The 112,429-nt window shown below is 75.1% G+C and carries 105 protein-coding genes, 1 rRNA gene, 1 pseudogene and 1 riboswitch (1 of these 108 cut by a window edge); of the genes and pseudogenes, 61 read left to right on the top strand and 46 right to left on the bottom strand.

Going from position 1 to position 112,429, the window contains the following annotated elements:
- On the bottom strand, positions 1-842 hold the 5' portion of the coding sequence (locus tag ACA361_RS07180) for a flavin-containing monooxygenase (RefSeq protein ID WP_375011017.1). 253 nt of this gene lie to the left of the window's left edge; 842 of the gene's 1,095 nt are visible here — the first part of the coding sequence; its start codon is at positions 840-842; its stop codon lies off the left edge, out of view.
- An 88-nt stretch (positions 843-930) separates the two neighbouring features.
- Between ACA361_RS07180 and ACA361_RS07175 the strand changes: the two genes are divergently transcribed.
- Positions 931-1,299 (top strand): ArsR/SmtB family transcription factor, encoded by a 369-nt coding sequence (locus ACA361_RS07175; protein WP_375011016.1) that lies wholly within the window; start codon positions 931-933, stop codon positions 1,297-1,299.
- 48 nt (positions 1,300-1,347) lie between these two features.
- Here ACA361_RS07175 and arsB read toward each other — a convergent pair whose 3' ends face one another.
- Both arsB and ACA361_RS07165 read right to left on the bottom strand, forming a co-directional pair.
- On the bottom strand, positions 1,348-2,337 hold the full coding sequence (gene arsB / locus ACA361_RS07170; protein WP_375011980.1) for an ACR3 family arsenite efflux transporter: 990 nt from the start codon (positions 2,335-2,337) through the stop codon (positions 1,348-1,350).
- 131 nt (positions 2,338-2,468) lie between these two features.
- Positions 2,469-2,756: an ArsR/SmtB family transcription factor gene (locus ACA361_RS07165; RefSeq protein ID WP_375011979.1), complete on the bottom strand. Its 288-nt coding sequence runs from the start codon at positions 2,754-2,756 to the stop codon at positions 2,469-2,471.
- Positions 2,757-2,859: 103 nt separating this feature from the next.
- On the opposite strand from ACA361_RS07165, the gene ACA361_RS07160 reads away from it, so the two are divergent.
- The gene (locus ACA361_RS07160) at positions 2,860-3,267 is read left to right on the top strand and encodes an arsenate reductase ArsC (RefSeq protein WP_375011015.1); all 408 of its coding nucleotides are present in this window, start codon (positions 2,860-2,862) and stop codon (positions 3,265-3,267) included.
- A 349-nt stretch (positions 3,268-3,616) separates the two neighbouring features.
- A riboswitch (cyclic di-AMP (ydaO/yuaA leader) is annotated at positions 3,617-3,778 on the top strand.
- A 9-nt stretch (positions 3,779-3,787) separates the two neighbouring features.
- Positions 3,788-4,435, top strand: a complete 648-nt coding sequence (locus tag ACA361_RS07155; protein WP_375011014.1) for a hypothetical protein — start codon at positions 3,788-3,790, stop codon at positions 4,433-4,435.
- Positions 4,436-4,514: 79 nt separating this feature from the next.
- Here the strand turns inward: ACA361_RS07155 and ACA361_RS07150 are convergent, their stop codons facing one another.
- The gene (locus ACA361_RS07150) at positions 4,515-5,090 is read right to left on the bottom strand and encodes a TerD family protein (RefSeq protein ID WP_375011013.1); all 576 of its coding nucleotides are present in this window, start codon (positions 5,088-5,090) and stop codon (positions 4,515-4,517) included.
- Positions 5,091-5,306: 216 nt separating this feature from the next.
- On the opposite strand from ACA361_RS07150, the gene ACA361_RS07145 reads away from it, so the two are divergent.
- Complete coding sequence (locus tag ACA361_RS07145) at positions 5,307-6,611, top strand: serine hydrolase domain-containing protein (protein ID WP_375011012.1); 1,305 nt, start codon at positions 5,307-5,309, stop codon at positions 6,609-6,611.
- A gap of 22 nt (positions 6,612-6,633) precedes the next feature.
- On the opposite strand, the gene ACA361_RS07140 is transcribed toward ACA361_RS07145, so the two are convergent.
- The 4 genes from ACA361_RS07140 to ACA361_RS07125 all read right to left on the bottom strand — a co-directional run bounded on the left by ACA361_RS07140 (position 6,634) and on the right by ACA361_RS07125 (position 9,360).
- Complete coding sequence (locus ACA361_RS07140; RefSeq protein ID WP_375011011.1) at positions 6,634-7,296, bottom strand: DUF1990 family protein; 663 nt, start codon at positions 7,294-7,296, stop codon at positions 6,634-6,636.
- Positions 7,293-8,696, bottom strand: coding sequence for a DUF1990 family protein (locus ACA361_RS07135; protein WP_375011010.1), 1,404 nt, complete (start codon positions 8,694-8,696; stop codon positions 7,293-7,295). Before ACA361_RS07135 ends, ACA361_RS07140 begins: the two co-directional genes overlap by 4 nt.
- A gap of 107 nt (positions 8,697-8,803) precedes the next feature.
- Positions 8,804-9,133 carry a DUF3140 domain-containing protein gene (locus ACA361_RS07130; RefSeq protein WP_375011009.1) on the bottom strand — a complete coding sequence of 110 codons (330 nt, stop codon included), beginning with the start codon at positions 9,131-9,133 and terminating at the stop codon, positions 8,804-8,806.
- Positions 9,130-9,360: a DUF2945 domain-containing protein gene (locus ACA361_RS07125; RefSeq protein WP_375011008.1), complete on the bottom strand. Its 231-nt coding sequence runs from the start codon at positions 9,358-9,360 to the stop codon at positions 9,130-9,132. The genes ACA361_RS07130 and ACA361_RS07125 overlap by 4 nt, the downstream gene beginning before the upstream one ends.
- Positions 9,361-9,455: 95 nt before the next feature.
- Here ACA361_RS07125 and ACA361_RS07120 point away from each other — a divergent pair, with 95 nt between their 5' ends.
- Positions 9,456-9,884, top strand: coding sequence for a hypothetical protein (locus ACA361_RS07120; protein WP_375011007.1), 429 nt, complete (start codon positions 9,456-9,458; stop codon positions 9,882-9,884).
- 26 nt (positions 9,885-9,910) lie between these two features.
- On the opposite strand, the gene ACA361_RS07115 is transcribed toward ACA361_RS07120, so the two are convergent.
- Together ACA361_RS07115 and ACA361_RS07110 are read right to left on the bottom strand one after the other, a co-directional pair.
- The gene (locus tag ACA361_RS07115) at positions 9,911-10,123 is read right to left on the bottom strand and encodes an EF-hand domain-containing protein (protein ID WP_375011006.1); all 213 of its coding nucleotides are present in this window, start codon (positions 10,121-10,123) and stop codon (positions 9,911-9,913) included.
- Between the two features lie 108 nt (positions 10,124-10,231).
- Positions 10,232-10,993, bottom strand: coding sequence for an SDR family oxidoreductase (locus tag ACA361_RS07110; RefSeq protein WP_375011005.1), 762 nt, complete (start codon positions 10,991-10,993; stop codon positions 10,232-10,234).
- A 124-nt stretch (positions 10,994-11,117) separates the two neighbouring features.
- Here ACA361_RS07110 and ACA361_RS07105 point away from each other — a divergent pair, with 124 nt between their 5' ends.
- Entirely contained in the window at positions 11,118-11,687 is a 570-nt protein-coding gene (locus ACA361_RS07105) for a TetR/AcrR family transcriptional regulator (protein WP_375011004.1), read from the top strand.
- Between the two features lie 335 nt (positions 11,688-12,022).
- The gene (locus ACA361_RS07100) at positions 12,023-13,303 is read left to right on the top strand and encodes a hypothetical protein (RefSeq protein ID WP_375011003.1); all 1,281 of its coding nucleotides are present in this window, start codon (positions 12,023-12,025) and stop codon (positions 13,301-13,303) included.
- A gap of 10 nt (positions 13,304-13,313) precedes the next feature.
- On the opposite strand, the gene ACA361_RS07095 is transcribed toward ACA361_RS07100, so the two are convergent.
- The gene (locus ACA361_RS07095) at positions 13,314-14,546 is read right to left on the bottom strand and encodes an MFS transporter (RefSeq protein WP_375011002.1); all 1,233 of its coding nucleotides are present in this window, start codon (positions 14,544-14,546) and stop codon (positions 13,314-13,316) included.
- Positions 14,543-15,301, bottom strand: coding sequence for a DeoR/GlpR family DNA-binding transcription regulator (locus ACA361_RS07090; RefSeq protein ID WP_375011001.1), 759 nt, complete (start codon positions 15,299-15,301; stop codon positions 14,543-14,545). Before ACA361_RS07090 ends, ACA361_RS07095 begins: the two co-directional genes overlap by 4 nt.
- A gap of 208 nt (positions 15,302-15,509) precedes the next feature.
- On the opposite strand from ACA361_RS07090, the gene ACA361_RS07085 reads away from it, so the two are divergent.
- The 3 genes from ACA361_RS07085 (at position 15,510) to ACA361_RS07075 (ending at position 18,171) form a co-directional block, all read left to right on the top strand.
- A complete protein-coding gene (locus ACA361_RS07085; RefSeq protein ID WP_375011000.1) occupies positions 15,510-15,962 on the top strand; it encodes an HAD-IA family hydrolase in 453 nt (150 codons plus the stop codon).
- A 110-nt stretch (positions 15,963-16,072) separates the two neighbouring features.
- Positions 16,073-17,236, top strand: a complete 1,164-nt coding sequence (locus ACA361_RS07080; RefSeq protein WP_375010999.1) for an MFS transporter — start codon at positions 16,073-16,075, stop codon at positions 17,234-17,236.
- A 65-nt stretch (positions 17,237-17,301) separates the two neighbouring features.
- Positions 17,302-18,171, top strand: coding sequence for an alpha/beta fold hydrolase (locus ACA361_RS07075; protein WP_375010998.1), 870 nt, complete (start codon positions 17,302-17,304; stop codon positions 18,169-18,171).
- 33 nt (positions 18,172-18,204) lie between these two features.
- Here the strand turns inward: ACA361_RS07075 and ACA361_RS07070 are convergent, their stop codons facing one another.
- On the bottom strand, positions 18,205-19,020 hold the full coding sequence (locus ACA361_RS07070; protein WP_375010997.1) for a class I SAM-dependent methyltransferase: 816 nt from the start codon (positions 19,018-19,020) through the stop codon (positions 18,205-18,207).
- 89 nt (positions 19,021-19,109) lie between these two features.
- Between ACA361_RS07070 and ACA361_RS07065 the strand changes: the two genes are divergently transcribed.
- Positions 19,110-19,604 (top strand): GbsR/MarR family transcriptional regulator, encoded by a 495-nt coding sequence (locus ACA361_RS07065; protein WP_375010996.1) that lies wholly within the window; start codon positions 19,110-19,112, stop codon positions 19,602-19,604.
- Between the two features lie 6 nt (positions 19,605-19,610).
- Here ACA361_RS07065 and ACA361_RS07060 read toward each other — a convergent pair whose 3' ends face one another.
- The 7 genes from ACA361_RS07060 to ACA361_RS07030 form a co-directional block, all read right to left on the bottom strand.
- Positions 19,611-20,516 carry an SDR family oxidoreductase gene (locus tag ACA361_RS07060; protein WP_375010995.1) on the bottom strand — a complete coding sequence of 302 codons (906 nt, stop codon included), beginning with the start codon at positions 20,514-20,516 and terminating at the stop codon, positions 19,611-19,613.
- Positions 20,517-20,621: 105 nt separating this feature from the next.
- On the bottom strand, positions 20,622-21,761 hold the full coding sequence (locus tag ACA361_RS07055) for a hypothetical protein (RefSeq protein WP_375010994.1): 1,140 nt from the start codon (positions 21,759-21,761) through the stop codon (positions 20,622-20,624).
- A complete protein-coding gene (locus tag ACA361_RS07050) occupies positions 21,758-22,615 on the bottom strand; it encodes a hypothetical protein (RefSeq protein ID WP_375010993.1) in 858 nt (285 codons plus the stop codon). The genes ACA361_RS07055 and ACA361_RS07050 overlap by 4 nt, the downstream gene beginning before the upstream one ends.
- A 28-nt stretch (positions 22,616-22,643) precedes the next feature.
- Positions 22,644-23,846, bottom strand: coding sequence for an acyl-CoA dehydrogenase family protein (locus tag ACA361_RS07045; protein WP_375010992.1), 1,203 nt, complete (start codon positions 23,844-23,846; stop codon positions 22,644-22,646).
- Positions 23,847-23,858: 12 nt separating this feature from the next.
- The gene (locus ACA361_RS07040) at positions 23,859-24,389 is read right to left on the bottom strand and encodes a flavin reductase family protein (RefSeq protein WP_375010991.1); all 531 of its coding nucleotides are present in this window, start codon (positions 24,387-24,389) and stop codon (positions 23,859-23,861) included.
- The gene (locus ACA361_RS07035; protein ID WP_375010990.1) at positions 24,379-25,971 is read right to left on the bottom strand and encodes a tryptophan halogenase family protein; all 1,593 of its coding nucleotides are present in this window, start codon (positions 25,969-25,971) and stop codon (positions 24,379-24,381) included. Before ACA361_RS07035 ends, ACA361_RS07040 begins: the two co-directional genes overlap by 11 nt.
- A gap of 50 nt (positions 25,972-26,021) precedes the next feature.
- A complete protein-coding gene (locus tag ACA361_RS07030) occupies positions 26,022-26,831 on the bottom strand; it encodes a BTAD domain-containing putative transcriptional regulator (protein ID WP_375010989.1) in 810 nt (269 codons plus the stop codon).
- Between the two features lie 451 nt (positions 26,832-27,282).
- Between ACA361_RS07030 and ACA361_RS07025 the strand changes: the two genes are divergently transcribed.
- From ACA361_RS07025 to ACA361_RS06970, 12 genes are all read left to right on the top strand, one after another.
- Positions 27,283-29,094 (top strand): fatty acyl-AMP ligase, encoded by a 1,812-nt coding sequence (locus ACA361_RS07025; protein WP_375010988.1) that lies wholly within the window; start codon positions 27,283-27,285, stop codon positions 29,092-29,094.
- The gene (locus tag ACA361_RS07020) at positions 29,094-29,342 is read left to right on the top strand and encodes an acyl carrier protein (RefSeq protein ID WP_375010987.1); all 249 of its coding nucleotides are present in this window, start codon (positions 29,094-29,096) and stop codon (positions 29,340-29,342) included. The genes ACA361_RS07025 and ACA361_RS07020 overlap by 1 nt, the downstream gene beginning before the upstream one ends.
- Entirely contained in the window at positions 29,339-30,736 is a 1,398-nt protein-coding gene (locus ACA361_RS07015) for a condensation domain-containing protein (protein ID WP_375010986.1), read from the top strand. Before ACA361_RS07020 ends, ACA361_RS07015 begins: the two co-directional genes overlap by 4 nt.
- Before the next feature lie 79 nt (positions 30,737-30,815).
- The gene (locus ACA361_RS07010) at positions 30,816-31,784 is read left to right on the top strand and encodes a TauD/TfdA family dioxygenase (RefSeq protein WP_375010985.1); all 969 of its coding nucleotides are present in this window, start codon (positions 30,816-30,818) and stop codon (positions 31,782-31,784) included.
- Entirely contained in the window at positions 31,781-32,800 is a 1,020-nt protein-coding gene (gene sbnA, locus ACA361_RS07005) for a 2,3-diaminopropionate biosynthesis protein SbnA (RefSeq protein WP_375010984.1), read from the top strand. Before ACA361_RS07010 ends, sbnA begins: the two co-directional genes overlap by 4 nt.
- Before the next feature lie 68 nt (positions 32,801-32,868).
- Positions 32,869-33,075 (top strand): MbtH family protein, encoded by a 207-nt coding sequence (locus tag ACA361_RS07000; protein WP_375010983.1) that lies wholly within the window; start codon positions 32,869-32,871, stop codon positions 33,073-33,075.
- Positions 33,072-38,042 carry an amino acid adenylation domain-containing protein gene (locus ACA361_RS06995; protein WP_375010982.1) on the top strand — a complete coding sequence of 1,657 codons (4,971 nt, stop codon included), beginning with the start codon at positions 33,072-33,074 and terminating at the stop codon, positions 38,040-38,042. The genes ACA361_RS07000 and ACA361_RS06995 overlap by 4 nt, the downstream gene beginning before the upstream one ends.
- On the top strand, positions 38,039-44,560 hold the full coding sequence (locus ACA361_RS06990; protein WP_375010981.1) for an amino acid adenylation domain-containing protein: 6,522 nt from the start codon (positions 38,039-38,041) through the stop codon (positions 44,558-44,560). The genes ACA361_RS06995 and ACA361_RS06990 overlap by 4 nt, the downstream gene beginning before the upstream one ends.
- On the top strand, positions 44,548-45,471 hold the full coding sequence (locus ACA361_RS06985) for an ornithine carbamoyltransferase (protein ID WP_375010980.1): 924 nt from the start codon (positions 44,548-44,550) through the stop codon (positions 45,469-45,471). The genes ACA361_RS06990 and ACA361_RS06985 overlap by 13 nt, the downstream gene beginning before the upstream one ends.
- 12 nt (positions 45,472-45,483) lie before the next feature.
- Positions 45,484-46,776 carry an MFS transporter gene (locus tag ACA361_RS06980; RefSeq protein ID WP_375010979.1) on the top strand — a complete coding sequence of 431 codons (1,293 nt, stop codon included), beginning with the start codon at positions 45,484-45,486 and terminating at the stop codon, positions 46,774-46,776.
- 68 nt (positions 46,777-46,844) lie between these two features.
- On the top strand, positions 46,845-48,065 hold the full coding sequence (locus tag ACA361_RS06975) for a hypothetical protein (protein WP_375010978.1): 1,221 nt from the start codon (positions 46,845-46,847) through the stop codon (positions 48,063-48,065).
- Positions 48,062-49,096: a methyltransferase gene (locus ACA361_RS06970; protein ID WP_375010977.1), complete on the top strand. Its 1,035-nt coding sequence runs from the start codon at positions 48,062-48,064 to the stop codon at positions 49,094-49,096. Before ACA361_RS06975 ends, ACA361_RS06970 begins: the two co-directional genes overlap by 4 nt.
- Here the strand turns inward: ACA361_RS06970 and ACA361_RS06965 are convergent.
- The 3 genes from ACA361_RS06965 to ACA361_RS06955 all read right to left on the bottom strand — a co-directional run bounded on the left by ACA361_RS06965 (position 49,080) and on the right by ACA361_RS06955 (position 53,145).
- On the bottom strand, positions 49,080-51,632 hold the full coding sequence (locus ACA361_RS06965; RefSeq protein ID WP_375010976.1) for an FtsX-like permease family protein: 2,553 nt from the start codon (positions 51,630-51,632) through the stop codon (positions 49,080-49,082). The two genes, ACA361_RS06970 and ACA361_RS06965, sit on opposite strands and share 17 nt — an antisense overlap.
- Positions 51,632-52,411, bottom strand: a complete 780-nt coding sequence (locus tag ACA361_RS06960) for an ABC transporter ATP-binding protein (protein WP_375010975.1) — start codon at positions 52,409-52,411, stop codon at positions 51,632-51,634. The genes ACA361_RS06965 and ACA361_RS06960 overlap by 1 nt, the downstream gene beginning before the upstream one ends.
- Positions 52,412-52,533: 122 nt before the next feature.
- The gene (locus tag ACA361_RS06955; protein WP_375010974.1) at positions 52,534-53,145 is read right to left on the bottom strand and encodes an ArsR/SmtB family transcription factor; all 612 of its coding nucleotides are present in this window, start codon (positions 53,143-53,145) and stop codon (positions 52,534-52,536) included.
- A 145-nt stretch (positions 53,146-53,290) separates the two neighbouring features.
- On the opposite strand from ACA361_RS06955, the gene ACA361_RS06950 reads away from it, so the two are divergent.
- The 8 genes from ACA361_RS06950 to ACA361_RS06915 are packed head-to-tail and all read left to right on the top strand — an operon-like array spanning position 53,291 to position 62,511.
- The gene (locus ACA361_RS06950) at positions 53,291-54,148 is read left to right on the top strand and encodes a hypothetical protein (RefSeq protein WP_375010973.1); all 858 of its coding nucleotides are present in this window, start codon (positions 53,291-53,293) and stop codon (positions 54,146-54,148) included.
- A complete protein-coding gene (locus tag ACA361_RS06945; protein WP_375010972.1) occupies positions 54,145-55,326 on the top strand; it encodes an inositol-3-phosphate synthase in 1,182 nt (393 codons plus the stop codon). Before ACA361_RS06950 ends, ACA361_RS06945 begins: the two co-directional genes overlap by 4 nt.
- Positions 55,323-56,198: an SCO3242 family prenyltransferase gene (locus tag ACA361_RS06940; protein ID WP_375010971.1), complete on the top strand. Its 876-nt coding sequence runs from the start codon at positions 55,323-55,325 to the stop codon at positions 56,196-56,198. The genes ACA361_RS06945 and ACA361_RS06940 overlap by 4 nt, the downstream gene beginning before the upstream one ends.
- Positions 56,195-57,712, top strand: a complete 1,518-nt coding sequence (locus tag ACA361_RS06935) for an EboA domain-containing protein (RefSeq protein ID WP_375010970.1) — start codon at positions 56,195-56,197, stop codon at positions 57,710-57,712. The genes ACA361_RS06940 and ACA361_RS06935 overlap by 4 nt, the downstream gene beginning before the upstream one ends.
- 4 nt (positions 57,713-57,716) lie before the next feature.
- On the top strand, positions 57,717-58,610 hold the full coding sequence (locus ACA361_RS06930) for a TatD family hydrolase (protein ID WP_375010969.1): 894 nt from the start codon (positions 57,717-57,719) through the stop codon (positions 58,608-58,610).
- 4 nt (positions 58,611-58,614) lie between these two features.
- Complete coding sequence (gene eboE / locus ACA361_RS06925; RefSeq protein ID WP_375010968.1) at positions 58,615-59,793, top strand: metabolite traffic protein EboE; 1,179 nt, start codon at positions 58,615-58,617, stop codon at positions 59,791-59,793.
- Entirely contained in the window at positions 59,790-61,187 is a 1,398-nt protein-coding gene (locus ACA361_RS06920) for an alkaline phosphatase family protein (RefSeq protein WP_375010967.1), read from the top strand. The genes eboE and ACA361_RS06920 overlap by 4 nt, the downstream gene beginning before the upstream one ends.
- Positions 61,188-61,191: 4 nt before the next feature.
- Positions 61,192-62,511, top strand: coding sequence for a cation:proton antiporter (locus ACA361_RS06915; RefSeq protein WP_375010966.1), 1,320 nt, complete (start codon positions 61,192-61,194; stop codon positions 62,509-62,511).
- Positions 62,512-62,517: 6 nt separating this feature from the next.
- Here ACA361_RS06915 and ACA361_RS06910 read toward each other — a convergent pair whose 3' ends face one another.
- Positions 62,518-62,739 carry a response regulator transcription factor gene (locus ACA361_RS06910; protein ID WP_375011978.1) on the bottom strand — a complete coding sequence of 74 codons (222 nt, stop codon included), beginning with the start codon at positions 62,737-62,739 and terminating at the stop codon, positions 62,518-62,520.
- A gap of 8 nt (positions 62,740-62,747) precedes the next feature.
- Here ACA361_RS06910 and ACA361_RS06905 point away from each other — a divergent pair, with 8 nt between their 5' ends.
- Both ACA361_RS06905 and ACA361_RS06900 read left to right on the top strand, forming a co-directional pair.
- The gene (locus ACA361_RS06905) at positions 62,748-63,197 is read left to right on the top strand and encodes an MMPL family transporter (protein WP_375011977.1); all 450 of its coding nucleotides are present in this window, start codon (positions 62,748-62,750) and stop codon (positions 63,195-63,197) included.
- Positions 63,172-63,882, top strand: a complete 711-nt coding sequence (locus ACA361_RS06900; protein WP_375010965.1) for a type 1 glutamine amidotransferase — start codon at positions 63,172-63,174, stop codon at positions 63,880-63,882. Before ACA361_RS06905 ends, ACA361_RS06900 begins: the two co-directional genes overlap by 26 nt.
- 31 nt (positions 63,883-63,913) lie before the next feature.
- On the opposite strand, the pseudogene ACA361_RS06895 reads toward ACA361_RS06900, so the two are convergent.
- Positions 63,914-64,243: pseudogene (locus ACA361_RS06895) on the bottom strand (penicillin-binding transpeptidase domain-containing protein); the annotation flags it as partial.
- 98 nt (positions 64,244-64,341) lie between these two features.
- Here ACA361_RS06895 and ACA361_RS06890 point away from each other — a divergent pair.
- Positions 64,342-64,557, top strand: a complete 216-nt coding sequence (locus tag ACA361_RS06890) for a hypothetical protein (protein ID WP_375010964.1) — start codon at positions 64,342-64,344, stop codon at positions 64,555-64,557.
- Here the strand turns inward: ACA361_RS06890 and ACA361_RS06885 are convergent.
- Entirely contained in the window at positions 64,528-67,323 is a 2,796-nt protein-coding gene (locus ACA361_RS06885) for a LuxR C-terminal-related transcriptional regulator (RefSeq protein ID WP_375010963.1), read from the bottom strand. The genes ACA361_RS06890 and ACA361_RS06885 overlap by 30 nt on opposite strands.
- Before the next feature lie 157 nt (positions 67,324-67,480).
- Between ACA361_RS06885 and ACA361_RS06880 the strand changes: the two genes are divergently transcribed.
- Both ACA361_RS06880 and ACA361_RS06875 read left to right on the top strand, forming a co-directional pair.
- On the top strand, positions 67,481-67,849 hold the full coding sequence (locus tag ACA361_RS06880) for a VOC family protein (RefSeq protein ID WP_375010962.1): 369 nt from the start codon (positions 67,481-67,483) through the stop codon (positions 67,847-67,849).
- A 24-nt stretch (positions 67,850-67,873) separates the two neighbouring features.
- A complete protein-coding gene (locus ACA361_RS06875) occupies positions 67,874-68,485 on the top strand; it encodes a glyoxalase (RefSeq protein ID WP_375010961.1) in 612 nt (203 codons plus the stop codon).
- 7 nt (positions 68,486-68,492) lie between these two features.
- Here ACA361_RS06875 and ACA361_RS06870 read toward each other — a convergent pair whose 3' ends face one another.
- From ACA361_RS06870 to ACA361_RS06860, 3 genes are all read right to left on the bottom strand, one after another.
- The gene (locus tag ACA361_RS06870; protein ID WP_375010960.1) at positions 68,493-68,918 is read right to left on the bottom strand and encodes a DUF3592 domain-containing protein; all 426 of its coding nucleotides are present in this window, start codon (positions 68,916-68,918) and stop codon (positions 68,493-68,495) included.
- A gap of 108 nt (positions 68,919-69,026) precedes the next feature.
- On the bottom strand, positions 69,027-69,707 hold the full coding sequence (locus ACA361_RS06865) for a LuxR C-terminal-related transcriptional regulator (RefSeq protein WP_375010959.1): 681 nt from the start codon (positions 69,705-69,707) through the stop codon (positions 69,027-69,029).
- The gene (locus ACA361_RS06860; RefSeq protein WP_375010958.1) at positions 69,686-71,017 is read right to left on the bottom strand and encodes a sensor histidine kinase; all 1,332 of its coding nucleotides are present in this window, start codon (positions 71,015-71,017) and stop codon (positions 69,686-69,688) included. Before ACA361_RS06860 ends, ACA361_RS06865 begins: the two co-directional genes overlap by 22 nt.
- A gap of 141 nt (positions 71,018-71,158) precedes the next feature.
- Here ACA361_RS06860 and ACA361_RS06855 point away from each other — a divergent pair, with 141 nt between their 5' ends.
- The 4 genes from ACA361_RS06855 to ACA361_RS06840 all read left to right on the top strand — a co-directional run bounded on the left by ACA361_RS06855 (position 71,159) and on the right by ACA361_RS06840 (position 76,020).
- Complete coding sequence (locus tag ACA361_RS06855) at positions 71,159-72,067, top strand: ATP-binding cassette domain-containing protein (protein WP_375010957.1); 909 nt, start codon at positions 71,159-71,161, stop codon at positions 72,065-72,067.
- Positions 72,064-73,671 carry a hypothetical protein gene (locus ACA361_RS06850; RefSeq protein WP_375010956.1) on the top strand — a complete coding sequence of 536 codons (1,608 nt, stop codon included), beginning with the start codon at positions 72,064-72,066 and terminating at the stop codon, positions 73,669-73,671. Before ACA361_RS06855 ends, ACA361_RS06850 begins: the two co-directional genes overlap by 4 nt.
- A gap of 27 nt (positions 73,672-73,698) precedes the next feature.
- Positions 73,699-74,442: a DUF4097 family beta strand repeat-containing protein gene (locus ACA361_RS06845; protein ID WP_375010955.1), complete on the top strand. Its 744-nt coding sequence runs from the start codon at positions 73,699-73,701 to the stop codon at positions 74,440-74,442.
- A gap of 153 nt (positions 74,443-74,595) precedes the next feature.
- On the top strand, positions 74,596-76,020 hold the full coding sequence (locus ACA361_RS06840; RefSeq protein ID WP_375010954.1) for an aldehyde dehydrogenase family protein: 1,425 nt from the start codon (positions 74,596-74,598) through the stop codon (positions 76,018-76,020).
- A 210-nt stretch (positions 76,021-76,230) separates the two neighbouring features.
- On the opposite strand, the gene ACA361_RS06835 is transcribed toward ACA361_RS06840, so the two are convergent.
- The 3 genes from ACA361_RS06835 to ACA361_RS06825 all read right to left on the bottom strand — a co-directional run bounded on the left by ACA361_RS06835 (position 76,231) and on the right by ACA361_RS06825 (position 78,345).
- Positions 76,231-76,392, bottom strand: coding sequence for a hypothetical protein (locus ACA361_RS06835; RefSeq protein WP_375010953.1), 162 nt, complete (start codon positions 76,390-76,392; stop codon positions 76,231-76,233).
- 175 nt (positions 76,393-76,567) lie between these two features.
- Positions 76,568-76,753: a hypothetical protein gene (locus tag ACA361_RS06830; RefSeq protein ID WP_375010952.1), complete on the bottom strand. Its 186-nt coding sequence runs from the start codon at positions 76,751-76,753 to the stop codon at positions 76,568-76,570.
- Positions 76,754-76,908: 155 nt separating this feature from the next.
- Positions 76,909-78,345: a YibE/F family protein gene (locus tag ACA361_RS06825; protein ID WP_375010951.1), complete on the bottom strand. Its 1,437-nt coding sequence runs from the start codon at positions 78,343-78,345 to the stop codon at positions 76,909-76,911.
- A 375-nt stretch (positions 78,346-78,720) separates the two neighbouring features.
- On the opposite strand from ACA361_RS06825, the gene ACA361_RS06820 reads away from it, so the two are divergent.
- A complete protein-coding gene (locus tag ACA361_RS06820) occupies positions 78,721-79,668 on the top strand; it encodes a glycoside hydrolase family 16 protein (protein ID WP_375010950.1) in 948 nt (315 codons plus the stop codon).
- A gap of 32 nt (positions 79,669-79,700) precedes the next feature.
- On the opposite strand, the gene ACA361_RS06815 is transcribed toward ACA361_RS06820, so the two are convergent.
- Complete coding sequence (locus tag ACA361_RS06815) at positions 79,701-81,104, bottom strand: GntP family permease (protein ID WP_375010949.1); 1,404 nt, start codon at positions 81,102-81,104, stop codon at positions 79,701-79,703.
- Complete coding sequence (locus ACA361_RS06810) at positions 81,104-81,661, bottom strand: gluconokinase (RefSeq protein ID WP_375010948.1); 558 nt, start codon at positions 81,659-81,661, stop codon at positions 81,104-81,106. Before ACA361_RS06810 ends, ACA361_RS06815 begins: the two co-directional genes overlap by 1 nt.
- 134 nt (positions 81,662-81,795) lie before the next feature.
- Between ACA361_RS06810 and ACA361_RS06805 the strand changes: the two genes are divergently transcribed.
- A complete protein-coding gene (locus tag ACA361_RS06805; RefSeq protein WP_375010947.1) occupies positions 81,796-82,515 on the top strand; it encodes a FadR/GntR family transcriptional regulator in 720 nt (239 codons plus the stop codon).
- Positions 82,516-82,558: 43 nt separating this feature from the next.
- Here ACA361_RS06805 and ACA361_RS06800 read toward each other — a convergent pair whose 3' ends face one another.
- The 3 genes from ACA361_RS06800 to ACA361_RS06790 form a co-directional block, all read right to left on the bottom strand.
- The gene (locus ACA361_RS06800; RefSeq protein ID WP_375010946.1) at positions 82,559-82,696 is read right to left on the bottom strand and encodes a hypothetical protein; all 138 of its coding nucleotides are present in this window, start codon (positions 82,694-82,696) and stop codon (positions 82,559-82,561) included.
- 143 nt (positions 82,697-82,839) lie between these two features.
- On the bottom strand, positions 82,840-84,066 hold the full coding sequence (locus ACA361_RS06795) for a hypothetical protein (protein WP_375010945.1): 1,227 nt from the start codon (positions 84,064-84,066) through the stop codon (positions 82,840-82,842).
- Positions 84,067-84,128: 62 nt separating this feature from the next.
- Positions 84,129-84,566 (bottom strand): hypothetical protein, encoded by a 438-nt coding sequence (locus tag ACA361_RS06790; RefSeq protein ID WP_375010944.1) that lies wholly within the window; start codon positions 84,564-84,566, stop codon positions 84,129-84,131.
- Positions 84,567-85,050: 484 nt separating this feature from the next.
- Between ACA361_RS06790 and ACA361_RS06785 the strand changes: the two genes are divergently transcribed.
- The 9 genes from ACA361_RS06785 (at position 85,051) to ACA361_RS06745 (ending at position 97,993) form a co-directional block, all read left to right on the top strand.
- Positions 85,051-86,223: a PP2C family protein-serine/threonine phosphatase gene (locus ACA361_RS06785; RefSeq protein ID WP_375010943.1), complete on the top strand. Its 1,173-nt coding sequence runs from the start codon at positions 85,051-85,053 to the stop codon at positions 86,221-86,223.
- Positions 86,220-87,881 carry a CHASE3 domain-containing protein gene (locus ACA361_RS06780; RefSeq protein WP_375010942.1) on the top strand — a complete coding sequence of 554 codons (1,662 nt, stop codon included), beginning with the start codon at positions 86,220-86,222 and terminating at the stop codon, positions 87,879-87,881. The genes ACA361_RS06785 and ACA361_RS06780 overlap by 4 nt, the downstream gene beginning before the upstream one ends.
- Positions 87,878-88,321 (top strand): response regulator, encoded by a 444-nt coding sequence (locus ACA361_RS06775; RefSeq protein ID WP_375010941.1) that lies wholly within the window; start codon positions 87,878-87,880, stop codon positions 88,319-88,321. The genes ACA361_RS06780 and ACA361_RS06775 overlap by 4 nt, the downstream gene beginning before the upstream one ends.
- Positions 88,322-88,512: 191 nt before the next feature.
- The gene (locus ACA361_RS06770) at positions 88,513-89,781 is read left to right on the top strand and encodes an erythromycin esterase family protein (RefSeq protein ID WP_375010940.1); all 1,269 of its coding nucleotides are present in this window, start codon (positions 88,513-88,515) and stop codon (positions 89,779-89,781) included.
- Positions 89,782-90,043: 262 nt separating this feature from the next.
- Positions 90,044-91,633: a PP2C family protein-serine/threonine phosphatase gene (locus ACA361_RS06765; protein ID WP_375010939.1), complete on the top strand. Its 1,590-nt coding sequence runs from the start codon at positions 90,044-90,046 to the stop codon at positions 91,631-91,633.
- Positions 91,634-91,661: 28 nt separating this feature from the next.
- Positions 91,662-92,699 (top strand): B12-binding domain-containing protein, encoded by a 1,038-nt coding sequence (locus tag ACA361_RS06760; RefSeq protein ID WP_375010938.1) that lies wholly within the window; start codon positions 91,662-91,664, stop codon positions 92,697-92,699.
- Between the two features lie 141 nt (positions 92,700-92,840).
- A complete protein-coding gene (locus ACA361_RS06755) occupies positions 92,841-94,436 on the top strand; it encodes a Scr1 family TA system antitoxin-like transcriptional regulator (RefSeq protein ID WP_375010937.1) in 1,596 nt (531 codons plus the stop codon).
- Positions 94,433-96,586 carry an ATPase gene (locus ACA361_RS06750; protein WP_375010936.1) on the top strand — a complete coding sequence of 718 codons (2,154 nt, stop codon included), beginning with the start codon at positions 94,433-94,435 and terminating at the stop codon, positions 96,584-96,586. The genes ACA361_RS06755 and ACA361_RS06750 overlap by 4 nt, the downstream gene beginning before the upstream one ends.
- An 18-nt stretch (positions 96,587-96,604) precedes the next feature.
- The gene (locus tag ACA361_RS06745) at positions 96,605-97,993 is read left to right on the top strand and encodes an NAD(P)/FAD-dependent oxidoreductase (protein WP_375010935.1); all 1,389 of its coding nucleotides are present in this window, start codon (positions 96,605-96,607) and stop codon (positions 97,991-97,993) included.
- Here the strand turns inward: ACA361_RS06745 and ACA361_RS06740 are convergent.
- The gene (locus ACA361_RS06740; protein WP_375010934.1) at positions 97,983-98,909 is read right to left on the bottom strand and encodes a tyrosine-protein phosphatase; all 927 of its coding nucleotides are present in this window, start codon (positions 98,907-98,909) and stop codon (positions 97,983-97,985) included. The two genes, ACA361_RS06745 and ACA361_RS06740, sit on opposite strands and share 11 nt — an antisense overlap.
- Before the next feature lie 109 nt (positions 98,910-99,018).
- The gene (locus ACA361_RS06735; RefSeq protein ID WP_375010933.1) at positions 99,019-99,846 is read right to left on the bottom strand and encodes an SDR family oxidoreductase; all 828 of its coding nucleotides are present in this window, start codon (positions 99,844-99,846) and stop codon (positions 99,019-99,021) included.
- Positions 99,847-100,601: 755 nt separating this feature from the next.
- Here ACA361_RS06735 and ACA361_RS06730 point away from each other — a divergent pair.
- Positions 100,602-101,429: an SDR family oxidoreductase gene (locus ACA361_RS06730; protein ID WP_375010932.1), complete on the top strand. Its 828-nt coding sequence runs from the start codon at positions 100,602-100,604 to the stop codon at positions 101,427-101,429.
- A gap of 98 nt (positions 101,430-101,527) precedes the next feature.
- Positions 101,528-102,520: a class A beta-lactamase gene (bla, locus tag ACA361_RS06725; RefSeq protein WP_375010931.1), complete on the top strand. Its 993-nt coding sequence runs from the start codon at positions 101,528-101,530 to the stop codon at positions 102,518-102,520.
- A gap of 1 nt (position 102,521) precedes the next feature.
- Here the strand turns inward: bla and ACA361_RS06720 are convergent, their stop codons facing one another.
- Positions 102,522-103,283, bottom strand: coding sequence for a crotonase/enoyl-CoA hydratase family protein (locus ACA361_RS06720; RefSeq protein ID WP_375010930.1), 762 nt, complete (start codon positions 103,281-103,283; stop codon positions 102,522-102,524).
- A gap of 71 nt (positions 103,284-103,354) precedes the next feature.
- On the opposite strand from ACA361_RS06720, the gene ACA361_RS06715 reads away from it, so the two are divergent.
- Positions 103,355-104,017 (top strand): TetR family transcriptional regulator, encoded by a 663-nt coding sequence (locus tag ACA361_RS06715; RefSeq protein WP_375010929.1) that lies wholly within the window; start codon positions 103,355-103,357, stop codon positions 104,015-104,017.
- Here ACA361_RS06715 and ACA361_RS06710 read toward each other — a convergent pair.
- The 4 genes from ACA361_RS06710 to ACA361_RS06695 all read right to left on the bottom strand — a co-directional run bounded on the left by ACA361_RS06710 (position 104,014) and on the right by ACA361_RS06695 (position 106,030).
- A complete protein-coding gene (locus ACA361_RS06710) occupies positions 104,014-104,370 on the bottom strand; it encodes an STAS domain-containing protein (protein WP_375010928.1) in 357 nt (118 codons plus the stop codon). The genes ACA361_RS06715 and ACA361_RS06710 overlap by 4 nt on opposite strands.
- Positions 104,371-104,693: 323 nt before the next feature.
- Positions 104,694-104,891 (bottom strand): hypothetical protein, encoded by a 198-nt coding sequence (locus tag ACA361_RS06705; RefSeq protein ID WP_375010927.1) that lies wholly within the window; start codon positions 104,889-104,891, stop codon positions 104,694-104,696.
- A 72-nt stretch (positions 104,892-104,963) separates the two neighbouring features.
- The gene (locus ACA361_RS06700; RefSeq protein ID WP_375010926.1) at positions 104,964-105,185 is read right to left on the bottom strand and encodes a hypothetical protein; all 222 of its coding nucleotides are present in this window, start codon (positions 105,183-105,185) and stop codon (positions 104,964-104,966) included.
- A gap of 329 nt (positions 105,186-105,514) precedes the next feature.
- The gene (locus ACA361_RS06695; protein WP_375010925.1) at positions 105,515-106,030 is read right to left on the bottom strand and encodes a hypothetical protein; all 516 of its coding nucleotides are present in this window, start codon (positions 106,028-106,030) and stop codon (positions 105,515-105,517) included.
- A 223-nt stretch (positions 106,031-106,253) separates the two neighbouring features.
- Between ACA361_RS06695 and ACA361_RS06690 the strand changes: the two genes are divergently transcribed.
- The 3 genes from ACA361_RS06690 to ACA361_RS06680 all read left to right on the top strand — a co-directional run bounded on the left by ACA361_RS06690 (position 106,254) and on the right by ACA361_RS06680 (position 109,101).
- Positions 106,254-106,751 carry a metallophosphoesterase family protein gene (locus tag ACA361_RS06690; RefSeq protein WP_375010924.1) on the top strand — a complete coding sequence of 166 codons (498 nt, stop codon included), beginning with the start codon at positions 106,254-106,256 and terminating at the stop codon, positions 106,749-106,751.
- 15 nt (positions 106,752-106,766) lie between these two features.
- On the top strand, positions 106,767-107,618 hold the full coding sequence (locus tag ACA361_RS06685; RefSeq protein ID WP_375010923.1) for a crotonase/enoyl-CoA hydratase family protein: 852 nt from the start codon (positions 106,767-106,769) through the stop codon (positions 107,616-107,618).
- Positions 107,619-107,715: 97 nt separating this feature from the next.
- A complete protein-coding gene (locus tag ACA361_RS06680; RefSeq protein ID WP_375010922.1) occupies positions 107,716-109,101 on the top strand; it encodes a nucleobase:cation symporter-2 family protein in 1,386 nt (461 codons plus the stop codon).
- Between the two features lies 1 nt (position 109,102).
- Here ACA361_RS06680 and ACA361_RS06675 read toward each other — a convergent pair whose 3' ends face one another.
- Together ACA361_RS06675 and ACA361_RS06670 are read right to left on the bottom strand one after the other, a co-directional pair.
- The gene (locus tag ACA361_RS06675) at positions 109,103-109,498 is read right to left on the bottom strand and encodes a DUF2752 domain-containing protein (RefSeq protein WP_375010921.1); all 396 of its coding nucleotides are present in this window, start codon (positions 109,496-109,498) and stop codon (positions 109,103-109,105) included.
- Positions 109,495-109,794: a CD225/dispanin family protein gene (locus ACA361_RS06670; protein ID WP_375010920.1), complete on the bottom strand. Its 300-nt coding sequence runs from the start codon at positions 109,792-109,794 to the stop codon at positions 109,495-109,497. The genes ACA361_RS06675 and ACA361_RS06670 overlap by 4 nt, the downstream gene beginning before the upstream one ends.
- Before the next feature lie 260 nt (positions 109,795-110,054).
- On the opposite strand from ACA361_RS06670, the gene ACA361_RS06665 reads away from it, so the two are divergent.
- From ACA361_RS06665 to ACA361_RS06650, 4 genes are all read left to right on the top strand, one after another.
- Positions 110,055-110,594: an ArsR/SmtB family transcription factor gene (locus ACA361_RS06665; RefSeq protein WP_375010919.1), complete on the top strand. Its 540-nt coding sequence runs from the start codon at positions 110,055-110,057 to the stop codon at positions 110,592-110,594.
- A complete protein-coding gene (locus ACA361_RS06660; RefSeq protein WP_375010918.1) occupies positions 110,591-111,364 on the top strand; it encodes an SRPBCC domain-containing protein in 774 nt (257 codons plus the stop codon). The genes ACA361_RS06665 and ACA361_RS06660 overlap by 4 nt, the downstream gene beginning before the upstream one ends.
- Positions 111,361-111,747, top strand: a complete 387-nt coding sequence (locus tag ACA361_RS06655; protein WP_375010917.1) for a VOC family protein — start codon at positions 111,361-111,363, stop codon at positions 111,745-111,747. The genes ACA361_RS06660 and ACA361_RS06655 overlap by 4 nt, the downstream gene beginning before the upstream one ends.
- 561 nt (positions 111,748-112,308) lie before the next feature.
- Positions 112,309-112,429 (top strand): 16S ribosomal RNA (locus ACA361_RS06650); the annotation flags it as partial.

The following is a 112,429-nucleotide window of genomic DNA, read 5'->3' as shown; positions in this document are numbered from 1 at the left end:
AGCAGGACCTCCACGCGCTCGCGCGTGCCGTCGGCCCATTCCACCTGGTCGCCGTCCAGGCGGGTGAACATCGGGCGCCGGTCCGGATTGCCGGTGGCGATGGTGGCCCGGTAGGCGCCGGTGTCCATCACCGGCGTGCCCTTGCCGCCGGCCAGCAGCGGCCTGGCCCAGGGCGCGGTGTCCAGCCCGGTGCGCTGAAGCCAGATGTGCGTGTCGCGGCCCAGGACGCGCTGCGGCAGGAAGCGCAGCGGACGCCGGGTGGCCAGGGTGACCCGGGAACCGGCGGCGGCGAGTTCGATGGCGATCTGTACCGCCGAGTTCCCGCCGCCCACGATCACCACCCGCCGGCCGGCGAGCGGGCCGGGGCGCCGGTAGTCCGCCGAGTGCAGCACCGTACCGGTGAACGACTCCAGCCCCGGCAGGCCGGGCCGGTGCGGGGAGCTGAACGCGCCCGTCGCGGCCACCACCATCGGGGCCCGCAGGGCCGCGCCGCCGGCGGTGCCGATCTCGTATTCGCCCGAGCCGGTCACGGTGACGCGGTCGACCCGGTGGCCGGTGCGGATGTCGGCGTCCAGGGCCGCCGCGTAGCCGGCAAGGTACGCCACCACCTCGTCGCGTACCGGATAGCCGTCGGGGTCGCCGGGGAAGGGGCGGCCGGGGAGGGCGCTGCGGCGGGCGGGGGAGAACAGGGTCAGGCTGTCGTAGTAGTGCGGCCATGACCCGGCGGGGGTGCCGGCGGCCTCCAGGACCACCGCGTCCAAGCCCATCGTGCGGGCGGCATGGGCGGTGGCGAGGCCCGACTGGCCGCCACCGATGATCACGACATCGCTCCGGTCTGCCATGCGCACAACATAACGTAATTTAGTGAAATGACAATATGACGATGCATGGCAGGATGGGCCGGGCAGGAGGAGAGGGGGGCGGGGCGGCATGGCCGACGCGGGTACGAATGCCGGCGGCAGCGGTACGAGCGGTTGCGCGGGCGCCGTCCAGCCGAGCGAGAAGCTGCGCGACTTCCTCAAGGGACTGGCCGGCGAGCAGCGCCAGCAGATGCTGGAGCTGTTCGCCGGGGGGATCGAGCTGACCGTCGGGGCGGTCGCCGAGCGGCTGGGCATCGCCCACTCCACCGCCTCGCAGCAGCTCGCGCTGCTGCGCCGCGGCGGCCTGCTGGCCTCCCGCAAGGAGGGCAAGCAGGTCTACTACCGCATCGACACCCCGGCGGTGGAGGCCCTGCTGACCGAACTCCGCGACTACTTGCGCGCGTGCTGCCCGCCTCCCGGCGCTCCGGCCGCCGGCTGACCCCGCCGACCGCCCCCCGCCGGACGCGGGACGTCCGCGGCGGCGGCGTCAGTGCCGCGGTGCGGACGCCGGCATGCGGCGGCGCAGCCACAGCGAGACGTACACCAGCCCGACCAGGACGGGGACCTCGATGAGCGGGCCGACGACGCCGGCCAGCGCCTGGCCGGAGGTGACGCCGAAGGTGGCGATGGCGACGGCGATGGCCAGCTCGAAGTTGTTGCCGGCGGCGGTGAAGGCCAGGGTGGCGGTGCGGTCGTAGGGGAGGCCGGCGGCGCGGCCCAGCGCGAACGAGCCCGCCCACATGATCGAGAAGTAGGCCAGCAGCGGCAGCGCGATGCGGGCGACGTCGCCGGGCCGCGAGGTGATCTCGTCGCCCTGGAGCGCGAACAGCAGCACGATGGTGAACAGCAGCCCATACAGCGCGACCGGCCCGATCCGGGGCAGGAAGCGGTTCTCGTACCAGTCGCGGCCGCGGGCCCGCTCGCCGGTGCGGCGGGTCAGATAGCCGGCCAGCAGCGGGACGCCGAGGAACACCAGCACATTGATGACGATCTTGCCGATGGAGAAGCCGGCGTCGTCGGTGGCCAGCCCGAGCCAGCCCGGCAGGACCTGGAGATAGAACCAGCCCAGAAGGCCGAACGCGAGCACCTGGAAGACGGAGTTGAGGGCGACCAGGACGGCGGCGGCCTCGCGGTCGCCGCAGGCCAGGTCGTTCCAGATGACGACCATGGCGATGCAGCGGGCGAGTCCGACGATGATCAGGCCGGTGCGGTATTCGGGCAGGTCCGGCAGCAGCAGCCAGGCCAGCGCGAACATGACCGCGGGACCGATCACCCAGTTGAGCGCCAGCGAGGAGAGCAGCAGCCGGCGGTCGCCGGTCACGGTGTGCAGGCGGTCGTAGCGGACCTTGGCCAGCACCGGGTACATCATGACCAGCAGGCCGAGCGCGATCGGCACCGAGATCCCGCCCGCCTCGATCCCGCTCAGCGCCTCGTCCAGGCCAGGGACCGCCCGGCCCAGCAGCAGTCCCAGCGCCATCGCCGCGATGATCCACACCGGCAGGAAGCGGTCGAGCGTGGACAGCCTGCCGACCGGCCCGTGCTCGGGGCCGTCCGGCCGGGACGCGGCGCCGCCATCGGCATCGGCTTCGGGCACGGAACGGGACGCGGTCACGGGCAGGGCCTCTTCCGGGAGTCGTCGAGCGTGGTGCGGGCGGCGCGCGCCAGACCGTGCAGCCGCTCGGCGAGCGCCTCCAGCGGTTCGGCGCGCAGCCGGTAGTAGGTGAAGCGGCCGCACGGCTCGGTCTCCACCAGCCCGGCCTCGCGCAGCACGCGCAGATGGTTGCTGATGTTGGTCTGCTTGGCGCCGGTCTCCTCGACCAGGTGGCAGGTGCACAGCGCCTCTCCGGCCAGCAGGGACACGATGCGCGCCCGGAGCGGATCCGCCAGCAGGCGCATCACATCAGGGTCGACTGATGTCATCATGCGCTGATACGTTACCAGGGTGGTTCGCACGGGTCGGAGCGCGCCCGCGGCTCCTCGACGCAGCCAGGGAGATGTCATGTCCGCCAAGCCGAGCGTCCTGTTCGTCTGCGTGCACAACGCGGGCCGTTCCCAGATGGCCGCCGCGTACCTCGCCCATCTGGCGGGCGGCGCCGTCGAGGTCCGCTCGGCGGGCTCGGCGCCCGCGGACTCCGTCAACCCCGCCGTCGTCGAGGCCATGCGCGAAGAGGGCATCGACATCACCGCCCAGAGGCCCAAGATCCTCACGGCCGACGCCGTCCAGGCCAGCGACGTCTGCGTCACCATGGGCTGCGGCGACGTCTGCCCGGTCTTCCCCGGCAAGCGCTACCTGGACTGGCGGCTCGACGATCCCGCCGGCCAGGGCGTCGAGGCGGTCCGCCCGATCCGCGACGAGATCCGCCGCCGCGTCGAGAGGCTCATCGCCGAGCTGCCGATCGCCAGGTGACCGCGGCCCGGCGGTGTGGCGGGCCGTGCCATGCCGGGCGGGCCGTAGTGTACCCCTCTGAGCTGGGGCGATGATGATTTTGGGGGCGTTTGCCTTCTTTTGGTGGTTGCACTAGCTTGTCGTCCACCAATGCGCCCCCCAGGCGCTTTGTCCCCCCTGCCGCGCCCGGTCTCTCCGAGACCTAGTAGTCAGGCCCTTCCCATGCGCACGCCGCGGCGTGCGGGGCCGAGTGCGCCGGCAGCCGCTCTCAGAGCACGCGGTCCTCGCATGGCCGCATGACCCATACAGCGCCGCTCTTTCGCGCACGGGACACCGGGTCCCGTGGACGGGCGCCCCGCGCCCAAGGATCGCAGCGGCAACGCCGAGTCCGCCGTCATGGCGGAGCCGGGGATCCACCGTGCGCGCGACCTCGACGGTCCGCGCAGGGGTGAATCGGCCCGTTCCAGAGCCGTAGGGCGACTTCCACGTCCGAACCCGTCAGCTAACCCGGTAGGCGTCCTGGAAGCCAAGGAGTCTCCCCTTGCAAGGCAAGCACAGCAAGAAGCGCGGCCCCCTGGGCCTGTCCCGCGGCACCGCCGGCGTGCTGGCCGGCCTCGCCGTGGCCGGCGTGGCGGCGACGACCGTGCAGGCGTCGGCCGGATCGTCCGACCCCGGCGGTGGCGAGAGGGCCGCCGCGGTCGCGACCCTCTCCGCGAAGAAGCAGCCCGCCGGGAAGGAGGCCGGGAAGGAGGCCGGGAAGAAGGCGGGCGAGGCCCGCGACGAACGTTCCGAGGTGATCGCCCGCGCCAGGACCTGGCGCCCGCACACCGACCGGAGGATCCCGTACAGCCAGAGCGACTACCACGACGGCTACCGGACCGACTGCTCCGGCTACGTCGCGATGGCGCTCGACCTGCCCAAGCCGGGCCCGAACACGGTGGGCCTCACCTCGTCGAGGTACACCGAGCGCATCAAGATGTCCGAGCTGAAGAAGGGCGACCTCGTCATGGACGCCGAGGGCACCAACACGACCCGGCACGTCGTCATCTTCGAGAAGTGGGCCGACGAGGACCGCACCTCCTACTGGGCCTACGAGCAGCGCGGCCGGTACGGCACCGACCACCGGACGCGCGACTACGGCCTGGACTCCGGCAGCGAGTACAAGGCGTACCGCCCGAAGAAGCTGTGAGCGGACGACGGTGAGCGGACGCCCCGCCGGAACACCCGGCGGGGCGTCCGCCCCCGCGCGCGAACCTCGGGGCGGCCCGTCACCGCGTTCTGGCGGTCTCCGTCCGGCCTCCGTACCGGTCGGTGATGCCGTCCAGGCCGGTGGTGAACCCCTGCCCCAGGGCCCGGAACCGCCAGCTCCGGTCGCGGTGGTAGATCTCGGCGAAGAGCATCGCGGTCTCGGTGGAGGCGTCCTGGTCGAGTTCGTACCGGGCCAGCTCGTCGTGGGCGGTCAGGCGGACGTGGGCGCCGAGCACGTCGCCGAACGTTCCGGGACGGCCGTCGGCGCCGACGACGGTGGCGGCCAGGTACACCCGTGCCGCGGTGTCGAGCGCCGCGAGATCGACGCCGATGCGCGCGGCGCCGGTGCTCTCGGGCTCGTCGCCGTTCCGCAGGTAGCGGATCCCGCCGTCCGGGAGTGCCGGTGCGCCGGCGTGGACCAGGAGTCCGGCGGCGGTGGCCGTCTCCTGAGTGCCCACCACGAGGGCGCAGGGATCGATCCGCCAGTGCGCGAACGCGGGTTCGCGGCGGCGTCCGAAGGCGACCAGTAAGGGCACCGGGGCGGCGGCCGCGTCCGGTATCGGAACGCTGCCGCCCTTGGACAGGTGATGGGTCATCGGGCTCCTCGGCCGGGGACGGACCGTCTCTCGATCGCTGCCCGGCGTCCCGGGCAAGTCCTACAGTCCCCGCCTTCTCGCGCACGGCAAGTCGCGGGACGCGGGGACCGTGCGCCGACCGCGGCGCCGCCCGCCCGGGCGCCACCGGCCGTATCGACGGCGGGACCCAAGATCGGTATATTTCGCGTCTTCGCGGTAAACGATCAAGGGGGCAGGGTGTCGTACAAGCGGCCGAGTCGGCGAGAATTCGGCAGGCTGGCGGGGCTGGCGGCGGTGGGAACGGCGACGCCGGCGCTGCTGTCAGGATGCGCTTCCGCCGCCGGCACGGCGGTCAGGACGGGTGCCGCCGCCCGTACCTGGAAGGTCACCGGGACGGCGGGCAGCGGCCTGAGCGGCTTCGACGCGGCCGTCAAGAAGCTCATGCAGGACCGCAACATCCCCGGCGGGTCCCTGGCCGTGACCTACAAGGGCAGGCTCGTGCTGGCGCGCGGCTACAGCTGGAGCGACGACGCCGCGCTCAGCGTCCAGCCGACCTCGCTGTTCCGGCTGGCCAGCCTCAGCAAGGCCATCACCGCGACGGCCGTGACACGACTCGTCCAGGACGGCAGGCTCAGCCTGTCCGCCCCGGTCACCGAGCTGCTCGACCTGGCGCCGCCGGCCGGCAAGACCGCCGACCCGCGGCTGTCGCAGGTCACCGTGCGCCGCCTCCTGCAGCACCTGGGCGGCTGGGACCGCGACGTCTCCGGCGACTTCACCCACCGCGACCGGGACGTCGCCGCCGCCCTGGGCGCCTCGCTGCCGATCAGCCGGGCGGACATGATGCGCTACGGGACGGGCCTGCGACTAGACCACGACCCCGGCAGCACCTACGCCTACAGCAACTACGGCTACCTGCTGCTCGGCGAGATCGTCGCCAAGGTGTCGGGCACCACCTACGCCGACTACGTGCAGCGCAACGTCTTCGCCCCCGTCGGGATCAGGCGCGCGCGGCCCGGCCGGTCGCTGCGCGCCGACGCCGCCGCGGGGGAGGTGCCGTACTTCTCCCAGTACACGGGCAAGTCGGTCTTCGACGCCGCCGGGACCACCGTTCCCGGCCCGTACGGGACGTTCAACCTGGAGAACCGCACCGCGATGGGCGGCTGGCTGGCCTCGGCCGTCGACTACGCCCGCTTCAGCACCATCCTGGACGGGACGACCGGCGTGCTGAGCAAGGCTTCCGTGGAGCAGGTGTTCGCCAAGCCCGAGACCGGCCTGAACTCCGGCGGTTCCTACTACGGCTTCGGCTGGTTCGTCCGGGACGTCACCGGCGGCCGCAACACCTGGCACGACGGCTCGCTGACCGGAAGCAGCACCATCGTGACCCGCCGCTACGACGGCGTGAGCTGGGCCCTGCTGTTCGACCAGCGGGACGACCCCTCCGGCCTGACCTACGGCTACAGCGACTTCAGCGCGCCCCTCCACACCGTCGCCAACGCCATCGGCACCTGGCCCACCACCGACCTGTTCTCCAAGTACCTCTGAGGGGACCTCTGAGGACGCCGGATCATCCGGACCTCTCGCCGGCGGCCTGCCGGCGGGTGCTGAGCGCGGCTCTCGTCAGCGCCTCCATCCGCCGGCACGCTCGCCGGTAGAACCTGATCTGCGTGATCCGGCCGAAGACGACGAAGCCGAGCCGCACGACGGGGTTCGGGATGGACGCCCGCTGCGAGTAGGCGTGGACGTGGAACTCGACCTCCCCGGTGTCGAGCCACTTGCGCACCTCCTGGTCCATCTGGCCGCGTTCGAGGTGCCCTTCCAGCGTCCGGTAGTTCCATCCCCATACGCGCACCCGGCGCCCGTCCTGCTCGACGACCCGGTCGACGACGTCTCCGACGCGGAGGCCGAGGTAGAAGCGCAGCCCGTAGAACCGGCCTTCGAGCAGCATGTTCCGGCCCGGCTCCGGCGGTCCCGACCGGCAGATCTCCCGGATGATGCCGGGATCGGCGTACTCGTAGTCGCGTACCAGGTGGCAGGCGGTCTCCCAGCTTCCTCCCGCGACCGGCTCGCCGGGCGGCTCGGCCGGGAGCGGCTGCCGGTAGTCGTCGACGTGCCAGCCCTTGTCCGGGCGGCCCGTGCCGGGCGCGTGCGGATCGAAGTTGAGGGGGAGCTCGCCGAGGGTGGCGTGACGCCGCCGCATGCGCCGCCGGACGCGTTCTCTCGGTGTCATCGGGCCGCCTTCCCCAGTGGGCGATGCCGCTGGCGGCGCGGACGGCGGCCGCGGCGGGCCGCGCGCTGGACGGCGGCGTAGGTCGGGCCGCGCACCTGCTGCAGCAGCCCCGCGGGGAGCAGCCCCGGCACGGGGTTGCGGGCGGGATTGAATCGCGTCGTCTCGCCGTCGTCGCTCGGCGCGAGTTCCACGAGCCGCAGCTCGCCGAACCGTTCCCAGGGGCCGAACTCGGTCGCCACCACCAGGTCCAGCAGCAGCGGCCGCTCCTCCACGGCGCGGGCCAGCGGCGCGAGGCCGGCCGGTACGTTCCGCGCGCGCCGCGCGACCGCGCCCAGCAGGATCCGGCGGTCACCGGCCCGGAACGCCAGCAGGGAACCGTAGAACGCGGGACTCCAGCCGGACGCGGGCCGCAGCAGGTGGCGGCCCAGCCGGCCGTGCCCCGTCGTGGCCAGCAGCAGTTCACCGGTGGCCTCCGCTTCCTCGCCGCCGGCCTGCGGCTGCCGCCATCGCAGCGCGAGACCCAGCACGTCCGGCAGCGGCGGCGGCAGTCCCGCGGCCCGGGAGAGGCGCGCCCGGCCGCGCAGCTCGGTGCGGTCGTCCAGGAGCGGGACCCCCCAGTACCGGGACGTGCCGTGCAGCACCAGGGTGGCGTCGAAGACGAGGCCCCTGGGGTGCAGGGGCCGCTCGCGCAGCCGCGCCGCCAGGGCGAAGGTCCGGGCGAACGCCGCCGTCACGGTGCGGGTGACGAGCCGCCGGCCGGGCCCGGGCATCTCCGCCCGTTCGGTCCGGACCTCCACGTCACCGCTCTTGCGACCGCCGGACAGCTCGGCGACCCGGGTGCAGAAGTGCGTCCACATGTGAAGCTGCATCTCCTTCGCGATGCCCAGCTTCTCGTAGAGGAATCCGGCCATCCGGTCCCCGCTCCGCGCCCAGGACTCGATCGTGAACTCCAGGCCGCCCTCCCGGACGTTCCGCGCCCGGAACTCGATCTCCCCGGCCTCCAGATGGCCGTGCAGCGTCGCGAACCGGAACGACTCCGGCGTGAGGTCGACGACCCGGACCGGGCAGTTCCACGGCCCCGGCATGTGGACGACGTACTCGTCGCCCAGCTCCAGGGACGGGGCGTTCCCCGAGGTCTTGTCGAAGACGGCGACCTCCACCGGCGACGCGGCGTTGAGGTCGTCGCCCAGCAGCTCCATCAGCTGGGCCGCGGTCAGCGGGCTGCCGGAGATGCGGACGGTGTAACGCCGCTGGTAGGTCGGCCCGACGCCCTGCTGCGGATCCTGCACCCGGCCGTCGCGGCCGGGGATCCGCTCGATCTCCGAGACCGCTCTCGTGCGGAGCCGGCGCCGCGGTACCCGGCGGGAATGCCGAAGCCACCGCCACGCGGCGAGGCCCATGCCCGCGGGCCACCGCGTCGCGCGTGCGCGCCGCCGCCAGCGCACTCGCCCGGCGCCCCCTGCGCCGCCTGCGCCGCCGCGTCGCCCCCGGTGCACGACCGATCCGCTCATTTCAGCGGGTCATGGCCCCAGTTCATGAGCGAGTGCCGCCACCTGGTGTCCTTCACATCGCCTGAAGGGCGCTGGGCGAGGTGGCGGTGGACGTACCCGACCACCTTGTTCATGTGCTCGTAGTCCTCGTCGGTCAGATCCGACCGCTTCGTGCGGATCAGCTCGACGATCCTGCGGCCGGAGGCGTGGCCGGTCGACTCGCCGCCGCCGTCCTTCTGCCCCGCCGACCTCGACTCGTCGGTCTCCAGCCAGTCCTCCAGCTGCCCGGCGGTCATGTTGACCGCCGCGCCGAACTCCTCGGCCACCGCCCGCTCGTCCTTGTTCATCCGGACCCCTTCTTGCGCAGCGCCGAAGGCTTGTGCACCGCCTTCTTGCCGCTCTTCTCGCTGCGCACCACGTACTGCGGGTCCTCGGGAGAGGCGGCCACCGTACGGCCCGCCTCCTCGCGCCGGTCGGTGACCTTCTTCTCGACCTCGCCCTCGGCGGTGGACCCATGGCTGCTCCAGCGGACCCTGTCTCCGGGCGACAGGCTCTTGCCGTCCTTCTTCGTCATGCGGCCGCCCTACCCGCCGGAAACATCGGCCAGTCACCCCCCGAAACCAAGAAACAGCAAGTCATAACCCCGCAAGGACCGGGAATAGGGAGCGAATGCCCACCGAAAACGATCGCGAGCGGTACGGCTTCGCCTTCGACCGCCGCTTCGCCCGCCCGCTGGCGCTCCTGGGGATCCGGCCGGACACGTGCCGGCTCCTCCTCGCGCCCGGCGGACTCTGCGTACGGTTCGGGCCCTGGACGGTGCGGACCCCGCTGGACAACATCGCCGGAGCCGAGACCACCGGCCCCTACAGCGCGTGGAAGGCGATCGGCCCGCACCTCTCGCTGGCCGACCGCGGGCTCACCTTCGGGACCAGCACCGCTCAGGGCGTCTGCGTCCGCTTCCACGCGCCCGTGACGGGACTCGACCCGCTCGGGCTGCTACGCCACCCGGGCCTGACCGTCACCGTCTCCGACCCGGCCATCGTGACCCGGCGCCTGAACGGCATCGCCGCGGCCGCGGAATGGACCCCCGCCCGCTAGCCCGGGTCGGACGGCGGGGACGGGGTTCAGCCGGCGAGGAACTCCTTGTAGGAGATCTCGCCGTCGGCGTTCTTGTCGGCGGTCGCGATGTAGGCGTCGATCTCCTCGATCGAGCGGGGGTCGCCCGCCGCGGCGAAGGCGGCGATGAGCTCGTCCCGGCTGAGGTAGCCGGAGCCGTCGGTGTCGAGTGAGCGGAACTCGGCCATGTGGTCGGTGTCGGGATTCTCGTGCTTGCCCATGGATCTCAGCTCCCACTTCCGTATCCCGCCAGCATAAGCGAACGCCCCGGCCGGCCCATGAACGCGCGCGGTCACGCGCTCATGGGCGGCGGTGAGGGACTTGCGGTTTCAGGTTCGTGGTCCCAGGAAGAGGCCACCGGTCGCGTCGATGACCTGGCCGGTGATCCAGCGTGCCGCGTCGGAGGCGAGGAAGGCGACCACGTCGGCGACGTCGCCGGCCTCGCCCAGGCGGCCGAGGGCCGTCGAGCCGGCGATGTGGTCGGCCAGGCCTGGTGCCTCGAAGACCGAGGCGTTGGCCGGGGTCCGGGTGGCGCCGGGGGCGACCGCGTTCACCGTGATCCCGCGGGCGCCGAGCTGGTTGGCCAGGGTCATGCTCATCGTCTCGACCGCGCCCTTGGTCATGGCGAAGGACGTCTGGGCGGGGTTCGCCATGCGGGTCGCCACCGACGAGATCGTCACGATGCGGCCGCCGTCGCGGAGCAGTGGCAGGGCGCGCTCGATGATGAAGTACGGCGCTCGGACGTTCACCGCGAAGAGGTGGTCGAACTGCGTGCGGGTCGTGGTCCCGATCGGGCCGGCGGGGGCGGCGGCCGCGTTGTTGACCAGGATGTCGAGCGGCCGCCCGGCCAGGGCGTCCTCGACCCCCGCGAAGAGCGTGTCGACGTCGCCGTCCGTGCCCAGCTCCGCCCGGACGGCCAGCGCGGTCCCGCCGGACCGCTCGATCTCGCCGACCGTCGCCGCCGCGCCGTCCGCGCCGGTGCCGAAGTGCGCGACGACCGTCGCCCCCTTCGCCGCCAGCCGCGTCGCGATCGCCTGCCCGATGCCGCGCGACGCCCCGGTCACGAGGGCCGTCCTGCCGTCCAGTTCCATGAGAGCCCCATCTCGATCTGTTAGTCACCACCAACTTGGTAGTGACTATCACTGCGGTAGTGTCTACCACATGCCCGATGAGCACTCAACGTTGCGGGCGCGACGCCGAGCCCAGACGCAGCGCATGATCCAGACGCACGCGGTGCGGCTGTTCTCCGAACGCGGCTACGACGCCACGACCGTGTCCGACGTCGCCGAGGCGGCGGGGGTGTCGCCGATGACCGTGTACCGGCACTTCCCGACGAAGGAGGACCTCGTCCTCCTCGACCATTACGGCGGGCTCATCGCCGGGCGGATCGCCGCCACCCCCGCCGAGCGGCCCCTGGTCCGCCGGATCGGCGGCGCGCTGGTCGACTCGGCCGCGCTGCTGACCGGCGACGGCGGGGGTGAGGGCTCATCGGCGGACCGGCGGTTCCTGCTCGACCGGCTCCGGCTCATGATCTCGACGCCGGCCCTGCGCGCGAGGCACCTGGACAACCAGTACGCCCTCCAGCGGGCGATCGTCGGAGCCCTCGTGGACGGTGCCGCCGACCCGGACACCGCGTTCCGGGCCGAGGCGGCGGCCGGCGCCTGCCTCGCCGCCCTCCACACGGCACTGGTGCGCTGGGCCGAGGACGGCGGGCGCGCCGACCTGCCCGAGCTGGTCGCGAAGGCGCTCGCCGCCGCCTTCGGCGACCCGGACCCCCGGGCCTAGGTCCACGGGCACCCCGGCCGCGAGCCGGACGGGCCGGTGCCCGCGCACGGGCCACGCCGAGCACGGCGCGTACGACCAGGTGTTGTGCCAGGTGAGGAACCGGCCGCCGGCCCGGTGGGTGCGCCACGCGTCGGAGTGCCAGCGTCCCCAGCCGCGCGGCCAGGCGGGCGCGCTCGTCGGCCCGGTCCCGCGGGACGAACGGGAGCCGGGCGGTGCCGGAGAACCAGTCCCGATCCTGAGTCCGGCCGGCGGCCGGCGCAAGACCCCCGCGCGGGCGACGGCGGACGGCCGGGAACGGCGTTGCGGACGGTCAGGGCATGGACGATGATCCGCGCATGACGGACGACCGTGAACGCCTGAGGGAGCTGCTGCCGTCGTGGGAGGCGCGTCCCCCGGCCGAGGACGTCGCGGCGGTGCTGGCGGGCGTCCCGGCCGTCGCGATCGCCGATTCCGTGCTCGACGATGACGAGCCGTTCTGGCGCCGGGAGGTCTGCGCGCAGGCGCTGGCCGGCCGGGTGCCCGCCGAGCGGGCGGCGGCGCTGGCGGCCCACGTGTGCGACGACGAGGTCGGTTTCAAGGTCGGCCGTGCCCTGGTCGCCGCGCTGGACGTGCCCGGCGGGCCGTACTCCGCCATGCTCCGCGCCCGTGCGCTGGAGCGCGGCAACTACTACGTGGCCGAGAAGCTGGGGGCGCGGTCCCTGCTGGACGCCGCGGCCTCGGGCGACGCGACGGCCCTCGGCCTCCTCGCCGTCCTGGCCTCGTCCCCCTGGAGGCACCTCCGGCTCTCGGGGGAGGAGGCGATCGACGAGCTGATCGAACGGCGCGGCCTGCCCGCCCTCCTCGCGACGCTCGGGACCGATTCGCCGGAGGGCCTCGCGCGTGCCGGGGCCCGCCCGGCCGAACGGCTGCTCGGGCTCCGGCTCGTGTGGCGTGCGGGCGGCGACATCGCCCCCTTCCTCGGCGACGGCTCCGTACCGGTGAGCCGGGCGGCCTACGACCTGCTGATCGCCGGCTACGGCGACGACGCGCCGCTGCTGGCGCTGGTGGAGGCGGGCCTGCCGGGGCGCCTGTGGGCGCTGCCGATCCTGCACGAGCGCGGCCATGACGTCCGCCCGATGTGGGAGCGGCTCGGCTCGCCGCGGGTCGAGGTGCCCGGGGTGCCGCCGGACGTCCGGGAGGCGATCGTCCGGCGGTACACGCCGGGCCAGGCCGGCACCGATCCGCTGTGGCTGATCGAGGCCGCCCTCCTCGATCCGCCGCCCCCGCCGGAGGAGGCGCGCGAGATCCGGGACGAGCGGCTCCGCGCGGCGCGCGCGGCGCTGGCCGGCGCGGGCCTCGGCCCGCGGGAACCGGTCCCCGCGGGCGAGCACATGCGTTCGGGGCACGGCACGTACCACGTCATCTCCACCGATGCCGGCACGGTCCGGGTGAGCACGCTCGGCCCCTACTTCGCCTGCGCGAAGGACGCGCGCGTCGCGCGGGCCCTCCGCGACGCGGGGTTCCGGCACATCGACGACGCGCTCGGCGGCATCACCTTCACCGGCCTGGCCGTCTACTTCTTCGGCTCCCGCGCGCCTCTGACGGTCCACGACCTCCTGTTCCACTGGCAGGACTGAGCCCGGAACGTCAGGGACGGCCGGGGGCGGGGCCGTCCGGGGGCGTGCCGACCTCGTCCGGTGCCGCCCGGCGTGGCGTGCCGCCGGGCGCGGGGCGGAGGACTCCGGCCGCGCAGGCGGCGACGGCGCAGAGGGCCACGGGGAGGAAGAACGTCAGGTTGAGCGGCATGAGATGGGTCAGCGGGCCGATGACGGCGGGGCCCGCGAGGATGCCGATGTAGCCGAGGCCGGCGACGCGGGAGACGTTGGCGCCGGCGGCGTCCGGGTCGTGGTGGCCGGCGGCGCTGAAGAGCTGCGGGACGCAGCCGGCCAGGCCCGCCCCGAACACCGCCCACCCGGCCAGCGCCGCCGGGACCGCGGGCGCCAGGGCGGCGGCGGTCAGGCCGAGGGCGGCCGTGGCGGCGCCGTAGCGCAGCACGGCGACCGGGCCGAAGCGCGCCGCCACGCGGTCGCCCAGCAGGCGGCCGGCGGTCATCGCGGTGGCGAACGCGCCGTAGGCGAAGGCGGCGGTGGCGGGGGACGCGTCCAGGGTGTCGCGCAGATGGAGGGTGCTCCAGTCGTTGGCGACGCCCTCGCACAGCAGCACCATCAGCGCGAGCACGGCCAGCACCCGGATGCGGCGGGGCACCGGGCGGCGTTCCCCCGCCGCGGCGGGACGGCCGTCGGGCCTGAGCAGCGCCGGGGCGGCCGCGGCGGCGACCGCGATGCCGAGCGCCCCGGCGGCGGTGAGCGTCGCGGCCGGGCTCCAGCCCCAGCCGAGGGTGCGGGCGCCGGCCAGCGCGGCCAGCACGCCGCCGATGGAGAACGTGGCGTGGAAGGCGGACATGACGGGCCGCCCGTAGCCGCGCTCGACCTGGACGGCGTGGGCGTTCATGGAGACGTTCAGGCAGCCGGTGCCGGCGCCGAAGGCCAGCAGCGCGGCCCCGAGCGTCCAGGCGTTCCAGGCCAGGCCGGGCAGGACCAGCGCGGCGCTGCACAGCGCCGCGCACAGCGGCACGACGGCACGGGGGCCGGCCCGGTCGGCGAGAGGGCCGGTGAACCGCATTCCGGCGAAGGCGCCCGCGCCCAGCAGCAGGAGCAGCCAGCCGAGGACGGTGTGGTCGATCCCGGTGCGGTGCTCGACGCTCGGGATGTGGACGATCCACATCCCGAGCAGGAAGCCGTTGAGGGCGAAGTACACGAAGGTCGCTCCGCGGCCGGCCCGCAGCCGCCGGGGGAGTGCCGTCTCGGGAGCGCGGGTCATACGAGGCGGACGTCGACGCCGGCGTCGTGGAGCCGGGACACGGCGGCGCCCGGCGCCGACCGGTCGGTGATCACCATGTCGAGGGCGGTGACGGGGCAGACGAGCCCGAGGCCGGTCCGGCCGAACTTGGTCCCGTCGCAGACCGCGATGACGCGCCGGGCGGCGGCGATGGCGGCGCGCTTGACCGGGACCTCGTCCAGCTCGTGCGCGGTGAGCCCGTGCTCGGCCGACAGGCCGCACACGCCGATGACGGCGGTGTCGACGCGCAGCGAGGCCAGCGACGCCTCGGTCAGCGGCCCGGTGAACGCGAGCGCGCCCGGCGTGGTGCGCCCGCCGGGGACCAGGAGCCGGATCCGGGGGGCGCCGCTGAGCGCGTTGACGCCGTGCAGGTCGAGCGGCACGACGGTGAGCCGGCGCCCGGCGATGGCGCGCGCGACGGTGAGCGTGGTGGTGCCGAAGTCCAGGATGACGGCCTCCCCGTCGGCGAGGGTGCCGTTCAGCGCGGCGGCGATCCGTTCCTTGGCCTCGGTGGCCTCGTGCTCGCGGACGGCGAACGGCAGTGCCTCGCCGCGCAGCAGCAGGCTCACGGCGCCGCCTCGGACGCGGCGCAGCACGCCCCGCTCGGCGAGCTGGTCGAGATCGCGCCGGATGGTCATCTCGGACGCGCCGGTCTCGTCGGCCAGGTCGGTCACGGTGACGTGCTCGGTCGTGCGCAGCCGTTCGATGAGCGCTGAGAGACGTTCCGAACTTTCCATATGGTGGATCGAACAAGATCTATGTTAGAAAGTCAAGGCCGACCAGAGGAGGCCGCCATGGAGTGGATCGTGTTCGACTACGCGGGCGTCATCAGCCTGTCCCCGCCGGAGCGGGCCGGGGCGCTGCTGCCGGGGGGCGGCGGGCGTCGCGCCGGAACGCTTCTGGCCCGCGTACTGGGAGCACCGCCTGCCCTACGACCTGGGCGAGGTGACCGCCGCCGGCTTCTGGCGGCAGGTCGGCGACCGGCTCGGCGTCCCGGTCGACGACGACCTGATCGAGGTCCTGGTGACCCTCGACGTCCGCACGTGGGCGCACGTCGACCCCGACGTCCTCGCGCTGCTGGCCGAGCTGGCGGACGCCGGGACGCCGCTGGCCCTGCTGTCGAACGCCCCGCTCGAACTGGCCCGCATGGTCGACGAGCGTCCCTGGGCGCGGGTCTTCCGCCACCGGCTCTTCAGCGCCGACCTGCGGCTCGCCAAGCCCGATCCGGAGATCTTCGGCCGGCTGACCGACCGCCTCGGGGCCTCCCCGGACGAGCTGACGTTCGTCGACGACCGCGAGGAGAACGTCCGCGCCGCCGAGGCCCTGGGCATCCGCTCGGTGCTGTTCACCGGCGCCGAGTCACTACGCGCCCACCTGGCGGGCGCGGGCCTTCACTGATCGGACTCACCGCGCCGTTTGGGCGGCGGCGCAGGCGGCGATGATCTGTACGGGACCCTTGGAGGTGAGCGGCCAGTGGACACCGCGCCGCGAGGACGCACCCGCGCGGCATGACGGCGCGGGGCCGGGGGAGGGGTGCGCTGGCGGGCCTGTGCCTGGTGGAGTTCCTCAGCTGGGGCGTCCTGTACTACACGCTGCCGATCGCGGCCACGAGGATCACCGGCGCGACGTCCTGGCCGGCGCCGGTGGTGCCCGCCGTCTACACCGTGTCGCTGCTGTGCGCGGCCGCGTGCGGGCCGTGGGCCGGGCGGCTCACCGACCGGTACGGGCCGCGCGCCGTCATCGCCGCCGGGGCCGCCGCCGGCGCGGCGGCGATGGGGCTGTCGGCCGCCACGCCGCACCTGCCCGTGTTCGTCCTCGCCTGGATGCTGGCGGGCGCGGCGCAGGCGTGCACCCTGTACCCGGTCGCGTTCGCGGCCGCGACCCAGTGGTTCGGCACCTCCCGCGCGTGGCCGCTGACCGTCATCACGCTCGCGGGAGGAGTGTCGTCCACCGTCTTCGCGCCGGTGACCGCGGCCCTCGTCGACTCCCTCGGGTGGCGCGCGGCGGTCGCCGTGCTGGCGGCCGGGTACGGTCCGGTCGCCACCGGCACGGCGCTGGCGCTGCTGACCCCGCGGTGGGAACGGCCGCGGCGTACCGGCGCCGAGCACGAGGAGCACGTGAACGGCATCGCGCGCAGCCGGGAGTTCCGCGACACGCGGCTGGCGCTGGCCCTCGCGGCCGCCGGGCTGTACGCGGTGACGCTCAACATGATGCCGCTGCTGGAGGAGCTCGGGTTCGGGTACGCCCAGGCCGCCGCCGTCTTCGGGCTGGTCGGCGCCGGGCAGCTGCTCGGCCGGCTGGTCTTCCTGCCGCTCAGCGGGCGCGGCACGCCGCGTTCCCGCACGGTCGCGCAGGTCACGGCGACGGCGCTCGCGCTGGGCCTGGTGACCGCCGTGTCCGCGCCCGCCGCGCTGGTCGCGGCGGCGGCCGTGCTGGCCGGCGCGGTGCGGGGCTCGCACACCCTGTCGACCGCCACGGCCGTCTCCGACCGGTGGGGGCGCGACTCGTACGCGACCGTCTTCGGGCGCTTCAACCTGCTGATCGCCGTCGCGGCGGCGCTCGGTCCCGCCCTGGGCGCGCTGGTCGCGGAGGGGCTCGGCTCGTACCGGGCCACGGCGCTCGTCTTCACCGCGACCGCCCTCGCGGCGGTCGCCGTCGCCCGGCGCACCTAGGAGACGACCGGCTCCGGGACGGCCGGGACCGATGAGTTTCCGGCGGAGGAGGAGTCCACATGGGTATGACTGCGCAGACACTCCGGACCCGCGAGGTCGACCTCGTCTACGACGTTCACGGCCCGCTGCCGCCCGCCGGCGGGCGGCCGCCGCTGCTGATGATCGGCCAGCCCATGGAGGCCGCCGGCTTCGCGACGCTGGCGTCCCACTTCCCCGACCGCACCGTGATCACCTATGACCCGCGCGGCCTGGGGCGCAGCACCCGCAAGGACGGCCGGGACGACCACGCGCCCGAGACCCAGGCCGGCGACCTGCACGCCCTCATCGGGGCACTCGGCGCGGGCCCGGTCGAGATGTTCGCCAGCAGCGGCGGCGCGGTGACGGCGCTCGCCCTGGTGACGGCCCATCCCGGGGACGTGACGACGCTGGTGGCGCACGAGCCGCCGCTGATCCACGTGCTCCCCGACGCCCGTGCCGCCGAGCGCGCCCGGGCCGGCGTCCGGGACGCCTACGAGGCCAAGGGCTGGGGCGCCGGCATGGCGGCCTTCATCGCGATGACCTCGTGGCAGGGCGAGTACACCGACGAGTACTTCGCCCAGCCCGTACCCGACCCGGCCGCGTTCGGGATGCCGGCCGAGGACGACGGCTCGCGCGACGATCCGCTGCTGTCCGACCGCTCCTGGGCGGTCAGCGACTACCGGCCCGACGCCGCGGCGCTGGCCGCGGCGCCGACCCGGGTCGTGATCGCGGTCGGCGAGGAGTCCGCGGGGACGTTCACCGCGCGCTCCGCGGTGGCGGCGGCCGGGCTGCTCGGCCGGGAGGCGACGGTCTTCCCCAGCCATCACGGCGGCTTCATGGGCGGCGAGTTCGGCCAGACCGGGCAGCCCGAGGCGTTCGCGCGGCGGCTGCGCGAGGTGCTCGGCGGCGCCGGCTGACGGGCGTCCCGCGAGCGTCCGGCCGCCGGTACGTCAGAACCGGAACCGCACGATGACGGTCGACCGCCTCAAGCCCGGCACCAGGTTCATGAGGCGGTACACGCGGCGGGCGCTCGCGGGCGCTCTGGCCATCAGCAGCGGCGAGTCGTACATCGGTGCCTCGTCGACGTACTCCAGCCGCGGGTGCCAGCCGGCCAGCGCGGCGGGGTCGTCGAAACCCGAGTGGAATCGGGCGCCGTACCTGCGCAGCGTGGGGTCCCAGCGCGAGGTGCGCCACGCCCATACCGGCACCGTGTCGAACTGCACCTGGCCGCTGGGGAAGGCGTCCACGACGCCGGTCAGCAGCCGCCGGAGCTCGGTCTCGGTCAGGTAGGGCACCAGCCCCTCCGCGATCATCAGTACCGGCCGGCCGCGGGGGACGCGCTCCAGCCAGGCCGGGTCGGTGACGCTGGAGCCGATCAGCGTGCAGTGCTCGCGCGGCGGCAGGAACCGCTCGCGGAGTTCGATGACGGCGGGGTAGTCCAGGTCGTACCAGTCGACGGTGGCGGGCGGGTCGATCCGGTGCACCCGGGCGTCGAGGCCGCAGCCCAGATGCAGCACCACCGCGTCGGGGTGCTCGGCGAGGTGGCCGCGGGCCCAGTCGTCGTGGGCCTTGGCGCGTACGACGGCGGCGAGGCCCAGCTGGCTGGTGCCGAATCGGCGGCCGTCGTAGCCGGGGTCGAGGCGGCGCATCGTCCGCTCGGCGTACTCGTCGCCGAGGATCGGTTCCGGCAGCCGGTTGTCCAGGGCCTTGGCCTTGAGTACGGGACTGAGGGTCTTCTGCACTCCGGCGAGTTCGGCTTCTTCCACGGCGGCAACACTACTCTTAGTTCACGAATTTCGTGAAGTGTATGAACGGCAATCGGTAGGCTGTCGTGACCACGACGAAGGGGGTCTCGGTGACGCGAGCGGACGACGACGCCATCGCCGACTTCAGGGAACGGTTCGCGCAGATCATGGTCGAGTCCGGCATGCCACGGATGGCCGCGCGCGTGTACGCCGCGCTGCTGGTCACCGACTCCGGCAGGCTGTCGGCCGCCGAACTCGCCGAGCGGCTGAGCGTCGGCGCCCCGGCGATCTCGGGCGCGGTCAAGTACCTGGTGCAGGTGCGCCTCGTCGAACGCGGCCGCGAACCCGGTAGCCGGCACGACTTCTGCCGGATCCACGAGCACACCTGGAGCCACTACATCAGCCAGTCCATACCGGTGCTGGTCCGGGTGCGGAACGGCGCCGGCGAGGGCGCCGGGCTCCTGGGCCCGGACACCCCCGCCGGGCGGCGGCTCGACGAGACCGCCCGGTTCTTCGCATTCATGCGAGAGGAGATCGAGCGGTCCATGGCGAAGTGGCGGCGGCTCCAGGAGACCGGGCCCGAGGCCGGCCGTCCGGCCGGCTGAAGCCGATCAGCGGGTGGTGGTCAGGCCGCCGGTGACGGCGATGATCTCGCCGACGGTGTAGCTGGAGTCCGCGTCGGAGGCCAGGTACACGTACGCCGGTGCCAGCTCCTCGGGCTGCGCCACCCGGCCCATCGGGCCCTCGCTCCCGAGCTGGGCCAGCCCGTCCTCGGGCATGTTCGGGTCGGCGATGTTGAGCACCGTCCAGGTGGGGCCGGGGGCCACCACGTTCGCGCGGATGCCGTCCTTGGCCAGGTGGGAGGCGATCGACTTGGTGAAGTTGACCAGGGCGGCCTTGCTGGCCGCGTAGTCGATCATCGTGTCGCTGCCCTTGAGCGCCTCCTCCGAGGCGGTCGCGATGATGGAGTCGCCCGCCTTCAGATGCGGGCGCGCCGCCTGCACGAGGTGGAAGTACGCGTACGCGTTCACCTTGAAGGACCGGTCCCAGTCCTCGATGGAGAGCTGCGACAGGTCCAGCTGGCTGTTCAGGTGGGCCGCGTTGTTCACCAGGATGTTGAGGCCGCCCAGTTCCCGCACCGTCCGCTCGACGGCGGCGTGGCAGAACGACGCCTCGGCGAGGTCGCCGGGCAGCAGCAGGCACCTGCGCCCTTCGGCCTCCACCGCGCGGCGGGTCTCCTCCGCGTCCGGCTGCTCCTCGGGCAGGTACGCGATGGCGACGTCGGCGCCCTCGCGCGCGTAGAGGACCGCGACCGCGCGGCCGATGCCCGAGTCGCCGCCGGTGATCAGCGCGACCTTGTCGAGGAGCTTGTCCGCCGCGCGGTACCGTCCCGCCTTATAGCGTGGCCTCGGCTCCACCTCCTGCTCGATGCCGGGGGGCCGCTGCCGCTGCTTGGGATAGGGAGGTGCCGGCTCCGAAAGGACCTGCGGGTCCGTGCCGCGTCCGTTCTCCTTCATGTGCGCAACCTCCTGACGTTCGCGGTGGTACGGCCGGGGGTGATCACCGCCCGTAGCCGGGTACCCCTGGCGCCGTCCGCCAAACGGGACGCGCGTCGGCCGAGGTCAGGGCAGGTGCGCGGGCCGCTCGTCCAGCAGGATCCCGCGGGCCCGCCAGTCGCTCAGCGTCCGGAGGGCGAACGAGCGGGCACCGGGCGGCCGGGCCGGCGTCCGCGCGGCGAAGCGGGCCGCCACGTCATCGGGCCCGCGGCCGTCGCACAGGCTCCACAGCAGCAGCCCCTCCTCGTCCAGCGGGTGGACGAGGTCGACGCCCACCATCAGCCCGGCCCCGCCGGCCCACCGCACCGGGGCGTGGCAGGGATCGCGGACGGGCCCGGACCCCGCCGGGACGAACGGGGGGAGGTCGGCCACCGGCCGTTCCCAGGCGGACAGCAGCGCGTGGACGAGCAGGTGGCCCGCCAGCTCCAGGCGCCAGCGGATCGTGTCGCGGACGAGAGGTCCGTCGAAGGCGGCGGAGGGCTGCCCGAACATGCGGTGCCCGCAGGCGTTCAGCAGGTCAGCGAGGAACGGGTGCCTCGCCATGCGGCGCTGGAGGAACTTCCGGCCGACCCAGAGGTCGTCGCGGCCGGCCAGGGCCGCGTCGAGCGACATGCGCAGGCCCTCCTCGGAGGCCGCCAGGGCGGTCGCCAGGTCGCCGCACTCCGCCGCGCCGGCGACGTCCTCGACCAGCGCGGCCAGGCACAGGGCGGAGTGCGTCATCACGTCGCGGCGGAGCGCGGCGCGGTCCAGGGAGTCCAGCAGGCCGCGGACCCGGTCCCCGGCGAACAGCACCCGGCCGGTGACGAGGCGGGTCAGCAGCGCCCAGTCCCGGAACGAGCCGAGCATGTAGGCTGGCCGGGGGATCTCCCGGACCGGGGCCGCCCTGGCGGCGGCGGTGTCCCGCGCGCGTTCGAGATCGGCGATGGTGATCTTCATGAGGTCGAGGGCGGGCATCCCGCGCCCCCGCCGTCCGGTGCCGGTGCCGGCACCGGTGTCGCAGGCGTCGCGGCCGGCCTCCGTGCCGAACACCAGGATGACGTCCAGATCGGACCGGTGGTGCGCCAGCCCGGCGGCGCGGCTGCCCGCGCCGATCGCGGCCAGCACGCCGTCCGAGCCGGGCAGGGCGGCCACGACCTCCCGCAGGTACGCGAGGTGTCCCGGGGCGAAGCCGGCGTCCGGGACGTGCCAGGGGCTCCGTGCCGTCATACCGCCATGTCCTCCGGGAGGAGGTTCCGGCCGGCGAGGGCGCGCAGCGTGACGCGCACGGCCTCGGCCACGTTCTCCTCGCGGGTGCCGCCGCCCATCTCGACGCACGGCAGCCCCTCCGCCGCCGCGATCGCGAGCAGCTCCGCCTGGACGCCCGACTGGAGCTCGACGAACGACGCCTCGGCCGGCTCGCCGCCGATCCCCGCGTGCTCGCCCCGGGGGATCCGGCCCCGCTGCTCCAGGCGCCGGCTGTAGGCCAGCCGGGGGTCGCCGCGGAGCACGACGGACTGCGCCGGCGGCGCCCAGCGGGACAGGCACCGGTGCGCGAACGAGAAGTACTCGCCGAGCGCCGGGCCCGCGCCGGGGGACAGGACGCGCGCGTACACCCCCATCTTGAGGATGTTCTTGAACCCGTGGCTCTCCTGGATCACCACCTCGCCGCGCGCGAGGGCGGGCGCGATGACGAAGTCGCGCTCGATCAGGCGCGCCGCCGTCTCCATCAGGCCCGCGGCGAGGAAGGCGGCCGGGTGGCGCGGGTCCAGGGCGACGTCGGCGTCCGGGTCGCCGAGCCGCCCCGGGTCGCCGCCGGCCAGGTCCTCGCCGAGCCGCGGCAGCAGCCGTTCCGCGCTCTCGCCGTCCGGTCCCAGGCAGGCCGCGTAGACCGAGCGGAACATCGCGTCGTACGCGGCGTGCAGCGCCTCACCGCCCCTGCCGGACCGGCCGCCCCGCAGATGCGCCCGCCACGACGTGATCGTGACCTCGAAGCCGCGGCGGCGCAGCTCCCCGGCCAGCGCCTCCGCCACCGACGACTTGCCGATCCCGTCGATGCCCAGCAGGGCCACGTCGAAGCTCACCCCACGGCCTCCCCGCCGGCGGTCCCGGTCAGGACCGGATCCACTGCTCGTAGAGGTCGTCGCGGGGGCGCACGCCCTTGGCCACGATCTCCAGCATCATCTCGTCGGTGCCGCCGCCGATCCGGCACACCCGCAGGTCCCGCCAGATCCGGGCGAGCGGCGTCTCGTCCTCCAGGTAGCCGGACCCGCCGAAGAACTGGAGGCACTCGCTCGCGACCCGCTCCCCGAGCCGGCCGGCGACGGCCTTGATCCCGGCGATGTCGCACACCGACACCGGGGCCCCGGCGGTGAGCTCGGCGACCGTCCCGTAGAGCCCGCGCCGGGCGAGCGTCACCTCGCCGACCAGGTCCGCGAGCCGGAGCCGGAGCGCCTGGTGCTCGTAGAGCGGCACGCCGAACTGCCGCCGCCTGCGCAGGTGGGTCGCGGCGAGTGCCAGCGTCAGCTCGAGCGTGCCGAGGATCTGGGCGCTGATGGCCAGCCGCTCGTACATCAGCGCGGCCAGCAGGGCGGTGAGCCCCTGCCCCGGCCGGACGACGACCGCGTCGTCCGGCACCCGGGCGTCGATCGCCAGCCGGGCGGTCTCCAGGCTGCGCATCCCCGCCGTCTCCAGGCGGCGGACGACCTCGAACCCGTCGCGCCCGACCAGCGCGATCGCCGGGCCGTCCGCGCCGCGGCAGAGCACCAGGACGGCGTCCGCCGCCGCCCCGGGCGACACGAACCACTTCGTCCCGCGCACCCGCCACCCGGCGCCGTCCCTGCGCAGCTCGGTCTCGGCCGCCGCGAGATCGGACCCGACGTCCTTCTCGGAGGTGGCGACGCAGCAGACGGCCGTGCCCGCCAGGCCGCGCTCCAGCGTCTCCCGCGCCAGGTCGGTACGGCCGAACCGGCGCAGCAGCGGCAGGGCCGCCTCCAGGTGCAGCCCCACCCCGATGCCGATGCCGCCGAGGCCCGCCCGGCCCATCTCCTCGCTGAGCAGGACGCTCCGGCCCAGGTCGCCGTGCCGGCCGCCGGTCCAGCGCTCGCGGAACAGCCCCGCGCCGCCGGCCGCCGCGACCGCCGCCACGGGGAACCGGCGGTCGCGTTCGGCGGCGGGCAGCAGCGGGACGATCCGCTCGCGGAGCAGCGCGCGGATCCGGGCGCGGTGCCCGGCGGCCGCCTCGCTCGCGCTTCCGAGGACCAGCGCGCCGCCGAGGCCGGCGGGCGCGGCGGTCTCCGTCCGGGTGATGGTCACGTGCGGCTCACCTCACAGGGCCGGGGGACCGGGCCACGCGGAGAAGCCGCGCAGCCCGTACAGCAGGGGCAGGCCGGGCCGCCGGTCCAGGGACCGGACGCGGCCGAGGACCAGCGCGTGGTCGCCGGCCGGCACGATCCCGGTCACCTCGCACTCGGCCGTGGCGAACGCGGCGGTGGTGAGCCAGGGCGTTCCCGTGCCGGGCGCGGGCCGCCACGGGGTGAGCGAGAACCTGCGGGGGTCCGGCGAGGCGAACAGCTCCGCGGTGGCCCGGCCGTGCAGATGGAGCAGGTTGACGGCGAACGCGCCGTGCCCGCGCAGGGCGGCGAGGGTGCCGCTGCGCTCGCCCAGGCACACCAGCAGGGTGGGCGGGCGCAGCGAGACGCTCGCGAGCGATGTGCAGGTCAGCCCGTGCGGGCGGCCGTCCGCGTCGAGACTGGTGATCACCGACACGCCGGTGGGGAACGCGCCCATGAACGCGCGGTGGTCGCCGGCGGTGACGGCGGCCGTGGCGGCGCGGGCCGCTCCGATGTCACCGGCCATGCAGCCGGCTCAGGTAGTCGTGGTTGGAGGGCAGCGTGGCCACCAGGTCCCGCTGAGTCTTCTGGACCTCGTCGAACAGCGGCTCGGCGAGCGCGGCGGACTCGGGCTTGTGCGCCACCAGGGGCAGCGGCCGGTCCGGGACGACGCCGAGCCCGGCGAGGATGCAGTAGTAGCTGCCGTTGGTCCAGAAGTTGCGGAACTCGGCCTCGAAGTTGGAGTAGTAGGTGCTCTCGTCCGCCACCGGCTGGTTGATCGCGATGCCCGCCCGGTAGAGCGCGACCTTCTCCTGGAGGTCGTCCGAGAGGCGCAGCCCCTTGTTGGCCCGCCAGAACTCGGTGTCGTCGCGCGGGGCGAAGTGGAAGTGCGCCTGGATGAAGTCGCGCATGTCGTCGAACATGACCTCGATCGACCGGTTGAAGCCGTCGACCAGGGCCGGGTTGAAGGTCCGGTCCGGGAAGTGCTTCACCAGCTGGTACGCCGCGGCGTAGGAGAAGTAGATGCCGGTCGATTCCAGCGGCTCCAGGAAGCAGGAGGCCAAGCCGGCGCTGACGCAGTTCTTAACCCAGGCCCGGCGGTTGCGGCCCACGCGGAAGCGGATCTGGTTGAGCGTCGCCTTCTCGGGGTCGAGCCCCCACATCCGGCAGAAGTCCTCGGTCGCCCTGTCCCGTTCGGTGAACCGGCTGGAGAACACGTAGCCGGTGCCGAACCGGCCCAGCAGCGGGATACGCCAGGTCCAGCCGTCCGGCATCGCGATCGCCGAGGTGTAGGGCTCGACCCCGTCGGCCGCGTCGTCGTGCGGCACGGAGGTCGCCACCGCGCTGTCGCACAGCAGGTAGTCGTTCATGTCGAGGAACGGCTCGCCGAGCGCCTTGTTGATCAGCAGCCCGCGGAAGCCGGAGCAGTCGACGAAGAGGTCCCCCTCGACGGTGCGGCCACCGCGGGTGCGCAGTGCGGAGATGTGGCCGCGCTCGTCGAAGAGGACCTCCTCCATGTGGTCCTCGATGTGCACGACGCCCTGCTCGCGGACCGACCAGCGGCGCAGGAAATCGGCCAGGTGCTGGGCGTCGAAATGCCAAGCGTAACGGGTCGCCGGGCGCCCGTCCGCGTACCGCGGCGCGCGTTTCGCGTCCATGATCGCCGGTTCTTTCATGCACGCGTAGTCGAACGGGCCCGGCTCCTGCCCGGCGTGTTTCTTGGCCAGCCAGTAGTGCGACAGCGGGATGCCGTCCCTTTCCGGAAGCAGGCCGAACGGGTGGTAGAAGTGGTCGGTGCCGCCCTGGTATTCGCGCGCCTGCGCCTCACCGGGGCCGGGGGTGCGCCAGTTGATGAACTTGACGGCGGTCTTGAACGCGGCGTTGCATTCGCGCATCCATTCGTCCTCCGGAATTCCCAGGGAGTCGAAGAAGGCGCTCTGGAGGTTGGGAATGCTCGCCTCGCCGACGCCGATGCGCGGAACCGCCGGCGATTCCAGTACGGTGATGCGGACCGTTCCCTGCAGAGCCTTGCCCAGGTAGGCGGCGATCATCCAGCCCGCGGTGCCGCCGCCGAGAACCACTACGTCCCTGATTCGGTCGTCCGTCATGGCGGTGATGTTCGCAACGCTCTCTATATCCGCCCTATATCACCCCTGGGTCAGAAGGTGGCGGCCCCGACGGGCCGCCTGGTCTCCCACTGGACGCCGGACCCGGCGCCGCCGAGGAACGTTCCTTCGAGAGGCGGCAGGGAGTCGTCCAGCCAGGGCTCCTCCGTCAGCACGGCGAGGTGGACCCTGCGGAGCGCGGTGCACGGGTCGACGCCGAGCTCCTCGGCGAGCAGCCGGCGGCCCTCCTCGTACACCGCGAGCGCGTCGGCCTGCCGGGCGCACCGGTACAGGGCGGTCATGAGCTGCATGCGGAAGCTCTCCCGCAGCGGGTAGCGGGCGACCAGCCCGGTCAGCTCGGGGACGAGCCGGTGGCTGGCGCCCAGGGCCAGCTCGGCGTGGATCCCGGCCTCCTGCGCCGCCAGCCGCGCCTCCTCCAGGCGCTGGCGCTGGACGTCGACGAGATGGTCGGTGGTGTTGGTGAGGGCGGGGCCGCGCCAGTGCGCGAGCGCGGCCCGGTAGTGCCGGGCGGCGGTGGCGAAGTCGCCCGTCCGGATGGCGGTGTGGCCCGCGCGCACGCCCTTGTCGAACTCGTCGACGTCGAGCCGGCCGCAGTTGACGACGAACGCGTAGCCGGGGTTCTTGCGCGTTATCTTCACCGCGTCCCGCAGGTGCTTCCGGAGCCGGGACACGTAGGTGTAGATCTGCGCGTTGAACGTGGCGGGTGTCTTCTCGCCCCAGAGGACGGTGCCGAGCTCCTCGTCCGGGATCAATTTTTTCCGGGAGAGCAGCAGTGCCGCCAGGACGGTGCGCTGCTTCGGGCCGCCCAGTGATATCTCGCTGCCGCCGCGCCATGCTTCCACGGGCCCGAGCAACCGGAATTCAACAGGTGTGGTCATTTTCCCTTCCCAGGGATTTGGCGGGTTGTTCACTTGGCCGTCGGGGGCGATGGCGGCGAGGTCTCGGGGAGCGCCTCCACCCAGGCGTGATCTTGGTGGCGACCATAGGCAGACGGCCGCCGCGGAGTCCAGCGGCGCTTGGCGCGGTGGCAACTTCTGGACATGGCCGGGAGAGGCGGAATTATTGGCCGGTGCCCGAAAATGCGGCGGCGGCCGATGGCCGTCCCGGCGGCCCGATCGCGGTGACCGTTCGTGATCTTCGCAGGTGCCCGCATATTGCACGGCAATTGTGCACAGATGTTATGTACGGCGGACCGGCCGCGGCGGCCGGGCGCACGGCGAAATATAGGAGGGGTATAGCGTCCGGCTGGACGCTCGCCGGTAGTCCTTGGTGTCTTTGCGAGGGGTGAGCGCGATGCCGGCATCCGACAGTCTCGTGGCCAGGTTCTTCACGCATGTGCGGGAGGACCCCGGGCGGCCGGCCATCGCCTTCCACCACGGCTCGGGCGGCGGCGGCCGGGTCGACTCGCTCACCTACGGCGAGCTCGATCGGGCCGCCCGCTCGGTGGCGGCCCGGCTGCTCGACGTTGCGTGCCCGGGGGACCGCGTACTGTTGCAGTTTCCGGCCGGGCCGGAGTTCGTCCCGGCCTTCCTGGGCTGCCTGTACGCCGGGATGGCGGCGGTGCCCGCGCCGCTCTTCGCGGGCCGGGGCAACCAGCTGGACCGGGCGGACGGCATCGCGGCCGACGCCGGGGTCGCGGCCGTCCTGACCGCCGAGGCCGACCGGGCCGCGGTCGAGGGATGGCTGGCCGAGGCGAGCCTCGGCGACGTCGCGCTGGCCGAGGCGGGGCTGGGGGAGATCCCCACGCTCGCGGTTTCCGCGGACGAGCGTTCGGACGCCGAGACCGCCCCGCCGGAGCCGGACGCGCTCGCCTTCCTCCAGTACACCTCCGGGTCCACCACCGCGCCCCGCGGCGTCATGGTCGACCACCGCAACCTCGTGCACAACATCCGGCACATGGGCGACACCCTCGGCTGGCGCGAGCGGATGCCGTTCTGCAGCTGGCTGCCGACCTTCCACGACATGGGCCTGGTCATCGGGCTGCTGGCGCCGCTGATGTACGGCGGGAGCCTCACGATGATGTCGCCGACCGGCTTCGTCCGGCGGCCGCTCGGCTGGCTCCGGCTGATCTCCGAGCACCGCGCCGAGGTCAGCGCGGCGCCCAACTTCGCGTTCGACCTGTGCTCGCGGCACGTCACCGACGAGCAGCTGGCCACGCTGGACCTGTCGAGCTGGCGGTGCGCGATCAACGGGTCGGAACCGGTCTCGGCCGCGACGGCCGCCCGCTTCACCGCGCGGTTCGCGGCCGCCGGCTTCCGCCCCGAGAGCTTCTGCCCCTCGTACGGGCTGGCCGAGGGCACCGTCTACGTCTCCGGATCGCCGATCGGCCGCGCCCCGGCGATCCGCACGGTGAACGGCCGCGCCCTGGAGAAGAACCGGCTGGAGCCGCCGGCCGGCGAGCCCGCCGACCGGACCCTGGTCGGCTGCGGCAGGTCGGCCGACATGGAGGTGTTGATCGCGGACCCGGACACGCGCGAGCGCCTGCCCGCCGGCCATGTCGGGGAGATCTGGGTGCGCGGCACGAGCGTGGCCGGCGGCTACTGGCGGAACCCCGAGGAGACCGGCCGGGTGTTCGGCGCGGTGACCGCCGACGGCGCGGGCGGCTGGCTGCGCACCGGCGACCTCGGGGCCTTCGGCGAGGAGGACGGCGGCGAGGAGCTGTTCGTGACCGGCCGGATCAAGGACCTGATCATCGTGGCCGGGCGCAACCTCTACCCGCACGACCTCGAACGCGTGTCCCAGTCCGCGAGTCCGCTGGTCGAGAACCGCCTGGCGGCCGCGTTCTCGGTGCAGGTGCCCGAGGAGCGGGTCGTCGTCCTCCAGGAACTCGCCGCCTCCCGGCTCGGCCGCGAGGAGCTGGCCGCACTCGCGAGGACGCTGAGGACGGAGCTGAGCGCGCGGCTCGGGATCCGGGCGACCAACGTCGCGCTCGTCCGGCGCGGCACGATCCGCAAGACCACGAGCGGCAAGATCCGCCGCCGCGCGATGCGCGAGCTGTTCCTCTCCGGCGAAATCGACCCGGTGTACGAGGACCTGGACCGCGAGGTGCGGACCCTGCGCGACCGCTCCGCCATGGACGCCGCGCGCACCACGGGGGGCGAGTGATGGCGGCGGCGGAGGACGTGCGGGCCTGGCTCGTCGAACGGCTGGCCTCCTACCTCGACCGGGACGCCGCGACCCTGGACCCGGCCGCCGGTTTCGCCGACCTGGGCCTGGACTCGGTGTACGCGCTGATCCTCTGCGGCGATGTGGAGGACCGGTTCGGCCTGGAGGTGGAGCCGACGATCACCTGGGAGCATCCGACGGTCGCCGCGCTCGCCGGGCACCTCGCCGGAGAACTGGCCGCGCGGTGAGCGGGCCCGGGGCACTCTCCGCGGGGCAGCAGGGGCTGTGGCTCCTGCACCGGATGGCCCCGGAGAGCGCGGCGTACACCGTGGTCACGCCGGTGCGGCTGCGGACGGCTCCGGCGGACCCCCTGGACGTGCCGAGGCTCGCCGCGGCGGTGCGGGAGGTGGCCGGCCGGCACGAGCTGCTGCGCTCGGTCTTCGAGGAGCGGGACGGGGTGCCCGTGCGCCGGGAGCTCGGCCCGGGCGCGCTCCGGCTGGAGGTGCGCGAGGCGGCCGGCGAGGACCCGGCGGCCGCGGCCGGGGCGCTCGGCTGCGTGCCGTTCCGCCTCGGCGACGGCGACCCGCCGGTGCGCCTGACGCTGCTGCGCGAGACGGCGCACGAGGCCGTCCTCGTGCTGGCCGCGCACCACATCGTCACCGACGCCAGCTCCCAGTGGATCGTGCTGGCGGATCTGCTGCGGGCCTACCGCGAGCCGGGGGCGCTCGGCCGCGGCCCGCGGCCGATGCCGTACGCCGAGTTCGTCGAGCGGGAGCGCGCGCTGCTGGCCGGGCCGGAACGGGCGCGGCTCGCGGCCGCCCGGGCGGCGGAGTGCGCGGGCGTCCCCGCGCTGGAGATCCCGCCGGACCGCCCGCGGCCGGCCCGGCCGGCGTTCCGCGGCGGCACCCTCCGCAGGACGGTGCCCGGCCCTGCCGCGAAGCGGCTGCCGGAGACGGCGGCGGCGCTGGAGGTCAGCCCGTTCGGCCTGCTGCTCGGGACGCTCTGCGTGCTGGCCCACCGCTACTCCGGCCGGTCCGACGGCCTGATCGGCTGCTCGGTGACGCAGCGGCGCGGCAGCCGCCAGCGGGACGCGGTCGGCTACCTGGTCAACGCCGTTCCGCTGCGGGCCCGCCTGGACCCGGCGGGCACCCTGGGCGACGCCGCGCGGGCGATGCACCGCCGCGTCCTCGACGGGATGAGGCACGCCCGGCTGCCGCTCGCCGGGCCTGCCGGCGGCCCGGGCCCGGACGGCGCCCCCGGCCGCGCGCCCGGGTTCCGGATCCTGGTGACCTATGTCGCGGCCGGCCCGCTGGTCCCGCTGTCAGGGCTGCTGCCGACCGGGCCGGAGGGCCCCGAGGTGGAGTACGGCGGGATGCGCCTGCGCCAGCTCGACGTCCCGCAGATGGAGGGGCAGTTCGACCTCTCGGTGGAGCTGCGCCAGGGCGCCGGGGGAGACCTGGCGGCGGTGTTCCGGTACGACGGCGAGCTGTTCGAGCGGGCCACCGCCGAACGGCTTCTCGACCATTTCGTGCGCCTTCTGGAAACAGCGGCCGAGGCGCCGGGGACGCCCGCCGCCGATGCCGCGCCCGCCGCCGGAGAAGAACTGGCGCGGGTCCTCGCATGGGGCCGCGGCGACGTATAGACCGGCCATTCGTATAGGCCGAATATAGGCGCTTGGCCAAACATCGACGAGTAGCGAATCCATTGTCGTGAGGGGTGCCATGACCGACATCAGCGGGCCCATCTTCGAGCTGGAGCCCGGGGAACGGTCCGGCGTGGCGGAACTGGCCGGCCGGCTCGCCGGCGCGGCGCCGGGGCTGGTCGACGACCCGCGCTGGCTGGACGCGGCCCGCAGGCTCTCCAACCGGCTGCCGCACCGGCTCCGGGAGCGGCTGCGCGACCACCGGCACGACGCCGGACCCGACGGGCTGCTGCTCGTGCGCGGCCTGCCGGCCGGCGACGCGGCGCTGCCGCCGACGCCCAGCGTGCCCGGCTCGGTGGAGCGGGACGCCACGCTGCCCGCCTGCGTGCAGATGCTCATCGTGTTCCAGCTCGGCGAGCCGGGGGCGTTCGCCGAGGAGAAGGCGGGGGCGCTGGTGCAGAACATCGTCCCGGTCCCCGGCCGGGAGGAGCAGCAGAGCAACGCCGGCTCCGTGGTGTTCGAGATGCACGTCGAGAACGCCTTCCACGAGCACTCGCCGGACTTCGTGGCGCTGTCGTGCCTGCGCAACGACCACGAGAACCAGGCGCGCCTGCGGGTGGCCTCGGTGCGGCGGGCCCTCGGCCTGCTCGACCGGCGGGCCGCGGCCGTGCTGGCCGAGCCCCGGTTCGTCACCGAGCCGCCGACCTCGTTCCGCGGCCGGGACGGCGGCGCGCGCCCCCACGCGGTGCTGACCGGCGATCCCGCCGACCCCGACGTCCGGGTGGACTTCTCCACCACCCACCCCGTCGACGACGAGGCCAAGCAGGCGATGTGGCGGCTGCAGGAGGCGTTCGAGGCGTCCGCGCTGGAGTTCCCGCTGAGCCGCGGCGACCTGGCGCTCCTCGACAACCGGCTGAGCCTGCACGGGCGGACGGCGTTCGTCCCGCGCTACGACGGCAGGGACCGGTGGCTGCACCGCACCTTCGTCCATCTGGACGGCCGGCGCACCCGGCCCGCGCGCGCCGACAACGGGTACGTGCTCGCGTGAGCGTCCAGGCCGCCGGCGCGGTGCGGGCCCCGGTGCACGGGATCCTCGGCACCGTCGGGAACACGCCGCTGGTCCGGCTGGACCGGCTGGCGCCGTGGTTCCCCGGCCGGGTGTTCGCGAAGCTGGAGTGCTTCAATCCCGGGGGCAGCATCAAGGACCGCTCGGCGCTGAGCCTCCTGCTGGAAAGCGTCCGCAGCGGCGAACTCGTTCCCGGGAAGTCCGCGGTGGTGGAATCGAGTTCGGGGAATCTGGCGATCGGGCTGGCGCAGATCTGCCGCTATTTCGGGCTGCATTTCGTGTGCGTCGTGGACGCGAAGACCTCCGTGCAGAACATCGCGATCCTGAAGTCGTTCGGGGTCGAGGTGGAAGTGGTGACCGAGCCCGACCCGGGCAGCGGCGAGTACCTGCCCGCCCGGCTGCGCCGGGTGCGCGAGCTGCTGGCCGAGATGCCGCACGCGTACTGGCCGAACCAGTACGCCAACCCGCTGAACCCGCGCGCCCACGAGGAGACGATGCGGGAGATCGTGGAGGCGCTCGACGGCCGGGTGGACCACCTGTTCTGCGCGGTCAGCACGTTCGGCACGCTGCGCGGCTGCGCGCAGTACGCGGCCAAGGAGGGGCTGTCCACCCGGATCTGGGCGGTGGACGCGGTGGGCAGCGCGATCTTCGGCGGGCGGCCCCGGCCGCGGCTGATCCCCGGGCACGGCGCCTCGGTGCGGCCCGCGCTGTTCGGCGAGGGCCACGCCGACGAGGTGGCGCACGTGACCGATCTGGAGTGCGTGGTCGCGTGCCGCCGCCTGGTGCTGCGCGAGGCGATCCTGGCCGGCGGCTCCTCGGGCGCGACGACGGCGGCGCTGGAGAAGGCCGCCCCGCGCGTGCGCGACGGCGAGGTCTGCGTGCTGGTCTTCCCCGACGGCGGCGACCGCTACCTGGACACGATCCACTCCGACGCCTGGGTGCGCCACCACTTCGGGGAGGTCGCCCACCTCTGGAAGGCCCACGGCCCGCCGCCGTGACGCCCCGGCGGCCCGGCACGGGCCCGCGGAACGGTCCGAGGAACGGTCTGAGAACGAGGAGAAGAGCCGTGGACGACCAGGAGCTCTACGACGTGGTCGTGAACGACGAGGAGCAGTACTCGATCTGGTGGGCGGACCGGGACCCGCCGGCCGGCTGGCGCACCGAGGGCACCCGCGGCGACCGGGCGGCCTGCCTGGCCAGGATCGCCGAGGTCTGGACGGACATGCGGCCGGCCGGGCTGCGCCGCCGGATGGCCGCCGGGGAGCCGCGGTGAGCGTCGCGCCCGGGCGCTTCGTCCCGCTCGCCGAGCAGGTCGCGGCGCAGGCCGCCCGGACGCCCGCGCGGACCGCCGTGGTCGCCGGCGGTGAGGAGATCGGCTACGCCGCGCTGCTCGAACGGGCCGACGGGATCGCCGGCCTGCTGCGTGACCTGGGCGCCGGCCCTGAGCAGGTGGTGGGGGTCGCCCTGCACCGCGGCGTCGGGTTCGCCGCCGCCCTGCTCGGCGTGTGGCGGGCGGGCGCCGCGTACCTGCCGCTCGATCCCGCCCACCCGCGCGACCGCCTGGAGTCGCTGGTGGCCGACGCGGGCGCGCGGATCGTCCTGACGCACGAGGCGGCCGCCCGCCGACCGGCAGGGGAGCAGAGACCGGCAGGGGAACAGAGACCGGCAGGGGAACAGGGACCGGTAAGTGAGCCGGGGGCGTCCGGGGCCCGGTGGGTGTCCCTGGACGGGGCACCTCGCGGGACCGGAGACGCGCCCGCCCGCGCCCCCGTGACCGCCGCCCCCGGCCAGGCCGCCTACGCCATCTACACCTCGGGGTCGACCGGCCGCCCGAAAGGCGTCGTCGTCACCCATGAGGGCATCGCCGGCCGGGTGGGATGGACGGTCCGCGCGCACGGGCTCGGGCCGGGCGACCGGGTCCTGCAGCGGACGTCGCCGGCGTTCGACGCCGCGGCGTGGGAGGTGTTCGCGCCGCTGGTGAGCGGCGGGACGGTCGTGATGGCCCCGCCCGGCGCGGACCGGGACCCGGCCGCGATCGCCCGCGCGGTCGCCGAGCACCGGGTCACCGTGCTGCAGGCCGTCCCGTCGGTGCTGCGGCTCCTGGCGGCGGAGCCGGCGGCGGCCGAGGGCGCGCTCGCGTCGCTGCGGCTGCTGTTCAGCGCGGGCGAGCCGCTCGACGCCGAGCTGTGCCACCGGCTGCTGCGGCACACCGGCGCGGAGGTGTGGAACACCTACGGCCCGACCGAGTGCTCCATCGACGTCACCGCGCACCGCTTCGACCCCGCCCAGCGGACGGGCCCGGTCCCGATCGGCCGCCCCATCGACGGCATGCGGGTGCTGGTCCTGGACGCGGCGGGACGGCCCGTGCCCGTCGGCGTCCCGGGCGAGCTGCACGCCGGCGGCCCCGGGGTGGCGCGGGGCTACGCGGGCCGCCCGGACCTGACCGCGGAACGCTTCGTGCCCGACCCGTACGGGCCCGCGGGCGCCCGCCTCTACCGCACCGGCGACCAGGTCCGCTGGCGCCCGGACGGCACGCTGGAGTACCTCGGGCGGCTCGACCGGCAGGTGAAGGTCAACGGCGTCCGGATCGAGCCCGCCGAGGTCGAGGCCGCGCTGCTGCGCTGCCCGGGGGTGACCGGCGCGGCGGTGACGGCCCGGCGGGCGGCCGACGGCGCCGAACGGCTGGTCGCCCACGTCGTCGGCGGGGGCGATCCCGCGGCGCTGCGCGGGCTGCTGAGCGCCGCGCTGCCCGGCCCGATGGTGCCCGCGGAGTTCGTGCCGCTCGACGCGCTGCCGCTCACCGCGAGCGGCAAGCTCGACCGGGCCGCGCTGGAGCGCGCCGCCGCGGCCGGCGGCGGCGCCGCCGGCCGCCCGGCGCACGAGGCGCCGCGCACCCCCGACGAGCGTCGGGTCGCGGACATCTGGGCGGAGCTGCTCCCGGCCGGCGCGGGCGGGGCGCCCGGGATCGGGGCGCACGACGACTTCTTCCAGCTCGGCGGCTCCTCGCTGCTGCTGACCCGGCTCGCCGGACGGTTCCGCGCCGCCTTCGGCCGCGACGTGGAGATCACCGACCTGCACGGCACCGCGACCGTGGCGGGGCAGGCCCGGCTGGTCCGGGCGGCGGCGCCCGCCGAGCCGCTGCGGCCGGCGGCGCGGGGCGGGCGCCCGCCGCTGTCGCCCGGCCAGCGGCGGCTCTGGTTCCTGGACCGGATGAGCCACCCGAGCCCGGAATGGGTGACGCCCATCGTGCTGAGGCTGCCGCCGGACACGCCCGTCGCGGCCGTGCGGGCGGCGCTGGACGGGCTCGCCGGACGCCACGAGATCCTGCGCACCCGGTACGGCGCGGACGGCGCGGGGCCGTTCCAGATCGTGGAGCCCGCGGTCTCCGTACCGCTGCGGGTCACCGGCGCGGCGGACGAGGACGAGCTGGCGGCGCTGGCCCGGGAGGAGCTCGGGACGGGCTTCGACCTGGCCCGCGGCCCGGTGTGGCGGGCGCTGCTCGTCCGGCCGCCGGAGGGCGAGCACACCCTGCTGCTCACCGTCCACCACATCGCCTGCGACGGCTGGTCGTCGGTCGTGCTCGAACGCGACTTCCGCGCGCTCCTGGAGGGCAGGTCGGCCGAGCTGCCCGCCCTGCCGCTCCAGTACGCCGACTATGCCGCCTGGCAGCACGCGAAAACCGGCGGCGGGAGCCGCGAGCACTGGGTGGAGGCGTTGCGGGACCTGGAGCGCTTCGAGCTCCCCGCCGACCGGCCCCGCCCGGCCGAACGCGACCCGGGCGGCGCGGTCGTCGCCTTCACCGTCCCGGCGCCGGTCGCCGGGGCGGTCCTGGAGATCGGCCGCCGGGCGGGGGCCACCCCGTTCGCGACGCTGCTGACGGCCTTCGCCACGCTGCTGGCCAGGCACGCCGGGCGGTGGGACGTCGTGGTCGGCACGTCGGTGGCGGGCCGCGACCGCCCGGAGCTGGAGGACCTGGTCGGCTTCTTCCTCAACTCGCTGGTCCTGCGGTGCGGGCTGGACCCCGAGGCGGACTTCACCACGGCGCTGCGGCGGGTCCGGCGGGTGACGCGCGACGCGTTCGCCCACCAGGACCTGCCGTTCGACCGGCTCGTGGAGCTCCTCGCGCCGGACCGCGACCCGTCCCGCACGCCGCTGTACCAGATCATGTTCGACCTCCAGGAGGAGGGCCTGACCAGCCTGCCGTTCGACGACGCCCTGGTCCGGCGGTCCTGGCGGGTCGCGCGCACCGACCTCACGCTGTCCCTGCGGCGCCGCCCGGACGGGGAGCTGCGCGGCATGATCGAGTTCGCCACCGCGCTCTTCGACGAGGAGACGGTGCGGCGGCTGGCCGGCCGGCTGGTCCGCCTGCTCGGCTCCATCGCGGCGCGGCCGGACCTGCCGCTGGCCGACCTGGAGCTGCTCACGGAGGGCGAGCGGCGGCCGGTGCTCGCCGGCGGCCCCGCGCCGCCTCCCTCCACGGTGCCGGAGCTCGTCGCCGAGCACACCGCCCGCGCGCCCGGCGCCACGGCCGTCACCGGGTCCGGCGGCGCGCTGACGTACGCGGAGCTGGCCGCCGGGGCCGAGGGCGTCGCCGCGGCGCTGCGCTCCCACGGCCCGGGCCGCGAGGCGGTGATCGGCGTGCTCCTCACCCGGACCCCGGCCCTGCCCGCCGCCCTGCTCGGCGTCTGGCGGGCGGGCGGCGCCTACCTGCCGCTGCACCCCGACACCCCGCCCGGCCGCCTCGGCCACATGCTGCACGACGCCGGAGCCCGCGTGGTGGTGACCGAGAGCGCGCTGCTCGGCCGCCTCAAGGAGGTGTACCAGGGGCCGTACGTCCTGGTCGACGTGGACTGCGCCGGCCGCCCGCCGGGACCGGCCGCGCCGCCCGACCCGGACGCCCTCGCCTACGTCGTCTACACCTCCGGGTCCACTGGGCGGCCCAAGGGCGTCCAGGTCCGGCACGGCGCCCTGGCCGGGTTCGTCCGGAGCAAGCGCGACCACTACGGCTTCGGCGCCGGCGACGCCTGGCTGGCGATCCACTCCATCTCCTTCGACATCTCGGCGGCCGAGATCTTCGTCCCGCTCGCCGCGGGCGGCCGGGTGGTGCTCGCCGCCGACGGCGAGGTGGACGACCGCGCCGCGCAGCTGGCGCTGGCCGACGCGCACGGCGTCACCCACCTGGGCGGCTCGCCCGCGCACTGGCGGCTGCTGATCGAGGCCGGGTTCGGGCGGCGGCCGGTCGTCGCGGCGATGGGCGGGGAGGCGTGCCCGCCCGCGCTGGCCCGCGACATCCGGTCCCGGGTCCGGCGGCTGGTCAACGAGTACGGCCCGACCGAGGCGACGATCGCCGCGACCCGCTGGGACGTGCCCGCCGACGCCGCGTCCGTCCCGATCGGCACGCCGTTCCCCGGGACGCGCGCGTACGTGGTGGACGACCGGCTGCGGCCCGTCCCGCCCGGCGCCCCCGGCGAGCTGTGCGTCGGCGGCGACGGCGTCGCCCGCGGCTACGCCGGCGACCCCGCCCGGACCGCCGCCGCGTTCGTGCCCGACCCCTTCGGCCCGCCGGGCGCCCGGCTCTACCGCACCGGGGACGTCTGCACGATGCGCCCCGACGGCACGCTGGTGTTCGTCGGCCGGCGCGACGGCCAGCTGAAGGTCCGCGGGCACCGGGTGGAGCCGGGCGAGATCGAGGCCGTGCTCGCCGAGCATCCCGCGGTCCGCGAGGCGGCCGTCGTCCTCCACGAGCACGGCGAGGGCGCGGTGCTGGCGGCCTACTGCGAGCGGGCCGGCGTAGCGGACCCGGACCCGGCCGAGCTCGCGGCGCACGCGGCGCGGCACCTGCCGGACCACATGGTCCCGCGGCTGTTCGTGCCGCTCGGCGCGCTTCCCCGGAACCTGCACGGCAAGGTCGACCGCGCCGCGCTGCCCGTCCCGGACCTGGGCCGCGGCGGGGCCGGCGAGCCGGTCGCCCCGCGCGACCCCGTCGAGGAGCACGTCGCCGAGGTGTGGGCGGAACTGCTGGGCGCCGGCTCCGGCCGCCCCGCGCCCGGCTTCGGCGTCCGGGACGACTTCTTCCGGCTCGGCGGCAACTCGCTGCTGGCCGCCCGGCTCGTCGCCGTCCTCCAGGAGGAGTACGGGGTCGCGCTCCCGCTGCGCGCGGTCTTCGACGGCCCGACCGTCGAGGCGCTCGCGCGGGCCCTGGAACGGGCCGTGGCCGGAGAACTGGAGGACGCCCGGTGAACGCACCCGTGGAGCCCACGGCGCTCGGCGCGGAACGGCTGCGCGAGGAACTGCTGCGCAGGCGCCGCTCCGCCGGGGCGCGCCGCGCGGCGAGCGGCGCGGTCGTCCCGGTCGACCGCGGCGGGCCGCTGCCCCTGTCGTCCGGCCAGGAGCAGCTGTGGTTCCTCAACCGGCTGGACCCCGGCAGCGCGGAGTACCACGCGCCGCTCCTGCTCCGGATGCGCGGCCGGCTGGACGAGCGGTGCCTGCGCGCGGCGCTCGTGGCGCTGGTCGAACGGCACGAGATCCTGCGCACCCGCTTCCCGCTCGCCGACGGCCGCCCCCGGCAGGTGATCGACCCGGCCGGCGGGCCGCCGCTCGCGGTACGGCACCTGCCGGGCATCGCCGAGCCGGACCGGGCGGCGCGCGCGGTGGAGGAGGCCGCCGCCGCGGAACCGTTCGACCTCGGCGCGGAGCCGCCGCTGCGGGCCGGGCTGCTGCGCTTCGCCGCCGACGACCACGTGCTGGTGCTGATGCTGCACCACATCGCCGTGGACGCGGCGTCCTACCCGGTGATCATCGAGGAGCTGGCGGCCTTCTACCGGGCCGCGGCCGAGGGCGCGGCGGCGCCGATCGCGCCCCTCCCCGTGCAGTACGCCGACTACGCCGCGTGGGAGCGGGAACGGCTCGCGGCGCCGCTCGTCCGCCGCCACCTGGACCACTGGCGGCGGCGGCTCGACGGCCTGGCCCCGCTGGACCTGCCCGCCGACCGGCCGCGCCCGGCGGTGCGGGACTGGCGCGGCGCGTCCCTGCGGTTCACGGTGCCGGACCCGCTCGCCGCCCGGCTGCGCGGCCTGGCCCGCGAGCGCGGCGCGTCGCCGTTCATGCTGCTCCTCACCGCCTTCCAGGTGCTCCTCGGGCGCTACGCCCGTACCGGCGACGTCGCGGTCGGCACCTCGGTGTCGGGACGGTCCCGGCCGGAGCTGCAACCCCTGGTCGGCTACCTGTCCAACCCGCTGGTGCTGCGGGCCCGGTGGACGGGCGACCCGCGCTTCGGCGACCTGCTGGAACGCAACCGGGACGGCGTTCTCACCGACTTCGAGCACCGGGAACTGCCGTTCGGGCGGCTGGTCGCCGAGCTGGAGCCCGAGCGCGACCTGTCCCGCACGCCGCTCTACCAGGTGATGTTCGACATGCGGAGCGGGCCGGCCGCCGCCGCGGACTTCCCCGGGCTGCGGGTGGAGCCGGTCGAGGCCGGGTCGGGCGTCGCCAAGTTCGACCTCACGCTGCTCATGGTGGACGAGCCCGGCGGCCCGCTCACCGGGCACCTGGAGTACGCCACCGCGCTGTTCGACCGGGCCACCGCCGGCCGGATCGCCGGGCACTACCGGCGGCTGCTGGCCTCGATCGCCGCGACGCCGGACGCGCGGCTCTCGGCCCTCGGCGTCCTCGGCGACGAGGAGCGCGCCGTCCTGCTCGGCGGGCCGCCGCGCCCGCCGAGCGGCCTGGGCCCGGTGCACGAGGTCTTCGAGCGGCAGGCCGCCGCGACCCCGGACGCGACCGCCGTCGTCGCGGGCGCGGAGCGGTGGACGTACGCGCGCCTGGACGCCAGGGCCGACCAGATCGCCCACCACCTGCGCGCGCTGGGCGCCGGGCCCGAGGACCGGGTCGGGGTGCTCCTGGACCGGGGCCCCGAGCTGGTGGCGTGCCTGCTCGGCGTCTGGAAGGCCGGGGCCGCGCAGGTCCCGCTCGACCCGGACCACCCGCCCGGGCGGCTGGCCCTGATGCTGGACGACGCCGGCGCCCGCATCGTCCTCACCGAGTCCCGGCACGCCGCGGCGGTCGCGCACCTGACGGCCGTCCCGGTCGACGCGGCGGGGACCGGGCTCGCGGACCGGCCGTCCGCCCCGCCGGCGGTCCCGGCACCGGCCGACCCGGACTCGCTCGCGTACATCATCTACACCTCCGGGTCCACCGGCCGCCCGAAGGGCGTGCTGGTCCACCACCGCGGGCTCGCCAACTACCTCGGCTGGACCCTGGACGCGTACGCGTCCGCAGGGGACGGCGGGGCGCCGGTGTTCTCCTCGGTGGCCTTCGACCTCGGCGTGCCCGACCTCTACGCGCCGCTCCTGGCGGGCCGGCCGGTGCGGCTGCTGCCGCAGGACCTGGACGTGGCCGAGCTGGGGCGGCTGCTGGCCGAAGGGGCGCCGTACGCGTTCGTCAAGCTGACCCCCGGCCACCTCGACCTGCTCACCGAGCAGCTCACCCCGGCCCAGGCGCGCGGCCTCGCCGGGCTCGTGATCGCGGCCGGTGACGCGTTCACCACCCGGCTGGCCCGGCGCTGGCGGGCGCTCGCCGGCCCGGACGGGACCCGGCTGGCCGCCGAGTACGGCCCCACCGAGATCACCGTCGGGAACTCGGCGCACTTCCCCGGCGACGCGGAGCCGGGCGAGCTGGTGTCCATCGGGAGCCCCATCCCGGGCACCACGATGTACGTGCTGGACGAGCACCTGCGGCCGCTGCCGCTCGGCGTGGTCGGCGAGGTGTGCATCGGGGGCGCTGGGGTGGCGCGCGGGTACGCGGGCCGGCCCGACCTGACCGCCGAGCGGTTCGTCCCCGACCCGTACGGGCCGCCCGGCTCGCGGCTCTACCGCAGCGGCGACCTGGGCCGGATGACCGCGGCCGGGACCATCGACTTCGTCGCCCGCGCGGACCACCAGGTCAAGATCAGGGGCCATCGGATCGAGCCCGGCGAGGTGGCGGCCGCGCTGTGCGCCGACCCCCGGGTGGCCGACGCGGTGGTGGTCGCGGCCGGCGGCCGGCTCGCCGGGTACGTCGTCCCGCGCGCGCCGGCCGAGTGGGACCCCGCCGGCCTGCTCCACGACCTGGCGGAGCGGCTGCCCGCGTACATGCTGCCCGCGAGTCTGGCGCGGCTCGACCGGATCCCGCTGACGCCCAACGGCAAGGTCGATCGCGACGCCCTCCCCGACCCGGACGCGGCCGCCCCCGCGGGCGCCGGGCACGTGCCCCCGCGCACGCCGGCGGAGGAACGCGTCGCGCGGGCGTGGGCGGAGGTCCTCGGCCGCGACCGGGTGGGCGTCCACGACGGCTTCTTCGACTCCGGCGGCGACTCGCTGCGCGCGGTGGCGCTCGTCGGCGCCCTCCGCGCGGCGGGCATGGACGTGACCGTTCGGGACGTGTTCGAGCGGCGGACGATCGCCGAGCTGTGCGTCCTGATCACCGGCCGTCCCGCGCCCGCCGAGGACGCCCCGCCGGTGGCGCCCTTCGCGCTGCTCCCGGCCGCCGACCGGGCGGCGCTGCCCGGCGGGATCGCCGACGCGTACCCGATGTCCCGGATCCAGACCGGCATGGCGCTGGAGATGGCGGCCGACTCCGAGCACCGCTACCACAACCACACCTCGTTCCGGATCCGGGACGAGCGGCCGTTCGACCCGGACGCGTTCCGGCGGGCCCTGGCCCTGATCGTCGCGCGGCACGAGGCGATGCGCACCGGGATGGACCTGGCCGGCCACTCGGTGCCGGTGCAGCTGGTCCACGAGCGCGCCGAGATGCCGTTCGGCACGGCCGACCTGCGCGGCCTGGACGCGGGGGAGCAGGGCCGGCTGCTGCGCGAGCACGCCCGGCGCGAGCGCCGCACCCCGTTCGACCTCGCCCGGCCGCCGCTCATGCGGATGTTCGTCCACGTCATGGACGGCACCGGCTGGTGGCTGTCGATCACCGAGTTCCACGGCATCCTGGAGGGCTGGAGCTACCACACGCAGCTGATGGAGCTGCTCGGCGCCTACCGGCGCCTCCGCGACGGCCGCGAGCCCGAACCGGCCCGCCCGCCCGCCGTGCGCTACGCCGACTTCATCGCCGCGGAGCAGCGCTCGCTCGCCTCCGCCGAAGACCGCGGCTACTGGCGGCGGATCGTCCGCGAGTACCCGAAGTTCGAGCTGGAGGCCGGGCACGGCGAGCCCCCGGAACGGTACGAGGGCGCGCTGTCGTTCGCCGACCTGGAGGCCGAGCTGCGCGCCGCCGCGGCGCGCGCCAAGGTGCCGCTGAAGGCGGTCCTGCACGCCGCCTTCCTCACGGTGCTCGCCACCTACACGCCCGAGCGGCGGTTCTTCAGCGGGATGGTGTGCGACGCCCGGCCCGAGGTGCTGGGCGCCGACCGCGTGTCGGGGATGTACCTCAACTCCGTGCCGTTCGCCTTCGACGGCGTCCCGGGGACCTGGCGCGAGCTGGTGCGGCAGGTCTTCGCGCGGGAGATCGAGCTGTGGCCGCACCGCCGCTTCCCGATGCCGGAGATCCAGCGCGAGCTGGGCCGCCGCCCCATCGACGCGCTCTTCCACTACCTGGACTTCTACCAGGTCGACACCGAGCTGGTGGACTTCGAGGCCAGCATCGACGAGAGCCCCAACGAGTTCGCCCTGTGCGTCGGGGCCATGGGCACCCGGCTGCTGCTGTCCACGAGCACGCGGGTGCTGCCCCGCGCGGAGGGCGCCCGCTTCCTGGAGAAGATCCGCCTGGTGCTGGAGGAGATCGTCCGCGACCTGGACGGCGACGCCCGGACCGGCCCGCTGACCGGCGCCGAGCGCCACCGCCTGATCGAGCGGGGCCGCGGCCCCGCCGGCCCCGCCGGCCCGGTCTGCGTGACCGCCGCGTTCGAGCGGCAGGCCGGGCGAACGCCGGACGCGGCCGCCGTGATCGCGGGCGAGCGGCGGCTGACGTTCCGGGAACTCGACGAGCGGGCCGACGCGCTCGCCCGCGCCCTGCGCGACCTGGGCGCCGCGCCCGGCTCGGTGGTCGCGGTGCTCCTCACGCGCGACGACCCGGACCTCCCGGCGGCCCTCCTCGGCGCGTGGAAGGCCGGCTGCGCCTACCTCGCGCTCGACACCGCCCACCCGGCGCGGCGGATCGCGCTGACGCTGGCCGACGCCGCCGTCTCCGCGGTGCTGACCGCCCCCGAACACCGCCCCCTCCTCGACCCCGCCCACGCTCCCGGCCCGGGCGAGAGCCGCGCGCACGCCTTGGACGAGGGCCGCGCCCCGGTACAGGGCGCGAGCGGTGCTCCCGGGCCGGACATGAGCGGCGCACCGGGGCCGGATGCCGGCCGCGTGCCGGTGCTGGACGTGAGTCGCGTGCCGGCCGGCGGCGCGGGCAGGGTTCCGCGCCGCGACGACCTGGACGCCCCGGCGTACGTCGCGTACACCTCCGGGTCCACCGGCCGGCCCAAGGGCGTGCTCGTCTCGCACCGGGGACTGGCCTGCTACCTGGACTGGGCCGTGGCGGCCTATGCCGGCGCCGGGACGGGCGGCGCGCCCCTGCTGGCCTCGGTCGCCTTCGACATCGCCGTCCCGGCGCTGTTCGCGCCGTGGCTGGCCGGGCAGCCGCTGCACCTCCTGCCGGCCGGTCTCGGGCCCGCGGACCTCGGGCCCGCGCTGCGGGAGGCGGGGCCGTTCTCGTTCGTGGAACTCACCCCCGGCCAGCTCGCATGGGCCGGCGAGCGCCTCGGTGAACGGGGGCTCGCGGACCTCGCGGGGCTGATCGTCACGGCGGGGGAGGGGCTGCGGGCCGGCCAGGCCGAGCGGTGGCGCGGCGCGGTCCGCCTGGGCGCCGAGTACGGGCCCACGGAGGCGACCGTCGGCTGCGCGTACCGTCCCGTGGACGGGCCCGTGGACACGCCGTCGGTCCCGCTCGGCGACCCGATCCCCGGCGCCGCGGTGCACGTCCTCGACGAGCGCCTCGAACCGGTCCCGCCCGGCGTGGCCGGGGAGGTCTGCGTCGGCGGCCCCGGCGTGGCCCTCGGCTACCTGGGACGGCCCGCGCTCACGGCGGAGCGCTTCGTCCCCGACCCGTACGGCCCCCCGGGCTCCCGGCTGTTCCGCACCGGGGACCTGGCCCGCCGGGAGGCCGACGGGACGCTGGTGTTCCTGGGCCGCGCCGACCGCCAGCTGAAGATCCGCGGGCACCGGGTGGAGCCCGGCGAGATCGAGGCGGCTCTCACGGGGCTCCCCGGCGTGGCGGACGCGGCCGTCGTGGCCGATCGCGCGACGTCGCTGACCGCCTACGTCGTGCCCGGCCCGGACGGCACCGTCCGCCCGGAGGAGCTGCGCGGGCGGCTCGCCGAGCTGCTCCCGGCGTACCTGCTGCCCTCGCGCGTCGTGGCGGTGGAACGGCTGCCGCTGACCGCGAACGGCAAGCTCGACCGGGACGCGCTGGAGGCCGCCGGCGGTGCGGCGGGCCGCGCGCCCGCCGCCGGCCCGCCGCCCGCCACCCCCGCCGAGCGGCGGCTCGCGGAGATCTGGTCGCGCGTGCTGGGGACGGGGCCCGTGGCGGCCACCGACCGCTTCGCCGACCTGGGCGGGGACTCCCTCGCCCTGCTGCACATGATCGCGGCGGCGCGGCGGGCGGGGCTGCGGCTCGAACCGTCGCTGCCGTACCGCGACCTCACCCTGGCGCGGCTGGCGGCCCTGGCAGAGGGCGCCACCGGGCCGGACGGCCGAACCGAAGGGCGGAGACCGTGCGACACCTGATCTCGATCGACGACCTGACCGACGACGACCTGCACTACCTGGTCGAGACGAGCACCCGGTACGCGGGCGCGGACGGCGCGTACGGCCGGCCGCTGGAGGGCGACGTGGTCGGCGTCTACTTCCGCCGGACCTCCACCCGGACCCGGACCGCGTTCTCCGCGGGGGCGCAGCGGCTCGGCGCGCGGATCGTCACGTTCGGCCCCGACGACCTGCAGACCAACACCGGCGAGACCAGCCGGGACACCGGCCGGGTGTTCGCCCGGATGCTGGACGTGCTGGTGGCCCGTACCGCCGACGACACCGCGGAGATGCGCGGCTGGGCCGGCCAGGACCGGATGGCGGTGATCAACGCGATGAGCGCCGAGGAGCACCCCACGCAGGCCATCGCCGACCTCACCACCCTCGCGTGCCGGTTCGGCCGGGTGGAGAAGCTGCGCGTGCTGTACGTCGGCGAGGGGAACAACACCGCCGTCGCGTTCGCCCTGGCGCTCAGCCGGTTCCCGGGCGTGGAGCTCGAACTGCGCACGCCGCCGGGGTACGGGCTGCCCGGGGACGTCCTCGCGCGCGCCCGCTCGCATGCCGAGCGGTCCGGCGCGGCGGTGCTCGAACGGCACGACATGGGCGAGCTGCCCGCGGACCTGAACGTCGTCTACACGACCCGGTGGCAGACGACGGGGACGAGCAAGCCCGACCCGTCCTGGCGGGATGCCTTCGCGCCCTTCCAGGTGACGACGGACCTGTGGCGGGCCAGCCCGGACGCCGCGTTCATGCACGACCTGCCCGCCCACCGGGGCGAGGAGGTGACCGCCGCGGTCCTGGACGGGCCGGCCAGCATCGCCTTCGACCAGGCGGCGAACAAGATGTACAGCGCGATGGCGGTCCTGGACTGGTGCCGCCGCGGGGTGCGGTGAGGTCCGGCGGCGATGGCGGCCGCAGAGAAGGCGGACGATACGGACGATACGGCCGGCGGCGGCACGGCCGGCGATCCGGCCGCGCGGCTGGGGCGGAACCGCGACTTCCTGCTCCTGTGGTTCGGCGCCGGCGGCACCGCCCTGGGGCTGCGGATGGGCGTCATCACGTACCCGCTCCTCGTCCTGTGGCAGTCGGGGTCGGCCGCCGCGGCCGGCTGGGTCGGCTTCGCGGCGCTGGCGCCGAACCTGGTCGTCCAGCTGCCCGCCGGGGTGCTGGTCGACCGCTACGACCGCCGCCGGCTGATGCTGGCGTGCGACGCGGGCTGCGCGCTGGCCGCCGCGGCCGTCACCGCGGCGCTGGCCGCGGGGGCGGCGCCGTGGGCGTTCCTCATGGCCATGGCGTTCGCGCAGGGCTCGCTCGGCGTCGTCTACCAGCTCGCCGAGCGGTCGGCCGTCCGGCACGTCGTCCCGCCCGCGCAGCTGTCGCTCGCGCAGTCGCGCAACGAGGCCAGGTCCCGCGCGGCGGCGCTGCTCGGCCAGCCGCTCGGGACCGGGCTCTACGCGCTCGACCGGATCCTGCCGTTCCTTTTCTGCACGGTTTTCCATCTGCTCTCCCTGCTGCTGGTCCGGTCCATCGGGAAGCGGCTGCAGAACGAGCGGACCGGCCCGCGCGGCGGAATTCGCCAGGAGGTCGCCGCGGGCTCCGTATGGGTCTGGCGGCGCCGTTTCCTGCGTGATGTCACGATGCTGATCGCCATTTCGAACATGCTCTTCCAGGGGCTCAACCTGGCGCTCATGGTGGTCCTCTCGGAGGCGGGGCGGTCGGCCGCCCTGGTCGGCCCGATCGCGGCGCTGTCCGGCGTGGGCGGCCTGGCGGGCGCGCTCACCGCCGCGGCGTGGACGCGGCGGCTGACGCTGCGGACGCTGGTCATCGGCGCCCTGGCGGTCTGGGCGGTGCTGATCGCCCCGATCGCGGCCACCGACGACCCGGTGGCGCTGGGCGCGCTGTTCTGCGCCAGCGGCTACATCGGCGGCCTGTTCAACGTCACCGGCGCGCTCTACATGCTGCGCACCACGCCCGACGAGCTGATGGGCCGGGTCGGCGGCGCGGTCACGCTGATCGCGATGGGGCCGGTCGGGCTCGGGTCGCTGGCCGCCGGCCTGGCCATCGGCGCGGTCGGCACGGCGTGGACCGTCCTCGGCATGAGCGCGATCATGGCGGCCCTGGTCGGGGCGGCCGCGCTCAGCCCGGCCGTCCGCGGCGCGGACCGCCGGATCGACGACGCCGTCGCCCCGCCCGTATAGCCGCCATATAGGACCCCGGAGCAGCATCCGAGAATGGCGTTCTATGGCTGGAAAACATCGTGGACGAATTGACCGCAACGGGTGTCGGAGGGGCGCGGAAGTCGGCCCTCGAAGCCGATCGCGACGATATCTCCGGAAACCGCGCGCTGCGGGCGCTGGCCCGCTGGAACCGGAGCCTGGGGCCATTCCCGTACGACGCCGTCATCGCCCATTACCAGGCGGTCGGGCGGACGGCCGCCGACCGCCGGCTGGTGCGGGCGCTGCGCGCGGCGCACGAGCGGCTGAGCGGCTCCGCCGGGCCCGCCGGCGCGTGGTCGCTGGTGGCCTGGCTGCCCGGCACGTTCGACCAGGAGGACGGGGACTACGACTCCTACCTCGGCACCGAGCTGCTGGAGGGCGTCGCGGGGGTGCGGCTCGACGCGCTCATCGTGACGCTGATCGCCGAGCTGCTGGCGACCGAGGCGGCGGCGCTGGAACGGGACCCCGGCCACCGCGAGCAGCGGGCGCGCACGCAGGCGTGCCTGCTCGCGCTGTCGAAGTCGGGACTGCTCGCCCCCGACGTCCCGGACGCGCCCGGCGGCAGGCCCGAGCGGGCCGAGGGAGCGGAGTTCGCGCCGTACTGCCGGGAGCGGGCGTGCGGTGCCCTCGCCGCCGTGCCGGCCGCGCACCTGCGCGTGGTGGAGCTGGCCATGCTCCCGACCACCCGGCTCCACGACGAGCACATGTTCATCCGCAGCATCCAGATCTTCGAGATGCTGTACCGGCAGGTGGTCGGCCACCTCACCCGGGCCACCCGGGCGCTGGAGCTCGACGACCCGGAGCTGGCGGCGGCGGAGCTGGCCGAGGCGGCGGGCAGGCTGGAGGCCACCGCCGCCCTGTACCGGGTGGTGACGACGATGCCGAAGGAGTCCTTCGCCGTGATCCGCGAGTACACCTCGGGGCGCAGCGCCCTGCAGTCCAGGGCGTACCGGGAGGTGGAGCTGCACAGCGCCGCCCGCCCGCGGCACCCGCACGCCGACAAGATCCCCGCCGTGGACGCGCCGCGGCCCACCCTCCAGGACGCGTTCGTCGCGGCGTCCGGCCGGCTGCCGGAGTCCGGGCTGACCGGGGTGGCGATGCAGCTGGCCCGGCTGGAGGGCGCCTGGCGCGGGATGAAGCGCACCCACTGGGGGATCACACTGAAGATCATCGGCACGGTGCCCGGGACCGGCGGGACCGCGGGCTCGGACTACCTCAAGACGATGGCCGAGGTCCCGCTGTTCCCGGCGCTGTCGCTGACCGCCCGATGAGCGGCACCGGGACCGGCGGCGCGGCGAACGCGGCCGTACGGCGCAAGATCATGGGTTTCATCGTGTCGCAGGCGATCCACGCGGTCTGCGAGCTGGGCGTCCCCGACCGGCTGGCGGACGGCCCCGCCGCGGTACCGGAGCTGGCGGCCGGGACCGGGGCGGACGCCGGCGCGCTGCACCGCTTCCTGCGGGTGCTCGCGGCCGAGGGCCTGTTCACCGAGGACCCCGCGGGCACCTTCGCGCTCACCGCCGAGGGCCGCCTGCTGTGCGCCGCCGAGCCCGGCTCGCTGCGGCACTTCGCCGAGCTGATGTCGGGGGAGGCATACGTGGCCTGGTCCCGGGCGGCGCACTCGCTGCGCACCGGCGAGGCGGCGTTCGCGGCCGTGTACGGCAGCCCGTTCTTCGACTGGCTGGCGGAGCACCCCGAGGAGGCCGCCCGGTTCGACCGGGCCCAGGCGGGGCTGGTGGAGATGCGCCTGCTGCCGCTGCTCGAACGCGACTGGGACGGCGCGGGGACGGTCGTCGACGTCGGCGGCGGGAACGGCGTCCTCATGTCGGCCCTGCTCGCGGCCCGGCCCGACCTCAAGGGCATCGTCTTCGACCTCCCGCACGTCGTGGACGGGGCGCGCCGGACGCTGGCGGAGGCCGGCCTGGCCGGCCGGACGCGCTGCGCCGGCGGCGACTTCTTCGCCGGGGTGCCTGCGGGCGGCCGGGTGTACGTGCTCGCCCAGATCCTGCACGACTGGGCGGACGGCGAGGCGGTGGCCATCCTGCGGCGCTGCCATGAGGCGATGCCCCCGGACGGCGCCCTCCTGCTGCTGGAGCAGGTCGTCCCCGAGGACGGGGAGCCGCACCCGGCGAAGCTGCTCGACCTGCACATGCTGGTGCTGCTGGGAGGCCGGGAGCGCACCGCCGCGCAGTGGCGGGACCTGCTCGCCCGCGGCGGCTTCGAGCAGGTCTCCGCCACGGAGGGGCCGCGCTCGACGCTGATCGAGGCGCGGCCCCTGCCGGGCGTCACTCCCGCGAGTTGACCGTGTCGGCCGGGTGCCCGCGCAGCGCGACCCGTACCGCGCCCTCGGTGGCCAGGAAGGCGGTGGCGGCCGCGGCCGCCAGCACGCCCAGGTACGCCGCCGGCGGCACGTGCGGCGTCCCGTAGCGCGTCATGCCGGTCGCGAACGCCGACAGGACCACCAGGCCGAGGAGCGAGCCGAGCGCGCCCGCGACCAGCACGACCACGGCCGACTCCCAGCGGGTCATCCGGATCACCTGGCGGCGGGTGGTGCCGATGAGCCGCAGCAGGGCGAACTCGCGGGTCCGGCCGGCCGCCGCCATGACCAGGGTGTTGACGACGGCGATGGCGGCGAACGCGATGATCAGGCCCATCGCGAGGTACTGCACCCGCTGGTTGGTCCGCTGCTGCGCCGCCTGCTGGGCGCGCACCTCCTGCCGGTCCGCCACCTGGACGCCCGCGTGGCCGCGCAGCGCGTCCGCGAGGGCCCGCTCCACCCCGCCGGCGCCGGGCGCGGTCCGCACCAGCACCGACGCGTTCAGCGGGGCGTCGACGTGCGGGGCGACCGCGTCGCGGGGCAGGGTGACGTCGGCGAACCCCAGCTGCAGCGAGTAGATCGCCACCACCGTCGGCGAGATCAGGGTCCCGTCGCCGAGCCGCAGCCGGAGCCGGTCGCCGACCTCGGCACCCGCGCGGGACGCCCCGTTGGTGCTGAGCGCCACGGTGCCCGGCCCCAGCCGTTCCAGGGAGCCGGCCGTGGTCCTGAGGTCCATCGTCCGCGTCACGCCCTCCGGCGTGACGCCCTGGACGGTGTACTTGCCCAGGCCGAGCCCCCGCGCCTCCGTCTCGACGATCTCGGTGACGGTCTCGACGCCCTTCACCCCGCGGGCCGCCTCCGCCGCCGCTCCGGGCACGCCGGCCGCCTCGGAGGCCAGCACGTACTGCGCGGTGATCCCCTCCCGCTTCTCGCGCTCGGCCGAGTGCCCCAGCGTCGTCTGGGCGAACAGGATCGTGCACGTCATGGTGACCGCCAGGCAGAGCGGGGCGATCACCGAGGCCAGCCGCCGGGAGCCGGCGCGGGCGTTGGCGGCGGCCAGGTGGCCGCCGACCGGTGACAGGGCGTTGAGCGGGCCGCTCAGCGCCCGGGCGGCCGCCGCGCTGATGACCGGGCCCAGCAGGGAGACCGCCGTGACCCACAGCAGCGCGCTGACGAGCGTGACGGGCATGGCCGTCGGCTCGGTGGACAGCCCGCCCAGGACGACGGTCACGACGAGCGCGCCGGCCGCGAACACCAGCCCGGCCACCAGCCGCGCCGCGCCCGGCCTGAGAGGCTCGACCGCCGCCTCGCCGAGCGCCTCGGCGGGCCGGATCAGCGCGATCCGCCGGGCCGAGACGCGGGCGGCGCTCCACGCGGCCAGCGTCGTCGCGCCGATCGCCGCGAACATCGGCAGTGGGGAGAACGACAGCGACAGCACGTCGGGGATCGCCCCCGCCTCCACGAACCCGGCCCGCAGCCACCGCGCGACGGCCACGCTCGCGACGCAGCCGGCCACGCCGGCGACCAGCCCGACCACCAGCGCCTCGCGGCCGATCAGCGCGCGGACCTGCCGCGGCGTCGCGGCCACCGCCCGCAGCAGCGCGATCTCCCGGTACCGCTGCTGGATGGACAGCCCGAACGTCCCGACGACCACCAGGACCGCCACCAGCAGGGCGGTGGCGCCGAGCGTGCCGCTCAGGCTGATCAGCATCACCTGCGCCTTGGCGGCGTCGAGGAACTCCAGCGGCCCGCGCTCGCCTCCGGAGTAGACCTTCGCGCCGGTTCCGGCGACGGCCGCGGCCGCCCGCTCGGCGACGGTCCCGGCGTCGGTGCCCGCCTCGGGCAGCAGCCCGACCGCCGCGACCCGGCCGGGCCGGGCCGCCAGCCGGGCCGCCTCGCCGGAGCTGAAGAACACCGCGGCCTGCCGTTCCAGCGGGCCGGCCCGCCCGGCGGCGATGCCCGTCACCCGGTAGCCGGCGGGGGCCGCGGCGGACTGCACCCGGACCTCGTCGCCGGGCCGCAGCCCCCCTCGCTCGGCGAGCCCGGCGTCGACGACGATCTCGCCCGCGGCGGCCGGCGCGCGGCCCTCGCGCAGCGTGAACGGGGTGAGGCCCGCCGACGACCAGTCGTGCCCCCAGGACGGGGAGCCGTCCGGCCCGGTGAGCGGGCGCCCGCCGGCCACGACGTACGCCGGGAACGTCACCTCGGGCACCACGGACCGTACGCCCGGGACCGACCGCAGCCGGTCGGCGACCCCGGCCGGGATCCAGACGTGCTCGGCCAGCGGCTTGGACTTCCTCTTCTCCTTGTCCTTCTTGCGCTCGACGGTGTGCGCGTTCTGGTCGCCGGCGACGACCACCGGGGTCCCCGCGTACCGCTCGGGCGGGATGCCGCCGCGCAGCCCGGTCTCCAGCAGCGTCCCGCAGGCGGCGACGAGCGCCGCGGCGAAGAACAGCGCCACGAACGCGCCGGCGAACCCGGCCTTGCGGGTGCGGAGGGTGGCGAGGGCGAGGGACAGCATCACCCCTGCACCTCCAGGCGGGTCATCCGGTCGGCGATCCGGTCCGCCCCGGGCCTGATCATCGAGTCGACGATCCTGCCGTCGGTCAGGAACAGCACGCTGTCGGCGTAGGACGCCGCCACCGGGTCGTGGGTGACCATGACGACGGTCTGCTCCATGTCGTCCACGACGGTGCGCAGCAGCGTGAGGATCTGCTGGGCGGTGCGGACGTCGAGCGCGCCGGTGGGCTCGTCGGCGAACAACACGTCCGGCCGGGTGACCAGCGCGCGGGCGATCGCCACCCGCTGCTGCTGGCCGCCCGACAGCTGGCCCGGCCGGTGCCGCAGCCGGTCGCCCAGCCCCAGCCGGTCGACGACCTCGTGCCGCCAGCCGCGCTCGGCCCGCCGGCCGGACAGCCGGTGCGGCAGGTCGATGTTCTGCTGGACGGTGAGCGAGGGCATCAGGTTGAACGACTGGAACACGAACCCGACCCGGCTGCGGCGCAGCTCGGTGAGCCGGGCCTCGCCGAGCCCGGCGAGGCTCACGTCGCCGAGGTGGACCTCGCCGGAGGTGGGGCGGTCCAGCCCCGCCGCGCAGTGCAGGAACGTGCTCTTGCCGGAACCGGACGGGCCCATGACGGCGGTGAAGCTGCCGCGGTGGATGCCGAGGGTGACGTTGTCGAGGGCGGTGACGGCGCCCTGGCCGCGGCCGTAGACCTTGGTGACCGCGTCCAGCCGGGACGCGAGGTCGGCGCCGGCCGAGGCGCGGCCGGTGCGGGCCGACCTGCTGAAGAGGGACACGGATATGCTCCGTTCAGTGGAAGAGGCGTTGAGAGAGCCGCCCTCACGGGCGGAGACGTTTCCTCCATGGGCCGCCGAGTTGCCGCTCGGCGGCCCACCTTCCGATCGGTGAGGGTCGTCGGTCAGCCCATCCCCTCCTCGGCGCCGTTCTCGCTGATCGAGGACTCCTCCGGCGGGGCGGGGAACGCGAAGAACCGGGTCATCACCGTCCGGGCGCCCGGCGGCGTGTCGGCCTCGCTGCGCTTGTAGCGCTTGATCAGCTTGATGTACTCCTCGAAGAACTCGTCCAGCTCCTCCAGCGTGAGCCGGATCGAGCCCCGCGAGTGCGGGAAGGCGTCCGACCACGGGCCCAGCGCGTCGCGCTGGACCTGGAGCCGCAGGAACTGCTCGAAGTCGTCGGTGATCTCCAGCCGGGCCATCTCGTCGACGACGGCCCGCATCTGCTCGCTCTGCCGGGAGCGGGGCGGGATGCGCAGGTCCCGCACGGGGGCCCGCCACCACCGCTCCCGCGAGTGGCCGCGCTTGGGCGTCTCCTCGACGAAGCCGTACTTGGCCAGCTCCCTGAGGTGGTAGCTGGTGGCGCCCGTGTTGAGCCCGAGGGCGCGGGCGAGCGTCGCCGAAGTGGCCGATCCGTGCAGGCCGAGGTGGTGCAGGATGCGCTGCCGCCTGGGGTGGGCCAGCGCCTTGAGCGCCTCCAGGTCGGTGATCTCCAGTGGCCTCGGTGACTCGCTCATGCTTGCACGTTAAGTTATGCACAGATGATTGTGCAAGGTTTTCTGTGCATCCTGCCTCCGGCGTGTGCGTATAGAGGCTCTATAGCTCCCGCCCCCACGATGGCGGCCGTCCGTTCATGCGCGCCTTGTGGGAGGCAGACCCCTGATGAATGACGCCGGGATCAGCGAAGTGGGCAGGAGGGCCGTACTCACCACCTCGGCCGCGGCCGTGGGCGCCGGATTGGGCACGGCACTGGCCGGCACCGGGCTCGGGGCGCGGCCCGCCCGGGCGGACGCCGCGCAGCGGGCGCTCGACGATCCGGAACTGCCCGGTCCCAACCCGCCCATCCCGGACGTGCCGGGGATGAAGGGCGACCCGCGGGCCAACGAGTTCTGGTACCGGCTCGACCAGTACAGCTACTTCAACCCGCCGGCGTCGTGGCGGGAGCTGTTCGCCGGCATCAGCGCCAAGGTGGGGCCCGTGCCGTCCTGGCGCACGCTGTGGCTGGAGCACGTGCGCCGCGACGACTACCGCCGCTCCTACGCCGCCCTGTGGGCGCCGGCGCGCGCCGAACTCGCCGAGATCTCCCGCATCCAGCGGGTGTTCTTCGACGCCTACTACCGGAACCACCTCGGCCGGCTGGTCCCGTGCTTCGCCCAGATGGCCCAGGGCCTGCTGTACGACCCCCGGCTCCCCGACGGCTACAAGCTGCACACCATGGACCCGCCGAGTGGCGGCACCGAGGCGTACCACCGCTGGCACGCCGTCATCCGCGCCCAGGTCCTCCTCGGCATCGACGCCGGCTGGTGGTCGGCCGTGGACCGGCTGGTCGGCTACGGCTGGGCGGCGCAGTCGCTGGCCCAGCCGGTGAAGGACTCGCCCGAGAACCCGGGCCTCCCCGCCCGGACCGACGCCGCGCTCAAGCGCGCCTGGCTGCCACGCTCCCCGCGGGAACTGGACGCGGCGTTCCAGAGCTTCCCCTACCCGAGCGACCTGCCCGCCGCACGGCCCACCGCACCATGAGCGACCGGGACCGCGGAACGCCCGGCGGGCGCACCGGGCTCTGGTTCGCCGGCGCGCGCGGCTCGGTGGCCACCACGGCCATGGCCGGGGCCGCGGCGGTGCGGGCGGGCCTGGCCGGCCCGGTGGGGCTGGTGGGCGAGACCGCGGACTTCGCGGGCGCCGGGCTGCCGCCCCTCGCCGGCCTCGTCTTCGGCGGCCACGACATCGCGGGGACCCCACTGGTCAAGCGGGCCGAACGGCTCACGGCGGCGGGCGTGCTGCCCGCCGCCGTCGAGGCGGCCGTACGGCCGGACCTGGAGGCCGCCGAGCGGGAGCTCCGGGACGGGCACCCCGCCGGCGCGGGCGACCAGGACGGCGCCGTGCGGCGGCTGGCCGCCGACCTCGCCGACTTCCGCGAGCGCAACGGCCTCGACCGGGTGGTCGTGGTCAACGTGTCCTCGACCGAGCCGCCCGCCGAGCACCGCCCGGAACATGACGACCTCGGCGCGCTGGAGCGCGCCATGGCCCGCGGCGAGGACGTCCTGCCGCCCAGCGCCCTGTACGCCTGCGCGGCCTTCCGCGCCGGGTGCCCGTTCGTCGACTTCACCCCCTCCACCGGGCCGCGGCTCCCGGCGCTCGACGCGCTGGCACGGTCCCGCGGCGTCCCGTACGCCGGCAGCGACGGCAAGACCGGCGAGACGCTGCTGCGGTCCGCGCTGGCGCCGATGTTCGCGGCGCGGGCGCTGCGGGTGCTGTCCTGGTCGGGGACGAACCTGCTGGGCGGCGGCGACGGCGCGACCCTCGCCGACCCCGCCGCGGCGGCGAGCAAGGTGGCGTCCAAGCGGGGCGGGCTGGCGCGCATCCTCGGCCACCCGGTGCCGGGCGAGACGCACATCGACTACGTGCCCGAGCTCGGCGACTGGAAGACGGCCCTGGACCACGTGCTGTTCGAGGGCTTCCTCGGCGCCCGGATGACGCTCCAGTTCACCTGGGCCGGCTGCGACTCGGCGCTCGCCGCGCCGCTGGTGCTGGACCTGGCCCGGTTCGCGGCCCGCGCGCACGAGGCGGGGGAGACCGGCCCGCTCGCGCCGCTGGCGTTCTTCTTCAAGGACCCCGTCGGGACGGCCGACCACCGGCTCCAGGCCCAGTACGACGCGCTGCGGGACTGGGCGCGGCACCGGCTGGGGGCGGGCGCGTGACCGTACCCGATCTCCGGGCCGTCGCCGTCCTGGTGCGCTGGCCCACCGCGCTGACGGTGCCCGGCGACGTGCTGGCGGGCGCGGCGGCGTCGGGCCGGCCGTCCCGCCGCCGCACCGCCGGGACGGCCGCCGGCTCGGTCTGCCTCTACTGGGCCGGGATGGCCCTCAACGACTACGCCGACCGCGCCGCCGACCGCGTCGAGCGGCCCGAGCGGCCGATCCCCGCGGGCCGCGTCACCCCCGGCTTCGCCCTGGGGCTCGCCATCGGGCTGACCGGTGCCGGGACCGCCCTGTCCTGGGCCGCCGGGGGCCGCCGGGCGCTCGCCGTCACCGTCCCGCTGGCGGGCACCGTGTGGGCGTACGACCTGGTCCTCAAGGCCACCCCGGCGGGGCCGTTCGCCATGGCGGCGGCCCGCGCCCTGAACGTCCTCGCCGGTACGGGCGGCCGCGACGCCGGGCGGGCCCTGCCGGAGGCGCTCGCGGTCGGCCTGCACGTCCTCGGCGTGACCGCGCTGTCGCGCGGCGAGGTCGCGGGGACGCGGCGCGCGGTCCCGCTGGCGGCGCTCGCGGGGACGGCCCTGGTGTCGGCCGCCGCGCTCGGCGGCGCCCGCCGCGGTGCCGCGCCCGCGCAGCGGCTCCTCACCGCCTCCCTCACCGCCGGGTACGCCGTCGCGGCCGGCGGCCCGCAGCTCGCGGCGGCCCGGCGGCCCGCGGCCGGCCGGGTCCGGCGGGCGGTCGGGGCGGGCATCCTCGGCCTGGTGCCGCTCCAGGCGGCGCTGGCGGCCCGCGGCGGCTCCCGCGCCGGAGCGGTCGCGGTGGCCGCGGCGTTCCCGGCCGCGCGGCTGCTGGCCCGGAAGGCGGCGGTGACGTGAGCGGGGGAGGGCTCAGGTTCGGGTACGGCACCAACGGGTTCGCCGGGCACCGCCTGGAGGACGCCCTGGCCGTCCTGGCCGACCTCGGGTACGAGGGCGTCGCGCTGACGCTCGACCACGCGCACCTCGACCCGTTCGCGCCGGACCTGCCGGGCCGGGTCGCCGCCCTGTCCCGCAGGCTGGCCGGACTCGGCCTCGCGGTGGTCGTGGAGACCGGCGCCCGCTACCTGCTCGACCCGCGCCGCAAGCACGAGCCGACGCTGCTGTCCGACGGCGGCGCGGAGAGGCGGGTCGCGTTCCTGCGCGCGGCCGTCGACATCGCGGCCGACCTGGGCGCGGAGGCCGTGTCGTTCTGGAGCGGCGTACGGCCCGCGCACGTGCCCGAGGACGCGGCGTGGGAGCGGCTGCTGTCCGGCTGCGGCGCCGTGCTGGAGGCCGCCGGGCGGCGCGGCGTGCCGCTCGGCTTCGAGCCGGAACCGGGGATGCTGGTCGCCGACCTGGACGGGTACGAGCGGCTGCGCCGGCGCCTCGGCCACCCGGAGGGCCTCGGCCTGACGCTCGACATCGGCCACTGCCGCTGCAACGAGCCGCTCCCGGTCGCCGACTGCGTGCGGCGGGCGGGCGACCGGCTCGTCAACGTGCAGATCGACGACATGCGGCGCGGCGCCCACGAGCACCTGGAGTTCGGCACCGGCGAGATCGACTTCCCGCCCGTGCTCGCCGCCCTGGAGGAGATCGGCTACCGGGGCCTGGTGGCCGTGGAGCTGCCCCGGCACTGCCACGCCGCCCCGGCCGTGGCCGAACGCTCCCTCGCCTTCCTGCGGGCCGCCCGGGCGGCGGCCCCGCCCCCGCCGGCCCCGGCGCGGGCACCGGTTCCGGCGGTGGAGCGCGCGCGGCCGGAGACCGTACGCGCCGCCCTCGACGACCGGCTCACCGCGGAGGGCGCGGCGTGGCTGCGCGAGTCGTGCGCCCTGGTGGCGGCCGATCCGGCGGCGCTGGCCGCCCGGCTCCCCGCCGCCGGGCGGCGCTGCGGGCGCGGGCCGCTCGGCTCCGCCGCCCCCGGCCTGGCGGGCTGGACGGTCGACGACGCGGCGCGCGTGGCGCTCCTCGCCGCCCTGCCGCTCGCCGGCGAGGACCTGGCCGCCGAGGCGGCCCGCACCTACCGGCACGGCGACGCCGCCGAGAAGCGCGGCGTCCTCCGGGCGCTCGACGTGCTCGACGTGGGGGACGGCGCGCTCCCGGTCGTGCGGGACGCCCTCCGCACCGACGACACCCGCCTCATCGCGGCCGCGCTCGGGCCGTACGCGGCCGAGCGGCTGGACGGCGGCTCCTGGCGGCACGGCGTGCTCAAGTGCGCCTTCCTCGGGATGCCGCTCGCGACGGTGGCGGGGCTCGGCCGGCGGGCCGACGGGGAACTGGTCCGGATGCTCCGCGACCTGGCCCGCGAGCGGGCGGCGGCCGGCCGCCCGGTGCCCGCCGACGTCCGTTCCATGCTCGCAGGCCGGATCAGGTGACGTGATGCGCATCTTCGACCCCCACATCCACATGACCTCACGGACCACCCGCGACTACGAGGAGATGTACGAGGCGGGGGTGCGCGCGGTGCTGGAGCCGTCCTTCTGGCTCGGGCAGCCGCGCACCGGCGTCGCGTCGTTCACCGACTACTTCGACTCGCTCGTCGGCTGGGAGCCGTTCCGCGCGGCGCGGTTCGGCGTCCGGCACCACTGCGCGATCGCGCTCAACCCGAAGGAGGCCAACGACCCGCGGTGCGCCGGCGTCCTCGACGAGCTGCCCCGCTACCTGGCCAAGGACGGCGTCGTCGCGGTCGGCGAGGTGGGGTACGACTCCATGACGCCGGAGGAGGACGCGGCCCTGGCGCGCCAGCTCGAACTGGCCCGCGAGCACGGCCTGCCGGTCCTGGTGCACACCCCGCACCGCGACAAGGCCGCGGGCACCCGGCGCACCCTCGACGTCGTGCGCGAGTCCGGCATCGCCCCGGAGCGCGTGCTCGTCGACCACCTCAACGAGGTGACGGTCGAGATGGTGTTGGACGGCGCGTGCTGGGCGGCGTTCTCGATCTACCCCGACACCAAGATGGACGAGGCCCGGATGGTGCGGATCCTCCAGGCGTACGGCACCGCGCGGATCCTGGTGAACTCGGCCGCCGACTGGGGGCGCAGCGACCCGCTCACGACCCGCCGGACCGGCGACGCGATGCTCGCGGCCGGGTTCGGCGAGGACGACGTCGACCGCGTGCTGTGGCGCAACCCGGTCGACTTCTTCGCCCAGAGCGGGCGGCTCGACCTCGGCGCCGAGGAGCCGGGGGCCGGGGCCTTCGACCCGTGCGGGCTCGCGGCAGCCGCGACGTACGCCGGCAACTCGGTGCTGCGCGGCGCCCGGCGGGAGGGCTGACGCGATGCGGTTCCGGCACCCCGACGGCGGCCTCGTCCATCTCGCCTACTGCACGAACGCGCACCCCGCCGAGGACCTCGACGGCGTCCTGGCGCAGCTCGAACGCTTCGGCGCGCCCGTGCGGGAGCGGCTCGGCGCCGGCCGGCTCGGGCTGGGGCTGTGGCTGGCCGCCGATGTCGCGGCGGAGCTCGCCGCGGACCCGGCCGCGGTGGAGCGGCTGCGGGCCGGGCTCGCGTCCCGCGGGCTGGAGGTCGTCACCCTCAACGCCTTCCCGTACCGCGGTTTCCACGACCCGGTCGTCAAGCGCCGGGTCTACTCGCCGGACTGGTGCGAGCCGGAACGCCTGCGGTACACGCTCGACGCCGCGGGCGTCCTGGCCCGGCTACTTCCCGACGACGCGCCGTACGGCAGCGTGTCCACGCTGCCCCTCGCCTGGCGCACGCCGTGGGGCCCCGAGCGTGCCGACGCGGCGCGCCGGATGCTGGACGAGCTGGCGGGCGGGCTGGCGAAGCTGGCCGCCGAGACGGGACGCGCCGTCCGCGTCGGGCTGGAACCCGAACCGGGGTGCGTCGTGGAGTCGGCCCGCCAGGCGGCCGCGGCGCTGCGGGCAGCGGACCCGGAGTGGATCGGCGTCTGCCTCGACCTGTGCCATCTGGCGGTGGGCTTCGAGCGGCCGCGCGACGCGCTGGCGCACCTGGACGCCGCCGGCCTGCCGGTGGTCAAGGCGCAGGCGTCGCTGGGCCTGCACGTCGAGGACCCGTCCGCCGTGGCCGCCCGGGAACGCCTGGACGGCTTCCGGGAGCCGCGGTTCCTGCACCAGGTCCGCGAGCGGGCCGGTGACGGGGGTGACGGCGTGCAGGCCGTGGACGACCTCGGCGAGGCGCTGGCCGGCGGCCTGCCCGGCCGCGCGCCCTGGCGCGTGCACTTCCACCTGCCCCTGCACGCCGAGCCGGAGCCGCCGCTGTCGAGCACCCGCGCGGACCTGGAGGACGGGCTGGCCGCGCTCGTCGGCGGGCCCGCCCGCCGCACCGGCCACATCGAGGTCGAGACCTACACCTGGCGGGTGCTGCCGGAGCGGGACCGGCCGGCCGGTGACGCGGGCCTGGCCGCCGGCCTGGCGGCGGAACTGGACTGGACCCGCGACCGGCTGCACGCCCTGGGACTCGAGGAGGTACGCGGATGAGGCCGCTGGTGGTCATCGACGTCGTGGGAGTGACGCCCCGGCTGCTCCCGCACATGCCGAACCTGCGGAGCGTCGCCGCGGGCGGCTTCCAGGCGAACCTGGAGACCGTGCTGCCCGCCGTCACCTGCTCGGTGCAGTCGACGCTCCTCACCGGCCTCCTGCCCCGCGACCACGGGATCGTCGGGAACGGCTGGTTCTTCAGGGACCTCGGCGAGGTCCACCTCTGGCGGCAGCACAACGCGCTGGTGCGGGGACCGAAGCTCTGGGACGCCCTCCCGCCCGGGAGCCGGACCGCCAACGTCTGCTGGTGGTACGCGATGGGCGCCGCCACCGACCTGCTGGTCACCCCGAGGCCCGTCTACCACGCCGACGGCCGCAAGTCGCCGGACTGCTACACCCGCCCGCCGGCCCTCCACGACGAGCTGGAGGCCGAACTCGGGCCGTTCCCCCTGTTCGACTACTGGGGGCCGACCGCCGGGATCGGCTCGTCGCGCTGGATCGTGGCCGCCGCCCGGTCGATCCTCCGCCGGCACCGGCCCGACTGCCTGCTCGTCTACGTGCCGCATCTCGACTACGACCTGCAGCGGCACGGGCCCGGCTCGCCGCACGCCGCCCGGGCGGCCCGCGAGGTCGACGCGGTCCTCGGGCCGCTGCTGGACGACGCGCGGAACCGGGACGCCGCGGTGGTGGCCCTGTCGGAGTACGGCATCACGGCGGCCCGCAGGCCCGTCCACGTCAACCGGGCGCTGCGGGAGGCGGGCCTGCTGGAGGTCCACGCCCAGAACGGCGGGGAGCTCCTCGACTCCTGGACCTCGCGGGCCTTCGCCGTCGCCGACCACCAGGTCGCGCACGTCTACGTCCGCGACCCCGCGGACCTGGAGCGGGTCCGCGGGCTGTGCGCCGGGCTGCCCGGCGTCGACGAGGTCCTCGACCGGTCCGGCCAGGCCGTCCGCGGGCTGGACCACGAGCGGGCGGGCGAGCTGGTGCTCGTCGCCGAGCCGGACGCGTGGTTCACGTACTACTACTGGCTCGACGACGGCCGCGCCCCGGACTTCGCGCGCGGAGTGGAGATCCATCGCAAGCCCGGCTACGACCCGGCCGAACTCTTCCTCGACCCCCGCGACCCCCTCGTCAAGGCGCGGGCCGCGGTCACGCTGGCCCGGAAGAGGCTCGGCCTGCGCTACTCGATGCGGGTCGTCCCGCTCGACCCGTCCTGCGTGCGGGGCACCCACGGGCGGCTGCCGGACGACCCCGCCGACGGCCCCGTGCTGCTCTGCTCCGACCCGGCGGCGGGCGTCGCGGGGGCCGGCGACCGCGGCTCCATCCGCGCCACCGAGGTGAAGGACCTGCTCGTGCGCCTCGCCGGGGCGGCCGAGCCGGCGCGGAGCCGCTGAACCCGTGGAACCCGTGGCGCCGATGGCCGCGGCCGTCCTGATGCTCTTCCTCCTCCAGGCCGGCCTGCTGCTCGGCCTGGCCTGGATCCTCGGCCGGGCGGCCGTGCGGTTCGGCATGCCGGCGGTCGTCGGGGAGCTCTGCGCGGGCGTCCTGCTGGGGCCGTCGGTCCTGGCCGCCGTCGCGCCGGGCGCCGGCGCGTGGCTGTTCCCCCGCGACCCCGGCCAGTTCCACCTCCTCGACGCCGCCGGGCAGATCGGGGTGCTGCTCCTGGTCGGGCTCACCGGCATGCACCTCGACCTCCGCCTGGTGCGCCGCCGCGGCGCCGGTGCCGCCGGCATCAGCGCGGCGGGCATGGCCGTACCGCTCGGGCTCGGCGTCGCGACCGGCCTGCTGGTGCCCGCCGCGCTGGTCCCCGGCACGACCGACCGGACGACGTTCGCCCTCTTCCTGGGGGTGGCGATCGCGGTCAGCGCCGTGCCGGTGCTCGCCAAGACGCTGATCGAGCTGCGCCTGATCCACCGCGACATCGGGCAGCTGATCCTCTGCGCGGTGCTGGTCGACGACGTCGTCGGCTGGGTGCTGCTGTCGGTGGTGTCCGCGATGGCGGCCGCCGGCGTGCACACCGGCGAGGTCGCGGTCACGCTCGGCGGCGTGGCGGTGGTGGCGCTCGCGGCGGTCCTCGCCCGGCGCCCCGTGGGGGCCCTCCTGCGGAACGCCGGCTCCCCGGTGGCGCCGGTCGCGGTCCTCGTGCTGCTGGCCGCGGCCGCCACCCAGGCGCTGGGGCTGGAGGCCGTCCTCGGCGCGTTCGTCTGCGGCATCGTCGTCAACGCCACCGGCGCGGTGGACCTGGAGCGGCTCGCGCCGCTGCACACGGTCGTCATGACCGTCCTGGCCCCGCTGTTCTTCGCGACCGCGGGGCTGCGGATGGACCTCACGTCCCTGGCCGACCCGGCCGTCCTCCTCACCGGGCTCTGCGTCCTCGCGGTCGCGGTGGCGGGGAAGTTCGGCGGCACCTACGCCGGGGCCCGGTTCGCCCGCCTCGGCCACTGGGAGGCGCTGGCCGTCGGCGCGGGCATGAACGCCCGCGGCGTCATCGAGGTCATCATCGCCATGGTCGGGCTGCGGCTCGGCGTCCTCGGCCCGGAGACGTACACCGTCATCGTCCTGGTCGCCGTCGCCACCTCGCTGATGGCGCCGCCCCTCCTGCGCGTGTCGATGGCGCGGGTGGACCACACCGAGGAGGAGCGGCTGCGCGAGGCGGCGGCCGGCGGCGTCCCGGCACCGGTCCGGCGCGGCGGGCCGGAGCGCCCGCCGGCCCCCTGACCGCGCTCAGTGGCCGATGTCGTGGTCGCCGGCCCGGACCACCCCGCTCTCGTACGCGAAGATCACGATCTGGGCGCGGTCCCGCAGGCCGAGCTTGGAGAGGATCCCCGACACGTGCGACTTGACCGTCGCGGGGCCGATGAACAGCTCCTTCGCGATCTCCGCGTTGCCGGCTCCCCGGGCGATGGCGCTCATCACCTGGTGCTCGCGCTCGGTGAGCCGGCCCAGCCGGGCCGATCCCGATCGCCTCCCCGCTGCCGACGATCTTCTTCGCGGTCCTCTTCGGGCTGTCCATGGACTACGAGGTGTTCCTGCTCTGGCGCATCCGGGAGCACTACGACGCCACGGGGGACACGGCCGAGTCGGTCGCCCGCGGCATGGCCGCCACCGGGCGCGTGATCACCTCGGCCGCGCTCATCATGACCGTGGTGTTCCTCGGCTTCGTCGCCAACCCGTCGCCGCTGGTCAAGATGCTCGGGCTGGGACTGGCGACGGCGATCGTGCTGGACGCGGCGGTCGTCCGGGCGGTGCTGGTGCCCGCGGTCATGGCCCTGCTGGGCCGGGCGAACTGGTGGTTGCCCCGCCCGCTGGAGCGCCGGTTCGCACGATCACCGGCGACACTGGAGGAACCTCGCGTGTACGGAGAAGGAGGGCGTGCGCATGCGTGCACTGGTGATCGAGCATGACCCGATGTGCCCGGCCGGGACGGTGGGCGACAGGCTGGTCCAGCGCGGCTTCGAGCTGGTCCCGCTGACGGTCGTCCCCGCCGAGCGGCGCGACCGGCCGGGCGTGGAACGAACGTTCCCCGGCACCGCCGGATGGGACCTGATCGCCGCGCTGGGCGCGCCCTGGTCGGTGGACGACGAGGCGGCCATCGGCCCGTGGATCGGCGCCGAGCTGGCGTTCCTGCGCGCGGCGCACGAGGCGGGGACACCGGTGCTGGGCATCTGCTTCGGCGGCCAGGCCCTGGCCACCGCGCTCGGCGGCGGCGTCGAGCGCGCGCCGCGCGTCGAGATCGGCTGGACCGGGTTCGAGACCGCCGAGCCCGAGCTGGTCGCGCCCGGCCCGTGGTTCGAGTTCCACACCGACCGCTGGTCGCCGCCGCCGGGGGCCGTGGAGATCGCCCGCAACGACGTCGGGCCGCAGGCGTTCCGGATCGGGCGCAGCCTCGCCGTCCAGTTCCATCCCGAGGTGACGCTGCCGGTGATGGAGGCGTGGCTGGCGTACGGCGCGGAGCAGGGCATCGAGGCCGACGGGCTGCTCGACCGCAGCCGCGGCCTGATGGCGGACGCCGAGCGCCGCGCCCACACCCTCGTCGACGCCTTCCTCCGGCACGCGGCCCTGGACCGCGCCCCGCTCGGCACCGGCTGACCGGTATCCGGAGCCGGCACCGCCCGGAGCCTCAACCCAGTGCTTTCAGGAAGCGGGCGGCGAGCGGGGCGGCGACCTCGCCGCCCGAGCCGCCGCCCTCGACGAGCACGGCGAACGCGACGTCGCCGCGGAAGCCGATGAACCACGCGTGCGCGCGCCCGCCGTCCACCTCGGCCGTTCCGGTCTTGCCCGCCGTCCCTGGCGGGAGGCCCGCGCGTGCGGCGGTGCCGCCGGTGACGACCGCGCGCATCATCTCGCGCAGCGCGCGCGCCCCGGGCACGGGGCGGGCGCGCTGCCGCTCCCGGCTGATCCGGCCGGCGGCGACCAGCGCCATCGTGAGCGGGCTGGCCTGCACCCGGCCCTGGCCGACGGCCGCCTCGGCGAGCGCGGCGGCGCTCGACCAGACCCAGCACGAGGGGCGACGGGTAGGACCACGTCACCTGTCCCGCGAGACGGCGGGTGACCTTGAACTCCCGGCGCGCCCGGTCCGGCTCGCCCGCGTTCCGGACCACCGGGCCCGGCACCAGCGTGACCGTCTGCACCTTCAGCCCCCGGGACAGGGCCCGGTGCTGCGCGGCGAAGTACGCCGGCGGCGAGATCCTCAAGCGCGAGTTGCGCCGCCGCGCCGCGCACCCGGATCCGGCCCTAGGGGACGGCCATCGGGGCGACGCCTAGATCGGCGAGCGCGGCGGCGCCGCGGGCGGCGTGCTCCCCGCCGGCGAGGACCAGGGTCCGCGCCCGCTGGTAGCCGCAGCCGGCGGCGCCGAACGCGTCCGCGGTGGAGAGCAGCCGCTCGCGGTCGCCGTCCAGCAGCGCCCCGGCCCGCTCCACGATGGCGCCGGCGACCGGGTCGCCGGCGGTGCGCTTTCGGGCGTCGGCCACGCGGCCGCGGGCGTCGGGGCTCCCGGCGAGCACGCCGGCCTCCGCGCGCAGCGCCACGTACCAGTGCAGCCAGGTCCAGGTGACCCATCTCCACACCTCGCCGGGCTCGGGCGCCGTCCGTTCCAGCGCCTCCGCGGCCCGCCCGCCGTGGAGCAGGAGCATCGCGTCGAACACCGCGCCGTAGCCGTGGACGCGGCCGGGGGAGGGCTCGAAGCGGTCCAGGACCGCCTCCCACTCGCGCCGGGCGCCGTCGTCGCCGCGCAGGCCGTGGGTCATCACCGCCGCCGCCACCGCCGAGTCGAGCTCCGGCCAGGCGGGGCCGCCGCTTCGCCGCCACGCGTCCAGGAAGCGGACGCCGCGGTCGCGGACCTCGCCGGTGTCGCCCGCGAGCGCCGCGGTGACCAGCAGCCAGCTCGTGGCGCGGTGGCCCACCTCGGCCAGCGACGGATGATCGGCGAGCCGCCGCGCCCAGCGCCGGGCGTCCGGCAGGTCTCCCACGCCGATGCCGGTCTGGGCGGCCTCACCGAGCGCCTGGACCAGCTCGTGGGTGGCGGCCGGCGTGCCGGGCGCGGCCGACAGCAGCGTGACCCGCCGCCGGGCCGTGGCGGCGGTGGCGGGCATGTCGCCGGCCCAGCTGAGGGCCGCGGTGAGCAGGTCGAGCGCGGCCGACTCGGCGGGCGCGTCGCCGGTACGGCGGGCGAGGTCGACGGCGTGCTCGGCGCGCGCGAGCGTCTCGGCCACGACGTCGTCGCGCGGGTCCTGGTCGGCGCCGAAGGCGTCGGTGACCGCCGCCGCCTCGGCCAGCGCCACCGCCGCCCGCGCGGCCGGGTCGTCGCCGGCCGACTCCCGCGCCTCGGCGATCAGCGCGGCGGTTTCCTCCGGGGACGGCGCCCGCATGAACGTGCCGGCGAACCGGTACACGGCCGTCGCGGCGGTCGCCAGATCGGCGGCGGCGCGGGCGGTGTCGCCGGACCGGCGCGCGGCGCCGGCGGCGGCCCGGTGCAGCCGGTACATGTCGTCGCCGTGCAGCCGGCAGCCGGCCACGGCCGCGGCGTGCCGGAGCATCGCCGCGGCGGCGGCCGGATCCTCGGCGAGCGCGGCCGCCTGCTCGTACCGCTGCTGGGACTCGCCGACCAGGTTGCGGGTGAAGGCCAGCTCCGCCAGGTGCCGGGCGAGGCGGTGGGCGTCCGCGCGCTCTCCCGGCTCCCCGGACGCCCACGCCAGCGCGGCGCGGAGATCGTCGGCGACCGCGTCGAACCGGGCCCGCCAGCCGGCCCCATCCGCCCCTTCCGCCGCCAGCCCGGCCGCCTCGGCCAGGCACCAGCGGAGGTGCGCGGACCGCACGCCGGCCAGCTCGCGGGCCTCGTCGAGCCGCTCGGTCCCGTACTCGCGGATGGTCTCCAGCGCCCGGTACCGGGTGCCGCCCGGGGACGCCGCCACCGCCAGCAGGCTCTGCTCGGCGAGGCGGGCCAGCCCGTCGGCGACGACGCCCTCACCGGTCCCGGCCACCCGCGCCGCCGCCCGGACGGTGAACGGCGCCACGAACACCGACACCCGCCGCAGCAGCGCGCGGTCGTCCGGCTCCAGCAGGGCGTGGCTCCAGTCCAGCGCCGCCCGCACCGAGCGGTGCCGGTCCTCGGCGCGGGAACCGCCGGTGAGCATCCGGAGCGGGTGGGACAGGGCGGCGGTGATGCCGTCCAGCCCGAGGGTGGGGTACCGGGCGGCGGCCAGCTCGATCCCCAGCGCCATCCCGTCCAGCCGGTCGCAGATGGCGGCGACGTGGCCGTGCATCGCCGGATCCAGCGGCAGGCCGACCGCCGTCGCCCGCTCCACGAAGAGCGCGACCGCGTCCGACCCGCCGCCGGCGGCCAGCGACAGCGGCGGCACCTGGTACACCCGCTCGAACGGCACCATCAGCCGGGCCCGGCTGGTCGCCAGCACCGTGACCCGGGGGCACGCCGCGAGCAGCCGTTCGAGGAACAGCGCCACCCCGTCCCGTACCTGCTCGCAGTTGTCCAGCACCAGCAGGGCGTGGCGGTCGGCGAGCGCGGCGGCCACGGACTCGGTCATGGCCCGGCCGGGCTGCTCGCCGAGGCCGAGCGCGCCGGCGACGGCGGCCGCGACCATGTCCGGGTCGGTGACCGGCACCAGGTCGACGAACCAGACGCCGTCCGGGAACGCGCCGGCCGCGTCCGCCGCGACCGCCAGCGCGAGCCGGGTCTTGCCCACTCCGCCCGGGCCGACCGCGGTCACCTGCCGGTGGGCACCGATCATCCCGGCCAGCAGGGCGCGCTCGTCGCTCCGGCCGACGAACGAGGTCAGCGGGGCGGGCAGCACGGGGCGCGCGTGCGACCCGCCGCCACCCCCGCCGGCCGGATCGGGGGCGGGCGCGCGGCCGGCGAGCGCCCGCCGGTCCGGTACCTCCAGCTTGCGCAGCAGCGAGGAGACATGGCTCTCGACGGTGCGCACGGAGATCGTCAGCCGCGCCGCGATCTCGGCGTTGCTGAGATGCCGCCCGACCAGATCCAGGACCTCGGCCTCCCGAGGTGAGATATCCACTGTCGCCACCACCGTCCCATTCTCCCGCAGCCGTCTCCGTGGTCCGTTCTCCGTGGTCGGTTCCGTGGTCGGCACGGATGTGGCGGGGACGGTCCCGGCGGGAGGCTGTGAGCACCTGAACAGCGGGCCGCCGCGGCCCACGACTCCGGGAGCGACCTTGACCGACTCCTCCACCCGGGGCACCACCCGGGGGATCCGCACCGTGCTGCACCCCGTGTCCGACCTGGCCCGGGCCAAGGCGGTGTACACCGCCCTGCTCGGCGCCCCGCCGCAGACCGACTCGCCGTACTACGCCGGATTCGACACCGGGGACCAGCACATCGGGCTGGTGCCGGACGGCGGGCCGCAGGGCATGACGTCGCCGGTGGCGTACTGGCACGTACCGGACCTGGAGGCGAGGCTCGCCGAGCTGACCGCCGCCGGCGCCGCGATCAAGGAGGCGGCGCACGACGTCGGCGGCGGCCGCCGCGTCGCCACCGTCACCGACCCCGACGGCAACGTCCTCGGGCTGATCCAGGACCGCTGACCGACTCAGAGCAAGGGAAGTGCCATGACCTCCTTCGAAACCGTCACCCTGGAAGTCTCCGACCCCGCCGCCGCGCGGGCCTTCTACACGGCCTTCGGGCTGGACCCCTACGTGAGCGTGCGCGCCTCGGACGCGCCGACGACCGGCTTCCGCGGGTTCGCCCTGTCGCTCGTGGTGGCGCAGCCGGGCGACGTGGACGCCTTCGTCGAGGCCGCGCTCGACGCCGGCGCGACGACGCTGAAGCCGGCCACCAAGGGATTCTGGGGTTACGGCGGCGTCGTCCGCGCCCCGGACGGGACGATCTGCAAGATCGCGACGTCCAAGAAGAAGGACACCGCCCCCGCCGCCCGGCGGATCGGCCAGATCGCGCTGCTGCTGGGAGTGGCGGACGTCAAGGCCAGCAAGCGGTTCTACACCGGCCGCGGCCTGGCGGTCGCGAAGAGCTTCGGCGGCAAGTACGTCGAGTTCGACACCCCCGCGTCGGCCGTCACGCTGGCGCTCTACCCGCGCCGCGCCCTCGCCAAGGACGCCGGCGTGCCCCAGGAGGGCACCGGCTCGCACCGGATCGTGATGGGCGGCGCCACCGGGCCGTTCACCGACCCGGACGGTTTCGCCTGGGAGGCCGTGCCCGCCTGAGGCCCGGTCAGGCGCCGGGCCGGGTGCGGTACGCGCCCGCTCCGGAGAGCACCGCCACGGCCAGCGCCAGCGCGCACCAGGGCAGGACCCGCGCCGGCTTCTGGTCGTACCGGGCGCTGGCGGCGGGGTCCTGCGGGTCGTAGAGGACGTCCACGGTGTCCCCGGCCTCGGCGCCGGGCTCGAAGAGGCGCCGCTTCGCGGACGCCCGCACGGTGCGGCCCTCGCCCGTGGCGAACTCGAAGACGACGGATCCGGCCGTGCGGTCGCCGTCGACCTCCAGGACCCGGGCCGCCGCCCGGGTCTTCCCGAGGTCCGGCACCCAGGCCGCGACGGCCCCGCCGCCGAAGGTGACGAGGTAGAGGCCGGCGCAGACGGCGGCCGCGACGCACAGGACGTACGCGGGGCGTTGACGCGTTGATCGTTCCGGGGGCACGCGTCCATGATGCCCGCTCGGGGAACGCCGCCGGACCGGCCGGGGGCCGTCCCGTCACCCACAAGATCTACCGTGACGCGGCCCGCCGCTTCCGGCTCGTCCTGCCGTTCACGGCCCGCCGGGCGGGGGAGAGCGCCTGAGGTGCGCCAGGACGGCCAGCACCCGCCGGTTGGTGTCGTCCGTCCGAGGCAGCTCCAGCTTGCCGAAGATGTTGCCGACGTGCTTGCCGACCGCCGCCTCGGACACGACGAGCCGGCGGGCGATCGCGGCGTTGGAGTGGCCCTCGGCGATGAGGGCGAGGACCTCCCGCTCGCGCGCCGACAGGGCCGCGAGCGGGTCGCGGCGGCGCCGCAGCAGCCGGCTGATCACCTGCGGGTCCACGACCGTCCCGCCGGCGGCGACCCGGCGCAGCGCGGAGACGAACTCCGCGACGTCGGTGACCCGCTCCTTGAGCAGGTAGCCCACGCCCCGGCCGTGCCCGGTGTCCAGCAGGTCGGCCACGTAGCCGTACTGCACGTACTGGCTGAGCACCACCACCGCCAGCCCCGGGCGGGCGCGGCGCAGCTCCACGGCGGCGCGCAGCCCCTCGTCGGTGAAGCCGGGCGGCATCCGGATGTCGGTGATGACCAGATCCGGGACGTCCGCGGCGACGGCGTCCCGCAGCGCCGCGGCGTCGCCGACCACGCGGGTCGGGAACCCGAACCGTTCGAGGAGGCCCGCCAGGCCCTCGCGCAGCAGGACGCCGTCCTCCGCCAGGACGGTCCGGGTCACGGCCGGTTCACCGGGCATGGCAGCTCCACCCGCAGGACGGTCGGCCCGCCGGGCGGGCTGGACAGCAGCATCCGGCCGTCGATCGCCACGACCCGGTCCGCGAGCCCGGTGAGCCCGGTGCCGCGGGCCGGGTCGGCGCCGCCCCGGCCGTCGTCGCGGACCTCGACGGCGAGCATGCGGCGGTGCGGGCGCGCGGTCACGGTCGCGCCGGTCGCGCCGCTGTGCCTGGCCACGTTGGCGAGGGCCTCGGCCACCACGAAGTAGGCCGTGTTCTCGACCTGGACGGGCAGCCGGCCGGTGATCGGCGCGTCGACGGCCACCGGTACGGGGGACCGGTCGGCGAGCTCGTCGAGCGCCGCCGGCAGTCCCAGCTCCGTCAGGATCTGCGGCTGGATCCCGTGGATGAGCTCGCGCAGCTCGGCCGTCAGCCGCTTGGCCTCCTCGTGCGCGGCGGCGACGGCCCCGGCGGCCGGCGAGCCGGGCGGCAGGTCGTGGCGCGCGAGCCCGAGCCGGAGGGTGAGCGCGATCAGCCGCTGCTGCGCGCCGTCGTGCAGGTCGCGCTCGATCCGGCGGCGTTCGGCCTCGAACGCGTCCACGAGCCGGGCGCGGGAGCGCGCCACCTCGACCAGCTCGGCGCGCAGCCGGTCGCCGGACTCGCCGAGCAGCGCCCGCGCCACCGCCGCGTGGCCGCCCGCCAGCAGCGCCAGCAGGTACGGCAGCGCCGGAAGCAGCACGAGGCCGGCGGCCGTGTACGGCAGCGCCTGCTCCACGGTCGCGGCCTCCCCGAAGCCCAGCGCCACCGGCGCGTCCCCCGGCCGCTGCGCCGCGACCATCAGCGGCGCGGCGACGAAGCCGCCGACCAGCGGCACGGCCAGCAGCGCGGCGGTGGACAGGACGGGGCCCGCGGTGGCCAGCAGGCACACGTACCCGACCTCGCGCCATGTCGCGGGCGCGCCGTAGAGGGCCCGCAGCCGGGCCGCCGGGCCGCCCGCGGCGGGCGGCCGGCGGGCGGGGGTGAGGGGGCGGGCGTCCACCAGGCGCAGGCGGCGGCGCTCGAGCCCGGCCAGCGGCACGGCGATCACCGGCCCGAGCAGGACGATCAGCGCGGCGCCGAGCAGGACCAGCGCCACGGGCGCGGCGAAGCCATGGCCGCCCGCCATCGGCCGCGTCAGGAGCAGCAGCCAGGGCACGCCGAGCGCGGCGGCGGCCGGAAGCGCCACCGGCGGCGTCGTGAGCAGGTAGCCCGCCGCCCGCCACGGCCAGCCGCTCAGCGGCAGCCGGCGCCAGGCCGCCGCCTCCAGTGCCGTCCGCGGGCCATCCGTGCGCACATCGCCGACAGTAACCCGAACCGGGACGTTCGCGCGGTATGCCTAGGGCTACCTCGAACCGGGGGCTGGACGTAGTGATCCCCGGCCGGCCGGATGGTTGCCTGGCTCGCAGTACCTTCGGCCGCGAGCGAGGAACTCCGGATGCTGGAATTCGTGGACGTCAGCAAGGCGTACCGGGGCGGTGCGCGGGGCGTGGACGGCGTCAGCCTGCGGCTCGGGCCGGGGCTCACCGGCCTGCTCGGGCCCAACGGCGCGGGCAAGTCGTCGCTGATGCGGATCGCCGCGACGGTGACCCGGCCCAGCTCCGGGCGGGTGCTGTTCGACGGCGCGGACGCGGTGGCCGACCCGGACCCGCTGCGCCGCGTCCTGGGGTACCTGCCGCAGGACTTCGGCGTCTACCCGCACCTGAGCGCGCGGGAGTTCCTGTCCTACCTGGCCGCCGTCAAGGGCGTGCCCGCCCGCGCCGCGCGGATCAGGGTCGGCGAGCTGCTGGAGCTGCTCGGCCTGGCGGGCACGGGCCGCCGGCCGCTGGGCGGTTACTCGGGCGGGATGCTGCGCCGGGTGGGGATCGCCCAGGCGCTGCTCACCGACCCGCGGGTGCTCGTCGTCGACGAGCCCACCGCCGGCCTGGACCCCGAGCAGCGGGTGGCGTTCCGCAACCTGCTCGGCGACATGGCCGGCGACCGGGTGGTGCTGCTGTCGACGCACATCGTCTCCGACGTCGAGTCGGTCGCCGCGGACATCGCGGTCATGGCCGGCGGGCGGCTGGTGCTCCGCGGCACCCCGCGGGACCTGCTGCGGGAGGCCGAGGGGCGGGTGTGGGAGTTGACCGTCCCGGCCGGCGCGCTCGGCCCGCTCCGGGAACGGCACCGGATCAGCAGGCTGGTGCGCACGCCGGACGGCGCCCGCGTCCGCCTGCTCGCGCCGGAGCCGCCGTCGGCGGACGCCGTCCCCGTGCCGCCCGACCTGGAGGACGCGTACCTGGTCATCTCGTACGGTGCCGCCTCGCCCGGGCCGGCCCGGGACGGTGCCACGGGGGCCCGGGGATGAGCGCCGCGACGCTGCCCGCCCTGCCCCCGCCGGCCGCGCCCGTGGCCGCCGCGGCGGTCGCCGACTTCCGGGAGCGCACGCGGCGGCCCGCGTACGGGGTGACGCTCGCCGCCGCGGTGCTGCTCGGCTACATGGCGCTGCCCCCGGCGTCGTCGACGTTCGTCATCATGAACGCCGGCGGCCACCGCGGCGTCTACGACAGCGCGTACGCCGGTACGGTCACCGCGCTCGCCGGGTCGCTGTGGCTGATGCTCGGCGGGTTCTACGTGGTCCGCGGCGCCGTCGCCCGCGACGAGGCCACCGGCGTCGGCGAGATCCTCGCCGCGACGCGGCTGAGCGGTGCCGGGTACCTGGCCGGCAAGTTCCTGAGCAACCTGATGGTCCTGGCGTCGATGGCGGGCGTGCTCGCCGTGACCGCGCTGGTCCTCCAGCTGGCCCGGGGCGAGTCGAGGACGATCGATCCGGCCGCGCTGCTGCTGCCGTTCGTCCTGCTCACGCTGCCGGTCCTCGCGGTCACCGCCGCGGCGGCGGTGCTGGTGGAGACCGTCCCGGTGTTGCGGGCGGGGCTGGGGAACATCGCCTGGTTCTTCGTCTGGATGGTCACCGCGATCGCCGGCGGGGGCGTCCCGCTCGGCGGGCTGGACACCGTGGCCGCGTCGATGCGCCGCGACCTGGCCACCCGCGGGCTGGAGGCGGCCGAGTTCAGCGTGGGCTTCACCCAGGTCGAGCACCGGCTCCAGCCGTTCGCCTGGCATGGCCTTGACCTGACCGGAGGGTTCGTCGCGACCCGGCCGGCCCTGGCCGCGCTCGCGGCCGGCCTGGCGCTGCTGCCCGCGGTCTGGTTCGCGCGGTTCGACCCCGCCCGGACCCGCCTGCGCGGGGTGGCCGTTCCGCGGGAGGACCGTCCGTCCGGCGCCGCTTCCGGCGAGGCTTCCCCGCTCGCTTACCGGCCGCTGTCCCCGGTCCAGGCCCGGCGGGCGGGCGCGTTCCCGCGGCTGCTGGCGGGCGAGGTCCGGATCCTGCTGGGCGGCGCGTCCCGCTGGTGGTGGCTCGTCGCCGCCGGGCTGAACGTCGCGGCGCTGGCCGTACCGGCCGGGATCATGAGCCCGCCGGGCGCCACCACCGCGCTGCTGCTGTCGGCGGCCTGGATCTGGCCGGTCCTGATCTGGTCGCGGCTGGGCACCCAGCGCCGCGAGAGCGGGCTGGAGACGCTGCTCGGCTCGTACCCGCGCGCCGTCCGGCAGGCCGTGGCCGAATGGGCGGCCGGGGTCGCCGTGGCCGCGCTGGCCGGCGCGGGTGCCCTGCTGAGGATGGCCGTCGCGGGCGACGGCCCCGCGATGGCGGCCTGGGCGGCCGGTGCCGTCTTCGTCCCCTCCCTGGCGCTGGTGCTCGGCACGCTCACCCGTACCCACCGCGCGTTCCAGGCCGGCTACCTCCTGCTGTGGTACGCCGCCGTCAACCAGGTCGCGGCCGCCGACTACATGGGCACCGTCCTCGACCGCGGCCGCGCCGCGGGCCCCGCTCCGCCGCTCGTCGCCGCCGCCGCGGCGGCCATGCTCGCGATCGCGCTCGCCGTCCGCGCGGCCCGGCACGCCGCGCGATGACCCGACCGGCACGAAAGGACGACCGCCGTGAGACTCCACCGCACATCCGCGGCGGCCGCCGCGCTGCTGCTGCCACTGGCCGCCTGCGGCGGCACCGGCACCGGCACCGTCTCCGACGAGAGGACCTTCCCCCTGGAGGGAACGCGGCTCGTCATCGACGCCCCCTCCGCGGAACTCCAGGTCGTCGCCGGGAACGGGCCCGGCGTCCGGGTCCGGCGATGGCTCAGCGGGACGGCGGCCGAGGACGGCAACTCCTCCTGGACGCTCGGCGGGGACACCCTCAGGCTCCGCGTCGACTGCTCCGGGCTGGTCCTCGACTGCGGGCACAGGTTCCGGGTGGCCGTACCGCCCGGCGCCGCGGCGGTCGTGCGGTCCGGCGACGGGAACGGCACCGTGACCGGGCTCTCCGCCGCCGTCACCATCGACAACGGCAGCGGCGACATCGCGGTCAGGGACGTGTCCGGCCCGCTGACCGTGAGCACCCGCTCGGGCGACGTGACCGCCTCGGGCATCCGCTCCCGCACCGTGCGCGCCACCTCCGGCGAGGGGAACGTCACCGTCGGGTTCGCGGCGGCGCCGCGGCTCGTCGACGTCGCGTCCCGGACCGGGAACATCACGGCCAGGATCCCCGCCGCCGGGCACGCCTACCGGATCTCGGTGACCAGCGGCACCGGCACCGTCCGGTCGCTGGTGCGGAGCGACGGCCGGAGCGGCGACCTCGTCAGGCTGGTCTCCCGGGAGGGCGACGTGACGGTGTCACCCGCACCGTGACCCGCGTGTCCGCCCGGACCGACCGTTTACCGAACGGCGTTCCGTTCCGTATGTTGGCCATGCAACACCCATGATGGCCAGCCCCACCCTGGACGGCGCGTCCGCCGGCGTCCGGGCAGGACCCGGTGACCCGGGACCGCGAGGAGGAAGTTCGTGGAGCACGTCAAGCAGTTCTACATCGGCGGCCGGTGGGTCGCGCCGCGCACCGACAAGACGATCGAGGTCATCAACCCGGCCACCGAGCAGCCCATCACGTCCATCGCCCTGGGCGGGGCCGAGGACGTGGACGCGGCCGTCGCCGCCGCCAGGGCCGCGTTCGAGACGTTCTCCCTGACCAGCAAGCAGGAGCGGCTCGACCTGCTCGACAGCGTCATCGCCGTGTACACCCGGCGGCTGGACGAGCTGGCCGACATCATCAGCCAGGAGATGGGCGCGCCGCTGTCGCTCGCGCAGGCCGCGCAGGCCGTCGCCGGGCTCGGCCACCTCGGGACCGCGCGGGCGGTGCTCGCCGACTTCGAGTTCGAGAGCAGGATCGGCGGCAGCCTCGTCGTGCGGGAGCCGGTGGGCGTCTGCGGGCTCATCACGCCGTGGAACTGGCCGCTCAACCAGATCGCCTGCAAGGTCGCCCCGGCCCTGGCCACGGGCTGCACGATGGTGCTCAAGCCGTCCGAGGTGGCGCCGCTCAACGCGATCCTGTTCGCCGAGATCATGGACGAGGCCGGCGTGCCCGCGGGCGTGTTCAACCTGGTCAACGGCGACGGCCTCGGCGTCGGCGCGCCGCTGTCGGCCCACCCCGACATCGACATGGTGTCGTTCACCGGGTCCACCCGCGCCGGCATCGAGGTCGCCCGCGCCGCGGCCCCGACGGTCAAGCGCGTCACGCAGGAGCTCGGCGGCAAGTCCGCCAACATCATCCTGGACGACGCGGACCTCAAGTCGGTCATCGCACGCGACATGGCCTCCATGTGCACCAACTCGGGCCAGTCGTGCAACGCGCCCACCCGGATGCTCGTCCCCGCCGCCCGCATGGACGAGGCCGCGGCCATCGCCGCCGAGGCCGCCCGCGACATCGTCGTCGGCGACCCGCGCGAGGCGACCACCACGATCGGCCCGGTCGTGTCGGCCACGCAGTACGGCCGCATCCAGCAGCTGATCGAGAAGGGCATCGGCGAGGGCGCCAGGCTCGAGGTCGGCGGCCCCGGCAAGCCCGAGGGCCTGGAGACCGGCTACTACGTGCGGCCGACCGTGTTCTCGCACGTGTCCAACGACATGACCATCGCCCGCGAGGAGATCTTCGGGCCGGTGCTGGTGATGATCGGCTACGAGGACGACGACGACGCCGTGCGCATCGCCAACGACACCGTCTACGGCCTGTCGGGCTACATCTCCGGCGGCGCCGACCGCGCCAAGGCCATGGCCCGCCGCATCCGCAGCGGCAACGTCCACCTCAACGGCGCCGGGCCCGACTTCAACGCGCCGTTCGGCGGCTACGGCCACTCGGGCAACGGCCGCGAGTGGGGCGCGTTCGGCTTCGAGGAGTACCTCGAGACCAAGGCCATCCTGGGCTACGGCGACTGACCCGCCCCACGACCGGGCCGGCCGCCGCCCGGCGGCCGGCCCGGCCAGGCTCGGGAGGGGCCGGGTTCGTAGTGCTTGCGCAGGGGCTCTGGTTTCGTGTCCCCTGAGGTGGACGGGTCTCCTGCCTGGGGGATGGCGAATCTGTCCGGGCAGGAGGCCCGTCACCCGTGTTCCGCCCGCCTTACCGGAAGGCGGGTCCGTGCCGGGCCGTCAGCCGAGTTCCAGCAGCCGGTTCAGCTCTGCGACCAGCAAGGCGGCACCGGCGGTGTCGCCGCCGTCGAGCAGCCCGACGAGCGCACACAGCAGGTTCCCCAGCAGCTTGCCGGGCCCGGACACCGCGGTGATGTCCAGGACGACGCGGTCGAGGTGCACCTGGAGGCCGAGCAGGTCCAGGTCCAGCGGGCCGAGCGTGAGGTCCAGGACCGGGCACTCGCGCTGCAGGGCGACCGGCAGCGAGACCGGCGCGTCGGTGACCGTGCCGACGGTGGCGCCGCCGGCGTCGCGCAGCGTGCCGTGCGGAGGGCGGGCCGCCTGCTCTTGCGCTGCGTCAGCCGATCGGAGTGCAGACTCCGACCCCTCCGCTCTGGGCGGTCAGGTCGTAGGTCACCTCCGTTCCCGGCGGGCAGGCGACTGCCTGGGCGGACACCGCGTTGCCGGCGATGCCGACGGCCGGCGCGGTCACGACGGCAGCGGCCACAAGGATCGGCACGGCGATGCGACGCACGATGTTCACGGACTACCTCCATCACTGGCTGAATCGAACGGCTACGTAGAGTAACCATCGAGGCCGTGACGGCGCAGTCGATGTGCCGCAGTGAGACCGCCGGGACAGAAGAGTCGAACGCCCCGGTGCCGGGACCCGGGCCCTGGGGACAGCCGCCGGTGCCGCTAGAAGGGATCGGCGGAGGCGCCGGGCCAGGACGGGGGCGGCAGTTCGGTCGCCGGGCGCCGGGGCGTGCGGTACCGGCCGCCCGCCGGGTACGCGCCGCCGGTCGCGGCCGGATCCGCCCGGTCCGGAGCGGGCGCCGCGGGTACGGGGCGACCGCGATCGTTCCCGGAGAGCGGCACGTCCCGCGCGGGCTCGCCGTCGCCGTCCGCGGAGCCGGGCCCGCGGGAACGCAGCAGGGCGGCCAGGGCGGTGGTGATCGGCACGGCCGCGATGAGCCCGAGGGTTCCGGCGGCGCTGCGGACGATCTCGGTGGCCAGCGCGGGCCCGGTCAGCACCTCGCCCAGCGGCTGCCGCCCGATGCTCAGCAGGAGCAGCAGCGGCAGCGACGCCCCGGCGTAGGCGAGGATCACCGTGTTGATCACCGAGGCGATGTGCGCGCGGCCGATCCGGGCCCCCGCCTTGTACAGCTGGGCGAACCGGTAGGCGGGGTTGGCGCGCGCCAGCTCGGTGACGGTGGCGGACTGGGTGACGGTGACGTCGTCCAGCACGCCCAGCGCCCCGATGATGATGCTGGCGAGCAGCAGTCCCTGGCTGTTGACGTTGTGGCTGATGTCCAGGTTCAGCGAGCTCTCGTCGGTGATCCCCGACAGGTGCGCCAGGTTGATCGCGACCGTCGCCAGCACCCCGGTCAGGGTCAGGCTGGCGATGGTGCCGATCACCGCGATCGAGGTGGCCATGGTGAACCCGTGCGTCAGGTACAGCACCGTCAGCATGATCGCGGCCGCGCACACGACCGCGGTCGGCAGCGGCGCGCTCCCGGCCAGGATCGCCGGGATGAGGAACTGGAGCAGCAGGACGAACGTGACCGCCAGCCCCAGCAGCGCGGTCAGCCCCCGCAACCGGCCGAACGCGACCACCGCCAGCGCGAACGCCGCGCCGATCAGCCACAGCGGGCCGGCCCGGTCGTGGTCGGACAGCTGGTACGGGCTCGCGCCGGGAGCGCCGGCGGAGTCGGGCGCGTGCAGCAGCACCACCTTCTCCCCGGCGGTGAACACCGACGTGCCGGGCCCGCTGGGCAGCTCGGTGCTCACGACCTGGCCGGCGGCGGCGCCGGAGGTCAGCTCCACCCGGGCGGTGCCGCAGCGGCGCGGGTCGGTCGGCGGCGCGTCGGAGGCCGGCTCGCCCGGCGGTGCCGCCTGCACCTGCTTGGGGCAGGGCTTGAGATCGATGCCCACGATCGTGCCGGACACCTTCGTCAGCGCCGACTCCGAGGCGGCCGGCGCCTCCGGCTTGTCCGGCCACATCCACAGCACCGCCGCGAGGGTGGCCACCGCGACCGGGATGATGACGGCCAGCACCGCGATCCGCACCGGCCGCGGAGCCTTGGGCACGTCTCCGCCGTGGCCGTGAGTGCCGTGCGCGTGGTTCCCGCCCATCTCCCGCCGCTCCTTGCCGCCGTCCGCCGAATCCGCACCGACCGGGCCCGTGCCGCCACGCCACCCTGGGTACGTTCATCGGCGCGGCGGGACCGGACCGGACGGCCCAAAGGATTCGCATGCTGCCGCGGACCGGGTACCGGAACGTGAACCTGCGGCCGGGGGAGGGATCGCTGCTCTCCGGAAGCCTATACCGGCATGATCCGTGCCGTTCCCCTCGGAACCGGAACGCTGCGGACCGACCGCTGGCTGGTGACCTGCCGTCCCGTACCGGTGGAGAACTGCTCCGAACAGAGGCGCTTGACGGGGCGGGCGAGGAGGGTGACATTGGCGCGCAGCAGAGGCCGCTAGGCTCCCCGCTCCGCTGGAGGCCCCATGCTCGCGCGGACGACCGCTCCCCGCCCGCCGCTCCGCCGCGCCGCCGTGCTCGCCGCCCTGGCGGCGGTCCTCGCGGCGGTGGTCCCGCCGCCGGCGGGCGCGTCCGTTCCGCCGCCGCCGGACGGCTGGAGCCTGGTCTGGAGCGATGACTTCGACGGGCCGGCGGGCGCGCCGCCCGCGGCGGAGAACTGGATCTTCGATATCGGCCACGGCTACCCCGGCGGCCCCGGCAACTGGGGGACCGGCGAGATCCAGCGCTACACGGCCGATCCCGCCAACATCGGCCTGGACGGTGCCGGCAACCTGCTGATCACGCCGCTGCGGAGCGCCTCCGGGGAGTGGACCTCGGCCCGGATCGAGACGCGGCGCGCCGACTTCAAGCCGCCCGACGGCGGGATCCTGCGGATCGAGGGCCGGATCCGGATGCCGGACGTCGTCGGCGCGCAGGCCGAGGGCTACTGGCCCGCGTTCTGGGCCCTGGGCTCCCCGTACCGCGGCCACTACCAGAACTGGCCCGCGATCGGCGAGTTCGACGTCATGGAGAACGTCAACGGGAGGAACCACGTCTGGGGCGTCCTGCACTGCGGCACCAATCCCGGCGGGCCGTGCGGCGAGCCGTCGGGCCTCGGGGCCGGCCGCGCGTGCCCGAGGGCGCCGTGCCAGGCGGCCATGCACACCTACGGGTTCGAGTGGGACCGCCGGGCCGCCCCGAACGAGCTGCGCTGGTACGTGGACGGCGAACCGTTCCACAGCGTGAGCCGGTCCCGGCTGGACGCCGCGACGTGGGAGGACATGACCGGCCACGGCGGCTACTTCCTGCTGCTCAACGTGGCCATGGGCGGCGCCTTCCCGGACGGGGAGGCCGGGCACGCCACGCCGGGGCCGGCCACGGTGCCGGGCCGGCCGATGATCGTCGATTACGTCGCCGTGTGGCGCTCGGGCTGACCGGCGGCCGGCCGGCCCGAGCGCCGGCCAGCCTACATGACCAGGCTCAGCAGGAGGACGAACACCAGCCCGGACACGGAGATGACCGTCTCCATCAGCGACCAGGTCTTGATGTTCTGCCCCACGCTCAGCCCGAAGTACTCCTTGACCAGCCAGAACCCGGCGTCGTTGACGTGGGAGAAGAACAGCGAGCCGGCGCCGATGGCGAGGACGAGCAGCGAGGTCTCGCCGGTGCTCAGCGTGGGGACGAGCGGCGCCATGATCCCGGACGCGGTGACGGTGGCGACGGTCGCCGAGCCGGTGGCGAGCCGGATCAGCACGGCGGCGACCCAGGCCAGGAGCATCACCGAGAGCCCGCTGTCGGCCATCCAGTCGGCGACGAGCTTGCCGATGCCGGTGTCGATCAGGGTCTGCTTGAAGCCGCCGCCGGCGGCGACGATGAGCAGGATGCCCGCGATGGGCGGCAGCGACTTCTCCAGGGACGTCGCGATGGTCTTGCGGTCCATGCCGGAGCCGAGGCCCAGGGTGAACATGGCGACGACGACGGCGATGAGCAGCGCCACCAGCGGGGTGCCGAGGTTGTCCAGGACGATGCGGACGCGGCTGTCCTCGGCGGCGAAGATGTCGGCGAGCGCCTTGCCCATCATGAGCACGACCGGCAGCAGCACCGTGGCCAGGGTCAGGCCGAACGAGGGCCGCGGCCGCTCGGGCTCCTTCTCCCCGGCCGCGCCCGTCCCGGCCGCCGTGGCGCCGGTCTCGTACAGCTCGGGCGCCGGGACCGGGACCCAGCGGGCGGCGTAGCGGGCGAACAGCGGCCCGGACAGCGCGATGGTGGGCAGCGCGACCAGCACGCCGAGGCCCAGCGTGACGCCGAGGTCGGCCTTGAGCGCGTCGATGGCCACCAGCGGGCCGGGGTGCGGGGGAACCAGGCCGTGCATGGCCGACAGCCCGGCCAGCGCGGGGATGCCGATCTGGATCAGCGACAGCCCGGAGCGGCGGGCCACCAGGAAGATCACCGGCATCAGCAGGACGAGGCCGATCTCGAAGAACATCGGCAGGCCGATCAGCGCGCCGACCAGGGCCATCGCCCACGGCAGGGCGCGGCGCCCGGCGCGGCCGACGATGGTGTCGACGATCTGGTCGGCGCCGCCGCTGTCGGCCAGCAGCTTGCCGAACATCGCGCCGAGCGCGATGAGGGCGCCGACGCTCGCGGCGGTGCTTCCGAACCCTTCGCCGAACCCGGTGACGGTGTCGGCCGTGGGCAGCCCGGCGACCAGGCCGACGGCCAGCGAGCCGAGGGTCAGGCTCAGAAACGGGTGCACCTTGAGCCACGTGATGGACAGGACGATCAGCGCGATGCCGAGGAGGGCGGCCAGGACGAGCTGGCCGCCGCCGGCGATGGGCTGCTCCGGCGGGGCGAGGGCGAGGACGTTCATCAGGGGGCCTTCTGGGAGTCGGGGGCGGGAGGAGCCGGGTCCGGGGACGCGGCGAGGTAGGCGTCGACGAGGGCGTCGACGGGGTTGTCGAGATCGAGGACGATGCCGCGCTCGCCGGGTCCGAGCGGCTCCAGGGCCTCGAACTGGGAGTCGACGAGAGCGGCGGGCATGAAGTGGCCCGGGCGGGCGGCCACCCGCCGCCGTACCACCTCGGGGTCGCCGTCGAGGTGGACGAACCGGACGGCGGGCGCGTACTCCCGCAGCAGGTCGCGGTAGGCGCGCTTGAGCGCCGAGCAGCCCACCGCGCCGCCCGAGCCGGCGTGCCCGGCGAGCCAGCCGCCGATGGCGCGCAGCCACGGCAGGCGGTCGGCGTCGTCGAGCGGGACGCCCGCCGACATCTTGGCGATGTTGGCCGGCGGGTGGAAGTCGTCGGCGTCGGCGAACGGCACGCCCAGCCGCCGGGCCAGCGCGGCGCCGAAGGTGGTCTTGCCGGAACCCGACACGCCCATGACGACCAGCAGGGGAGCGGCCGGCGCAGGAGCGGGGGTGGGATGCATCCTGGAGCCTTTCAGATGACGTTTGGATGAGTTTGGCATGAGTCATCTGCTCTGAGAAGACGCCAACGACAATAAATCAGATCTTTGCCGCCATGTTCGCGCTCAGCAGGGCAAACATGTGATGATTGGGCGCCATGGGGGACAACGATCCGGCCGGGCTGCACGGCAGCGTTCTCGACCGGCTAGGCGTGGAGATCACCTCGGGTGAGCTCGCGCCGGGCCTGGTGCTGCGGATTGAGCAGCTGGAGGCCCGCTTCGGGGTGTCGCGGTCGGTGATCCGCGAGGCGATCCGGGTGCTGGAGTCCATGGGCATGGTCAGCAGCCGGCGCCGGGTCGGGATCACCGTCGCCGACCGCGCGGCCTGGAACCTCTTCGACCCCCGGATCATCGGCTGGCGGCTCGCCGGCGACGGGCGCGACGAGCAGCTGAGGTCGCTGAGCGAGCTGCGCCGCGGCGTCGAGCCGGTGGCCGCGGCCCTCGCCGCCCGGCGCGCCACCCCCGCCCAGTGCGGCACGCTGACCGGCTCGGTCATGCAGATGGCGGTCCACGGCCGGTCGGGGGACCTGGAGTCCTACCTGGAGGCCGACATCGTCTTCCACCGGACGCTCCTGGAGGCGTCCGGCAACGAGATGCTGGGGTCGCTGGGGGACGTGGTGGCCGCCGTCCTGACCGGGCGCACCCACCACCACCTGATGCCCGCGCGCCCGGAGCCGGCGGCGATCGGCTGGCACGCGGAGGTCGCCCAGGCCGTCCAGGCGGGGGACGCCGCGGCCGCCGAGCGCGCGATGCGCGACATCGTCGAGGAGGCCACCCACGCCATGCTGGCCGACGAGGCGCCCCTGGAGACGTCCTGACCCGGTGGATGGCGCGGCGCCGTCCACCGGGATCTCCCGAAGGCTAGAGACAGCCGATGACCTGGTTGTCCCGGATCTTCGCCCAGCGCAGGTGGCCGCGCGTCTCCGGCCCGTAGACGCCGTCGGCGGTGATGCCCTTGACCGCCTGGATCCAGAGGATGCGCCGCGCGGGCGGCCTCATGAGATCGGGAGCCGGAGAGGAGTGCGTGACACGCGTACCTGACAGAGGAGCACGGACGGCCCGGGGATGAAGGCCGCTGACCGAATAAGGCCAGTGAACACTGGCATGATCATTGGCCGCCCGGGAGGCGGCGCGGTGAGGGGTCAGCGCACGAACAGCGGCAGGGACTTGCGCGGCTCGAAGCCGAACCCGGCGCCCTTGCTGAACTTGGTGACCGCGACCTCGCCCGCCTCGCGCGCGGGCGTGTCGGTCAGGACGACCCGCGCCGTCCACTCGGTGGCGGTGCCGGCGGTCTCCACGTCCAGGTGCGGGTCGGCGGCGCGGACGATCGCGCGCAGCGCGTCCGGCTCCTCAGGCGTGCACAGCGGAAGCCAGCCGCCGTCCTCGTGGGCGAGGGAGGGCGACACCGTGATCGCCGCGCCGTCCCGGGAGAACTCCACGTACGGCCGCGGGTTCATCAGCGGGTGCAGCTCGACGAGGTAGGCCGCGTCCTCCGGGCCGCCGCCCAGCCCCAGCGCCCGGTGCAGCCGCTCGGCCGCGACGCCCGCGTGCCCGATGAGCTGCCGCAGCGCGACCCGGTGGAACAGCGCCTCGTCGTCCCCGGCCCGCTTCCTGACGGCCAGCTGGAACGACAGGTTCAGCAGGTGGTTCTGCAGCGCGACCTCGTCGGCCATGCGCACCAGCGCCGAGTGGGAGAAAGCCCCGAAGTCCAGGTCGCTGACCAGCGGCCCGCTGTAGTCGGCCTGCCCTTCCTGCCCGGGATCGATGTCGTCCAGCACGAGCGTTGCGGCATGCGACCGCTGGTTCACCGCCAGCGCGGAGATGGGCTCGACGCCGGGGGAGTCCGGGTCGATCTCCACCGTCCAGGCGCAGTGCGGGTGCCGGTCGGCCGGGGTGCGCGGCGGCCGGTGGATCGGCCGCATCCGCGCCTTCGGGTTGGTGGCCACGGCCGTCGCGTCGAACGTGGGGTCCTCGATGTCGTGGCACATCTTCTTGACCATGCCCGCGCCCATCGGCTCCACGTCCAGCAGCGCCCCGCAGTGGTCGAGGTGGAACGCGCCGTGCCACCGGTCGGTGACGCTGTAGCGGAAGTCCATGAACTGCGGCGGCGCCCCGATGTCGAGCTGCATGCCCTTGAAGATCGTCGGCACGTCGTCGCCCTCGAACGCCAGCGCCCGCTGCATCCGCCGGGTGTAGATCGGGCTCGCGGCGGCCCACTCCTCGATCGCGACCCGGGCCATCTCCTCCTCGCCCCACGCCTCCAGGCAGTACGGCATGCCGGCGCGGTCGATCAGGTGACCGATCAGCAGCAGTTCCGGCACCAGCACGGCGAGCTGCTCGCGGCTCAGATGGTGGTAGCGACTCGGCATCGGCGTCCTTCCGGCGTGGGCGTCACCCCAATCTAGGCAGTTGCCTAGACACCTGTCCAGATCTACGCCGAGGGCAGCGCCGTCGCGACGAGCACGATCCCCACGGAACCCGCCAGCGAGGCGATCGCCATGGCCCGTGCGAACACCGCACGCCCCCGCCCATGGGCCCACCCGTGCGACGCCGCCGCCACCATCACCACGGCGAAGAGCGCCAGCTTGACGGCGAGCGTACGGCCGTACCCCGGCTCGCCCAGAGCGGACCAGGTAACGCCGAAGTGCACCGCCAGCGCGACACCCGTGGCGATCTGCACCGGCAGGAACACCGCCACGGTGATCAGCCCGAACCGCCGCCCGATCCCGGACAGCATCTCGGCCCGCTCGTCGGCCTCCAGCAGCCGGCGCGCCATCGGCAGCACCACCAGCGACACGGCCAGCTGCCCGCCGACCCACAGGGCCGCCGAGAGGACGTGCAGGAAACGGACGAGAATCCACCAGCTCACCGGGCCACCTCGAAACCGCCAGGGGCGCGTTCCGGGACTCCCGCGCGGGCGCCGGGCCCGGGAACGGCGCCGTTCATACGTGCTGCTCACTCTGCGCTACGCCGACCGCCCGAAACTAGGGACTTCGGTCCCGCCTCGCAAGCATCCGGATCACCCCGAGGACGCCCATGCCGCCTCCGGCGGCGCCCAGAAGCGCTCCTCGCGGGCCGGGCCCGGCGGTTCCGGGCTACTCGCGGGTACGTCCGGCGCCCCAGGGCGGGGTGCCGGGTTCGCGCGTTCTTTGCCGTATGGCAATCTTGGACGCGGCGAAGGTGTGGCCCGGGGGTGACGCTAGAGCGTGAAAACATAGCGTGACGTGCCCCGGGTCAAATATTCTTCCCGGCTGGACGACGTGGCGGACGAGCAGATGGGTGGCGGTTTGGTCTTCTCCGGGACGGCCGGCGGACCGAGGTCACCGATACGCGACGCGGCGGTACCTCCGGCGGTGGCGGGTGATGCGGCGGCGTCGATCGAACTGCTTCTGGTGGAGGACGACGCCGGCGACGCGCTCCTGGTCGAGGAGCTGCTGATCGACGGGAACGTGCCCAACCGGCTGACGTGGGTGCGTTCGCTGGCGGAGGCGCGCGAGGCGCTGGCCGGGGGCGGGCGCTCCCGGTGCGTGCTCCTCGATCTCCATCTCCCCGACGCGCAGGGGCTGGACGCGCTCAAGGTCGTGCTTGCCGAGGCGCCGGAGGCCGCGGTGATCGTCCTGACCGGGCTCGCCGAGGCCGAGGCCGGGCTGGCGGCGGTCGCGGCGGGCGCGCAGGACTACCTGGTCAAAGGGCAGCTGGAGCCGGAGTGGCTCGGCCGGGCCATCCGGTACGCCGTGCAGCGTAAGCAGACCGAGACGGCCGCGGCCGCCCTGCAGACCGGGCGGCTCCGGGCCGAGGAGAACGCCCGGCTGGAACGCGGCCTGCTGCCGAACCCGCTGCTGACCACAGACGACGTGTCCGTGGTCGCCCGCTACCGGCCCGGCCGCGCGACCTCGCTGCTCGGCGGCGACTTCTACGACGTGGTCGAGCGGCCCGACGGCGTGCACGCGGTGATCGGGGACGTGGCGGGGCATGGGCCGGTCGAGGCGGCGCTGGGCGTCTGCCTGCGGGTGGCGTGGCGCTCGTTCGTGCTGGCCGGGGCGCGCGGGCCGCGGCTGCTGGCGCTGCTGGAGCAGTTGCTCATGGCCGAACGGGACGACGAGGAGACCTTCGTCACGCTGACCAGCGTGACGCTCGCGCCGGACCGGGCCACCGCGAAGGTGCTGCGGGCGGGGCACCCGGCCATGATCGTGCGCGAGCCGGACGGCGGTGCGCGGCTCGTCGAGACCAGAGGCGGGATGGCGCTCGGGCTCCTGCCGGGGATGGACGACTGGCAGGAGGACGACGTCCCGCTGCGGCCCGGGACGGAGCTGGTGCTGTTCACCGACGGGCTGTTCGAGGGGGAGACCGGGCCGGACGGCCGGCGGCTCGATCTCGACGGGCTGCTGCGGCTGGCCGGGCGCGGCGGCGACCTGGCCGCCGAGCCCTTCGTCGACTTTCTGATCACCGAGGCCGAAGAGGCGTCGGCCGGTTACGGCGGGCTCGGTGACGACGTCGCCGTGCTCAGCCTCGGATGGAAGGAATGATGACGGCGACGCGGAGGAAACGCGGTGGCGGGCTCACGGTGCAGCAGTGGCTGATGCTCGTGATCGGCCTGGTGGGCCTGCTGGTGCTGGCCTCGGGGGCGGTCGGGTACACGCTGCTGAACCGCACGAGCGCGGCCGTCGACCGGGTGGTGAACGAGCTGTCGCCCGCCCGTACCGAGGCGTACCGGCTCCAGGCGGCGCTGGTCGACCAGGAGACCGGGGTGCGCGGCTTCGTGCTCGCCGGCGACGAGTCGTTCCTGGAGCCGTACGAGCGCGGCGTCCGCGCCGAGCGGGAGGCCGCGACCCGGCTGGCCCGCCTGGTGCGGGACGAGCCGGAGGCCGCCGCGGACCTGGCCCGGCTCACCGGCCTGGCCGCCGCCTGGCGCGCCACGTACGCCCAGCCGGTGGTCGAGCGGGTGCGGGAGGGCGGCCCGGACGCGGTCGCGAATGCCCAGGTGCGGGACGGCAAGGCGCGGTTCGACCAGGTCCGCGCCGCGTGGACCGAGGAGGGCGCCGAACTCGACCGGATGGTCGCGGCGGGCCGGGCCGACGTCGAGCACAACCAGAACGTCCGGGACGCCGCGTTCGCCGCCATGCTGGTGGCGATCCTGCTCGCGGCGGTGCTCGTGGCGCTCATCCTGCACATCGCGGTGGGCCGCCCGCTCGCGGCGCTCAGCCGCTCGTCCCGCCAGGTGGCCGACGGCGACTTCGAGCACGTCATCACCCCGCGCGGGCCGGCCGACCTGCGCGCCGTGGCCGGCGACGTGGAGGCGATGAGGCACCGCGTCGTCCATGAGCTGGCGCTGTCCACCGAACGCGCCGGGGAGCTGGAACGGCAGACCGCCGAACTCGACTCCCAGACCGAGGAGCTGCGCCGTTCCAACGCGGAGCTGGACGCGCAGACCGAGGAGCTGCGGCGCTCGAACTCCGAGCTGGAGCAGTTCGCGTACGTGGCCAGCCACGACCTGCAGGAGCCGCTGCGGAAGGTCGCCTCGTTCTGCCAGTTGCTGGAGCGCCGCTACGCGGACAAGCTCGACGAGCGCGGCGTCCAGTACATCGAGTTCGCCGTGGACGGCGCCAAGCGCATGCAGGTGCTGATCAACGACCTGCTGACGTTCTCCCGGGTCGGCCGGCTCTACGACGAGCGCCGGCCGCTCGACCTCGGGGAGCCGCTGGACAAGGCGCTGGCCAACCTCCAGGGGACGATCGAGGACGCCGGCGCGCGCATCGAGCGTTCCGGCGCCCTGCCCGTGATCGACGGGGACATGAGCCTGCTCACCATGCTGTGGCAGAACCTCGTCGGCAACGCCGTGAAGTTCCGCGCCCCCGACCGGGCGCCCGTCGTGCGGATCGACTGCGAGGAGACCGCCGAGGGCTGGGAGCTGGCGGTCACCGACAACGGGATCGGGGTGCCGCCCGAGTTCGCCGACAAGATCTTCGTGATCTTCCAGCGCCTCCACAACCGCGAGGCGTACACCGGCACCGGCATCGGGCTGGCACTCTGCAAGAAGATCGTCGAGAACTACGGCGGGCGGATCTGGCTGGACACCGGCGACCGGGACGAGGGGACGAGCATCCGCTTCTTCCTGCCCCGCACCGCCGCCGTCGAGTCCGAGACGCCCGCCGCCGCCACCGTCTCCGAGGGAGCCGAACAATGACCGATTCCGCCCGGCCCATCGAGGTGCTCCTGGTCGAGGACGACCCCGGTGACGAGCTGATGACCCGCGAGGCGTTCGAGGAGAACAAGGTCGGCAACGTCCTGCACGTGGTCCGCGACGGCCTGGAGGCGCTCGACTTCCTCTACCGCCGGGGAGCCCACGAGAGCGCCCCGCGTCCCGACCTGATCCTGCTGGACCTCAACCTGCCGAAGTACGACGGCCGCCAGGTCCTGGAGGAGATCAAGAAGGACGAGGAGCTGGCCTCCATCCCGGTGGTGGTGCTGACGACGTCCTCCGCCGAGGAGGACATCCTGCGCAGCTACCGCCTGCACGCCAACGCCTACGTCACCAAGCCGGTCGACTTCGAGCAGTTCATCGCCGCGATACGGCAGATCGACGACTTCTTCGTCACGGTCGTCCGCCTCCCGTCCCGCGCCTGACCCCTCCCCTCACCTCCCCGGCCGGAGACCGCCAACATGAGGCAAAGGGTGGCGGTTCGTGGCATTACGGGCTCCTCGCGGGGAACGCGGCGTAGGAAGAGCACACCGCGTAGGGGGTGAGGTGGATGCCGGGACGAGCACAGGCGGCCGCGGCGGGCGGGGGAGCGCGCCGAAGGTCCCAAGGGGGAACGGTGAGCGACGCCGACGCCGTACGGGAGTCCGCGCTCCCGCTGGAGTACGCGGAGGACCTCGATCCGCTGATGGACCGCATCGGCGACGCGCGGTGCGTCCTCCTGGGAGAGGCGAGCCACGGGACGCACGAGTACTACGCGTGGCGGGCGGCGCTGACGAAGCGGCTGATCGCCGAGCGCGGGTTCTCGTTCGTCGCGGTGGAGGGCGACTGGCCCGACTGCTGGGCCGTGAACGCCAGCGTGACCAGGGCCGAGGGCGCCCCGGCGGACCCGAGGGCGGCGCTGGACGGCTACCGGCGCTGGCCCACCTGGATGTGGGCCAACCAGGAGACCGTCAACTTCTGCCGCTGGCTGCGCGACCACAACGACGGCCCGCGGGTCGGCTTCTACGGGCTGGACGTCTACTCCCTCTGGGAGTCGCTCCGCGCGATCATCACCCACCTGTCCGACCACCGGCCCGAGTACGTGGGCACCGCGCTCGACGCGTACCGCTGCTTCCAGCCCTACGGCGAGGACCCGCAGTCGTACGCCTGGAACCGGCTGGTCCCCGGGGGCTGCGAGGAGGAGGTGCTGGCCCTGCTCACCCGGCTGCGCCGGCCGGGCGGCGCCGACCCGGCCGGAGACCTGAACGCCCGGCAGAACGCCGAGGTGGCCGCGGGCGCGGAGCGGTACTACCGGGCGATGATCGGCGGCGGCCCGGACGCGTGGAACGTCCGGGACACCCACATGGCCGACACCCTGGACCGGCTGCTGGACTTCCACGGGCCGGGCGCCCGCGCGGTGGTCTGGGCCCACAACACCCACATCGGCGACGCCCGCGCGACGAGCATGGCGGCGAGCGGGATGGTCAACCTCGGGCAGCTGGCGCGGGAGCGGATGGGCCGCGACCGCGTCGTGGCGGTCGGCTTCGCCGGCGGGCACGGCGAGGTGATCGCGGCGCCGCGCTGGGGCGACCCGATGGAACGGATGACCATGCCGGGGCCGCGGCCGGACTCGGCCGAGGCACTGCTGGAGGCGTCCGGCGTGGACCGCGGCCTGTTCGTCTTCGCCGACCGGCCGGGCGCGGACTGGTTCACCGAGACGCGGGGCCACCGGGCCGTCGGCGTCGTGTACGACCCGACGCGCGACCGCCGCAACTACGTGCCCACCAGGCTCGCCGACCGGTACGACGCCCTGTGCTGGTTCCGCCGCACCTCCGCCCTGGAGCCGCTGCACATGGAGGCGGCCGTCCGGTACGACGAGCTGGAGACCGTCCCGTCCGGCGTCTGAGCGCGAGCCGCTCGCCTCGCGCCTCGCGCCTCGCGCCTCCTCGCGCCCCTCGCGCCCCTCCTCACACCTCCTCATGCCTCCTCACGCCTGCTCGCGCCGCACTTTGATACGACTCTTCGTGTTCGGGCGATGCCGGAGCGGATCCGCGGCTACAGTCGGGGACCTCTGAGTTCCTGAGAGTGAGGCCGCTTCGGATGAGGTGAGTCCTGCGAGAGCAGAGGAAACGGCCGGCCTTCTTCCCCCGTCGCCGGCCGAGGCACGAATGCTGGAGGGCGCCCCGCAGCCCGCGCTGGTGGTGGCACGGGAGGGCATGCTGGCCGCGGCCAACGCCGCGGCCCGCGACCTGTTCCCGGACGCCCGCCCCGGTGCCGCGCTCGCCGCCGTGGCGCCGGAGTGGCTCGCCCGCGCTCACCGCGCGAACACCGCGGCCGGGACGCGGGAGCCGGCGGCCGGCCCGGTCGGCGAGCGCGGCTTCACGGCGTACCCGGCGGAGGCCGGTTCCGGGACCGTCTGGTGGCTGGCCGACGACACGGCCGCGATCCGGGCCGAGCGGGCGCTGCGGCGCGAGCGGGAGCGCGGCGCCCTGCTCGCCGAGACGTCCCGCCGGCTGCTGTCGTCGCTCGACTTCGGCCACTGCCTGGAGACGGCGGCGGTGCTGGCCGCCCGGCACCTCGCCGACGCCGCGCTCGTGATCGGCCCGGCGTCCGCCCGCGGCTATCCCGTCGCCTTCTGCCGGTCCGCGGGTCCCGCCGTGCGGCGGGACCTGCGGCTCGACCCGGCGGACGTCCCCGGGCTCGCCGAGACGCTCGAGGGGCTGCCGCCGCCGCGGAGCACCTGGGTGGAGCCGGCGAGCGTGCCGCCAGGGGAACTGGAGACGCTCGACGGGTTCGCCGGCTTCGGTGCCTTCCGGTCGCTGCTGGTGACACCGCTGACCGGGCACGGCGCGCCGCTGGGCGTGCTGATCCTGCTGCGCGGCGGCTCCGGGCCGGCCGGCGGCTTCGGCGAGGACGAGGAGGCGTTCGCCCGCCTCTTCGCCGGGATCGCCGGCGCGGCGATCTCGGCGGGCCGGCTGTGCGAGGAGAAGAACTCGATCACCGATCTGCTGGCCCGCGAGCTGGCGCCGCCCCGCGTCCGCCGGCTCGACGGCGCCGAGCTGGCCGCCGGCTGCGTCGTCGCGAGCGCCGACGACAAGATCGGCGGCGACTTCTACGAGATCTTCCCCGCCGCGGGCCGCAGCCGCCGGTCGCTGGTGGTCCTCGGCGACGTGTGCGGGAAGAGCCTGGAGGCGGCCATCGTCACCGGGAAGCTCCGCGCGGCGCTGCGGGTCCTGCTGCCGATGGCCGACGATCACCCGCGGGTGCTGGGCCTGCTCAACGGGCTCCTGCTGGCCCTCGGGCCCGCCGACCAGGACCCCCGGTTCGCCACCCTGGTGCTGGCCTCGATCCGGCGCGTGGACGCCGGCGTCCGGCTGCGGCTGACCGCGGCCGGGCATCCGCCGCCGCTGATCGTCCGTACGGACGGCCGGGTCGAGCGGGCACCCGGCCGCGGCGACCTGATCGGCTGCATGGAGGAGATCGAATCGCGCACGGTGACGACCGTCCTGCGGCCCGGCGACACCTGCCTCCTCTACACCGACGGCGTCACCGAGGCCAGGAACAGGGCGGCCGGGGGCGAGATGTTCGGGGAACGGCGGCTGCGGGACGTCCTGGCCGGATGCGCCGGCGTCCCGTGCGAGGCCGTGGTGGAACGGGTCCAGACGCTGGCGTCCCGATGGGTGGGCGGCGGCGACCACGACGACATGGCCGTCGTCGCCATCAGCGCGGCGCGCGGCGAGGCGCCCGCCGGCACGTGACACGGCGGCGACGAGGCAGGGAGTCTCGATGAACGAACCGCCCACCGCCCGGCCCCTGGCCGAGCGGTTCTGGGACATGGTCACCACGGGCCGGGAACGGTCGGCGGTGGCGGCGGCGGCGGAGGCGCTGGAGGCCGGGACGGCCCCGGAGGACCTGCTCCTCGGGGTCATCGGCGCGGTCCAGGACCGGATCGGCCGGGAATGGGCGGCCGACCGGATCACCGTCGTCCAGGAGCACGTGGCGACCGCCGTCAGCGAACGGGTGATCGCGGCGCTGGCCCACCACCCGGCGTGGCCGGTGCCCGCCGACGCCCCCGCGGACCGGCGGGTCACCGTCGCGTGCGCCGAGGGGGAGTGGCACGCCCTCCCGGCCCGGCTGGTCGCCGAGGTCCTCCGCCTCAACGGCTGGGAGGTCGACTACCTCGGCGCCCACGTCCCCGCCCGGTACCTGGCCGTCCACCTGCGCCGGACGCGGCCCGACGCGCTCGCGCTGTCGGCCTCGCTCGCCGGCCGGCTGCCCGCCGCGCACCGCGCCATCGCCGCGGCCGCCGACCTCGGGGTCCCCGTGCTGGCGGGCGGGCCCGCGTTCGGTCCCGGCGGGCGCTACGCGCTCCTGCTCGACGCGGGGGGCTGGGCGCCCGACGCCCGCGCGGCGGCGGCCTGGCTGGAGAAGGGCGCCGGCGGCGGGCGGGCACCGGAACGCGGCGTCCGGACGCCCCCTCCGGCGGTCGAGGAGTACGCGCTGCTGGCCCGTACCGCGGGCAGGCTGGAGCGCGACGCCTACGCGGCGATGGCGGCCCGCTTCCCGGACCGCACCGAGCAGGACTTCGAGTGGATCGACTTCCTCATCGAGTCCCTGGCCGCCGCCCTCTACGTGGACGACCCGGACCTGTTCACCGGCTGCGCCGGCTGGGCGGCCGGCGTCCTGGCGGCGCGGGGCGCCGCGGCCGAGGTGCCGCTCGCCGCGCTGGAGGTGCTGGGGGGAGCCCTCACCGACTTCCCGCGCGCCTCGGCGCTCATCGCGGAGGCGCGGTTGTCGCTGAGCCTGGGCCCGCCCGCGCCCTAGACGGGCGTTCCGCCTCCCACCAGCGCGATGGCACGATCCGGCCATCGTCCTTGAACGCGCAAGCATCGGTGGCACACTGCCAGCGAGCGCCGCCGGGGACGCCGTGGCCGGTGGCGCCGGCATCGGCGTGGGGAGGCGAGCGTGACCGTCGAGGACCATGCCCCCGGTTCGACGGTGCGGCGGCTGGTGCTGGGCGGGGAGCTGCGGCGGCTGCGCGAGGCCGCCGGAGTGACCAGGCAGGACGCCGGGTACGCCATCCGGGCCTCCGAGTCCAAGATCAGCCGGCTGGAGCTGGGGCGCGTCGGGTTCAAGGAACGCGACGTGGCCGACCTGCTCACCCTGTACGGCGTCGGCGCGGGCTCCTCCCGCGAGACGCTGCTGCGCTGGGCGCGGGAGAGCAACGTCCCCGGCTGGTGGCACCGGCACGGCGACGTGCTGCCGCACTGGTTCCAGACCTATCTGGGCCTGGAGGAGGCGGCGTCGCTCATCCGGACGTACGAGATCCAGTTCGTGCCCGGGATCGTGCAGACGCCCGAGTACGCGCGCGCCGTCTTCCGGCTCGGCCATCCGGAGGCGCCGGACGCGGAGATCGAGCGCCGGGTCGAGCTGCGGATGCGGCGGCAGCGGCGGCTGTGGGGACCGCGGGCGCTGCGGTTGTGGACGGTCATCGACGAGGCGGCGCTGCGCCGCCCGCTCGGCGGCGTCGAGGTGATGCGGGAGCAGCTGGAGTACCTGCTCGCCCTCTCCCAGCTCCCGAACGTCACCATCCAGGTCATGCCGTTCCGGTTCGGCGCGCACGCCGCGGAGGGCGGGGCGTTCAGCATCCTGCGGTTCCCCGATCCGGGGGTGCCCGACGTGGCGTACCTGGAGAACCTCGTCGGCGCGGTGTACCTGGAGAAGATCGACGATCTGGACCGGCACCTGCGGGTGATGGAGCGGCTGTCGCTCACCAGCGAGTCGCCCGACCGGTCCCGCGACCTGCTGATCGACATGCTGGGCCCGGCGGGACCGGAGCGGACCGGGATCCGGGTCAGGAGCCGCCGCCTCCCCGCCGCCGAGCGGGCGCGCGGCGGGGGCGACGAGCGGGCGGTGGTGGACTCGCCGTTCGGGCTCCGGATCCTGATGGCCGACGCCCTGGGCAAGGGGCCGGACGCGGCGCGGGCGGCCGCCGACGTGGTGACGGCCTTCCGCGAGCTCGCCGCGCACGAGCCGACGCTGCCCGGCGTCGCCGAGCGGCTGCACGCGGTGCTGGCGCATCCCGGCGGCGCGGACGACTTCGTCGCGGCGCTGCTGGCGTCGGTCCGCGAGGACGGCCGGCTGGAGCTGGTGTCGTGCGGCCATCCGGCGCCGCTGCTGCTGCGCGACGGGCGGGTGCAGCCGGTGTCGCCGCTGCCGGTCGTACCGCCGCTGGGCCTGCTTGACCTGGGGGACGGCTGGTGCGAGACCACGGCGGTCCCCCTCGCCGCCGGCGACCGGCTCCTCATCTGCTCGAACGGGCTGGCCGGCGCGCGCGGCGCCGGCGGCGCGGCGTTCCCGCTGGCCGACCGGGCGGCGGAGCGCCTGCGCGACGATCCGGACCTGCTGCTGGACGGCCTGCTGGCCGATCTCCTCGAACACGTGTCGGGGCGCCCGGACGACGAGGCGGGCGCGCTCGTCGTGCGCTTCGGCCTTCCCTCGGCGCCGGCGCCGGCGCCGGCCGCCGGCCGCTCCCACCGAGCCGAAGCGAGGCAGGCATGACCGCACGCACGACCCGGCAGGCCGGGAACCTGCCGGCCGAGACGACCGGGTTCATCGGGCGCCACGCGGAGATCGCCGAGCTCACCGGACTGTGCCGGCGGTCCCGGCTGGTGACGGTGACCGGCGCCGGCGGCGTCGGCAAGACCAGGCTGGCGCTGCGCGCCGCGCGCGAGATGTCCGGCGAGTTCCCCGACGGGGTGTGGCTGGTCGAGCTGTCCGGCCTGCGGGACGGCGCGCTGCTGGGCCACGCCGTCGGCCGGGCGCTGCGGATCGTCGACCAGACGGCCCGCTCCCGCCTCGACGTCATCGCCGAGGACCTGGCCGGCCGGCGGGCGCTGCTGGTCCTGGACACCTGCGAGCATCTGGCCGGCGCGTGCGCGCTGCTGGCCGAGAGCCTGCTGGAGGCCGCCCCGGAACTGCGCGTGATCGCCACGAGCCGGCAGCCGCTCGGGGCGGCGGGCGAGCGGACGATGGCGGTCCGCCCGCTGGCCGTCCAGGCAGGTGCGGGGCGCCGCCCGGACGCGGTGGCGCTGTTCGAGCAGCGCGCGGCGGCCGCCGTGCCGGGGTTCGCCGTCACCGAGGCGAACGCGGAGCGGGCGGCCCGGCTGTGCCGGCGCCTCGACGGCCTGCCGCTGGCGATCGAGCTGGCCGCCGGGCGGCTCGCGGCGCTGCCGCTGGACGAGCTGGTGGCCGGGCTGGACGACCGGTTCGCGCTGCTGGTCGGCGACGACCCGGACGCGCCGGCCCGGCACCGGGCGCTGCGCACCGCGGTCGGCTGGAGCCACGAGCTGTGCGCCCCGCGCGAGCGGCTGCTGTGGGCGCGCCTGTCGGTGTTCCCGGGCGGCTTCGACGCGCGCGCGGCCGAGGGCGTGTGCGGCGGCGGCGCGCTGCCCGCCGGCGAGGTGCCCGCGCTGCTGGACGCCCTCACCGCCAAGTCGGTCCTGACCCGGTACGCCGCCGGGTCCAGCGTCCGGTACCGGCTGCCGGACACCCTGCGCGAGTACGGCGCCGACTGGCTCCGCGAGCTGGGCGAGCGGGACGCGGTCGCGCGGCGGCACCGCGACCACTACCTCGGGCTCGCCGAACGGGGCGAGCGGCGCTGGTTCGGCTCCTCGCAGGAGGAGGTGTTCCGCGTCCTGAACGAGGAGCACGCCAACGTCGCCGCGGCGCTGGAGTACTCCCTGACCGCCCCAGGCCAGGCGCGCGACGGCCTGCGCATGGCCGCCGCCCTGTGGTTCTACTGGGTCGGCTGCGGCCTTCTCGGCGAGGGGCGCCTCTGGCTGGACCGCGCCCTGGCCCTGGACCCGGACGCGACCGGCACGCGCGCCAAGGCCCTGTGGGTGAACGGCTACGTCGCCATCAAGCAGGGCGACGGCGACGGCGCGACCGCCTATCTGGAGGCGAGCCGGGCGCTGGCCCGCGAGATCGGCGACGAGGCGGCGGAGGCCGCCGCCGTCCACCGGCTGGGCTGCGTCGCCCTGGTGAACGACGAGCACGCGCGCGCGGAGGTCCTCTTCAAGGAGACGCTCGCCCGCTACGAGGCGCTAGGCGAGCTGGACTGCGGCGTCATCATGGCCCGGGTCGAGTACGCGATGAACACCGCGTTCCAGGGCGACCTCGCCGCCGCGGCGCGGATGTGCGAGGAGGTCCGCGAGATCTGCGAGCGGCACGGCGAGCACTGGGTGAAGGCGTACGCGGTCTACGTGCTGGCGTTCGCGGCCCTCACCGCCGGCCGGCCCGGCGAGGCGACCCGGCTCGCGCGCGAGTGCGCGCGGCTCAGCCACGCCTTCCACGACCTGGTGTGCACCGTGCTGGCGGTCGAGCTGCTCGCCCTGATCGAGATGCTGGCCGGCCGGCCCCGCGACGCCGCCGCGCTGCAGGGCGCCGCCGGGCGGATCTGGCGCACGGTCGGGCTCCCGCTGTTCGGCTCGGCCTACTTCAACGGGCCGCACCACGAGTGCGAGACGCGGGCGCGCGCGGCCCTGGGCGACGCCGGGTACGAGGCGCTGCACGCGGAGGCCGGGCGGCTCGGCTACGACGGCGCGGTCGCGCTGGCGCTGGGCGAGCTGCCCCGGCCCGAGCCGCCGGCGCCGTCCGGGCCGGCCGCGCGGCCGGGCGCCGCGTCCCGAGAGCGGCCGGTCACGTCCTAGAGCCTGGAGGCACCGCCTGTGAGCACACCCCGCGAGCACGCCGTCGTCATCGGGGGCAGCCTGGCCGGCCTGCTGGCCGCCCGCGTCCTGAGCGACCACTTCGAGCGCGTCACGCTCGTCGAGCGCGACCGCTTCCCGGACGAGGCCGCGTACCGGCCGGGCGTGGCGCAGGGCCGGCACCTGCACGTCCTGTGGAACCGCGGCCTGGAGATCGCCGAGCAGCTGTTCCCCGGACTGGAGAAGGAACTGCTGGCCGCGGGGGTGCCCGACATCGGGGTGCCGTCCGACCTGCTCTGGATGACGCCGGGCGGCTGGCGCCGCAGGTTCGACGTCACCCGCCTGCTGGCCTTCAGCCGCGAGCTGCTCGACCACTCCGTCCGCGCCCGGCTGGCGGACATCGCCAACGTGGAGGTGCTGGACGGCCGCGAGGTGACCGGCCTGCTCCAGGCCGCGCCCGGCGGCGGGGTCACCGGCGTCGAGGCGCGCGAGCACGGCACCCGCGCGGCCGCCGAGCCGCTGGCGGGCGACCTCGTCGTGGACGCGACCGGCCGCGGCTCGCGGGCGCCCGAGTGGCTGGCCCGGCTCGGCTTCCCGGAGCCGGCGCAGACGCACGTCGACCCGCTGCTGGGATACGCGAGCCGCCGCTACGCGATCCCGGCCGGCTTCGACCCGGGCTGGAAGGCCCTCTACCTCCAGGCGGACGCGCCCCACGGCACCCGGACCGGCGCGCTCTTCCCGCAGGAGGGCGGTCGGTGGATCGTCAGCCTCTTCGGCATGGCCGGCGACTACCCGCCGACCGACGACGAGGGGTTCCTGGAGTTCGCCCGCTCGCTACGCGCCCCGCACCTGTACGAGGCGATCAGGGACGCCGAGCCGCTGACGCCGATCACCAGTTACCGGCGCACCGCCAACCACCGCCGCCACTACGAGAAGCTGTCGCGCCCGCCGGCCGGCTTCGTCGCGCTCGGCGACTCGGTGTGCGCGTTCAACCCGCTGTACGGCCAGGGCATGAGCGTCGCCGCGATCTCCGCGCTGACGCTGGACGCCGGGCTGCGCCGCGGCGACTCCCCGGCCCGGCTCGCGCGGCGGATCGCCGGGAACGCGGCCGGGCCGTGGCTGATCGCGACCGGGGAGGACCTGCGCTACGCCACCACCAGGGGCGCCGAGGCCGGGCTGCGCACCCGCGCCGTCAACGCCTACGTGGCCCGCGTCGTCAGGCTCGCCAACGTCGACCGGCGCGCCTGCGAGCGCATGGTCGGAGTCCTGGGCCTCACCGCCCCGCCGCAGTCGCTGTTCATGCCGGACGTCCTCTGGCGGGCGGCCACCAGGCGGGTGCGCCCGCTCGACGACCCCGGCGAGCGGGTCGAGCGAGGCGGGCGGGACGTCCGGGCACCGGTCAGCGGGTGAGCAGGCGGTGGCGCAGGCGCGCCTGGGTGCGCGGGTCGACGCCGAGCCCGTACCGCAGGTAGCGGTCGAGCGAGCCGTACGAGCGCCGCACCTGGTCGAGGGACGCCGCGAGGTAGCCGGCCCGCACCTCCTGCATCGGGACGAGCAGGTCGGGGTTCTGCATGTAGCCGCCGGCCTTCAGCCGCTCGCGGGCGGTGGCGTCCGCGGCGCGGCGGTAGTCGTTGGACAGCAGGAAGTCGCGCTGGGCGGCGCGGTGCGGGACGCCGAGGGCCTCCAGGAGGACGTAGCTCAGCCAGCCGGTGCGGTCCTTGCCGCTGGTGCAGTGGAACACCAGCGGGGTCGCCGAACGGTCCGCCAGGTCGCGGATCGTCTGCCCGAACATCGCGCGCGACCCGGGATCGGTGACGAAGCTCCGGTACAGCCTCCGCATGATCTCCTCGCCGCGCCCGCCGCCGAGGACGGCCTCCTGCCGGGCCGGGTCCTTGGACGCGATGGCGCCCATCAGCTCCTGGAACATCCCGGTGTCGCTGACCGGCCGGGCGGTGGACGCCAGCCCGGCGGGCAGCCGGTCGGCGCCGTCGGTGCTCACCTCCAGCGGCGTGCGGAAGTCGACGACCCGCCGCACGCCGAGGCCGGCCAGCGTCTCCAGGTCGGCGTCGGTGGTGTGGTTGAGCGCGTCGGCGCGGTACACGAGCCCGCTCTCGACGCGGAAGCCGTGGAACGTCCGGTACCCGCCCAGGTCGCGGAAGTTGGCCGTCCCCTGGAGCAGGTCGGCCGGGGCCTGGACCTGCCGGGCGGCGGGCGGCGCGGGCGGCGCCGCGTGCGCGGCGTGCGCCGCGTGCGCGGCGTGCGCCGCGGGGGCGGTGACCAGCGCGGCGGTCAGCGCGGCGGAGGTGAGCGTTGGCAGCAGGCGCATTCGGGCTCCTGAAGGGGGTGGGGCGGAGTGCCCCGAAATGTAAGAGGGCTCACATCCGCGCCGCAGCGGGCCTTCCCGGTGAGCGGGAGGCCGCTCCACAGCGGTCAGGTCAGAGCAGGCCGCGCTCGCGCACGAGCTTGGGCGTCCAGATGACCTTGCCGAGGAACGCGTCCGCGTCGGGCGAGGACGCGAGCCAGACGACCGCCGCGGCGGGCGCCTCCTCCGGGGTCGGCTCGAAGCCCTTCCCCGCGATCGCGCCGGTGCCGCCGCGCGCCGCGCCCGCCTCGGTGATCACGAAGCCGGGGTCGAGGTTGAACGCGCGGACGCCGCGGCCGCGGAACTCGGCGTTCACGGCGCCGGCGAGGCGGCCGAAGGCGGCCTTGGACGCCGAGTAGGCGACGCCCCAGCCGCCCTCGCCGGGCGGCGCGGGCGGGTCGGTGGTCGCCGACCCCGAGCACAGGTTGACGATCGTGCCGCGGCCGCGTTCCAGCATCCCGGGGAGCACGGCCTGGACCAGCGCGATCTGGTTCAGGTAGTTGCCGGTGATCGTGCTCGCCGCCACGTCGAGATCGAGGTCCAGGAGGCGGTCGTGGTTGCCGGCGACGTGCGCCACGGCGTTGTTGACCAGCAGGTCGACGCGGCCCCATTCGCGTTCCACGGTCACCGCGGCCGCCGTCACGCCGGCCCGGTCGAGCAGGTCCATCCGCACCGGCAGCGCCCGCGCGCCGAGCGCCTCGATCTCGGCCCGGGTGGTGCTCAGGCTGCCGGGGACCGCGACCGACCCGGCGCCGTGCCGCGCGGGGATGCGGCCCTCGCCCTCCGCGGCGGTACGGGCGGTGAACGCGACGTCGTAGCCCGCGCCGGCCAGGGCCAGCGCCGTACGCCGGCCGATCCCGCGGCTGGCGCCCGTCACCAGGGCCACCGGTGTGGATGTCATCGAACCTCGTCCCCCTCGGTCGGCAGCGTGCTCCCCGCCGATGACACCGCCGCGCGGCCCGTTCCGGGCCGCCCCTCCCGATGAGCGGGACGGCCCGCCGCCGCTGGTCAGCACGCGCCGACCACCGCTGGGCCAGGCGCGTCCTGGCCCCGGAGGCGTGGCGCGGCGCGGGATCCGCGTTACGCTCGCGGTGCCGGCGAGAGGACGGGTTCCCATGGCCGAGATCCGGGTCTCCGAGGACGGGGCCACGGTCACCGCCGAGGTCGGGGACGAACTGGTCGTACGGCTCCACGAGGCCGCCGCCACCGGCCACCGCTGGACGGTGCAGGCGGGCGGCGACGCGGTCGAGGTGGTGGGGGACGACTACGAGCCCCCGGGCACGGCGGCCCCGGGGCGGCAGGGGTGCGGGTGGTGCGGCTGCGGGTCCGCGCGGCGGGCGAGACGGACGTGGTGCTGGTGCTGCGCCGGCCGTGGGAGGAGGCCGCGGCCGGCCGGTTCACCGCGCACCTGTCGGCGCGGTGAACCGGCCGGGTCATCAGCGCGGAGGGCAGCAGCGCGGGGCGGATCTCGCCGCCCGGCATCTCCTCGAACCGCGCGACCAACGCGTCGGACACGGGCGCCGCGCAGGTAGCCGCCGGGCTCCGCCGCACGGCCCCGGCGGACGGCGGCCGGCGCCCGCCGGATCCGGCCGGGCGGCGCCCGGCGGGACGGCGGCGGGGATGGTTCCGGCCCGCGGGACGGGGAAGGGCGCGGCCATGAGCGAGACGAAGGGGTCCGTCCAGCGGACCGGATACGACCGGGTGGCCGTCGTCACCGGCGCGGACTCCGGCATCGGGCGGGCGACCGCCGCGCTGCTGGCGGAGCACGGGTTCGACGTGGGGATCACCTACCACCGGGACGAGGAGGGCGCCGGCCGGACCGCGGCGGAGGTGCGCGGGCACGGCCGGCGGGCCGCCGTCCGCCGGCACGACCTGACCGACCCGGAGGCCGCCGCCGCGGTGGTGGACGAGCTGGCCGGCGAGCTGGGCGGCCTGGGGGTGCTGGTCAACAACGCCGGCACCGGCAGCGCCCGCCCGCTGATCGACATGGACTACCGGGAGTGGCGGTCGGTGCTCGCGGTCGACCTGGACGGGGCGTTCCTGTGCGCGCAGCGGGCGGCCCGGCGGATGATCGGCCGGGCGGCGGGCGGCCGGATCGTGAACGTCACCAGCGTCCACGAGGAGTACCCGCTGCTGGGCGCCGGGCCGTACTGCGCGGCCAAGGGCGGGCTGCGGATGCTGTCGCGGGTGCTGGCGATGGAGCTGTCCCGGTACGGGATCACCGTCAACACGGTCGCGCCGGGCGAGATCGCCACGCCGATGACCGGGCAGGCGGACGAGCCGCCGGAGCCGGACAGCCGCCCCGGCTACCCGCTGGCCCGGCCCGGCGACGCCCGCGAGGTCGCGGCGGCGATCGCGTACCTGTGCGGGGAGGGCGCGTCGTACGTCACGGGGACGACGCTGTTCGTGGACGGCGGGCTGACGTTCATGGGACCGCAGGCGGCCGAGTCCCTGGGCTCCGCCGACTGGCGTGAGCTGGGCTGATATCGCCGCTCTTATGGATCGGCGACCCATATCAATATTGGACGCGAGGCATCGGCGTCTGGTCTGCTCTGCCGTGAAGATCACGCGAAGAGAGGATCATGATGCGCGACGTTCACGGGGAACTGCCCGCCGTCGACCGGCGGCCCGGCCGCCTGGCCAGGGCGGGGCTCGCCGCCCTGGCGGCGGCGACGCTGTTCGGCGGGGCGGCGGCCTGCGGGGCGCAGGCCCAGACGCCGGCCTCGCGGGTGGCGGCGCCCCAGAGCGCGGCGCCCGTCCGCCAGGACGAGGTGCAGCGGCAGCTGCGGCGGTTGGAGGCGTCGTACCAGGGGCGCATCGGCATGTACGCGGTCGACACCGGCACGGGGGCGAAGGTCTCCTACCGCGGGCACGAGCGGTTCCCGCTGCTGTCCACGTTCAAGGCCATCGCGTGCGGGGCCGTCCTGGACAAGGCGCGCCGCACCGACCCGGGCCTCATGGAACGGCGCGTGCACTGGAAGTCCTCGGAGGAGGTCAAGAACTCGCCGATCAGCGAGGGGCGCGGCGAGACCGGGATGACCGTCACGGAACTCTGCGACGCCACCATCCGCTACAGCGACAACACCGCCGGGAACATGGTGCTGAAGCAGATCGGCGGTCCTGCCGGGCTCACCCGCTACTTCCGCTCGATCGGCGACCGCCACTCGCGGCTCGACCGGTGGGAGACCGACCTGAACATCTGGAAGCCGGGCGAGCGCCGCGACACCACGCTGCCGGCCGCGATCGGCGCCGACCTGCATCGGCTGTCCGCCGGCGACGCCCTGGTCAAGCAGGACCGGGAGCGGCTGAACGGGTGGCTGAAGGCCAACACCACCGGTGACAAGCGGATCCGCAAGGGGCTGCCGGAGGGCTGGACGGTCGGCGACAAGACCGGCACGGCCGACGTCGCCCAGGGCGGTGCCAACGACATCGCGATCGCCTGGCCGCCGTCCGGCGGCGCGCCCATCGTCATCGCGATCTACACGCACCGGAACGAGTCCGGGATCGCGCCCGACGACGAGGTCGTCGCCCGCACCGCGACCATCGCGGCGCGCGGCCTGGGCAAGATCTCCTGAGTCAGCCGAACGAGCCGTGGCGGCCCGCTCCGGAGGCGAAGCGGGCCGCCCCGGCGAGCGCGTCCACGGCCAGCGAGACCTGGCCGTGCCGGAACTCGTTGGCCAGCGCGGCGGGCTCGTCCAGGCCGTCCTGCTCCAGCACCGAGGCGCGGTCGCGGACCAGGCAGGTGCGCGGGAACGCGGCGATCGAGGCCGCCAGCTCGCGCGCCGCGGCCAGCGCCTCGCCGGCCGGCACGAGCCGGTTGGCCAGGCCGATCTCGTACGCCTCGGCGGCGTCCACGGGGCGCCCGGTGAGGATCAGGTCCATGGCCCGGCTCCGGCCGATCAGCCGGGGCAGCCGCACGGTGCCGCCGTCGATCAGCGGGACGCCCCAGCGGCGGCAGAACACGCCGAAGACCGCCGTCTCGTCGGCCACCCGCAGGTCCGCCCAGATCGCCAGCTCCAGGCCGCCCGCCACCGCGTGACCGCTGATCGCGGCGATGACGGGCTTGGACAGCCGCATCCGGGTCGGCCCCATCGGCGCGTCGCCGTCGGGGTCGGCGCGGTTGCCGTCGGGGGTGCCGATCGCGTGCAGGTCGGCGCCCGCGCAGAAGGTGCCGCCCGTCCCGTACAGCACCGCGACCCCGGCGCCGGGGTCGGCGTCGAACGCCCGGAAGGCCGCGGCGAGCGCCGCCGCCGTCGGGCCGTCGACCGCGTTGCGGCGCTCCGGCCGGTCGATGCCGATCAGCGTGATCGGGCCGTCCTTGCTGGTGACGACGGTCATCGCGGCAGCGCCTCCTGGAACGGGCCAAAATAGTCCGTCTGGACGGTTTGTTCGGTCGCTACCATCGTGGGGTGCCGGAACGCCCGCGTCAACAGCGCTGGGAGCGGACCCGGGCGGCTCTGCTGGAGGCCGCGGTCGCCGCCCTGGTGGAGGACGGCTACGCCGACACCACGCTCCAGGGCGTCCAGAACCGCGCCGGAGTCTCGCGCGGCGCGCTGCTGCACCACTTCGCGTCCAAGGCCGAGCTGCTGGTCGCCGCGGTCCACCACATCGCCGAGCGGCAGGTGGCCGACGTCCGGACCCGGGCCGGCGGGCTGCCGGCGGGGGAGGGGCGCACGGAGGCGGCGCTGGGCCTGTTCCACGAGGTCATGTCGGGGCCGCTGTTCCTGGCCGGGCTGGAGCTGTGGCTGGCCGCGCGTACCGACGCGGCCCTGCGCGCCGCCCTCGTCCCGGCCGAGCGGGAGATCGGGCGGGCGCTGCACGAGGTGCTCGCCGAGGCGTTCCCCGGCCCGGCGGCCGACGGCCGGCGGGGACGGATCCGGTACGAGTCGCTGCTGGCCCTGCTGCGCGGGCTGGCCCTCACCAGCGTGCTGCGCGCCGACCGCGCGATCGAGGACGAGGTGCTGCGCATGTGGGCCGGTCGTCCCGGCGGAGAGGACGGACCCGGCTGGGAGGACGGCCCCGGCGGAGAGTGTGGCCCCGGCGGGCCGGACGAGCCCGGCGCGACCGGCTAGGCCGGGCGGCCCAGCCGGTCGCGGGCCGCCGCCAGGCTGGGCGCGTGGTCGATGTCGCGGGTGACCCCGGCGATGTCGCAGATCTTGCGGACGATGCCGCGCGTCGGCAGCACCACCACCAGCGGGATGCCCGCGGCCGCCGCGCGGGCGCGGGCGCGGAAGATCACGTTGGGTCCGCTGGAGTCGCAGAACGCGCAGCCGCCGAGGTCGAGGACGATCCCGGTGGCCCCCTCGCGGATCAGCCGCAGCGCCTCGGACAGCACGTCCTCGGCGTTGCTGAGATCGACCTCGGCGGGGAAGGCGACGACCCCGGTCCCGGCCTTCTCCGGGACGCGGGCAGCCCGGACGCTCATCGCGGACCACTTCCTTCCCGGGCCACGCGGCCCCGTCGCCGTCATTCGTGACTTGGACCTTAAACCCCGAACCTGAGCGAAAGCTGAAAGAAATGGTCAAGTTCCCGGACAGTTCTGACAGGGACGGACGTACCGCCACAGACGGGAGTGGGGCGGTGACCGGCGGTGAGAGAGTCTCAGGGAGTGCGGCATGCGCCGCCGTACGGCGAAATATGCCGTTCTCGCGACCCCGGTGAACGGACCGGAAGTGCATAGAATTGCGCCGCGGGGCAAATGCATTCGTCCCATGTCATAACGGTGCCCGGTCATTTCGCCCGCAATGGTCATTCAAAGACCCATGCCATGGAATGGTCGGCGGCGGCGGCGGTCCGGTCGGCGAGTTCGAGTGCGAGGACGCGGCAGATCAGGTCGTCGCCGTCGCGCTCTTCCAGCAGCGCGAGCAGTTCACCGATCTCGGCGGCGGTCAGCTCGCGCAGCACCTTGCCCCGCCAGCTCGGCCAGGCCGGGACCTCCATGCGCATTCCCCCCGATGTGCGCCCCCGCAGGGCGTTCCGCGCGCCGTCCGACCCCCCGGGCGGGCCGGCGCGCGATGCTCAACGTCGCCCGTCGATGCTCCGGTCTCGCAGGTCGGAGCCGCTCTGGCCGGGAGCGTCCCGGCCGAGGAGCCATGCCGTGAGCGTCGCGTGGTAGGCGTCGAGCGAGTGGTTCAGCGCCCGCCGGTCGGCCGGCCGCATCGGAATCGTGGCGATCTTGTGGCGCAGTTCGTCACGGGCCGCCTCCCATGACTCGCGAAGCCTTCCGGTCGCGTCGCTCATGCCCTCGACGGTAACAGCAGACGGCACCGGAAACGAAAAGATCTACCTTGCTCATCCCCTTTTCTCGGGGCACTCTCCCACCCGATTAACGGAACCGCTGTGATCTTCTTTTGTGGCACCGGAATTGGTCGCGTATTCATGTTCCGGGAGGCGAGAAATGGTGGTCCATCGGGCACGGTCGCGCGGCCGATGAACCGGCAATACGGACATCGGTTAAGAAATGGCCGCCCCGGACGCGGGACCGGGCGGACGGCTGCGTGGGTGGTGGGGGCGTACCGTCCGCCCGGGCCGCGGGCCCCGCGCTCACCGCGGGACCGGCCTGCCGGGACTCAGCCCGGCCGGTAGCGGATGGCGCCGGTCGCCAGCAGCCCGCTCTCCGCCGCCGCGCGCAGCCGCAGATCGGCGGTCGCCGCGTGCTCGGCGATCGCGATCGAGCCCGCGAACAGCACCAGGTACCCCAGCCGCGACGCCGCGGGCGCCCAGCCGGGCGGCACGGTCAGCCGGTCGACCCGGCAGAACGGCCGGGACGGCTCGTCGCGCGGGCTCCGCACGGTGAACGTGCCGCAGCGGTCCAGCGCCGCCTTCCAGCCCGGCACCAGCGGGACCAGCAGCTCGTGCGCGTCGGTGACCAGGCCGAGCCCGGTCTGCAGGCAGGCCGCCACCAGCGCGTTGACCGGCTCGCCGTCCGCGCGCACGTCCGGGGCCGGCGTGCGCGCCGCGTCGTCCAGGAACACCAGCGGCACGTCGGCGCCCGGCGCGGGCATCAGGGTGAGCAGCACGTCGAGGTCGAAGCTGACGGTCGTCCGCCGTGCGGATCCGCCGTGAGGTGCCGCGTGCTCGTCCATCGCCATCCCTGTACCGCCGCGTGAGGTGGCCGGGCCCGGCCGGTGCGGGGAGGGGAGTCCGCCACGGGACCGGCAGGGGGATTCGACGGTAACTCCGCAGGTCAGCGAGATGAAGTGACTCGATGCTTACAGTTGTTTCCGACCTGAGTCCGGGGTCTGGAGTGGTTAAATCACGCGTCGTGAACCGTCCGGTACGCACCGCGTCCCGGGGTAGACCTGGGGTGTGAGAGTTGTGGCGATCTCCGACACGCACGCGCCCCGGCGCTGGAAGTCCTGCCCGCCCGCGGTCGCGGCGCACCTGGACGGCGCGGACCTCATCCTGCACGCGGGCGACGCGTGCACCGCGGGCGTGCTGGCCGAACTGGCCGAGTACGCGCCGGTCCGCGCCGTGCTCGGCAACAACGACGGGCCGGACGTCGCGGCGTGGGGCGCCCCGGAGACCCTCGAACTCGATCTGGACGGGCTGCCGGCCGCGATGATCCACGACAGCGGCCAGGCGAAGGGGCGGCTCGCCCGGATGCGCCGCCGCTTCCCGGCCGCCGCCCTCGTCGTCTTCGGGCACTCCCACATCCCGCTCGACGAGTCCGACGAGGCGCTCGGCCTGCGGATCTTCAACCCGGGCTCGCCCACCGACCGGCGCCGCCAGCCGCACGGGACGATCGGGCTCCTCGACATCCGGGACGGCCGTCTGGTAAATGCCGAGATCGTGCCCGTCACCTGAGCCCGAGGAGCCCCCATGACCGAACGCGTCACCGTGCGGATCGACGGCGACGGCGTCGCCGACGTCCGGCTCAACCGCCCCGACAAGCTGAACGCCCTCGACCTGGCCACGTTCGAGGCGCTCGCGGGGGCCGGCGACCGGCTCGCCGCCGACCCCGCGGTACGCGCCGTCGTCCTGTCGGGCGAGGGCCGCTCCTTCTGCGCCGGCCTCGACTTCGCCAACTTCGCCGCCATGGCGGGGGAGCGCGGCGACGGCGCCGCGACCGGCCCCTCCGACCGGGTCCGGCACCTGACCGCCGACATCACGGCCCGCGAGCCCGGCCGCATCACCAACCTCGGGCAGCAGGCCGTGCACGTCTGGCGCGAGCTCCCGCAGCCGGTGATCGCCGCGGTCGCCGGGCACGCCCTGGGCGGCGGCCTCCAGATCGCGCTCGGCGCCGACATCAGGATCGTCGCCCCCGACGCCGAGCTGTCGGTCCTGGAGATCCGCTGGGGCCTGGTGCCCGACATGACCGGCACCGCCGCGCTCGTCCGCCTCGTCGGGGACGACGTCGCCAAGGAGCTCACCTTCACCGGCCGCACCGTCGGCGGCGAGGAGGCCGTACGGCTCGGCCTGGCCACCCGTACCGCCGAGGACCCCCGCGAGGCCGCCATGGCCCTGGCGCGGGACATCGCCGGCCGCAGCCCCGACGCGATCCGCGCCGCCAAGCGGCTCCTCAACCGCGCCACCGACGGCCACGACCAGGCCGGACAGCTGCTGGAGGAGTCGCGGGCCCTGGGCGCCCTCCGCGGCACGCCCAACCAGGCCGAGGCCGTACGCTCCTACTTCGAGAAGCGGCCGCCGGTCTTCGCCGACCCGCAGTCCTAGCGACGGGCGCGGGCCTCGGCCACCGGATCGGGCCGCTCGCACGGCAGGCTCCCGCCCCGCCCGCGCGGGGCGCCATTGCGGAAGGCACCACACAGGCATGGCCGACGACAGTCCACCCACGCGCCCCGCCGGCACGCATCCCGTCGACGAGGTGCTCCCCGTCCCCCGGCTGGCCCTGTACGGCTTCCAGCACGTCCTGGCGTTCTACGCGGGCGCGGTGGTCATCCCGATCCTGCTCGCCGGGGCGCTGGGGCTGTCCGACCAGCAGCTGATCTACCTGATCAACGCCGACCTGTTCACCTGCGGCATCGCCACCATCATCCAGTCGCTCGGCTTCTGGAAGGTCGGCGTCCGGCTGCCCATCGTGCAGGGCGTCACGTTCACCGCGGTCGCGCCGATGATCGCGATCGGCCAGGGCGCGGAGAACGGGACCGCCGCGCTGCTGGCCATCTACGGCGCCACGATGACGGCCGGGCTGCTGATCCTCCTGCTGGCGCCGTTCCTCGGCAGGGTCCTGTGGCTGTTCCCGCCGGTCGTCACCGGCACCGTCCTGACGATCATGGGCCTGGTGCTGCTGCCGAACGCGATCACCGACGCCGCGGGCGGCGCCGGCGCCGAGGACTTCGGCAGCTGGAAGCACCTCGGGTACGCGGGCGGAACGCTCCTGTTCATCCTCGCCCTGTACCGGCTGCGCCGCCCGTTCATCAGCAGCATCGCCGTCCTCCTCGGCCTGGTCGGCGGCACGCTCGTCTCGTTCGCGCTCGGCGACACCGACTTCGACCAGGTCGGCGAGTCGGCCTGGCTCGGGGTCACCACCCCGTTCCACTTCGGGACGCCGACGTTCCAGATCGGCGCGATCCTGGCGATGATGCTGGTGATGATGGTCACCGTCGTGGAGACCGTGGGCGATTCCAAGGCCACCGGCGAGATCGTCGGCAAGGAGGTCACCGACGACGACATCACCCGCGCGCTGCGCGCCGACGGCGTGTCCACGTTCCTCGGCGGCACGCTCAACGCGTTCCCCTACACGTGCTTCGCGCAGAACGTCGGGCTCGTCCGCCTCACCGGCGTGCGCAGCCGTTACGTGGTCGTCGCGGCCGGCGTGATCATGATGATCCTCGGCCTGTTCCCCAAGGCCGCCGCCTACGTCGCCGCCATCCCGCCGGACGTGCTCGGCGGCGCCGCGATCGCCATGTTCGGAACGGTCGCCGTCGTCGGCATCCAGACCCTCGCCCAGGCCGATCTGCGGCAGGAGCGCAACTCCCTGATCGTCGCCATCAGCATCGGCATGGCGCTGCTCCCCACCACGCTCCCCGACTTCGGCGAGAGCATGCCCCGCGACGTCGCCGCCGTCCTCGACAGCGGCATCACGCTGGGCAGCCTGACGGCAATCATCCTCAACCTGGTCTTCAACGTCCTCACCCGCACGCCGCCGCCCGGACCCGAGGAGATCCCGGCGACCGAGCCGTCCACCGCCGCCTGACTCAGGCCGCGAGGAAAGCCCCGAACGGCAGGTTCCGCACCACCCAGAAGACCGTGACCCCGGCGAGCAGCGCCCAGATCAGCCGGGGGTCGCCCGCCCTCGTCCGCGCCGGACGGCCGCGCGCCCGCGCGGCCGTCCACCGCGCCCAGAAGAACGCCAGCAGCGGCACCATCGCCACCACCAGGACGTTCAGCGCGACCGCCTCGCCGACCCGCCCGTGGGCGAGGGCGTGCAGCGTCCGCAGCGCGCCGCACCCCGGGCACTGGTGCCCGGTGAGCGCCAGGAACGGGCAGGTCGGGTACGTGCCGCCCGTGTTCGGATCGACGGCGGCGACGAACGCGACCACGGCGGCGGCCAGGGCCAGCACGCCGCCGGGCGCCGCGAGCCTGCGGATCAATAGCTGGAGGTCTCCGAGGCCGCGACCAGCAGGATGATCCCGTAGACGACGCCGAACAGCACCCCCGCGACGGCGGAGACGATCGCCCAGGTCTTGGCGTTCTTGGAGGCGTTCTGGGCGCCCTGGTAGTCGCCCTGCTGCCATTTGGAGTTGACCTGCGCCGCGAACACGATGGACACGATGCCGGCGGGCAGGCAGCAGAAGATGGTCGTCAGGATGGCCCAGACCAGGTTGTTGGGCGGGGGCGGCGAGGACTGCGGGTATCCGCCCGCACCGGGTGGCGTGTAGTAGCTCACGGGTCAACCTCCGAAGCATGCGAATCGGCCGGTGCTCGCACGATCGCTCATGCGGGGCGTTTGTGGAATCCCTGGATAACGGCCATTTCAGGCAAACCGTCGGGCGGCGCCGTCCGGCCACCCGTTTGCGGCTCCCTCGTGTGGTCGGGGATGGCCGGGTGACCAGAACGTTCCCGCAGGCCGCCGGGACAACCGTGAAAACCGGTGAAAACGTGACGAACCAATTGACAGATTGATTTGTCAAATCTACCGTCGGGAGGGTGAGCGAACCGGCCGCCGAGCGCGCACCGTCCGGCCCCGCGGGCCTGTCCCCGCTGCGCCGCACCCTCCTCGACCAGCTGGCCGAGCCCGCCTCGGCCAGCGAACTCGCCAGGCGCCTCGGCCTCCCCCGGCAGCGGATCAACTACCACCTGCGCGAACTCGAACGCCTCGGCCTCGTCGAGCTCGTCGACGAGCGCCGCCGGCGCGGCTTCGTCGAGCGCCGCGTGCGCGCGGTCGACCGCGACCGCCACTCCAGCGCCTACCTGTACACCGCCGCCTCCCGGCTGGCCGCCGACGTGGCGGCGCTGCGCCGGCGCGCCGCGGCCGCCGGCCGGCCGCTCGCCACGTTCACCCTCGAACTCGACATCGACTTCGCCTCCCCGGCCGCCATGGGCGAGTTCCTGGACGAGCTCGCGGCGGCCACGCGGACGATCGCCGCCCGCCACCACCGGCCGGACGACCCCCGGGCGCGGCGGCACCGCCTCGTCATCGGCGCGCACCAGGCCATCACCGACCCCCCGGAAGAGGCGGCGCCATGACCCGCGACCACCGGCACGAGATCGAGATCGACGCGTCCGCCGACGACGTCTGGCGCGCCGTCACCGACGCGACCGAACTGACCCGCTGGTACGCCGACCGCGCCCGCGTCACCCCCGGCGAGAACGGCACCGTCACCGTCGGCTGGGAGACACCCGGCGGAACCGTCGAGGAGGGCACCAGCCGCATCGACGTCTGGAAGCCCGGCCGCCGGCTCCGCCTCGTCGACCTGCCGCCGGCCGACCCCGGCGACTTTCCCGCCCTCGACGAACCGACCGTCCAGGAATGGACGATCACCACCACCGAAGGCGGCCGGACCGTGCTGCGCCTCGTCCACTCGGGCTTCCCCGACAGCGACGACTGGGACGACTTCTACGACAGCACCGACCACGGCTGGGACGCCTTCCTCCTCAGCCTCCGCCACTACCTGGAACGCCACCCCGGCGAACCCCGCCGCAGCATCGTCGCCACGGCGCCCCACGCCCCCGCCTGGGAACGCGTCCGCGCGGCCTGCGGTGTCACCGGCGGCCGCATCGAGATGAAACTCCCCACCGGGGAGACCCTGTCCGGCCGGATCGTCCTGGAACGCCCGGCCAAGGCGCTCCTCGCCACGGTCGCCGAACTCGACGACGGCCTCCTCTTCGTCACCCGCGAGATGGGCACGCTCTGGGCCAGCCTCGCCGCCTTCGGCGACGCCCGCGCCCGCCTGGACGACCTGGGCGGCCACTGGCGCGAACACATGATCACCACAAGTAGGGAGCAGGATTCATGACCCGTCCCGGCAGCCTCATCGGACTCGACCTCACCGTCCCCAACGCACCCGAGGTCCGCGACTTCTACGCCGCCGTGGTCGGCTGGGGCGTCCAGGGCCTGCGCACCGGCGAGGACTACGACGACACCGACGACTACTTCATGACCGGCCACGACGGCACCCCCGTCGCCGGCGTCTGCCAGCAGGCAGGGGAGAACGCCGACCTGCCGCCCCGCTGGATGCCGTACATCTCGGTGGACGACCTGGGCGCGGCCGTCCAGAAGGCCCGCGACCTGGGCGGACTCGTGGTCGCCGGCCCCAAGGGCGAGGGCCCCGGCGCGTACTGCGTCGTCCAGGACCCCGCGGGCGCCACCCTGGCCCTGATGCAGAACCCGGAGCCCTGAGCCGCGCGCCGATTTGACGTACCCGCCGGGACCGCATAAGTTCACTCCTCGTCCCTTGAGGAACGTGACGCCATCGTGCATGGCGGCCGGATCAGGGGGTACCCCACTACGTTCAGGCCGGTACGGCTCAGCCGTGCCCGCATGCGTGTGGGCATCGGAAAAGGCTTCGTTTTGACAAACGAGCGGGATCTGATGAAATAGAGACATCGCCCGGAGGGATCCGCGGAAGCGGAACCGGAACGGCAATCAGAAAAGCCCGAAATTGACAGACCGGGCCGATCTGATAAAGTAAGAAAAGTCGCCCCGGGGCGGGAAACGCGAAAGCGTATCCGGTACGGTGGGTGTCCGTTTCTTGAGAACTCAACAGCGTGTTAAAAGCCAGTGCCTTTATCGGTTCGGTTCATTGGTGACCGGACCGCCCCGTGGCCATCGAGTGTTTCTTGGTGGTCGGGGATTTCTTTGAGGCAAATGACATGGCCCCTGTTTGGGGTTGTGGTTTTGCTGGGATTTTCTTCGAGGTTTGGCTGCCGGGGGTTCGCTCCTTCGGTGGTCGTGTGGACCTTAATGGAGAGTTTGATCCTGGCTCAGGACGAACGCTGGCGGCGTGCTTAACACATGCAAGTCGAGCGGAAAGGCCCCTTCGGGGGTACTCGAGCGGCGAACGGGTGAGTAACACGTGAGC

The organism is Actinomadura sp. 21ATH, from assembly GCF_041951345.1.
Classification (GTDB): Bacteria; Actinomycetota; Actinomycetes; order Streptosporangiales; family Streptosporangiaceae; genus Spirillospora.
This window is presented reverse-complemented; position numbering and strand designations above follow the sequence as displayed.

Excerpts from the sequence above, each read along its gene's own strand:
- ACA361_RS07175 (WP_375011016.1), top strand. The coding sequence starts at position 931 with ATGGCCGACGCGGGTACGAATGCCGGCGGCAGCGGTACGAGCGGTTGC.
- arsB (WP_375011980.1), bottom strand. The coding sequence starts at position 2,337 with ATGGCGCTGGGACTGCTGCTGGGCCGGGCGGTCCCTGGCCTGGACGAG.
- ACA361_RS07165 (WP_375011979.1), bottom strand. The coding sequence starts at position 2,756 with ATGCGCCTGCTGGCGGATCCGCTCCGGGCGCGCATCGTGTCCCTGCTG.
- ACA361_RS07160 (WP_375011015.1), top strand. The coding sequence starts at position 2,860 with ATGTCCGCCAAGCCGAGCGTCCTGTTCGTCTGCGTGCACAACGCGGGC.
- ACA361_RS07150 (WP_375011013.1), bottom strand. The coding sequence starts at position 5,090 with ATGACCCATCACCTGTCCAAGGGCGGCAGCGTTCCGATACCGGACGCG.
- ACA361_RS07140 (WP_375011011.1), bottom strand. The coding sequence starts at position 7,296 with ATGACACCGAGAGAACGCGTCCGGCGGCGCATGCGGCGGCGTCACGCC.
- ACA361_RS07135 (WP_375011010.1), bottom strand. The coding sequence starts at position 8,696 with ATGGGCCTCGCCGCGTGGCGGTGGCTTCGGCATTCCCGCCGGGTACCG.
- ACA361_RS07130 (WP_375011009.1), bottom strand. The coding sequence starts at position 9,133 with ATGAACAAGGACGAGCGGGCGGTGGCCGAGGAGTTCGGCGCGGCGGTC.
- ACA361_RS07125 (WP_375011008.1), bottom strand. The coding sequence starts at position 9,360 with ATGACGAAGAAGGACGGCAAGAGCCTGTCGCCCGGAGACAGGGTCCGC.
- ACA361_RS07120 (WP_375011007.1), top strand. The coding sequence starts at position 9,456 with ATGCCCACCGAAAACGATCGCGAGCGGTACGGCTTCGCCTTCGACCGC.
- ACA361_RS07115 (WP_375011006.1), bottom strand. The coding sequence starts at position 10,123 with ATGGGCAAGCACGAGAATCCCGACACCGACCACATGGCCGAGTTCCGC.
- ACA361_RS07110 (WP_375011005.1), bottom strand. The coding sequence starts at position 10,993 with ATGGAACTGGACGGCAGGACGGCCCTCGTGACCGGGGCGTCGCGCGGC.
- ACA361_RS07105 (WP_375011004.1), top strand. The coding sequence starts at position 11,118 with ATGATCCAGACGCACGCGGTGCGGCTGTTCTCCGAACGCGGCTACGAC.
- ACA361_RS07100 (WP_375011003.1), top strand. The coding sequence starts at position 12,023 with ATGACGGACGACCGTGAACGCCTGAGGGAGCTGCTGCCGTCGTGGGAG.
- ACA361_RS07095 (WP_375011002.1), bottom strand. The coding sequence starts at position 14,546 with ATGACCCGCGCTCCCGAGACGGCACTCCCCCGGCGGCTGCGGGCCGGC.
- ACA361_RS07090 (WP_375011001.1), bottom strand. The coding sequence starts at position 15,301 with ATGGAAAGTTCGGAACGTCTCTCAGCGCTCATCGAACGGCTGCGCACG.
- ACA361_RS07080 (WP_375010999.1), top strand. The coding sequence starts at position 16,073 with ATGACGGCGCGGGGCCGGGGGAGGGGTGCGCTGGCGGGCCTGTGCCTG.
- ACA361_RS07075 (WP_375010998.1), top strand. The coding sequence starts at position 17,302 with ATGACTGCGCAGACACTCCGGACCCGCGAGGTCGACCTCGTCTACGAC.
- ACA361_RS07060 (WP_375010995.1), bottom strand. The coding sequence starts at position 20,516 with ATGAAGGAGAACGGACGCGGCACGGACCCGCAGGTCCTTTCGGAGCCG.
- ACA361_RS07055 (WP_375010994.1), bottom strand. The coding sequence starts at position 21,761 with ATGACGGCACGGAGCCCCTGGCACGTCCCGGACGCCGGCTTCGCCCCG.
- ACA361_RS07040 (WP_375010991.1), bottom strand. The coding sequence starts at position 24,389 with ATGGCCGGTGACATCGGAGCGGCCCGCGCCGCCACGGCCGCCGTCACC.
- ACA361_RS07035 (WP_375010990.1), bottom strand. The coding sequence starts at position 25,971 with ATGACGGACGACCGAATCAGGGACGTAGTGGTTCTCGGCGGCGGCACC.
- ACA361_RS07025 (WP_375010988.1), top strand. The coding sequence starts at position 27,283 with ATGCCGGCATCCGACAGTCTCGTGGCCAGGTTCTTCACGCATGTGCGG.
- ACA361_RS07020 (WP_375010987.1), top strand. The coding sequence starts at position 29,094 with ATGGCGGCGGCGGAGGACGTGCGGGCCTGGCTCGTCGAACGGCTGGCC.
- ACA361_RS07010 (WP_375010985.1), top strand. The coding sequence starts at position 30,816 with ATGACCGACATCAGCGGGCCCATCTTCGAGCTGGAGCCCGGGGAACGG.
- ACA361_RS06980 (WP_375010979.1), top strand. The coding sequence starts at position 45,484 with ATGGCGGCCGCAGAGAAGGCGGACGATACGGACGATACGGCCGGCGGC.
- ACA361_RS06970 (WP_375010977.1), top strand. The coding sequence starts at position 48,062 with ATGAGCGGCACCGGGACCGGCGGCGCGGCGAACGCGGCCGTACGGCGC.
- ACA361_RS06965 (WP_375010976.1), bottom strand. The coding sequence starts at position 51,632 with ATGCTGTCCCTCGCCCTCGCCACCCTCCGCACCCGCAAGGCCGGGTTC.
- ACA361_RS06955 (WP_375010974.1), bottom strand. The coding sequence starts at position 53,145 with ATGAGCGAGTCACCGAGGCCACTGGAGATCACCGACCTGGAGGCGCTC.
- ACA361_RS06950 (WP_375010973.1), top strand. The coding sequence starts at position 53,291 with ATGAATGACGCCGGGATCAGCGAAGTGGGCAGGAGGGCCGTACTCACC.
- ACA361_RS06945 (WP_375010972.1), top strand. The coding sequence starts at position 54,145 with ATGAGCGACCGGGACCGCGGAACGCCCGGCGGGCGCACCGGGCTCTGG.
- ACA361_RS06930 (WP_375010969.1), top strand. The coding sequence starts at position 57,717 with ATGCGCATCTTCGACCCCCACATCCACATGACCTCACGGACCACCCGC.
- eboE (WP_375010968.1), top strand. The coding sequence starts at position 58,615 with ATGCGGTTCCGGCACCCCGACGGCGGCCTCGTCCATCTCGCCTACTGC.
- ACA361_RS06920 (WP_375010967.1), top strand. The coding sequence starts at position 59,790 with ATGAGGCCGCTGGTGGTCATCGACGTCGTGGGAGTGACGCCCCGGCTG.
- ACA361_RS06900 (WP_375010965.1), top strand. The coding sequence starts at position 63,172 with ATGCGTGCACTGGTGATCGAGCATGACCCGATGTGCCCGGCCGGGACG.
- ACA361_RS06875 (WP_375010961.1), top strand. The coding sequence starts at position 67,874 with ATGACCTCCTTCGAAACCGTCACCCTGGAAGTCTCCGACCCCGCCGCC.
- ACA361_RS06865 (WP_375010959.1), bottom strand. The coding sequence starts at position 69,707 with ATGCCCGGTGAACCGGCCGTGACCCGGACCGTCCTGGCGGAGGACGGC.
- ACA361_RS06855 (WP_375010957.1), top strand. The coding sequence starts at position 71,159 with ATGCTGGAATTCGTGGACGTCAGCAAGGCGTACCGGGGCGGTGCGCGG.
- ACA361_RS06850 (WP_375010956.1), top strand. The coding sequence starts at position 72,064 with ATGAGCGCCGCGACGCTGCCCGCCCTGCCCCCGCCGGCCGCGCCCGTG.
- ACA361_RS06825 (WP_375010951.1), bottom strand. The coding sequence starts at position 78,345 with ATGGGCGGGAACCACGCGCACGGCACTCACGGCCACGGCGGAGACGTG.
- ACA361_RS06820 (WP_375010950.1), top strand. The coding sequence starts at position 78,721 with ATGCTCGCGCGGACGACCGCTCCCCGCCCGCCGCTCCGCCGCGCCGCC.
- ACA361_RS06815 (WP_375010949.1), bottom strand. The coding sequence starts at position 81,104 with ATGAACGTCCTCGCCCTCGCCCCGCCGGAGCAGCCCATCGCCGGCGGC.
- ACA361_RS06810 (WP_375010948.1), bottom strand. The coding sequence starts at position 81,661 with ATGCATCCCACCCCCGCTCCTGCGCCGGCCGCTCCCCTGCTGGTCGTC.
- ACA361_RS06805 (WP_375010947.1), top strand. The coding sequence starts at position 81,796 with ATGGGGGACAACGATCCGGCCGGGCTGCACGGCAGCGTTCTCGACCGG.
- ACA361_RS06800 (WP_375010946.1), bottom strand. The coding sequence starts at position 82,696 with ATGAGGCCGCCCGCGCGGCGCATCCTCTGGATCCAGGCGGTCAAGGGC.
- ACA361_RS06795 (WP_375010945.1), bottom strand. The coding sequence starts at position 84,066 with ATGCCGAGTCGCTACCACCATCTGAGCCGCGAGCAGCTCGCCGTGCTG.
- ACA361_RS06780 (WP_375010942.1), top strand. The coding sequence starts at position 86,220 with ATGATGACGGCGACGCGGAGGAAACGCGGTGGCGGGCTCACGGTGCAG.
- ACA361_RS06775 (WP_375010941.1), top strand. The coding sequence starts at position 87,878 with ATGACCGATTCCGCCCGGCCCATCGAGGTGCTCCTGGTCGAGGACGAC.
- ACA361_RS06765 (WP_375010939.1), top strand. The coding sequence starts at position 90,044 with ATGCTGGAGGGCGCCCCGCAGCCCGCGCTGGTGGTGGCACGGGAGGGC.
- ACA361_RS06760 (WP_375010938.1), top strand. The coding sequence starts at position 91,662 with ATGAACGAACCGCCCACCGCCCGGCCCCTGGCCGAGCGGTTCTGGGAC.
- ACA361_RS06750 (WP_375010936.1), top strand. The coding sequence starts at position 94,433 with ATGACCGCACGCACGACCCGGCAGGCCGGGAACCTGCCGGCCGAGACG.
- ACA361_RS06740 (WP_375010934.1), bottom strand. The coding sequence starts at position 98,909 with ATGCGCCTGCTGCCAACGCTCACCTCCGCCGCGCTGACCGCCGCGCTG.
- ACA361_RS06735 (WP_375010933.1), bottom strand. The coding sequence starts at position 99,846 with ATGACATCCACACCGGTGGCCCTGGTGACGGGCGCCAGCCGCGGGATC.
- ACA361_RS06730 (WP_375010932.1), top strand. The coding sequence starts at position 100,602 with ATGAGCGAGACGAAGGGGTCCGTCCAGCGGACCGGATACGACCGGGTG.
- bla (WP_375010931.1), top strand. The coding sequence starts at position 101,528 with ATGATGCGCGACGTTCACGGGGAACTGCCCGCCGTCGACCGGCGGCCC.
- ACA361_RS06720 (WP_375010930.1), bottom strand. The coding sequence starts at position 103,283 with ATGACCGTCGTCACCAGCAAGGACGGCCCGATCACGCTGATCGGCATC.
- ACA361_RS06710 (WP_375010928.1), bottom strand. The coding sequence starts at position 104,370 with ATGAGCGTCCGGGCTGCCCGCGTCCCGGAGAAGGCCGGGACCGGGGTC.
- ACA361_RS06705 (WP_375010927.1), bottom strand. The coding sequence starts at position 104,891 with ATGCGCATGGAGGTCCCGGCCTGGCCGAGCTGGCGGGGCAAGGTGCTG.
- ACA361_RS06700 (WP_375010926.1), bottom strand. The coding sequence starts at position 105,185 with ATGAGCGACGCGACCGGAAGGCTTCGCGAGTCATGGGAGGCGGCCCGT.
- ACA361_RS06695 (WP_375010925.1), bottom strand. The coding sequence starts at position 106,030 with ATGGACGAGCACGCGGCACCTCACGGCGGATCCGCACGGCGGACGACC.
- ACA361_RS06685 (WP_375010923.1), top strand. The coding sequence starts at position 106,767 with ATGACCGAACGCGTCACCGTGCGGATCGACGGCGACGGCGTCGCCGAC.
- ACA361_RS06680 (WP_375010922.1), top strand. The coding sequence starts at position 107,716 with ATGGCCGACGACAGTCCACCCACGCGCCCCGCCGGCACGCATCCCGTC.
- ACA361_RS06660 (WP_375010918.1), top strand. The coding sequence starts at position 110,591 with ATGACCCGCGACCACCGGCACGAGATCGAGATCGACGCGTCCGCCGAC.
- ACA361_RS06655 (WP_375010917.1), top strand. The coding sequence starts at position 111,361 with ATGACCCGTCCCGGCAGCCTCATCGGACTCGACCTCACCGTCCCCAAC.